The following is a 114917-nucleotide window of genomic DNA, read 5'->3' on the forward strand; positions in this document are numbered from 1 at the left end:
GCTATTGGCGCGATGGCTCCACTCCGACTCCATCCCGAACTCGGTTGTGAAACGTTGCTGCGGCGAAGATACTTTGGGGGTTGCCCCACGGGAAAATAGCTCGGTGCCAGGTCAATTTTCATAGTAGAGCGCCCACTTTAGCAAAGCTGGGCGCTTTGCTATTTTCTGCCTATTCTCGATATCCTAAGAGTATTTAGCCTAGAGAATTTGCTGTGGATGCAATATTAGAGCGATCGCGCGAACTCAAGCAAGCCTTAATAGAATTTGTTCTTGATGCCGGGGGAGAACTAGCAGAATCTTTAGAGTCCTATGTTGCTTCCAAATCGCGTTCCCAAGGCAACCGTTATGATGCAACTTATGAACAGAATCTGCTAATTGATTCTTTTATGACAGAGGGGAAAGTTGGAGAAAAAACTCCTCTAGATTTATTTATTGATAGCACTCCAGAATTGTCAGAAGCTGACCGAGCCTTAGTTAGGAGTTGGCGGCGCAGCTTCATTGGTTTATTTGCCGTCAGCCAACTTCTCCCAGATGGCTTTGAGCTGATGAACTGGTTAACAACCAAGCAATACATTGTCAAGCCGAATGATGCCGTTACTCTGGAAGAAATGGCGCGGTTTAAAGAAGGGGAAATTTTGCTAACCCGTATTGCTCCTGTAAGTGACGATGATTGGATGTTTTCTGGTCCTTGTCGGTCAATGGGTTCTTTGGGTAAACCGAAACTGGCGGTAGCAATTGGTAGCTTTAAAGACAATCATAAAGATGCTCTTTACAGGGATGCCCCAGATTTACTGGAAGAAGCATGGAACTCAGTTGCAGAGTATCATCAAGAATTTCTTGACTTTTTTGGGAGTGATGAAGTAACTCTACCTGGTTATCAGCTCAATAAGAAAATTAACGAACTGCAAGAGCTAATGACTAAGCGTCGTCTATTAGAGGCAGGCATTGATGAATCAAAATCCTTGTCAGAGATAGCAGAAGAAGCTGGAGTTACCGAAGAAGAGATGAAAGCGGCGGCTGAAGAAGCAGGGGCTGAGTCTGAGGCAGTTTCTCAGCTATTTGACAGCAGCAAAGGCTTGACGAAAATGGTAATGCCTAAGGTTGACTTACCTGCTGAACTTAAGAAGGCAGAACAAGTAACCGTTTTCACACATCCTCGCTGGGGTCAAATATTTTTGCCGACCTACACTCAGTTCAAGACAATCCTAGAATCAGAAGACTGGCAGAGCAATCCAGCTACTAATAAGCTGGTTCGCAAATACCTGGAAGACCCAACGATTAACGTATTCATTTGGCACAAATTAGCTCAACTATATCCAACTCAGCTAGAAAAGATCTTACAATCCTTCTTGGAGCGTCCAGACTTTAAGATTGAGCGTGATTTAGAGGCTTTGCTGCAAGAACACAATAAACCTCTAGAGCCAGAACTCCCAGAAATAGCAAGTGTGCCTATTCATTTACACGAACTCTTTCAAGAAGCCATGGCAGAGGTCAACAAATCAAAGTCCAAAGGTAAGGGTAAAACAAAAGAGAAGACTGCACGAGGCTTTAAATAAATTTGACAGAAGCCTGGTAGGATTCTATGAGCCAGTTTCATCCCAGCTTATCCAAATGTCTGCTGCCGTTGTCACGCTGAATATTACTGAACATCAGCAAAATTTGATGATTCAAAGCCCTGTATCAGGTCTATCTCTACAGGGATGCCTCACGGTGCCAGGGGACAAGTCTATCTCTCACCGTGCCTTAATGTTGGGGGCGATCGCACAAGGAGAAACCCTAATTCAAGGACTACTCTTAGGCGAAGACCCCCGTAGCACCGCTAGCTGTTTCCGGGCAATGGGTGCAGAGATTTCCGAGCTAAATACAGAACAGGTCATTGTAAAGGGCATAGGATTAGGTCAGTTACAGGAACCTGAAGATGTTTTGAATGCTGGAAACTCTGGGACAACGCTCCGGCTAATGCTGGGAATCCTCGCTTCTCAACCAGGACGATTTTTCACGGTAACAGGAGATAGTTCACTGCGATCGCGTCCTATGTCCCGCGTTATCAAACCCTTGCAACAAATGGGGGCGCAAATTTGGGCACGTAAGGGTGCAACACTTGCGCCTTTAGCCATTCAAGGACAACAGCTTAAACCCATTCACTACCACTCTCCGATTGCCTCAGCCCAAGTTAAGTCCTGTATTCTCCTGGCTGGTCTGATGGTGGAAGGACAAACCACGGTTACTGAACCAGCCCTCTCCCGCGACCATAGCGAACGGATGCTGCAAGCGTTTGGGGCCCAACTCAGCGTTGACCCAGAAAGCAAGAGCGTTACTATAACAGGACTAGCCCAGTTGCAAGGGCAAACGGTGATTGTTCCCGGTGATATTAGCTCAGCTGCTTTTTGGTTGGTCGCTGGGGCAATTGTGCCCGGTTCAGAATTGTTGATTGAAAATGTTGGTGTTAATCCCACCCGCACTGGCGTTTTAGAAGCGCTGTCAATGATGGGGGCTGACATTAACCTAGAAAATCAGCGTGTGGTTGCTGGGGAACCAGTAGCAGACTTACGGGTGCGCTATGGACAGCTTAAAGGCTGCGAAATTGCTGGTGATGTAATTCCCCGATTGATTGATGAGATTCCAATTCTTGCCGTAGCCGCTGTTTTTGCGGAAGGGACGACAGTAATTCGGGATGCAGCGGAACTGCGAGTTAAGGAAAGCGATCGCATTGCTGTGATGGCATCTCAGTTGAACCAGATGGGGGCACGGGTTACAGAATTACCGGATGGTCTGGAGATTACTGGTGGCACCCCTTTAGTCGGTACTGATGTTGATAGTCATACCGACCACCGCATTGCCATGAGTCTTGCCGTTGCCGCACTCAATGCTACTGGCACGACTACGATCCACGGTGCTGAAGCTGCTGCTATCTCTTACCCTGACTTCACTACCACCTTGCAACGACTCTGCAACCAGAGATAAATCTCACAAGTGTAATCGCAGCCAACAGATTTACTCCCCATGAACTCGTTTGCTTGCTTAAGCTTGAACTATATCCTCATTAGTTATTTGGCTGCCTGTAGCTTGCCGCTACTAGCCACAAAAAGACCTGCTGCCAAAAATGCGGCTGCTCCGATGAGCACACCAACAATCGGGGATAGAGTCTCTGGCTGACCAAATAAAGCGCCAAAGACACTAGACGCAACGGCTCCACCACTAAAATAAATACCAGTTCCTAAACCTGCTTTATCTGGCGGCACCATTGATAGAGCAAACGGAATCGTCCCATTAGAAACGAGGCTGAAGGTTGCACCTAAAGCGATCGCAATTCCAGACGCGATCGCGCCATTGCGAGTAAACACCATCAGTCCCATAAATCCAGCCATAGCCACTAAACCATAAGCCATTGCCTGACGATTCCCTAAACGTGAGGCAAGCTTTCCGGCAGGAATTGCCGTCACTGCCAGAGCAATAAATATTCCCCCTATAATCAAACCTTTGTTCGCACCTGGAACTTGACTATCCAGAATTTGGGGAAACGTTTGCATCATCAAGCGAAATCCCAAAGCAACTCCCACCCCCGCACCAAACACCAACGCCAAACGGGGAATGGAAATCTGCCGCCAACTACTAGATGATTGGGGACTTAGAGAAGACTCCGACGTTTCCTGCTGTACACTACTGTTCGGGTTTACCGACCTTAACGCAACGGCAGCAACCAGCAATGTGAATGAGCCAATCGAAAACGTGACAATTGGACCTAAGCTAAGAATAAATTGATTGGCGAGTGGACCCATCGCCCCAGTTAAGCCCCCTACTAAGGTAAGGATACTAGCGGCTTGGGGGAGATTTGTGCCAAAGGCATAACGCCCCAATAATGATAGGGCTGGACTACGAAACACAGTCATTGCCAAAGCCCAAGCTACCATTAGCACTGGCAATACCCAGCGAATAGTGGCTGTCGGAGAGCCGAAGACCAAAAAGGCTGGGATGGAAATGAATAAGGCTGATGCCAAGACAACTCCCACAGAGATAAAGGGGAAACGAGTACCAACCCAACGCTGTGCTTGGTCGGAAAGTGCCCCCATTAATGGCTCCATTACAGCAGCCAAGATATTTTCTACAATTAGCAGTCCCGTAGCTATTGTTTTGGGAAAGCCAAAATCGGTCAGTAGTTTCAGCAGGTAAAGGTTGTAAATCACCCAAGTTAAAGCGATCGCTCCCTGGACAGCGGCTAGTCCCCAGACTTGCAGCCATAGGACTCTGGGTGAGGCGTTGGAGATACTCATTGCTGATGCCAGAAGTTTTGCGTGAGCCAGAATCTTAGCAAAAAAGCTGACAATGTGTTATGGCTTTAGCGACTACCTGGCTTGATTAATGCCGATTGTGCGGCGAATCAAAATCAAGAATTGGTCCCTTGGGAACGATGCCATGAGGGTTCACGTTGGGATGACTCTTATAGTAATGCAACTTGATGTGTTCAAGATTGCAAGTTTCCTTCACCCCTGGCTGTTGGTACAAGTCTTTGAGATAGTTCCAGAGATTTGGATACTCATAAATGTGGCGCAGGTTGCACTTGAAGTGGACGTAATAAACTGCATCGAAGCGGAACAATGTCGTGAATATACACCAGTCAGCTTCAGTAATGGCATCACCACAAAGATAGCGCTGCTTTTCCAGAACCCCTTCCCAGTGATCCAAGGCATCGAATAGTTCTGTCACGGCTTCCTCGTATGCCTCTTGTTGCGTCGCAAATCCCGCTCGATAGACACCATTGTTGATGGGTTGGTAGATAGCGTCAATCGTCTTATCTATATTTTCCCGCAACTCCTCCGGGTAGAAGTTCCTATCGGATTTGATAACAGCATCAAACTGTGTATCAAGCATCTGGATAATCTCGCGGGATTCATTGTTGACGATTTTGTTCGTTTCTTTATCCCAGAGAATCGGAACTGTCACTCGTCCTGTGTAGTTAGGCTCAGCTTTCAGGTAAACATCTCGAAGGTATTGGGTACCATTCACCGTATCAGGAATCGAGCCTGGGAAATCCGAGAATACCCAGCCCTCTTCACCCATCACTGGATCGACAACGGAAAGCGTGATTACATCCTCTAACCCCTTCAACTTCCACATAATCGCGGTGCGCTGCGCCCAAGGACAAGCCCAGGAGACATAGAGATGATAGCGTCCTGACTCTGCCTTAAAACCACTCGAACCATCGGCAGTAATGCGATCACGAAATGTCGTTGATGGGCGCAGGAACCGTCCTTTCGTGTCTTCCTGCTCACGTTTGGATACCCACTTTCCCTCAACTAACTGCCCTAATGCCATGATGACTCCCTCTAAATGCTTGTATTAACGAAGACTTAAATCGTCCTTCTGTGGAGACTATCTGTCATCATCAACTCTTAAATCTCACATACCTGTTACTCTTCAGCCTGAAGAATTTTTGGCACCTTGAAGAAATCACCATCCTGATCAGGTGCTCCCTTCAAGATTGCTTCCCGATCCGCATAAGGTTGTAAATTATCAGGTCTAGTCACGTTGCTAATGTCAATCGCTCGTGTAGTTGGCGGGACATCGGCAGTGTCCAGTTCACTCAGTTGTTCAAAATACTCTAAGATACTGTTCATCTGAGCCGCAATCTGCTCTTCTTCCTCGTTCGTCATTTCCAAACGGGCGAGATTTGCAACTTTGTGAACTTGCTCACGGTCAATCATGGTTGTTGGTTGTTGGTTATTGGTTGTTGGTTGTCAGTAGCTAATGAGTCACTAACTACTGACAACTTGCAAATCATTAGAAGTAGATATCCATTGCTGAGCGACCTGTCGTTTTTAGCCAGTTTTGCGCCTCAATGTAGTTATTGGGGGCAAGGCGAATCGCTCGTTTCCAATATTCGGCAGCTTCCTGATACATAGCTTCAGCCGCTTCGCTGTTTCCAACTTCGTCCGCCCTATCCCCCTTGAAGTGATAAATCACAGCAATATTATTGAGTGCCTGTGGTAGACGCGGATTGAGATCAATTGCCTGATGATAGAGATCCAAAGCCGTGTCATGATCACCGTTACTCGCGTGAATCAACCCCATATTGTAAAGAATATAGCTGCGATCATAGGCATCTTCTTCCAGAGTAAGCGCTTCCTTGTAGTTATCCAAAGCTTCGGCGTATTCACCATCAGCCTGAGCTGACATACCATCCCGGTAATAGGCAAAGGCTTCTTTGGCTTTCTTGTTAGCAGGCATAACCTTGAGGATCATATCTGCCATTACCGTGAAGCTTTTGTCGATGAAGTTATCGTTACGTTGATTTCTTGGCATGGATGCGTCTATGTGATTGCGAACAGTTGATTAGACTAGCTTGTCTGCTGAGTGGTATTCAATACTTACTTGTTAATTTAACGTTGATTAGCCGATGAATGAGGCTTCTATCCTAGGGGAATGTGTACTCATGCAAATCAGTACACAAAGTTATGTAACAAAGCGCTCGTGTAAACACGCTCTAGTTACTGTGCTTTATCAGCTTCGACAAGATGGCAGTGGAACAAATATGCCTCTATTTAGAGTCAATTCCTTAATTAATATACAGAAACATAAATGAAGCTTACTCAGATTTTTTCTTTACTATCAGTAGCCTTTCTCCTGAGTACAATGGCTGCCTGTGTGTCTGCCTCAGAAAAGGCAGTGACTAAAGGTACAAGCTCAACCACACAAACCACGGCAACAGAGACAAGCCAATCCACTCAAGTTGCTCAAACACCGCCGAACACACAACAATCACGAACAAAAACCGATGTCATCAGTGTGGAAGGGGAAGAAACTGAGATTTCCCTAAAGCTTTACGACGCAGCTAGTGAGGTTTTTACCACTTATTTTCCAGAAAATGACTTTGTTGCTGAATCGGGTGGTTCTGGGGAAGGAACAGGCGCTCGGTTTTATTTCAGTGCGGGTGGGGCAAAAAATGAAGCAGTTTATGTTCATATGTTCTTCCCTGCCCAAGCGACAAGTCTAGAGCAAATTAAAAATTTGGTGACGCAACAAGGCGGATTGCTTCAAGGTAATCAGTGGCAAGTCGTGAATCAGACGGAAGAGGTTCCTTATTCCTGGGCAAAGGAAAAGATTACCTTCTACGAGCAACGTACCGCTTCTGAACCAATAGGCGGTGAGGTGTACATTGGTGAATCTGACGGCAAAGCCTTTTATGTCATTACCCATTATCCTGCGGAATATGCAGAGGGTTTTAGTCCGAGGGCTGACCTCATTTTGAAGAATTTGCAAGTAAGCCCCTAGACAATTCCACAATCATAGAAAAGCGATCGCGTGTATTATCTGTGTTTAAAGCCTGTTGCTGTACAGTTCAACAAGATGAATTCTGCCCAGTAGCTAGTCAAAACACTTAAACGACAGATTACGAGAGTATTCTTAGAAACAATCTAAACCATAGGTGATACACCAATAAACCGATAAAATTAACCCTGTGCTATCTGTGCAAGGGTTCTATGTCTACAACCTCCTCTGCTCCTTTTTCTCCGGAAGAAATTGCTGCTCAAGGCTTGAAGCCTGAAGAATATGAAGATATTGTTCAACGCTTAGGGCGTCATCCCAATAAGGCGGAGTTGGGAATGTTTGGCGTAATGTGGTCAGAGCATTGCTGCTACAAGAACTCGCGCCCACTACTGAAACAGTTTCCTACAGAAGGCGATCGCATTCTTGTTGGTCCCGGAGAAAATGCCGGAGTTGTAGATTTGGGAGATGGATTACAACTAGCGTTTAAGATCGAATCTCACAACCACCCCTCAGCCGTCGAACCGTTCCAAGGTGCTGCGACAGGTGTAGGAGGCATCCTGCGGGATATCTTTACCATGGGGGCGCGTCCAATTGCCCTACTCAACTCTTTACGCTTCGGTTCCCTGGAAGATGCACGGACGCGAAGGCTTTTTAACGGCGTAGTAGAAGGAATTTCTCATTATGGAAATTGCGTAGGAGTACCGACAGTTGGAGGTGAAGTTTACTTTGACTCGGCATACAGTGGTAATCCCTTAGTCAATGTCATGGCACTAGGCTTGATGGAGACATCAGAAATCGTTAAGTCGGGTGCAGCAGGCATTGGCAATCCAGTACTTTATGTTGGTTCCACCACAGGTAGGGATGGGATGGGCGGCGCAAGTTTTGCTAGTGCCGAACTTAGTGATAAATCAGTGGATGACCGTCCTGCGGTGCAAGTCGGCGACCCTTTCTTGGAAAAATCTTTAATTGAAGCTTGCCTAGAGGCATTTAAGACAGGTGCTGTCGTTGCGGCACAGGATATGGGGGCAGCAGGGATTACCTGTTCTACATCAGAGATGGCAGCCAAAGGTGGGGTAGGGATTGAGTTGGATTTAGACCTCATCCCAGTTCGAGAATCCGGCATGGTGCCTTATGAATACCTACTGTCAGAATCCCAAGAACGGATGCTATTTGTTGCCCACAAAGGTCGGGAACAAGAGTTAATTGATATTTTCCACCGTTGGGAACTTCAGGCAGTGGTAGCAGGCAAAGTCATTGAAGAACCAATTGTGCGAATTCTGTTTGAGGGTAAGGTTGCTGCTGAAATTCCCGCAACAGCCTTGGCAGATAACACGCCTATTTATCATCGAGAAATCTTAGCAGAACCACCAGAGTATGCTCGTCAAGCCTGGGCGTGGACAGCAGCATCCTTACCTGACTGCACTGTCAAGGGAATTGAAATCTCAGGTAACCACAAAAGCTGGAATGATATCCTCCTCCAGCTATTAGATACCCCTACCATTGCTTCTAAACGTTGGGTTTATCGCCAATATGACCATCAAGTACAAAACAATACGGTGATTCTACCTGGTGGGGCTGATGCCGCTGTCGTGCGAGTCCGTTCTGTACCCTCCCTTGCTAAGGGGGAGCAAAGAGATGTTTCTCAACGTGGTGTTGCAGCAACAGTAGATTGCAATTCCCGCTATGTCTATCTTGACCCCTACGAAGGAGCCAAGGCAGTCGTCGCAGAAGCAGCCCGTAATCTTAGCTGTGTCGGTGCAGAACCTTTGGCAGTTACTGATAATCTCAATTTCGGCAGTCCAGAAAAGCCAGTTGGCTATTGGCAGTTGGCATCCGCTTGTCAGGGCATTGCAGAGGCTTGTCGGGAGATGGGAACACCTGTAACTGGGGGCAATGTTTCTCTCTATAACGAAACCCTGGATGCTATTGGTCAACCCCAACCTATCTACCCAACGCCAGTGATTGGCATGGTGGGATTAATTTCTGATCTTAGCCAAGTCTGTGGTCAAGGCTGGCAAGCAGAAGGAGACTTGATTTATCTGTTGGGACTGCCTCTGGCTGACTCCACGCCTCACCTCTCATTGGGTGGTTCTGAATACCTGGCAACAATTCATGGTTTAGTGGCTGGTAAACCGCCAGTAGTGGATTTTGATTTAGAGCGTCGTGTCCAAGCTGTGACACGAGAGGGGATTCGTCAAGGTTGGATTCGTTGCGCTCATGACTGTGCTGAGGGAGGAGTGGCTGTTGCCCTTGCTGAATCTTGTATTGCAGGTCAACTGGGTGCCGAAATCAACTTGGGGCTGACAGAAGAGTCTTTCTTAAGCCGTTGGGATGAAGTTCTCTTTGGTGAGTGTGCCAGTCGCATTTTAGTAGCTGTGAGTTCCGAGCAACAGGCTCATTGGGAATCCTATCTAAAGGAGCAACTAGGGGAACAACTCCAATACTGGCAAGCAGTTGGCATTGTCAAGAGTAAAGATGCTGGTTTACACCTTTTGATTGCTGACAACCTAGCTCTAATCGACGTTAATATCACAGATATAAGCGATCGCTTTTCAAACGCCATCGAACGGCGTTTGGAAGTTTAGCTATAACACTGAGTAATGACAAACCAGATTATCCAACAGTGCCATCAGGGAGCATCATTCCGGTACTGTCATTGGTGGTCTTGTTAAGAAAATGTTAAGCTTGGTTAACCTTCCAGTGCCTATCAGCTTTGATACAAGTCTCACTACCATCAAATCCGCTTGATTAATTCATTTTATGGATCTACTTTTTCTGTCTGCTTTGCTTTCAGCAACTGAACTAGTGAACAAACAGCAAAGGCTCATAACCTTAGGGATAGGGAGGCGAGCCTAGCTAGAGTTGCTCTCGTTTTTCAAAGCGATGGGCAGTTTCCCCAATACGGAAGCAATGAACAAGCGGATTTGATATGACTTACCACCATTATCAGGAGCAATCTTTACTATGATCCCCCACCAATCCCTCTCTGAGAACAACCCTGCTCAATCCCCTGAGGAGCCTATACAGCGACCCGACAAACAAGAGGAAGCCTGCGGAGTCTTCGGTGTTTATGCACCAGGAGAAGATGTCGCCAAGCTAACTTACTTTGGTCTTTATGCCCTTCAACACCGAGGTCAGGAATCAGCAGGAATTGCTACCTTCGACGGAGAACAGGTGCATTTACACAAAGATATGGGATTGGTGTCCCAAGTGTTTAATGAGGCAATCTTGAGCGAGCTACCAGGAGACATGGCAGTTGGTCATACTCGTTACTCTACCACTGGTTCTAGCCGTATTGCCAATGCCCAGCCTGCTGTTGTTAAGACTCGCTTGGGAACGTTAGCTTTAGCGCACAATGGTAACTTGGTAAATACAAAAGATCTGCGGGAGCATTTGCTTCAGCGTAATTGTAACTTTGTTACAACTACCGATTCAGAGATGATTGCGATCGCGATCGGGTCAGAAGTGGATAGTGGCAAAGACTGGTTGGAAGCCGCTATCAGTGCTTTTGAGCATTGTACAGGAGCTTATAGTTTAGCGATCGGCACTCCTGCTGGCTTAATGGGTGTCCGTGACCCGAATGGTGTTCGTCCTCTGGTTATCGGGACCCTTCCCAGAAGTGACTCCACAAATCGCCCTTACTACGTTCTAGCCTCTGAAACCTGTGGCTTAGACATCATTGGTGCTGAGTACCTGCGTGATGTTGAACCGGGAGAATTGGTTTGGATTACCGAAGAAGGCATGGCATCTTTCCACTGGAGCAAAAAGCCAGAGCGAAAGATGTGCATTTTTGAAATGATTTACTTCGCAAGACCTGATAGCGTCATGCATGATGAAAGCTTGTACAGCTATCGCTTACGACTAGGGCGTCAATTGGCACGAGAATCACTAGTGGATGCCGACATTGTGATTGGTGTACCGGACTCTGGTATTCCTGCTGCTATTGGCTTTTCCCAGGAATCCGGTATTTCCTACGCTGAAGGGCTAATTAAAAATCGCTATGTGGGTCGTACCTTTATCCAACCCACCCAAACGATGCGAGAATCTGGTATCCGCATGAAGCTCAATCCCCTGAAAGATGTCTTATCAGGAAAACGAGTTTTGATTGTTGATGACTCGATTGTCCGGGGTACTACAAGCCGCAAAATTGTTAAAGCACTGCGTGACGCTGGTGCAACTGAGGTGCATATGCGAGTTTCCTCGCCACCAGTAACTCACCCTTGCTTCTATGGCATCGATACAGATAGCCAAGATCAGTTGATTGGCGCAAGAATGTCAGTGGAAGAAATTGGTGTGCAGATTGGCGTAGATAGCCTTGCTTACCTTAGCTGGAAGGGAATGCTTGAAGCGACTGGTGAAGACCCCAACAGCTTCTGTTCTGCCTGCTTCACTGGTGATTATCCGGTTCCAGTGCCAGAACTAGTCAAGCGTTCCAAACTTATGCTGGAAAAAGTAGCCAGAGTCTAACCATCTCTGCTGAATAGTCGCTATAGGGGCGCAAAATCTTGCGCTCCTACAGAAGGCTTATCGATAGTTTTTTTTGTGGAAGTTCCTTTGCTGAATTAGCGATCGCCTTGGCGACTCTTGACTCTAGTCAAATACTGAAACCAAGACCTATCAATATCCATCCCTTCGGCCTTCTGCCTTCTGCCCTCTGCCTTTTGCAGCGATCGCCTCATACCTTGATCTGCGTTTCTCCGAGATATTTTTTCAGATAAGGTGAAAAAACCTCATAAATTAGCGTTAGAGGTTGCCCATGGTGCCAGAACAGGTAGTGGCGACCCCAAAAGGGTCCTTTCTCACCAAAAGCCGACTCCAATGCCTCTGAGTGACCGTAATAAATTCCTTGAACATCTCGATACAACTCACTCCGGAGACGAGCAAGACTTGCCCAAATCGGTATAGTTCGATTCTGTAAATACTCATCAACATGGTTAGCATCCCACCAAGACGCCGCATAAGCCAGTCGCTGACCAGACGCAGTGCGAAGCCACACCTGTCGTCGTAGCCTTGGTCCCGGTACGGCTTGGATATGCTTGGGTGCCCCATCATCACTCATTCCAATTATCGACATATCGATGACATCGACCTCAGTCGGCTCACTTGTAAGAAGTTGTAAGTGACGAGTCGGAGAGCCATCTCCCAACAGCAAGATCTGCCAAGTTGGGGCTAGCTGGCTATGGGGTAATCCTTGCTGTACATTTGCTTCCCCACCCTCCCAGATGGGGGTGAGGGCATGCCAGGTTGTTTGCAGAGTAAAGCTGTTTATTTGTTTCAAAGTTAGAGTTCTTTACATAACTTAACCTTATTCCATAATAGCGCCCCTAACCTCTTGCTTTAGCTCATTTAACCAAGTTACGAAATCCGCAACTGTAGAGAAATCCAACAGCACCTCTCCTAATCCCTCCAATTGAGCGATCGCACCCGTTCTTCCAGTTTAGAGTCACTACTTTTGAAGCATAAGATGAACGTTTGTCCAACTTATGGTTAAAGTCGTACCTATTCATCAGCCAGCATTACTTAGTAATGCGGATGGCGAGACTCGAACTCGCAAGGCTTACGCCACACGCCCCTCAAGCGTGCGTGTCTACCAATTCCACCACATCCGCGCAGTTATCTAATATAGCAAAAAGTAGGCAGATCGTAACTTTTTATTTTTATCGCCGCCGAATCTACTTTGCAATAGTTAAGTCTACCCTCTGCCCTCTGCCTTTGGGTATAATTACTGACCTTTCAGCCTATCCCTATGAGTTAACCTGGAACAATTTCCCAGAAAAAGTAACAAATAGTGTACGCGATCGCCTTTATCCTATCTGATACGGATGTAGCAGCGCTGTTCTATGCACTTTTCAAAAATCTTGATTGCCAATCGTGGGGAAATTGCCCTACGGATTCTCCGAACTTGCGAAGAAATGGGAATTGCCACTGTTGCCGTTCACTCCACAATTGATCGGCACGCCCTTCATGTCCAACTAGCAGACGAAGCTGTGTGCATTGGTGAACCACCCAGTAGCAAAAGTTACTTGAATATTCCCAACATCATTGCCGCTGCGCTAACTCGCAACGCCACTGCTCTTCATCCCGGCTATGGTTTTTTGGCAGAAAATGCCCGTTTTGCGGAAATCTGTGCTGATCATCAAATTTCCTTCATTGGTCCTACTCCAGAAGCGATTCGGGCGATGGGTGATAAATCCACCGCCAAAGAAACGATGCAACGATCTGGTGTGCCAACAGTACCAGGAAGCGATGGGCTGCTGACGAGTGAGCAACAAGCCCAAGCGATCGCCCGCAAAATCGGTTACCCTGTGATGATCAAAGCCACTGCCGGGGGTGGTGGACGTGGGATGCGCCTTGTCCACGAAGAGAGTGAACTCGCCAGACTTTTTCAAGCCGCTCAAGGAGAAGCCGAAGCTGCCTTCGGTAATTCAGGAGTCTACCTAGAAAAATTTGTCGTGCGTCCTCGCCATATCGAGTTTCAAATCCTCGCCGACAGCTACGGTAACGTTATCCATCTCGGTGAGCGAGACTGCTCGATTCAGCGGCGTCATCAGAAACTACTAGAAGAAGCCCCTAGTCCCGCTCTGACGCCAGAACTACGTGAAAAAATGGGAACGGCAGCAGTCATGGCGGCAAAATCCATTAACTACGTAGGTGCGGGTACCGTCGAGTTTCTCCTCGATGCCTCCGGTGCCTTCTACTTTATGGAAATGAATACTCGCATTCAAGTTGAGCATCCTGTCACTGAAATGATTACAGGATTAGACTTAATTGCCGAACAAATTCGCGTCGCTCAAGGGGAGAAACTACAACTCACCCAAGACCAGGTTACTCTCAAAGGTCATGCGATCGAATGTCGGATTAATGCCGAAGACCCTGAACATAACTTCCGCCCCCAGCCTGGACGAATTAGCGGTTACTTACCACCCGGTGGCCCAGGTGTCCGGATGGATTCCCATGTCTACACGGATTACGAAATTCCACCCTACTACGACTCCTTGATTGGCAAATTAATCGTCTGGGGACCCAACCGCGACGCAGCCATTAAACGAATGAAGCGAGCCTTGCGGGAGTGTGCAATTACTGGTGTCCCAACCACAATCGGCTTCCACCAAAAAATCTTGGAAACCCCAGCATTTCTTGAGGGTGAAGTTTATACCAATTTTGTGGAACAGATGATGCTCTCTGCTAAGGGCTAAAGCATCGGGAAATGGTGAGTACTAAGTTATGACTCCCACTCCCGAAGCCTGTTGCCCTAGTGCATCATTGTCAGCAGTCCTTGCTGACCGAGAAGAATTTCCCGAAGCAAGCTAAAAATCCCTACCCAAATAATTGGGGTGATATCAACGCCCCCAATTGGTGGGACAAGCTTGCGGAGCAGCACCAAGAAAGGTTCTGTCGGCAAAGCCACTAAGTTTAACGGGAAACGATTCAGGTTTACCTGAGGATACCAGGTGAGAACAATCCGAAAGATAAACAAAAGCGTCATCAGTCCTAGCACAGAACCGACAGTCCAGTTAATCAAGCTATCAGCAGTCATGGGTTGTTGAGTGATGAAAGTCATGCCCCAGCCTCAGAAAGACTGACATGACCCTAGTTATGTTAATTTTACGCTTTATGACTAAATGTTAACGAGGTTTCTCAGCTAAGTCATTGAGTTTGTCATCAGGGTTGTTCTACTACTACGGCTAAGCCTTCCTAGAATCGAACAGCCTTAAAACAGCTAGACACGCTTCTAGCTCTAGGATTTTTGTGCTATCCAGACTCACTAGATCGAAGCTTGGTCAGGGTTGATCGAAAACTCAAACCTGAATTAGCTTCTCAAGGGGGAAACACACTATTAGAATTAGTATGAAGAATATCAAACAAGGGTTGAAGTTCTATGACACCTTCATTAGCAAACTTTTTGTGGAGTCTCTTTTGGGGTGCGGCGATTGTTGTTATCCCCGCAACCGTTGCACTAATCTTTATTAGCCAGAAGGATAAAATCCAACGTTTCTAAACGTAGCGAGTTGTCAAAACCTCAACTCAAAAACAGGGCAGCAGGCACTCGGCTGCCCTGTTTTACGTTATCTAGAGGCAGGTTGTTGACTCATTGTTCGGCATAAAGCAAAGGCAAGTTAGCTTAAGCTGATATGAGTAGAGTTTGCGACTCAGCAAGCTTTACCAAAAACGTCTAGTTAAAGTAGAGATTTGCTATGATAACTCGCTACCATAGGACTGACTTAGGAGAGCAGCAATGGTAAATTTTGGGCTGAACTCAGCTAGTATTTTAGGCATTTTTCTGGCGGTTGCAGGAGCAGCGTTGTATTTCTTGCGCTCGATACGCCCAGAACTGTCACGAGACCAGGATATCTTTTTTGCGGCAGTGGGACTCTTGTGCGGCTTCATCCTTTTATTCCAAGGATGGCGACTTGATCCAATTCTGCAATTCGGTCAGTTTCTTCTGACTGGTACGACAATCTTTTTCGCCTATGAAGCCATTCGTCTACGGGGTGTTGCGACGGAACAGGCAAAGCGGAATACGCCGATTGTGGACGATGAGCGACCTGTTAGCAGGACGTATGCGTATCAACAAGAAGCAGAATTGTACGACCAACTAGAGCCGGAAGAGGAAAGATATACAAGCCGACGGCTTCGGGGAACGGAAGATGCCCGTAGTAGTACTAGAGAGCGCTATGAAGGAGAATCTCGTCGTCCCCGGAGTCGGGGGAGTTCAGAACGATTGGGGTCAGGAGAGCGACCTTCAAAACGTCGTCCTCGTTCCACCAGCCGCCCTCCAGAACGCTCCGTGGATACGTGGGAAGCAAACTTAGATACTGGCTGGGAGGAAAAACCGTCTCGTAGTAGCCGTCCTCGTCCTAGCAATCGCCCGGAAAGCAGCGACTCAGAGATACCAACGAAGCCAAGAAAGCGTCGTCCACCACAAGACAGGCAAGCCTCTGTACCTACTAGAGAGGTGGAAACGACATCAGCCGATTATGTTGATTACCAACCCATAGATTCTCAAGAGGACGATAGAGACAGCGATAATTCATCTGGGCGTTTTGACTACTAAAAGATTGCCTAATACACTACAGGGGCTTTTACTGAAAAAGTATCCAGTATTGAACAAGGCAAAGCATTTGAGTACAGCTAAATCTGTACAGCCCAAGGTGAGAAGATTGACTGTCGTCCGGAAAATCTACCGATCGCGTCGCTGGCGTATGGGGTTCCTGATGGGCTTTGTCGTCGCCTGTACTCCAGTTAACTCGATTCAAGAGCAAACTACTCTCAATAGCCGCTACACAGATGAGCAACCGGCATTAAGCGGCAATGGTCGGTATGTTGCCTTTGTTTCTAACCGGGATGGCGATCGCAAAATTGTGATGTATGACTTGGAACGACAAGTATTTGTTGATTTGCCACGCTTGAATCAACAACAAGCGATCGCCGAAAGTCCCAGCCTCAGTCGTAATGGTCGCTACATGGCATACATTTCCAGCAACCAAGGACGCTCAGAAGTAGCCATTTATGACCGGGCAACTAGACGCTCCGAAATTCTCACTCGCAACTATCTTAGCTGGGTGCGTAATCCAACCCTGAGTCCCGATGGTCGCTACGTTGCCTTTGAAACCAGTCGTCGCGGTCAATGGGACATTGAAGTGCTAGACCGGGGACCTAATATTGAATTAGATATTCCGGATGGAAGCACATCGTCTCGACAATAAAGGGGGTATAGCAGTGAAACGCCCCCTCTTTTTATCAGCAGCTATTACCCTCACCAGTTTGTTAACTAGCTGCACAGGTTCTGTGCAGTTACTCGATTTTCCCTTTGACCCAGCAGGGCGCAGTTTGAATAGTCTCCAGTCAGAATTGTCTCCCCATCTGGCAGGGCAGTACATTGTGTTTATTTCTGACCGACGTGGTAGCCAAGATGTTTATTTATATGACGCGGTTGCCCGCAATCTGATCGATTTACCGGGACTCAATGCGTTAGATGCGATCGCTTCTCACCCCGCTGTCTCCGAAGATGGTCGAACCATTGTCTTTGCTGCTACACGCCAAGGGCGTACAGGAATCTACCTCTACAACCGGGAAACGCGCCAGTTACGGAACCTTACAGAAAAACTCCAAGCCGAAGTGCGTAACCCAACGATTAGTGCCGACGGTAGTAGGATCAGCTTTGAAACTAGTGAGAACGGTCAATGGGATATTGCCATTTATGACCGTTCAGGAAAACCACTCAATTTGTCTATACCGATTCGATGAAGTTGTTGATGAAAGGAAATAAAGATTGGGGGCTGGGGATTGAGAAGATGCCGAAATGTAAGGAGATTCTGTAGAGATGTTCTCCGGAGTAGAGTGTCTTCCTGTCGGGGTATCCTCTTCCCGATTCCCAATTCCCAATTCCCCAATCCTTAATCCCCAATCCCCAATCCCCAAGTTTTGCTGGTTTCTCATTTTGGTGGGATTCCTCACCAGTGGTTGCGGAACTCAGTTCAACTCCCCCCCGCAAATCCTCTCCGGTGGACTCAACAGCCAACGAGCGGATGAGTCTCCCGCCTATAGTAGCGATGGTCGTTACCTAGCCTTTGCTTCTGATCGCGATCGCTCTCGTGATATCTTCCTCTACGACTTACAGCAACGGCGTCTGGTTGATTTACCCAACCTTAATCGCCCGAACTCTAGTCAAGACCAACCAGCGCTGAGTGCTGATGGTCGCTATATTGCCTATGTCTCCAGTGAAAGAGGGAAAACAGATATCTTGGTCTACGACCGACAAACCCAACAGTCACGGCTCTTAACTGGTGGTGTTAAAGGCTCAGTCAGGCGTCCAACAATTACTGGCGATGGGCAGTATGTCGCCTATGAAACAAGTCAACTCGGTCAGTGGAACATTGCAGTTGTCAAATTAGACACTAAATAAAGCTTTGAGTTGTTAGCGTTGAAGAAACTAGCTTTGGGTTGGTAGAGTCTTGTTCTCATAAGCAGATTGGAGGAATCTGATTAGCCCTGTTTGCCTAACCCTTGTTCCGAACCGATGGAAGATAGGGAAATATGGATTAAATAGAATTTGATTTCAAACCATCCATCGCTGCCATGCTCAATATGCTAAAACAGTTCCACCAGATTCATGCACACTAACCCATGAGTACCAGACGTCTGCGTATCGCTACATCGGGAATGATTGCTGTAGCTGCTATCGGTGCCACGACCATTGACGCAATCGCTCCGATACAGTTACTGAATTTATCCCTCCAGCCGAATAGCGCTTTTGCCCAAGACATTGATGAACAAACCAACATCCGAGTCTATCAACGGGCAAGTCAAGCGGTCGTCTCCATCAATGCAGGTGATGGAACGGGTAGCGGCAGTATCATCAGCTCAGATGGTTTGGTCTTGACCAATGCACACGTTGTACAAGGCTCTCAGACTGTCGAGGTAGTTCTGGCAGACGGTCGGAAGTTTCAAGCCGATGTTGTTGGTTTTGGTGAGAATGGTCTTGACTTGGCGGTTGTGAAAATTCAAGGGCAGACTAATCTTCCAGCAATTTCCTTTGCCCAGAGTCCCGTGCAAGTCGGTCAACGAGCGTTTGCCATTGGTAATCCCTTCGGTCAATTTCAGGGAACCTTTACGACAGGGATTGTCAGCCGTATTGACAATGAGCGCGGCTTGATTCAAACCGATGCTGCGATCAATCCGGGTAATTCTGGAGGACCACTCCTAAACAGGCAAGGCGAATTGATTGGGGTGAATACGGCAATATTTAGTGGCCCTAGAGGTGGCAATATAGGGATTGGTTTTGCGATCGCAATTGACAAAGTACAGCCTTTCCTGACCGCAGTACGAGAAGGACGCGCTTCCCGCACCGCTCAGCGGTTAGGACCCGTTCCAGGTGATACTCCGCCTAAACCACTAGTTCTAAATGGTTCTGCTGTCACAGGCAGACTGGGGCGGGGTAGCAGTGTTTTGCCAGTAGATAACAGCTTCTTTGACCTTTATGCTTTTGAAGGTAAAGCAGGTCAGCGAGTCCAAATTGATATGACAAGTCGGGAAATTGACTCCTACTTGATTCTGCTTGACCCAAATGGTGACGAAGTTACTCAAGATGATGACGGCGGCGGTGGTCCAAACTCCAGAATTATTGCTACACTGCCAGCCGATGGCACCTACTTGTTGATGGCAAATTCCTATGAAGCAGGACAAGCGGGTGCTTATAGCTTAAAAGCCGAGGCAACTAGTGCCAGGGCTGGGAATGTCGTAAACCAGGGAGGCTTTATCTTAAGGCAAGAGGGTATCCTTGGTTCTGATGCTGCTGTACTGCCTTCTGATGGGAGTCTGTATCAGGAATATGATTTTCAAGGTCGCGCCGGACAGGCAGTGACAATTGAGCTAGCAAGCCCTGATTTTGACACTTACATCGCACTGCTCGACGCCAACGGTCAGCTAATTGGCGAAAATGATGACGCAAGTGAGAACGATCCCAATTCTACTCTTACCGTTACCTTGCCCCGTAATGGTGTCTACCGAGTGATTGTCAATGCTTACGACAAGAGAGGTCGCGGTCGCTATCTTTTAACTATTAGAGAGTAAGTAGTCGATCATGAACGGCGTACTCCACAGCACCTAAAAATCTATCTTCAATTAAGGTGGACAGTACACAAACTGAAAGAAAATCTATCTTCCTCTCCTTGGTCGGAATGGGGAGATAGATTTTCATCCTTATGTCAGTAAATGCCGTTCATATTAATGAGAGATTAATTTGATATCACCTCTGTCTACCGAGAGGTTTAATCAGCCTAACTTCTCAGGAAAGCTTCTATCTTTCTATAGGAGTGATTTTTTTTTAAGTTTAGCCTTGTATGAGGGCTAACTCAAACCACTTAGACTAGCCAAGAAGTATTTGGTTGGAGTCATCTTAAGAAATCTTGCACAAACTCCAGGATTCTGTAAAGTAACAACAGCTATAGGATAGAGGTTGTTAAATAACGAAGTCGTTAACTAATCCTGTTATCGAATAGTCTTCTTCTGGGGTTGACTAGAGTAGACCTAACCACGTTAATAGACCCTGACCCGTGAGTAATTCCAGCAATAATAGACCGACAAATCCAATCATGGCAAACCGTCCATTGATTTGCTCGGCATAGGATGTCCAGCCAAAAGCAGGTTCAGGTTGGTTATAAGAGCCTTGAGGGGGCTGGCTAGAAGTAGCAGTAGGGGTTTCAGAACTCATGGCTTTGGCTTAACTTCCTTCTCAACTGTCTAAAGACTCTAAGTTTTGTACTGATTCAATCAGCGATCGCACTTGGGATACGCCTGTTGACGGCTCGAATCCTAAGGGAAATTTACCTCGTACTAACATTCTTAAACCCAGTGGACCAAGACTAATTAAGCCTTGAATATCTCGGAAAGAATTACCCACCACTTGTAAGCCAAACTTACGCTCATCAATCCAACCGCCATCTTTGACTAAGTCAATCAGCACTTTGCGATGACGAATTTGGCGACTAGCTTGGTTATCCTTTCGATCAAGAATTTCCTGTTTAATTTTACTGATTTGCTCCATTGGGGCAACATCCATCGGACAAACCGCGTTGCACATATAACAGCGAGTGCAACCCCAAACCCCTTGGGTACCTTTGTTGTATTCTTCAAGACGGCTTTCTGTTTTGGCATCACGGGAATCTGCTACCATCCGCTGCGCCTTAGCTAGGGCGTGAGGACCAACAAAATCCGAATTCACCTCACGGGCATTGCATTCAGAATAGCAGGCACCACAGAGGATACAGTTACCGTTTTGATTCAAACGCGATCGCTCTTCCGGACTCTGCAAAAACTCGCGTTCGGGAACAACTCTTGCCCCTGTGCTGACATAGGGATCGACCGCTTCTAAGTTATCCCAGAAGCTATGCATATCTACCACCAAATCCTTAATCACTGGCATATTACCCATCGGTGCGACAGTAATTTCAGGAATCCCAGATTCATTGTGCGTCGGCAGCTTCGCCAATTCACTGCCCACATTTTCTTTACAAGCCAAAGCTGAGCGACCATTGATTCGCATTCCACAACTGCCGCAAATTGTATTCCGACAATTCTTACGAAAAGCAAGAGTCCCATCTTGCTCCCACTTAATCCGATTCAGACAATCGAGAATCGTGTTTCCTTCCTCCACATCCAGCGTATAAGTCTGGATCATCGGGGAGGTATTTTGAGTCTGGCGAATAATTTTAAAACAAACTTGCATGACTTACTGACAAGCTCTTGATTATCTATACATTTCTATGAAAAACTAGCAATCCGCGAGGCATGACAAACATGACTCCTTCTCAGCTAATCTATCTTTCCTTATAATAAACGCTCCGGATTTATGATCACTGCTTATAGTCTAGGACATCAGTGCTGTCTTCATGTACTAAAACCCATCTCTAATTTGATCATTCGACCCAGCTAATTGCCATAGATAGAATTTTACATATAGAAGCCTTATTGAGTGATGTTAATCTACCTTTGCTCCAAATGCGTAAAGATTCTAAGAATGATCAAAAAATACTTGTCAATGTCGAGAGATTTAACGATATATTTTTTATAGAGCTTTCATAGCTTTGTAAAAAATGACCAATACCATCCTGAAATTTGAAGGATATCTTACGAGATTATGATAGAGACCGCCACTGCTCCACTAACGGGCAAAGCATTGCTTCAAAAAGTAAAAGAGCTATCACACTTGCCTCGGCGAGAAACAGCAAAACGCTGCGGCTATTACACCGTAACTAAAAACGACCAAACTCGCGTCAATTTAACAGATTTTTATGACGCAGTGCTGGCAGCGAAGGGTGTTCCCCTTGATCCAGAGGGAACAAAAGATGGTCGTGGTCGCGAACCGACCTATCGAGTAAGTGTCCATAAAAATGGGCAAATTGTTATTGGTGCAACCTATACTCAGGCAATGGGATTAAAATCAGGTGACGAGTTTGAAATTAAACTGGGTTACAAGCATATTCACTTAAAACAGGTGGATAGTGATACAGCCAAGAACCCAGAAGATGACGACTTGGAAATCGAAGAGGACTAATAGAACTAAACAGTTCTGCTCAAGGATAGATCTTAGTTTTATCTATCCTTTGTACAGAATCATGATCTTATAGATCCTCACAATTTGCCGCAAAAAGCCAATGGCTATCTTTGATCAGGCAGTAAGTCAGGGGTTGATGTCACTGAGGACATCAACGGCTCTTTTGAAAGTAGCGGCTTTTTTCCTCGCTTGGGCTGCTTTATGGCTGCCTCTGGCAATTCCGATCGCTACAGCGCTGAAATGGCATCCTCCTATGCCTTTGGCAGTAAAGCAAAAGTTACCATTAATAGCCGCACTTTACCTCATTGCCCCTCTCATTTTATGGGGGGCTTCTTGGGTAAATCAGGAGTCTTTTTCGGATTACGGCTTGAACTGGCAATTACCTGTTTTGGTGTCATTAGGGCTGGGTTTAGGCTTAGCGGTTCTCAGCTTAGTAATTGTTTTTACTGGGCAATGGACCCTCGGCTGGATTGAGTGGCGTTCTGAACATTCCCCACGCTTAGGGCAGGTATTATTGCCAGTATTTTTGTTGGGGTTATCGATTAGTGTCACTGAGGAGTTGGTCTTTCGTGGGTTCTTACTGAATACGCTTCAACAAGATTATTCAGTCTGGGTAGCAGCAGCAGTTTCGAGTGTAATTTTCGCCTTATTGCACCTAATTTGGGAGCAGAAAAATACCCTACCTCAATTACCAGGACTCTGGCTGATGGGGATGGTATTAGTGCTTGCTCGATGGTTAGATAATGGTAGCCTGGGCTTGGCGACGGGACTCCACACGGGTTGGATTTGGGGCTTAACTTGTCTGGACTCTACTGAACTAATTTCTTATACAGGTAAAGGTCCAACCTGGATAACTGGCTTAGGTGCCAATCCCTTAGCTGGTGTCGCTGGAATTGTTTGTTTACTAACAACAGGTATCCTGCTCCAGTGGCTTTTTGCTTAAAATGAACGAGAAACAAAGTCTCCCTGAGTGTTGTCAGCACTTAGGGAGACTCGTTTATTGAACTTCAAATTTAGCTATTCTTGCTGGAATTATTTCTGAATAACAGCAGAATTGCTCCAACTAATAGCATTCCCCCAAGCAACCCGAAGAAACCGAGTTGCTCTTTGAAGAATAACCAGGCGAGTAATGTTGAAGTTAATGGTTCCAGCAAGGTTGTGATGCTAGCGAGTGTCGCTGTCGTATGGCGCATTCCCGATAGGAACAGGACATAAGCGAGGACAGTAGGAACGAGTCCCAAGTACAGTAATATTGACCAACCAATTGCTGGATAGCTAACGACTAACCCACTGAACAGGGCAAAGGGTAGCAGTATAACCGCACCTGTACCAAACCCAATCGTGAGCGACTGGAGTGGGTGATACCGTCCAGCTAAGGCACGGCTACATAGAGCAATTACGGCGTAACCAAACGCTGAACCCAAAGCTAACAGAACCCCCAGCGCTGCATTACCCTGTTCTCCTACCGTATTGGGTTGGACATCCACACACAAGGCTGTACCCACAAGCGCAAAACTAAGAGCGACGATTAGCCTTGGGGTGAACTTTTCTCGAAATAGCCAAAGGGAGAGAAGCGCAACGATTACAGGTGCAATGCACAGCGTCACCAGAACTGCGATCGCAACTCCAACTTGCGCGATCGCACCAAAGTAGCAGACTTGGTAAAGCGCCATCATTGCGCCAAGCAACAGCATTAACACTAAGTCACGCCGTCGAACTCGGAACATTCGGATTCCCAAGGTATACCAGCAAGCCGAAAATAGAGCGGGTAGTGCGATCGCTAATCGAAAAAACCCGATAGAAAGCGGATTGGTATCCACCAAGCCATAAAGCGCTTTGATTGCCACACCTACTGTGCCCCACAGGACGGCTGAAAGCACAATCAACAACAGCCCACGGGTAGAGCTAGAGCTACCCTGAGCTACAGCTTGAATTTTCATGAAAAAACTATCCTTGCCTCACAAGATAAACAACGACCGAGCCGTGAGGGCAGGATAGGTATAGTGTTATTTTGGCTTCGCCTAAGGCAAAGCCACTAGATAAAAAACTGAACCCCCTGCCCTAGTCGGTGCAGGTAGGTGGAGGAGTGCTTTTGTAGCGCGTTCTTAGCACAGTTATGTGTCCTTGATTCGTTATCGCTTAGAACCTGTTGAGGACAATATCATACAAATACACTTATTGTGAAGAGTATTTAGCTTATTAGCAAAAATTAAGTGCTGTTATCAAATATCAATTAGTATCAACGAGTTTTCCGCAAGCTGAGTTCAATATCTTTGAGTAATTTTCATATCAAACATAGAAGAAGAGGTTGTTCGCATTATGTGGTGACACAAGTCGGCAGACCTCGTTCCCCAGAATTGGGGGATAAGGTGAGCAAGTGCGTAACCCCTGCAACTATAAAAAGGCGTGAGGGAAAGCCTTGCCCCCACGCCGACACAATTCATGTGCGATTTCCTAGCCGCTAATTAGAAACTTCCGCCAATTCAATCACCCGACCATCCATATCCTTCACCAAAAAATTTAGAGGCTTCTCGCTGCGAACTTTGTACTTGAGTCGTCGCATTTGTACGCGCATCAACACTTGTTCTAGGCAATCATGGTCGAAACATACGTGGCGTTGTTGGTTTTTATTGCCGATGCTTGCCCCAGAGATGACATGGAGCTGAGTATTCTTTTTGAGCTGATACCATAAACCATCAGTACCATTCATCCTTGTCGCACTGGTGGTTCCCAGGCTAGTTGACATATAAAGTGGGTCAAGACCTGTGGCTCCTAATGTTTGCTCGTAGTTGTAGTAGTAGTGTAGAGGGACTTCTGCTGCTGCTAAATTGAGCAAACCCTCATAAAACTGTCGTGCCACTTCCATATCGGACACCATTACAGTATGGACTTTTGGGGCACTGGTGAGAAACATCCACATCGCAACCGCGTAGGCTGCCAAAAGCATCACCATGATGCCCTGTGTAGAAAACAGGCTATCTAAAGGTAGACCAGGTAAGAAAGCGCCAAGTGGCAGAGGCTGAACTAGGAAGGAAATAATATCAACTGATAGAATCATGAACTGACAAAGCGTAATGAATCAAGTTTAACTTTGATGAATCTGTTGTCCTGTTACGGGTAAGATTATTACCACCAGACCTGTCCATAGATGTTACTAATTTTAGCTAAGTTATATCATCACTCTCAAAGGCTTCAACATGAAGCAGTCGGTTATCATTTCTCCATAGTCTGGAAACAGGATGGTGGAAAAGTAGCTAGCTGCCTTATTCTGAGGGCAAAGGAGCGATAGATATAGTGGGAAGCATCTGCTTTGATTTTGCTGATTCTATGGGAATTTAAAGATTGTGCAAATTCCGCATTTTTCTGAATCCAATCATCCGATTGTCAAGTCACTGTTTCATCACAGCGATCAGGAGTTGCTGACTCTGTTTCAGCGTCACCCGGAGCATGGAAAGTACTTCACGGCAATATTCTGTCGTTATAGTCCCATTGTCTTTACGTTAATTCGGCATTCAGCGCGATCGCCTGTGCAGGCAGATTATCTATTTGCCCTCACCTGGCGTCATATTTTCTACGAACTGGGTGGACTGGATTTACGTGACGACAATACACCTGGGTCGAATTCTTTCCAAAACTGGCTCATCAATATGACGGCTGTGTGTATCAACCAAGCCGATTTGCCGCCAGTGGAGTCGATTCACTACAACCTCCAAGCTGCACCACCACCATTTTGGTGTTACCTCGAACAGGCGATGGAAAAGCTGCCAGCCGTAATTCGGTTAATGGTAGTGATGGCGCAGACGTTCCACTGGAGCGAAACGCGGATTGCGGCGTATCTGCAAGCGGAGGGAGAAGTCATTTCACCAGCACAAGTGAGAACTCAGCTAAACCAAGGGTATCAACTTTTGGAAGAAGCTCTCCCTGATGATATTCGTGAGGTTTATTTGGGTGAGGAAGCCGCTCATCCAGAGCGCAAGTCGGCAGTCAGTACACTCTAGCCATGCTAGGGTTTGGCAAACACTCCCAAATCGGCGGGTTAGATAGGGTAGCTAGCACAAAGAGCAGCAATGAAGAGAGGGTATCTGTTGGTAAAGGCGATCGCTAGTTCTTCGGGAGTGGGGTTACTAACGCTTCTATCATCTGTGCTAGTCACCAGTACGGGTGCATTTGGGCAAAGTTTACCCAGTAGTTTCCCGATGATTGACCTCGACGAGCAACTGAATATCCAGTTAAACAACAGTATTCAGAGAGAATCGAGAGATCAAGCCGACTCACTCGTGCGGCAGGGAGTACAAGCGCAACGCAGTGGAGATTTGGAAAGTGCGATCGCCACCTGGTTGCAAGCGCTTGACCTTTATCAACAAGCGGGTGACTTACAGGGATTAGGTCAAACTTACAATTACTTGGGTATAGCCTATGTCAATCTAGGACGCTACCGACAGGCAGAAGATGCCTTCCGCCGACGCTTGGGAATTGCTCGTACCCTAAACGATTTTCAAGCACAGGTTTATGCCTTAAATAATGTGGGTACAGTCCTACTAAAAGATAGGAACCTGGAAGCCGCACAAAATACTTTTTTACAAGCCCTGACGGTTGCCCGTAGTATTAAAAATCGAGAGGGTGAAGGATTAAGTCTGAGTAATCTTGGTTTAGTAGCGGCTGAAGCAGGAAACTATACGGAAGCAATCAATCGCTACGAAGCGGCATTGGATTTTCGGAGTGCCGCGACAGACCGACTAGGGCAAGCAAATACGCGCAATAATTTGGGAGATGCCTATCGTGCTGCTAAACGTCAGCCAGAGGCTCAAATTTCTTACCGACTAGCACGGATACTCGCTGAAGATAGTCGTGATCTCACCAACCAATTTCGGGCATTGAGGGGCTTGGTACTGTCTCACAGTGCAGCTAGAGAGTATCAATTGGCATTTAGATCGCTTAACCAATATATCGCTCTGGCGCAAAAAGAAGCCAACCGCTCTGAAGAACTGATCGCACTACGGCTATTTGCTGAGCTTTCTCAAGTCACGGGCAGTTTGTCCAATGCCCGGACTTATTACATACAAGCGATCGCTGTGGCAAATGCGATCGGAGATACCCAGGAAGAAACCCTTTTACGCAACGATCTCGCTCAAATCCTGTATGAGCGAAGGTGACATCTCCAGACGCTGACTCTACGAGTACAGCGCTGGGTTCCAACCTCACGATTGGGTTTTCCTGGTTTTTCCCTTACGGGATTTCGACACTTGCCTAGACTGAGTTACCTCAGGCTTCGGTAGATCGTCTGCACAGGCAGTTTCCATTCCGCTGTGTCCCAGCGTACTAATGATAGGCGAAGCCGGACGCAGCGAAGCGAGTAGGGCTATTCCTCGATTTCTAATGACCTGACCGCTAGCAACATCTCTGTCCGTTTTGTATCCACAATGAGGACAGTCATGAACTCTAACGCTCAGGTCTTTTTTGACTTCACCATTACACTCAGGGCACTCTTGAGAAGTCCCCCTAGCATCAACTTCAGCAAAGAACTTCCCACGCTTCCAACACACATACTTGACGATAGTTCTAAACTGACCGAATGCCGCATCAAGCATGTGTTTCCCAAACATTCCCTTGGCGCTAGTCCGGTAATCCAAGTCCTCCATGAAGACCATGGCACCAGCATCACAAAGGGCATGGGCTTGTTTGTAGTGAAAGTCCTTCCTCATGTTGTCGATTTGGTGGTGAAGTCTGGCAACTTTAATCCGCTGCTTCTCATAGTTCTTTGACCTCTTCTTTTTCCTAGACAATCTGCGTTGCAGCAATTTCAACTGGCGATGCCGTTGCTTAAAAAACTTAGGAGGTTTTACGAGAACACCGTCACTGGTTGCCAAAAACTTGGACAGCCCGATATCCACTCCGATGGGATGACCATGTGGAGCTGGGTCGGGAACCCTAACATTGCATTGCAGCGAGATAGAGGCGTACCATCGATCAGCTTTCCTCAAGATTCGCACCTGTTTGACCACAAATCCAGAAGGCATGGGTCGGTGCAGGTTAATGGGAATTGCCCCAATCTTGGGTAGTTTAACGTGCAAGTTCGTCACTGGATTCTCTTTGAATTGAGGAAAAAGTAACGATTTGAACTGCCCGTACTTCTTGAACCTAGGAAAGCCAAAACCTCTCTCCTGAAAGTATTTCCAGCCAACGTGCAGTTGCTTAATAGCCTGTTGGAGAACCTGAGAAGGGACTCCTTGGAGCCGAGGAAATTCCTTTTTGGCTTTGGGCAAATTATTAAGCTGTTGAATTTCACCTGGAAACTTCAGATCAGGAGAGAGGATGTATTCTTTTTCAATGGAGCATCTATCGATCAAACACTTACGACTATCGCACCAATCCTTTATCTCCCGTAGCGCATAGTTGTAGGCACTGCGACAGCTATCCATCCACTCAATAAGTTGTTGCTCTTGAGAGGAGTTTGGATAGATTCGGTAGCGATGAGTAAGTGTCAGCATTCCAGTATAATACTGAGTTTACTAGCTACCAAGCAGCCTTTAATTGTTAATTTAAGGGGGTCGCTGCCCCTTAAATTAACTTGGGGGAGTCCATGTATCCTGACGCTGAAGAGAACGGGTACACCGCAGGTCTTATAGCTCCCCAAAACCCCCACAAGATGATAAAACTACTTATTTGATACAAGGGGAAAGCTAATGCTCTTTTTCCTTTCCCCTTTTCCCAAGATTGAATAGGCAATCCCTAGAACCGCTTATTTAGTCATTGGTGCGATCTCACTAACCTTGACTTGTTTAGGAATCACTTTCAGGTCATAGAACATATCAGCCAGTCTGAACCTGTTAAATGCGATCGCCTTTCAAACAATGTCTCTCAGAAGCTAACTCTAACCATGAAAAGCTTTAGATTTTAGATTTAGGCAGTGAGGATTTGTAATTCTAAATCTAAAATCACAGTAGGATGTTTCCAACTGATTAGCGATGCTTTCTACTGATTTTCTCAATCCTTGGCTTGTTGCTGTTGGATTGAATACGGCTTTACTCGCGATCGCTTTTATTGCTCCCAAGAAGTTACTGACACCCGCAGGACTATTCCACGGTTGGCTACTTGGTGTCTTGATCTGGGGGACGCTTGGCTGGCAAGGCTACTTGGTCGTGCTGTTTTACTTTCTAGTAGGTTCAGGCGTTACTCGCGTCGGTATGGTGCAGAAAGAAGCCGAGGGAATTGCGGAGAAGCGATCGGGGGCAAGAGGCCCAGAAAATGTCTGGGGTTCAGCCCTTGCCGGAGCCTTGTGTGCCTTGGGAGTGCTGGTGGTTCCGTATTTTAATCAAGACGTAGGAGCGCAACGTCTTATATCCCTACTGTTACTGGGATATGTGGCAAGTTTCTCTACAAAACTTTCTGACACCACTGCTAGTGAGGTTGGAAAAGCTTATGGAAAGCGGACGTTTCTCATCACTACCCTACAGCCTGTGGCACGGGGAACTGAAGGAGCGGTTAGTTTAGAGGGAACCCTGGCAGGGATCGTTGCTTCAGCCGCGATCGCGTTTGTTGGTTGGGGGGTTCATCTCATTGATTTGAGAGGTGTAGCGATTTGTATAATCGCCGCCTTCATTGCCACTAACCTGGAAAGTGTGATTGGGGCAACGCTGCAATCAAAATTTGATTGGATGACGAATGAACTTGTGAACGTTTTTAATACACTGATTGGTGCGATCGCCGCAGTACTATTGGCTTTAGCATGGCAAGGGTTAAGCTTGGGTACAACGGGAATTGCTTAAATTAAGCGATTCCCCTCGTCCCTCAGTTGTTTATTCCACTTGTGGGCCAAAAACCATTTGTAGAATCACTGGCTCACCATCCGCACGATGATATTTATCCGCCCAAGCGCGGATAACTTCATCCAGTTCTTCCATTGCCTGATCGATATTCTCTGGCGGGATATCCAATTCCTCCAGTAACCGCATCACCTTTGGCTCTCGATCTGCCCAATCCCTCATCAACCGGAAGTACCGCGCCGTATCCTCCACTACGGTATAGGTACGTTCTTTTCCATCTACTGGTGAATAGGAGGCACGGGTGAGCGCGTAGTATGGCAACCCCCAAGGGCAATCAACTCGTGTTACTGTCCCTGAGTAGATTAGGCGACGCTTGATGTGTTCAGCCATCGCTTCACTCAACGGTAGGCGTTGCTCTTTGGGCAAATCTTCCTGAGAACGAGTGTGCAGAAATTCAATCAGCTCCAAAAACTGAAGCGAATTGACCACCTGAGCATCTGGCAAGTTATCTGGCAGCTTTTCCTGGATGTATCGTTTTTCTTCGGAGTTAAGGCTTGTTCCAGAAATACGCGATCGCCCTGGTTGCCAAGGGTACTGAGCCATCCAAACATAGGGAAATTGAATCAGATAGCGCGGTTCCTGAGAACCTAGCATCTTTAGCAGCTTCCCTTCCGTTAGAGCTTGTCTGACCTCCTCAACAATTACTTTGACCCGCTTTGGCTCAATATGGTGCAAATGCCCAGTCATCCGGGTATTCTCACCTTGCTCCAAGTAGGTCATGTATATCGCACATTTAGCAGCCGTTGCTGCTGCATCCAAGAAAGCCCCGTGTCGGTGGCCGCTGGTTCTCATCGCGCTGAAAGCCAGGTACAGCATAATCTGATCCATTGCGCTGGGGCTGAGGCTTTTGATCAGATCGAGGTGGTTAATCATCTTAGGGGCGGTTATGTCGCATAGGTACAGAAGTTTTGTTCTTTAAGTGATTTGCCTCACCGTTGCACCAAATCAGTGAGTTCACCTCACGCCGCAGAACATGCGCTTACGTTAAGCACCCTAATATTTAAAACTGAATATTCTATTATAGGAAACAAATTAATAAACGTAAAAACTGAAAAACTCCGCTACCACGAAGGGAAGCGAGATAGATGAAGGTCTTCCAGTAACAATCATAGCTGGGTAAATGGATTTTCTTGTAATTGAAACAAAGGTTTGCGTCCACTTCCGGGATGTGGTGCTGGATTTCCTCTTATTGTAGTTTTTGCCGCTAGCAATTGGGTAGCAGAAGCATCCTGTAATTGTGCTATTCTCCAGTCGGTGATGACCTGAGAACCAACAGAAAGTGGAATTGCTAGTAGAGTAAACACAATACTAGAGATAAAAGTACGCATAACAAAAATTTGTGTCAGGGTTTCTAGTCCCTGATACGAGATTTCTGCTATGGGATCAGGACAAACTCTCGTCAAAGCTTACTTGAAGAGCGGCAAAACTCTGGTAATTTTTGAGTAGCGCGATCGCTTCTTACCATAGTCTTGCCGCTCACAGTCGCGGGTGTGCTGAAGGACTCTACATTCACTGTTGCCCCACGGAAATTCTACCCAAAGAGCAAAGCTTAGCTTACTATCTCCTCCTACACCTTCCCAAAAATTCATTGGTGCATGTATAATTGGGGATTCAGCGTCCGCTACCACGATGAGGAGCCTTGTTGTCTTCTTGCTGAGTTTTAGCCGAGAGCGATTGACCAAAGAAAGTAGTGTAAATGCTCATAGCAGATGTCCGTATCAGAGTTTCTAGTACCTGATACGGAGTTCCTGAAGGCACATCAGGAATAACTTCCTTGGAAGTTTATTTTCTTGCGCGAAAATTGGTGTTAAAATTACAAGTTTTACGAGCGTATTACGGTAAGTCAATCTTTTCGACTACTAACCAGCAACCTGAGTGGTTAAGATGACCCCAGACCGTGAGCTGTTCTTGGTCGATGCAACTTTGTAGTTGCTCATCCACGCTGGAGAGTAGAGTAATTAACGTCCAGGTTTGACCCTCATGAGCTTCTGGAGTAGTTAGGGTAATACGGTAATCCTGGTGATTGCAGCGCTGAAAAACGCCTGTGAATGGTGTTGAGTGGTAGGAATTAGGGATTAGTGGTTGGGAAGATTCTGCTGTGACGTTAGTTTCAGGCTTGAAAGTCCCCAGTCCTTTCGTATTACCTGTCGCTGGATAGTTCTCTGGATTATCCAGGTAGTAGCGTTGCCAGGATAGCCAGTCAGGATGGTGCGAAGGCAGATTAAATAAAGGAATAATCGCCGCAGGAGCAACTGGGTCTTGCAATAGGGCTTCTTGAATAGATCTAACTTGCAAATCCCTAGGTTGACAATTCAAGCTTACGGATAATGCGGCTGCCATTCCTGCCGCTTGCCCAATGTTCATAACTACGGGTTGCAACCGCGTTGCACCATTAGCAATGTGAGACACAGAAATATTTTTCTCACAGACCAAAAGACCATCAGTTGAACGCGGTACCAAGCAGCCATAGGGAATCGTAAACGGTGTTCCTGTCCAGCGCCCTCCCCAGCGAACGGATTTCGATTTTAAAGGAAAGTTGATACCGGGATAGTGGTGGTCATTAGCATAGTTACCCACAGCAATGGAGGCGATCGCATTTCCTCCATTAATATCGATAGGCAACGCTGCTACTCGTCCGTCAGCAACTGGCAATAAATCTTGCTCCCGCACCGTAACGAGTCCTTGAAGACGACGGCTTTCGCGGTAGTAAGGATGTAGCGCATAAGCCCCTCCACCAAATAGGGAATCGGGAAAGATGTTATCAGCTAAACCATAGCGATGCCCTAGCTGAGACTGAATAAAGTGAGCAAAACCTTGAGTGTGCCAACGGGCTTCCTGAAGAAACTGTTGCTGCTTGTCTGTAGATTCAACTAAGCGCCCAACGCCTTCACCATAATCATTGCCACACAGAGGCCAGTTAATCATAAACAGTCCTCCTGGTAGGCGTCCATAATTCAGAAATTGCTCTGCCCCATAATTGTCCCAAGCACCCGCAAATTGATTTGGGGAATAATCAGGGGGGAGAGGAATCTCTGGGGCATCTTCTGTCTCCCCAAAATCTTTGAGGACGACTACCCAGGTTGGTGATTGTACTGGATATTGCTGCGTCAAGTCATTAACTGAGACTGGGGCACTGGGTTCCTCAAACTCAGATTGCAGTTCCCATCCCCAACGGTATGGCACGTCGGCTAAAGCCAACACATCTCCTAGTTCCGTAGCATCTAGCGTGACTTTGGCTTTAACGGTGAAATTTTCAAATCGAACACCCGTAATGCAGTTGCCCTGCTGCAAAATCTCTAAGGGAGTTTGCCCAGCAATCCACTTCAGGTTAGGTAGCTGCTGCACCCAATCAGCAAGTAGCTTCGCACCTGTGCGAGGGTCGAAACTGAACATACTCACCCAACTGTTGTCTAATCCACCTATCTGCCGTTGCCGCAGTTCCCGCAAAAATGCCCCCCATAAACCCGTCTGAAAGGCGACAAGTTCATTCCCATCAGGCGCTGAGACACCCGCAGAAGTCAGCATTCCCCCCAACCAAGGAAATTCACTCACTAGAATGGTCTGAACACCTTGACGTGCAGATTGAATAGCCGCCGCTGTGCCACCTGTACCACCCCCAACCACTAAAACATCAGTCGTTAATTCATTCATTAGCCATTACCCGGATTAGGAATTAAAAAATTCTCTCAGTCCGTCACTTAAAAAGCGATGAGGAGATGGGGTGATGGGGATTTTTTTGTCAGTTATTTCTGCCAGCCTGGTCTAGCGAGTGGTAAAGTCTAAAATCGCGGGGGTTACAAGGTAGCAGGATGAAAGCACAGGTATTCCGAGGGGTCAATCAACTGAATTACGAAGAGGTGCCAGTACCCGAACTCCAAAGTGATGAGGTGTTGGTACAGGTGCGAGTCGTAGGGCTTTGCCAGTCGGATATTAAAAAGATTTGCTATCCTCTCTACGAACCACCCCGCATCTATGGGCATGAAACCGCTGGGGTAATTGCAGGGGTGGGAGAGGATGTTAAGGGTTGGCAGGTTGGGCAACGGGTAGTTGTGATGCACCACATTCCCTGTATGCGCTGTGGCTACTGTCTGAATGACAACTTCTCAATGTGTGAGGTTTATAAAAACATCACGACAACGGCTGGGTTTACGCCTAGTGGCGGCGGCTTTGCCGAGTATGTCAAGGTGCCAGGGCATATTGTTCGGAGTGGGGGGTTAATTCCCATCCCCGATCGCGTTAGTTTTGAACAAGCGAGTTTTGTAGAACCCACTAGCTGTTGCCTTAAGGCGGTCAAAAAAGCGCAAGTTAGCCCCGGACAAACAGTTTTGGTAACGGGTGCGGGTCCAATTGGGCTAATGTTCATTATGTTGGTGAAGTATTTTGGTGCAAGAGCGATCGCAACTGACCTCATCCCTAGCCGGATTGAGAAAGCGCTAGCTGTCGGTGCTGAAGCGGCTTTTGATGCCCGTGATGCTGATTTACAACAGAAAGTCTTCTCTCTTACTGAGGGGATGGGTGTTGATACAACTCTCTTAGCCGTTCCTAGTGACAAAGCCTTTTTCCAAGCCCTTCACTGTACACGCAAGGGTGGAAAAATCCTATTTTTTGCCGAGTTCCCGGATGAGGTGGAAATTCCCATTAATCCTAATATCCTGTACCGCCGAGAAATCGACTTGATGGGAAGCTACAGTTCCTCCTATCGCCTTCAGTCTCTTGCTGCTGACATTGTGTTTAACCAGCGCATTGATGTGGATGCGTTAATTAGCGATCGCTATCCTCTCCAAAAATTAGCAAAGGCTGTTGAACAAGCGATTAAACCAACCCCCGATACTTACAAAATCTTGATCTACCCTCAAGCTACTGTTGGATAGGTTGCCAAAAGTAATCAGCGATCGCGTTTTCTCCTTCCGCTTGAGCATCTTGAGGACTATCAAACAAGACTGAACGCTGTACTAACTGATTATTAAGGCGTCGCGCAACACGACTCGGTATCCCATGACCGTAGACGATATGAGTTTGCCCTGCTAAGACCACAACTTGATAGTCTGGATTAGCTCTAATAAATTGGGCAATTTTCTCTGCCATTGTTTCATCCCACAACACCAGCGCTGTGAAAAACCGCTCAAAGCTGTTGCTGTTGCCCTGTCCTGCTTGATGATGCAATTGGTAGCTTCCCTCTGCCATTTTTCGATATTCAGCGTTATCTGTCCGAATTTCTGAAAAGGGTGGGATATGCCGACGTTCAGCAATTGTTAGGCTTTCTAACCCACTACGAGCAACTTTTCGTGTCACCTCTGTCGGTGTATTCAAGGCTAAGACAGGCAGTTGATGAGTTTTAGCGAAGCGAAGTATGGGTGCATAGTACTCCCAAGGGAAACCCCAACGATCATCATACTCACTTTGCTCAACTAACTGAGCTTCTGTAATTTTCCCTGCTAAGTATTGGTCAAGAATGTCCTGGTAGGGACGCTGAAACATCTCCATTGCAACGGCGATTTTTTGATTCTGCTGGTGGAGTGCCTGCAGGATTTCTAGTTGCGCTTGATGGTCTTCGGCGCGATTATGTGTTTCTCCCAGGTAAACAACATCAGCTTGCCCAAGTTCCTGCAATATCTGTTGTTGAGTAAGTTGTTGCTGTTCTTGCAGGGGAGATGTTGGTATTTGGGCATAAGTTGGAGTGGTGCAGAGAAAGAAAATTCCTAACGACCATGCGTAAAGTTTAGTAATTTGGCGTTTTTTCATAACATTTGCACAGCGTTGGCACAGTTCACTTTAGGCATTAGTTTACAGAAGTACTTACTGAGGTAAATCGCGTTTGCAACTAACTTAGATAGGACTTACGCACAAGCCCCATATCTGGTAAGGGCACACAACTGTGCGCCCCTGCAAATGGTGTTTCAAGGATGGATTTGCGTAAGTCCTGTTGGAGATGATACGGTCTTATCATCAGCCACGAAAACTGGCTCCGAGAGTGCAGCCGCAACAGCTTTGAGACATCGTTCATCGGTTAGCATCCAAGCATGGAGGCGAGCAGGCACTATCACTTCTTTACCCACTGGCATCTGAGAACTCTTCGCTGGGACAATGATCAAATCATAAGGTGTCCACATCACAGTGAAGTTCAGCCGTTCCAGCATTGAGGCATCCCGATTTAAATCCCGTAGAAACTCACTATCTGGACGCATCTGAATGCAGCCAGGACGCCAAGACAGGTGAGCGGCTAAGGTGCCATGATTGGGCGCAGAGATGCTGATGTAGCGCTGTACTCGGTCGATACCGCCCAACCGTTGAATGTAGTAGCGTGAGACAATGCCGCCCATACTGAAGCCAATGACATCTATCGGTTGCTTGGGGTCAAAGGTCTTAGCTACATAATCAGCCACTTGCGCCGCTAACTGGTCAAGACTAAGGTCACCGTTGTTCGGTATCAAATTGAAGCTATGTACCGACCACCCTTGGGCGCTCAGGTAGGTAGCCATACCCTGAAAAACGGCGATTGTGTCGGTAATGCCGTGAATCAACAATATAGGATTGCGATCGCGAAGTTTGGGCGTAGCGTAATCACTTGCAATTTTCATAGTCAATCGAATAACTTACCTAACCTCAGCTTAGTCAGCCCTATACCCTAAGCGATCGCTACTGTGGTACACCCAGTGAGAGTGTCCCAATCTGTACAGGAAACATGAGATGATTGTAAATATAGATAAATTCCCTTGTGACCTTGACTAAGCAGAAGTTGAGCATTTATACCGTTTAGAGACAGACTGTAAAGTTTTGTGGAGAAGCTAAGGTGAATCTTGCACTGGGTCGCCGTAAAAATTCATAATTCAATCTGGCAGGAACTTTCGGGCAAACTTCATCTAAAAAGTCGTCACTTGAGCCAAGCCGCGCTAATAACCTTTTGTATCAAAGTTGGAATAGTCGGCTCTCATCTTTGGCAACACCATTAAATTCATCTAAAGCCAGGAGTATTGGTAAATGTTCGGTTTTATCAAAAAGTTGTTCAGTGGAATTGCCGCCTTCTTCGGTGGGCTTATCGGTGGCAAAAAATCTCAAGATAATACGTCAACTGCTCCCAAGCCTAAAAAATCAAAAGGATTTTACCTAGAGCTAGACGAAATTGACAATGCTAAGGCAGTAGTCCAAGAGAAGATAGCAGAACCGCTGAAAGCCGCAGCGGGGACTGTAGCCGAAAAGCTAGAATCTGCAAAGGAAACCGTAGGTGTAGCCGTGGCAGATCGGCCCAAAACCGAACCATCGCCAGAAGCCAAGAAGCCAGAAGCTAAGAAGCCAGAAGCAAAAGCCCAAAAGCCAGATCCCGGCAAGATTGCCGTCCCATCCAAGAACGAGACAGTACAAGTTGAAGCCCAGCAAAACCCACCAGCCCCATCCACAAATGGCAAAGTTGAACAAACCTTTGCTCCAAACTACTTAATGCCGACAGCTAGTCAGAGTCGCCGTCGTCCTGGACCAAGCCTTGATATGTTCCGTGATATGGCGCGTCAGGTGAAAACGCCTGGTTAAGCGCTTTTATTGCCCAGAGGCATTTTTGAGGAAAACTAGTCCGCTATACAACTGAAATGCTGGGTCCCAAGGGGTTTCTTCACGTCGAAACAGGTCGATGTGAGAGGTCAAGTGTCCCAGCATTTCTTTATAATCGATGGCTGTTTCGGCAAAGGTTGTGAAATCTGACCAGACTGGTACCTGAGGCAGTGATTGGTTGAGGAAAGCTAGCAAGTTGTTCCAGCTTCTTCTAGTCGTTGTTTGGTGCAAAGAAGATACGTCTGGTTTAGGATGCTGAATATTTGGCTGAATTTGGGAAAGAGGAATTCCCTGCTGAAATTGATAATTGCGATCGCCTAATCGCAAAATAGTACGCCGCTCCGGTAAATGCAGGTCACAAAACTGCACATAATCGAGAGTTTGAGTTTTGCGTTGTAGATTGCGGCGTGCGTCTAAGTCTACAACTTCGTCAAACAGAGGCAAAAGCCCTTCTACTCTTTGGGTCACTTCTGACCACTTGAAGGCAAGCGTTCCCAACTGTCCGTCTGCATTTTTGCAAACAACTGTAGCTTGAGATGAACGGTTGTTTGACGTTCCTAACGTTGTCCCCGCTTCACTACTAGAAAAATAATTGACGTTAAAGACGTTAAGTTCTTGGATACCACGTAGAGTTCCCGAAAAGCAGGGAATCTCCGCTTGTCGCAGCGATAAAACATAGAATTGCAGTTCTCCTACAGGACCAACGCGATACAGACGCCAGCCTCGTGTTGGAAGTTGTAGCCTTGCGGTGTAAGCATCTATCTGCATAATTCGAGCAAGCTTCTGGGCAGCTACGTGTTTTATTTCAGCAGGAATAGGTTCTAGGATTAAAAGCCCTAATTCTGTACTGTTGGGGTTAGCCGTCGCCTGAGCAAGTGCTTGCTGTCGTTGCTCTTTTTCCCTTCTTTCTATGCGCCCTAGTCCCTGACGCGCTTGAGCCATAATCTTAGGGTTAGTTGTACCTTGGAGTAACTGACGGTAGACGGTTTCAGCCGATTCCGGCTTACCTGTCTCTTCATGCAGTCGTCCAACATAGAGCCGTACCCAAGGGTTTTTCGGTTCCTGCTTTACTAGCTGTTTGAGTAATCGGGTAGCTGTTCGATAATCTTTTCGCTCAAAAGCATCAGCAACTTGGTCAATCATGATGGCAGGGAATTGGGAATTGGGAATTGGGGATTGGAAGTGGCGAAAATCAAATTAAGGGTGCTTAGCTGAGGAATCTTCCTAAATACTTTTACTCCAAAACTGAAGCGACAAGAGATAGAGCAACGATTGGAGCTGTCACGGCTCTTAGGATGCGGCATCCTAAGGAAACAGGTTGAAATCCTGCAGCAGTGGCTTTCTCTACCTCGGCAGTTGTCCAGCCACCTTCTGGTCCAGTCGCAATGACAACTGAGGGGAGTTGCGGAGTAGAAGCCTGAGCGGTTTTAAGTTGTATTTTTATATCTTGTAAGCAACTGAGGAGATGGGGAGGATTGCCACGAGCGACACAAATATAACGGTAGGTGTGTGGGGTGTCAGCTAGCTGAAGGCTAGTAGCAAAGTCAACAGGGTCGAGAATTGTTGGTACAACTTGACGCTCAGATTGCTCGGCGGCTTCTTGGGTCAGGCGTCGCCATCGTTCAACTTTTTGGGGGCTGGGATTAAGCAGTGTGCGATCGCTTTTCAACGGGATGATCGCTGTAACTCCCAACTCGGTTGCCTGATACACCACCTCGTCAAATCCGCTACTTTTGGGCATTGCTGCCATTAACGTCACCGCAAAAGGCAGCTCAGTTTGAACAGATAGAGATTCAATAATTCTAGCTTGCGTGAGGTTGGCTTCTAACTCGCTTAACAACCAACTGCCTTGTCCATCCATTGCAATAAAGCGATCGCCATTACCTAGCCGTAGTACTCGACCCAGATAATGCTGTTGCGCGTCAGTTAAAAGAATCTGCTGGTTTATTCGTTGTTCTAGTGCAATAACCAACCGTTGTAACTGAGCCAATTAATATCTCCTGTTATCTAAACGTTCTCCTCAGAAACAGCAATGTTTCTTTTCACTCAATACTTAATTTTGCTCATAACAGTTTCCTGGAGAGATGAGGTACATCTCAGGTGTGTGAAATCTAGATAGAGCAAGGAAAACAAAAAAGCTGATAGCTGATAGCTGATAGCTGACCGCTTTCTGCTATAGCTACTTACTTAAAATGCTTTTGTTCCGCCCGATAACGCATGGTTTCTGCAATGAAGGCAACTACCCCAGACCCTAGCATTAGCAGAACACTTAGGGCATTAATATCTGGTTTAACTCCTGTGCGGATACGGCTAAAGATTTCCATTGGGAGAGTTGTTGAACCCGTACCTGCTGTGAAGCTAGCAATGAGAAAGTCATCCATACTGAGAACGAAGGATAAAAGACAACCCGCAATAATCGCTGGCATCAATTCTGGCAACAGAACTTTGATAAAGGCTTGTAGCGGAGTTGCGCCTAAATCAAGCGCTGCTTCTTCCAGGTGAGGGTCAAGACCAGAAATTCTTGAGGAGACGACAATTGCAATATAAGCTAGACAAAAAACTACATGGGCAGCGACAATCGTCCACAAACTCAGGGGTGTACTAATGACAGCGAGGAAGACGAGGGTAGCAACCGCGATCGCAATATCAGGGATAATCAGCGGCAGGTAGGAGACACCTCGATACAAGCTTTTTCCGGGAAATTGGTAACGTGCTAAACCTACTGCCATCAAAGTTCCAATCACAGCCGAAATCCCAACAGCGGCGAGAGCGACTATCAAACTATTTTGCAGTGATGTAAGAATCCGGGAGTCTGCAAGTAACTTCGTGTACCACTTGAGAGTAAATCCCTTCCAACCCGCGCTGTATGCCGAATTATTAAAGCTATAAAACGTCAGCACAAAGATGGGTAAATACATATAGAAGAACATCAGTACAGAAAAAATCCCTTGCCAGGAGAAGCTGGATTTGGATTTAGACTGCAAAATATCCACGGGAATCTCCTCTTCCTGCTGATGCGATGTATCTTTCATTGAGTCATACATATTGCCTTTAGGCATCGCGTCCCTTACTTGCTCAGTAGCTCTCAATTTACCGAATAAATGCTCATCGCTATAATTTTTTCATTAGTTTTGGGACTGTCATGTTAGAGTACAACCCCCAGAGATACTTTCCTTCTTCCGAAGAGCTACCTGACTCTGATGATACGCCTGCGGATAATGAACTACAAGAATTGATTCCTGGCCTGTTGAAGGCAATACTGTTGATGCTGTGGGCAGAGCGCATGGATTGGTTCTTCGGCATAGATATGGGGATTTACCACGACCCCGACAAACCAGCAATTGTACCCGATGGATTTTTGAGCCTGGGAGTAGAGCGGTTTTTTGATGTTAGCGAAGCGTCTCCGAAGGAGATAGAACTGCGTTTAAGTTATCCACTTTGGGAAGAGAATGTTGTCCCAATCCTGGTGCTAGAAGTAGTTTCCCAGAATTATCGGGGGGAATACAGCACCAAAAAGGAAGTGTATGCTTCTATGGGCGTGTTGTACTACGTGATTTATTCTTCCCGTCGTCGGAGAAAGCCCCGGTTGGAAGTACATCGATTGGTTGATGGTGCTTATGTGTTGCAACCAGAAAATCCAGTTTGGTTACCGGAAATTGGCTTAGGAATTGGGGCAGAACGAGGAACTTATGGAGGTGTGACGCGAGAGTGGCTTTATTGGTATGACGAACTATCTACACGGTTGCCGACACCGGAAGAACGTACTAAGCAAGCCGAGCAACGCGCCCAACAAGCTGAACAACTCGCCCGAAGGCTTGCAGAGCAATTGCGATCGCTTGGAGTCGATCCCGATTCTCTGACTTGAAAATTCTTCTCCTCATTTAGAACAGGACGATGACACAAGCTAACCCATTGCACGGCATTCCAGTCAATATCCCAGCAACACTAACACTCACCGTTACCCATGAGCAGTTAGTTGAGCTAGCGATCGCTAACCGTGACTTACAACTGGAACGAACGACCACAGGAGAGTTAATCGTCATGCCACCAACTGGAAGCGAAACAGGAAACAGAAATCTGGATATAGAAGGGCAGCTTTGGTTGTGGAACCGTCAGACTAAACTAGGTAAGGCGTTTAACTCTTCTACTGGCTTTCACCTTCCTAATGGAGCTGATCGTTCTCCTGATGCTGCTTGGGTACGTCAAGAACGATGGGATGCACTTACCCTAGAACAGCGCAAGGGCTTTGCTCCCCTCTGTCCTGACTTCGTTCTAGAACTACGTTCTGAAAGTGACAATATGGAGCCACTGCGAGCCAAGATGAGGGAATACATGGAAAACAAGGCTCGTTTAGGTTGGTTGATTGACCGGAAAAATAAAAAGGTCGAGATATACAGGCAATCTCAGGAGGTGGCAGTGCTAGATAACCCCACTACCTTGTCAGGCGAAGATGTCTTACCTGGATTTGTCTTAGATTTAAAAGAGGTGTGGAGTTGAAAGATCTGGTGTCAGTAGCGACGTAAACTTGTGGAATTGGTAGAAGTAGATTCCGAGTCTCTTTGGATTATTGGCTTACATATTTCACAAATCCTAAGCCTGTATAGCGGACTCTCAGCCTCTTGAGGACTTGAAAAAAAAATAATTGCATCCCTATCCTCTTGTTTTTCTATTCTTGGATACCTCTTACATCCTCTTGGGTCATGGTAAACCTGACTGTTTTTCCAAGCTCTTATAGGGTATTTCTGGGAATTTGAGTCTTCTAAGATATGGGTAGAAACTGAAACTTGATTTTCCGTTGATGAAACCCAATTCAATAAACGCCAAATCTTGTAAATAGCCTTTATTTTTGATTGCTCTAACAATCCCTTGTCTACAGCTTCTAGTAACTCCTGTCGAATTTGTATAAATCTAGTATTCACAAGGGTTTCAGGCGTTTTTAGGGACTAGAAAATGTCTAAGTCCCATTAGCTGTTTGAAAGTTCTTCACTCACAGAGATTTTTGTACAAATCTTGACGATTGCTTCGTTCGGTAACGTCTCTAAGCAACAGAAAACAAGAGCTTTAACGCTGTGCTGCTTCCCGATCGCCATATTTAAGCAAAAGTGCGATCGCAACACTCACAGCAAAAATTAACACCATACTCAAAGCTGAACCAAACCCCCAGTTTTGAGTTGCTCCCAAAAACTGGTTATAAATCAAACGTGCGCCTGTCATGCTGGACGCACCACCCAGCAACTCTGGATCGACGAAATCTCCCAAACCACTAATAAACACCAACAATGAACCGGCTGCAATTCCTGGTAACGTTTGCGGAACTGTCACCTTCCAGAACGTCTGAACAGCATTCGCCCCTAAATCAGCAGAAGCTTCCAGCAGGCGCTTATCTAACTTTTCTAAAGAAGCGTAGAGAATCAAAACCATGTATGGCAGGTAACTGTAAGCCATACCAATCAACACCGCAGGGCTACGATTTAATAACTCTAAAGCGGGTAACCCGATACTGGTTAGCACAGTGTTGAGTACCCCAGTCGGTCGCAGAATCGTAATCCAAGCATACGATCGCAAAAGTGAGGAAGTCCACAAGGGTAAGATAAACCCCAACAGCAGCAAATTTTGCCAGCGCTTCGGTGCCATCTGTGCTATCCAGTAGGCGACAGGAAACCCCAGAAGCAGGCAAATTACCGTTGTGCCAATCGCAAACAAAAGCGATCGCCACATCACTTGTAGATTAATCGGCTCAAATACCCGCAGATAGTTACCAATCCCAGACGGATTAACCACCATTCCTGGTCGGATATTGGGAACCAAACTCAGCTCAAAAATCACCAGCGTTGGCAGCACCAGCAACAACATTAACCAAAGACCCGCAGGTGAGAGCAAGATCAAGGGTTCCAACCACTGCCACCGAGGGCGTTTCGTCTCGTTCAGAACTGGCAGTTCAGCGACACCATCCGTTGTACTGGGATTCGGTAGAGAAGGAGGGGTGATGTTAGTAGACACAGGTAGTTTCTATGAACTGGGGAATAAGGTTGCGCTGGTTCTAGAACACTAGAACAAAAGCGCACATCAAACAAAGGCAATTAGGCACTGGTTAGTCTCGTCCAATAGTTGTCATACACTTCAGTAATCTTTTCCTGAACAGGTGCAACACCTTCACAACGCTCTAATGCTGATTCTGATGGAAATAAGCTTTGATTTTCCTGGATTTCTGAAGGTAACAGCTCAAATGCTTCTTTGTTCGGTGTCGCGAAGCTTAATCGTTCACAAATTTGAGCCGCAACATCGGGCTGTAACATAAAGTTAATCCAAGCATAGGCTCCCTCAACATTTGGAGCTGTTTTTGGAATTACTAGCGTATCCATCCATACGGAAGAACCACTCTTAGGAAGTACATACCGCAAGTCTTCGTTTTCTTCCATGATTTCATTGGCATCAGAGGAGTAGCACATCGCTACGAGTAAATCTCCGCTTAAAACTTGAGGTCGCCAAGCATCAGAAGTAAATGAGGCTAGATAGGGCTTCAACTCTACCAATTTTGTGTAAGCCTGTTGAATCTCCTGAGGATTAGTTGAGTTATACGAATACCCCAACAATTTCAACACCGCACCCATGACTTCTCGGACATCATTCAGCAACGACATTCGTTTGGATAATTGCTCCCGGTATTGCCATAGGTAGCTCCAATCAACAGGTTCCGGTTTTAATTTTTGAGCATTATAAACTAAACCTGTAGTTCCCCAACTTACGGGTACGCTGTGCCGATTTCCTGGGTCATATTTAGGATTAAGAAACTTGGGAAATAGCTGGTCTAAGCCAAGAATGCGCGATGAATCAAGTTCAGCTAATAGCCCTTTATTCACCATCTCCCGCACCATATAGTCAGACGGGTAGATAATGCTATAAGAACCACCACCTCCTGCTTGAAGTCGAGCAACCATTGACTCGTTGGAGTCAAAAACATCAGCTACAGCCTTGATTCCTGTCTCCTTCTCAAAGCGGTTGAGCAAATCCTGATCGGTGTAGCCAGACCAAGTGTAGATGTACAACTCTGTGGAAGAACTGGAACGGCTAGCTGGTGGTCGTACATTAGCAAGCGTCCAGCCACATCCAGACAACGCCATACTACTTAGAGTTGCCGAGGCAGCTACCTGTAAGAACTGACGCCGTGTGGAACGTCTTAGGAATGTCCGTCGATCTGTGGGAGGCACAATTGTCTAGTGATTAGGGTTTAAGAAGGTCTAAGTGTTAGAAAGCTTCAAAAAATAAATTATCTGATATGGCGGTTTCCTGGAGAGATGAGATACAGCCGGAGGTGTTTGAAACCTAGGAATGTAAGGAAAACAAAAAAGCTGATAGCTGATAACTGACAGCTTTCTGCTATATGATTACTCCTCCAAAGCCAGACAATCCGTGGCGGCCCAACGGGCATAAACAGCAGTATTGGCATCTGGTAACTTGTTGGTAACATTGGGTAGCCTGACCGTCAGGAGGTCGCCACTGTTTAACTCAACAACATAGTGAACATGGGTTCCTAAGTACATGACGTGCTTAAGATGACCTTCAAAGCAATTAATTCTTGAGTCTGGAGGAGAAAGGCTCAGGCGAATTTTTTCTGGGCGTACACTCACCACAATATCTTTAGTATTGCTCGCTGTATCCCTAGGTGACTTCGGCTGCACCACAATCTTCAAGCCTGTTGACGTTGTAATTTTGAGGGTTGAGGCATCAGCGGCTTCTAGATGTCCTCTAAATAAGTTTGTATCACCAATAAAATCAGCGACAAATGGTGTTCGGGGACGTTCGTAGATTTCTGTAGGGGTACCAATTTGCTCAATTTTCCCCGATCGCATGACCGCAATCCGGTCAGATAGACTCAAGGCTTCTTCTTGGTCGTGGGTCACCATAATGAAGGTTAAACCCAGGTCTTGATGCAGGTTCGAGAGTTCTACCTGCATTTCTTTGCGTAGTTTGAAATCCAATGCCCCTAACGGTTCATCTAATAACAATACGGCTGGGCGATTGACTAGCGCCCGTGCTAATGCCACCCGTTGCTGTTGTCCCCCAGACAGTTGAGCAGGGAACCGATTGGCATAAGCCTCCATCTTTACTTGCTTGAGGGCTTGTTTCACCCGCTCATCAACTTCCGCTGCTTTGAGCTTTTTGAGCCGTAGACCAAAGGCAATATTCTCCACTACGCTTAAGTGATTAAATAGTGCGTAGCTTTGAAATACGGTATTTACAGGTCGGCGGTGGGGGGGAACCTGATTCATTGATTGCCCTTGAATCAGCACCTCTCCGGCTGAGGGCAGGTCAAACCCAGCAACTAAGCGTAGGGTGGTTGTTTTCCCACATCCAGAGGGACCGAGAATACTGAAAAATTCACCCCGACGAACACTCAGGTCAATCCCTCGGACAGCTGTCTCGCCATTGAAAACCTTGAAAACTTTGCGAAGTTCAACATCAAGCTCAGCAGCAGTATCCGGAGAGCGTTGTTTTTTAACGGAAGTTTGAGACATATTGGTTATTCAATTACAGTGGCGATCGCCTAATCTGGAATGTAATTCTGTCTGAATTGTCAAGCTGTGTTTCTGTACATTGGTTTATTTTATCTGTCTAGTCCTTAATCTTGATGAGTAATCACTTCACCTCGCACTACCCAAAAGTGTGTCGTCCTATACAGGATTAAACATTGGCGATATCCATCATGCCAAATTGTCATAATCAGCAATAAACTGGGTAGAAATTTCTTTTAAACTCAACCACTGAAACTTTCTAATATAACCGTGATGCAGATTTCTCCAGTAGGGCGTCAAATTACGCCCCGTACCGTCGGACGCAATTATCAATCCCTGTTTGTCATGCTGCTAGTCAGCATCTTCCTGCTGGGAGGTATGGGTTCTCGCCTCGCCTATTTGCAGTTGGTTCAGGGAGAACGTAATCGGCAACTTGCAGAAAACAACCGCATTCGTCTGGTTCCGAAACAACCTGTGCGGGGCAATATTTTTGACCGCAAGGGGAAAGTGTTGGCGAGTAGTCGGTTGTCTCACGCTGTGTTTCTCTGGCCGATTGCCATCAAAGAGGCAGAGTGGCCAAAAACCCGTCAACTCCTCTCCAAATTATTGGATCTCCCTCAAGACGAGATCCAAAAGCGTGTTGAAAAAGCAGGATCTAACTCACTTTCGCTCATCCGGATTGAGCGGGGCATCAGTCCTGCCCAAATTACGGCGTTGGCAGAGTATAGCAGCCAGCTTAAAGGCGTAGAAGTTGATATTGAAGCCGTGCGGGACTACCCCAACGGTGATTTGGCGGCTCATATCTTAGGCTACACCGGAGAGATGAACGATCAAGAGCTAGAAAAGCGTAAAGCCGAAGGCTACCGCCTCGGTGACATTGTTGGACAAATGGGTATTGAGGAGTCCTATGAACAACTGCTACGAGGAGAATGGGGGGGGCAGCAGGTTGAGGTTGATGGTGCAGGTCAGGTACTGCGGATTCTCGGTGAGAAAGACGCAAAATCGGGTAAGGATGTCCAAACTACATTAGATCTGACGACCCAGAAAGCAGCAGAGGCGGCATTAGGCAATCAAAAAGGTGCGATTGTTGCCATTAATCCCAACACGGGTGCGGTTTTGGCAATGGTCAGCCGCCCAACCTTTGACCCCAACATCTTCTCTACCCGTGTTACAGCAGATACTTGGAAACAACTGCAAGCTAAAGGCACTCCTTTTGTCAATCGTGCCTTGCGAGGCTTTCCACCAGCCAGTACATTCAAGGTTGTCACCCAAACCGCTGGCATGGAATCTGGTAAATATTCACCTAGTACTGTGTTGCAGACGTTTGCTGCTTTGAACGTTGGTGGAACTTCCTTTGGCGAGTGGAACCATGCTGGTTTTGGTGCTATAGGATATGTTCGCGCTATGGCGATGAGCAGCAATACATTTCACGGTCAAATCGGCAGAGGTGTTGGCGGACCAACGCTGATTAAATGGTCGCGTAACTATGGCTTTGGTCAAAAAACAGGGATTGAGTTGGAAGACGAAGCCACTGGATTAGTGGCGGATGACGCTTGGAAGCGAAAGCAATTCGACTGGGAGTGGACGGTTGGCGATACGGTCAATATGTCTATCGGTCAGGGATTTACCCAAGCCACACCGCTACAAGTCGCTGTGATGTTTGCTGCTCCTGCGAATGGCGGCTATCGAGTCAAACCTCACTTCTTAAAGAACAATGAGCAGGCGAAAAATTCGCGAGTGTCGCTGAATCTGAAGCCAACTACCTTAGAAATGCTGCGAAAGGGTTTGCGCTCAGTTGTTGCTGATGGGACTGGGGCAGCCTTGAAAGTGCCACATCTCCCACCTGTTGCGGGGAAGAGTGGGACAGCAGAGGCTCCTCCTGGCAAGCCTCATGCTTGGTTTGGAGCCTATGCACCATTTGATAAACCAGAAATCGTTGTTGTGGCGTTTGCAGAACATTCTGGCGGTGGTGGTGGTAAGGTGGCAGCACCGATGGTGCGTCAAGTGATGGAAGCTTACTTTAACAAAAAGCCTCCTGAAGCTCCTAAAGATAAAGCAGCCGCTCAGAACTAGGAACAGTTGATTCAGTTAGCTCTTCTGATATAACGGGTAGCCCAGACTGCCATTGACCCAGAGGCACTACAAGTGCTGCCTTGATATTATAGTAAAGACGCTGGATGACAGTGCTGGTAATCGATCGCTACCTAGAAGATGCTCCTCAGTTGTTACAAGTGAGGAGCATAGCTGCTAACAAGGGCAATGTCATGGTGTTACTTGATAGGACTTACACTTTTCAGTCAAGTAGTGCCAAACTGGGTGCATTAAGGCTATACAAGTTGTCTCAGGCTCCCAAAGACATGAGCAAGCATGGCACGATAAATGCGGCACTGAAGCTGGTGTCCCAGATAAAGGTTGACGATAAGCGGGTCGAGGTAACGTTAAATACCCAACGGCAGCCATATCAGCGATATCAAGGATGAACGTAGTCTCTCTCCCCGAAGACCCACCAGTGATTCTGGTGGTGGACGACGACCCGTCTATGCGTGCAGTAATACGCAGATTTATGGAAAAAGACGGGTATCGAGTCGTGGAAGCCGTTAATGGTGAACAGGGCTTAGAAGTCTACAAACGCCTTCAGCCGCATCTTGTCCTGTTAGATGCGCTAATGCCCGTGATGGATGGCTTTGCTTGCTGCACTCAACTGCAATTAATCGCTAGTGAGAGTATACGGGATGCTGAGGTTTTTACCCACATCAAGAGCTTACAAGATGCTTCACGCACACCTGTACTGATGATTACAGGTCTTGATGACCAAGAGTCGGTAGATAGAGCGTTTGCTGTTGGAGCAACTGATTACCTGACTAAACCGATTCATTGGGCAGTGCTGCGTCAACGAGTGCGGCGTCTCCTACAACAGTCTCAGCTTTATCAACAACTAGAGCTAGCGACTAGGGAGTTGCAGCGTCTGGCTAATCTGGATGGACTCACAGGTGTCGCCAACCGACGCCGATTTGATGAATACCTTGATGCGGAGTGGCAACGCTTGGCACGGGAGAATTTGCCGTTATCTCTCATTCTCTGTGACATTGACTTTTTTAAGAAATACAACGACACGTATGGTCATCAAGCGGGTGATGCCTGTCTACGTCGAGTTGCTGATGCTCTAAGCTTTTGTGCAAGACGTTCAGTAGATTTGGTAGCACGGTACGGTGGAGAGGAGTTTGCGGTGATTTTGCCGGATACTACCGTTGCTGGTGCGTCTCAAGTTGCCGAGGAAATTCGGGCAGTTGTTAATACTTTAGAGATTGCTCATGCTCAGTCTGCTGTGAGCCATCACGTTACGCTTAGTTTGGGTATCGCTTGCACGCAACCCAACCTTAACCTCGATCCAACAATGCTGATTGCCTCTGCTGACGCGGCGTTGTATCAGGCAAAAGCCGCAGGACGCAATACCTACTTTCCCCAAACTTGCGCTCCGTAGTTCGGTAATTCTAGTTCACCAGTGGATGTATCTTTACCCTAAATAGCATCTCACCGTTTTATTCAATCACTGAAGTAACGACGGAAGCGGGGGTCAAGGTGGTGTTTTTTCTGCTGGTTACAGGAAATGCAGAGGGTTTGTAGGTTACTGATGTCATTTTGACCACCACGAGCAAGAGGGATAATGTGGTCAATACTTAGTTGAGTTTCTAGCTTAGTTTTACTGCAACTTTGGCACTGATAGCGATCGCGTTCAAATACATATTTCCTCACTTCTGGAGGAATGGGAATTCTGGGTGTTTTTGCCATAACTATGACTGCTGATTTTCTTGGTTCATCATCTGGCGAATATCGTCTAGTGGTGATTCGGGTTGAGGAATTTCATTGCTTGGTGCTGTTTCTTCAACTTCAGGCTCATCAGGGCAAAACTCTAGGCTAACCCTAAGTCTAACTTTTCCTTTTTGCCATCCCATTGAACCTATCTTTAGGACTTCACAATTTACGCCCTCACGGAACCAGTATTGTTCAGTAGTGTGCCTCATATTCATATTGAAAAAACAACTCTTTGTGTTAATCTCTAATCCTTGGGATTTCAATGTTTCATTGAGCGTTGTTTGTAATGAACCTGTTAATGCTGTTTCAATTGCTTGTCTAAATTTACCCACTTTGAACATGGCAGAGCCGAATTCTAAAACATCATCACCAGCGTAGTTTTGCAGAGAGTAGTTATCTTCCATCTCAATTTCTACTTTTTGTAATTGCCCTAATGATTATAATGGGCTAATATTTCTGTTTTGCCAACAACCTTAGTTATAGTAATTCTAAATTTTGGCTACGCTGTCAACCCACCAGGGAAATTGATTCCCTGGCGGTTGAGGCATCTTACCCAAACTCAGCTTCTATCACGTCTGCTACATCACCTGAATCTAAGCGATTAGCAAAATTTGAACTTACATCAAAACCTTCTGATTCAACCGAAACAGGAATTTCTATTAAATCAGATTCTACAATTACAGGTAACTGATGCCTGTTTAACAGCATCCCTTGGAGACAGCTATTAATCCCAGCTATGGCTTGGCTATAAACCTCAATCTTTTGCTCAACCTCATCTTGTCAACGACGATTAGATTTAATCTTTTCCGCTGCTTCTTTCTCCAAAGTTTGCTCTAAAAAAGTACGTGCCTGATTGTATTGCTGTAAAATTGCATCCGCCTGCTCATCTGCCATTGGTAATAGCTGCGTTTTGATAGTTTGGTTGATAGTTTGACGGAAACTGCGCTTGATTGTTTGAGAAACTTTTGGCTCAAAGTCTAACTTCAACAATTGCCGAATTGCTGGTTCAGCTTCAATCATGCTTTCAGCGTCATAACCTTGAGATGTTTGCTGCAAGGTTTGCCGGAATTGATAAATTGAAAACGTGCCTTCATCGTAAAAACGAGGGCTTTCTCGCACAAAGCGATCGCATTCTGTCCTAGCTGCACTCATCAAAGCGCGAGATACCTGCTTCTCCAGCACCTTTAGCTGTTGCTCAATTCCCCCATCATTCCCTAGCAACCGATAGAGGTGACTATAGTAATCGGAACGACGCACTCGCTCGATCAACCGTTGAAAAAAGCAAGAAGCCACCTCAAGTGACACCTCTACCAAAACATCCTCTAGCTCATTAGCCAGGTAATAAAGTGCTTCCACTAAAACTGCAAGTAGTGGTGCTGTAGCATTACGAGGATGGTTGCGAGTGGCACGGCTGTAAGCTTCTGCAACCGAGAAGGTATTCAGCAACTCATCGAGGCGTTGGATCATTCGGCTTTGGAGTTGGCGAAAATCTGCCTCAAAATTTGGGCAAGCGTTATTCACAACTTGATTCACTTCTTCAGCAATGTGGCTACAAAACTCTTTTCCGACTTGCTGTAGTTCCTGATTGAGACGTTCCAACTCCCGCGCTTTCATCGCCTCAATCTCTTGGGGTTGGCTATCTAAGTCTCGATGAACGCTCAGTAACTGTTTCTTTAAGCTAATGCACAACGGTTGTAAGTCATCAGCGAGATTCGCAAAGAGTTGAGGGCGCTTTTCTTCGGTAAGGTAGCGCGTAATCGCCGCACGAAACTCTTCAATGCCACTATCCTCAATTAGCTGATCGATCAGTGGCGTTCCTTGTTCTGCGAGAATCCGTGCGTAGTTTTCATTTGGTGTTTCATAGCTATTAACGGAAATGCGGAAGCGAGACAGTTTGCCGGAGTTGGCACAGTAGCGAAGGAATTCATTCACAAATTGCGGGGTGTCCTCCCCGCCAGCCATGCCTTTGACACTAGCGGCAAAGAGAGAGTCTAAACCAAAGCGATCGCGTCCAGTCGTACTTTTAATCTGACTGCCATAAAATCCGAGCAATCCACTGGTTTTATGAACCTTCGGCGTATCCCGAAATTGGGAACTAATTAAATCATCCAATCGTTGCCGCAGTTGGGTGTTGTACCAAGTTTCATCAATACGGTTGAAGATATAGAAAACGCGATCGCGAATCCCTGGATTACTCCGCATCTTCTCCAGCAGTTCCGTCTCTTCCGTTGTCATATCGCCAGCAGAAGCAGGTTTTAGGACGCACACCACGGCTGATGTTTCCTCATCTTCAATCTTGCGATACGTCAGTTCGGCATCCCTCTTGACTGGCGCATCAATCCCCGGCATATCAATCAGTACATTGCCATCTTGTAAGAGGGGATGATTACAGTAATATTCAATTCGCTTGAGAACGGCGCTATTGCTCCCACGACGCGCATAACTAGCCGCTTCCTTAAGATTGGAGAAGTCAAATTGCTCCATTGAGTAGGTAGCATTCGTGACGGTGTGGATGCGATCGCGATTGCTCACAAACCCTTCGAGCAACAAATCCAGCGCTTTCGCTTGCTTTGCTCTTTCTGACTTACTCTCCCCACCTTCCTGCTGGAGAATTGCCATACATCCTCGGCGTAGCATATCAATCACTTCCGGTTGATTAACATTAGCCGTCGTCACTAATCCCAATCGCTGACACAACGCTCCTGCCTGTTCCCGAATCTCCCCCTCACTCAGAAATGTCAGTACTACCCGTTCTTGACTAGGTTCTGCATGAGCGATGTAACATTCCGTACCCGTCGCGTGTCCTTCTGCACTGTAGAGGAGTTCTCGCTCTAACAGTGCATTAATCAGCATCGACTTTCCCGCACTAAAGGCACCCGCAAAGACAATCTCAAATGTAGGAGCGATCGCTTTTCGGAGAGATGCCTGAACCACTGTTACATCCTGCGATGTCCGCAATGATGGCTCTTGATGCAACAGATGTAACAGACTCTCTACCTGTTCTTGCAGATTCTGGCACTGAGATAGCATTGGCGTCATGGTAGTGGATAGCTCCATCCAAAGAGGTGTTTAGGCAGATCTTAGTTCTGCCCTTCTGGAAAAAACACCGTAAAATCAACTACAGTTTGTTGCCTCAGCTCAGGAATTCCGCAAAATCATTCATCAAACTCTATATGTCGTAGGGTGCGTCACGACGCACCCGAAAGAGTGAAGCTACTGCGTAAGTCCTATGGCTTACTGCTTATACCAGGCTTGTCGCCATTGCTTCATTTGGTCAATTTCTTTCTGTTGTGAAGCGACAATATCTTGAGCGAGTTGTTTGATTTCAGGACGCTTAGACTTACTCAAGGCATCTTCAGCCATCACTAGCGCTCCCTCATGGTGAGGAATCATCGCGTTGATGAAGCGCATGTCAAACTCAGCATCGGCTGCGCCTAAATCTCCTTTCATCATCATGCTCTGCATCTGCTCAGGCGACATAGGCATCATGTGTCCCATCTGAGCGTGATATGCCATTGGGGTATCGCTAGCTTTTGGATACCAGGCTTGTCGCCACTGCTTCAACTGGTTGATTTCACGTTCCTGAGCGGCAATGATATCTTCGGCAAGTTTTTTGATTTCAGGACGTTGAGATTTCTCTAATGCTTCTTTTGCCATTTCCACTGCACCTTGATGGTGTGGTGTCATCGCATCAACGAATCGTAAATCGTAGTCAGCATCAGCAGGGCCTAAATCCATAGACATGCTGTGATTCATCCCACTGTCACCACTGCCATGATTCATGCCAGGCATTCCACCCGCATCGCTTGCAGGAGGATTTTGAGCTTGGTTTGAGGGGGTAGAACAGGCTGAGAGAACTCCACCTGTGACAGATGCGATCGCAACAAGGCTAAATGCTAAAAATCCACTTTTCAAGGAGATTGGTTGCATAGGTTTCATCTTCAGATTCATCTAAGACTCAATAAGGCGTTTCCTTCCCTCATTCTGAACCCTCCAGTACACTGGAGTGTCAACCTTCAAGTGCTGTTCTCACGGCTAGGCAATCAGGAAATCAGAGTTATTCCCCCCGTCAGAGGCACTTAAAGGCGATCGCACCGTCAATTTGTTGCAGGTGAGACACAAGGAAAATAGTCTCTGAGGACTACGGCGTAAGAATAGGGAGGAACAATTGTCCTTTTCCTTACCTAATTAAACCCTACTCAATCAGTACCTCAAACAGATCGATCTCAGTTAGATTAGCTTCTCAAACTGATTTGAATGTGCCAATTAAAAAATAGTCCACTAACTCGATTAACTAATTCATTTTAGTGATAGTTCGCTTACTCATTGTCTACCTATATATACGAAGGAAGAACTTCTTCTATCTTTAGAGGACACACAATTCAGAAATTAGTACATAGTCTATAATATAACGCTCCTCTTGACTTTCAAAGAAAGAACCTTATTACAAAACAAGCTGTAATTTCTTGGAACCTTTTGTTTCTTTCCAACGACCTTAGTAGTAACAACGCAAAAATACACTCTACCTGTTGATGAAAGGAACTATGAAACGCACACTTAAGTCTGTTCTAACTCTCTCGGCATTAGCCACTGTTGTAATCGCTCCTGTTTTGCTATCTGCTGGTAGTGCTTCTGCTAAGCCTGCTGGAACAGATGCAAACTACATCGGCGCTGGGGTTGCAGCCGGTGTTACTAACGGTGGACAAGATGGTGATGCGGCAACTTTTGGTGGCAACATTCAAGGTCGTATCACAACTGATAAAGCTCCTGTTTCTGTACGTGGTTCTGTACTATTTAGTGATGAAACCAGTGCAATTATCCCCATGGTTTCCTACGATGTTCCTGTCACTAATAATGCAAACCTTTACGTCGGCGCTGGCTATTCCTTTGTAGAAGAGAATGGAAAACCAACACCTTTAGGTAACCAAGATGCTCCTGTAGTTTCAGTAGGCGCTGAAGCACAAATTGGTCAAAACATTGTTGTTTATGGTGATACCAAAGTAGGCATTGATGCTTATCAAAACAGCCCTAATACTGCTGTGAGTGTTCAAGCTGGTGCTGGTTTCCGCTTCTAAATTCACTAGCGATTTTTTGGAATAAGATTTCAACTAAAGGCGCTCTAGCGAATTTGGAAATAATTGAGGACAGGTTTTTATAAAACCTGTCCTTTTCGCTCTATTTAATGTTAAAAAAAATTATATTAAGCAACCGCTGAAAATACTCTCTTTAGAGAAAAGGCATTTAGTTCTCTATGTGAGAGCTAAGTTGTTAACTACCCTTCATTAAAAATTGCTAAGATGCGCCCTGTCTGTAATAATTATTGAAGAAAACTGTCGTTACAGTTAAAGCTAGTCTCTATTACAAGGCTACGCTTAATCAGTAATGCTAAGCCAGCCTCTTCGGCAAGCGTGAAGCAATCGCTTAATGAGGCGGTTCTGTTGTGGGTTTATTTTAGAGTCTCGGCTGATGGATTGAAGCTGATGGAGATGGAATCGAGAGATTTGACGAGAACACAGAGACTGGCTGTATATTTGCTCAATGCCTGGAGAAGAATCCATTAAAGAGTGCATGATTAAACTCAGAAAACTATTTTTTTTAAATGGGAGCAATTTATAGTTTTTTGCTCATGACTATAGTTTGTTATTTTATTCAACACGGATCTTCTGTCGTCAGAGAGATTTAGAAAATAATTCGGACAATAAAAAACTTGGTTTGCTGAGCATTCTGTCTAGATGATTAAGATGTTAATGCTGACCATCAAAAAGGTAGAGATAAAACTCTACAAAGCCGTATATAAATGTAACTAAATGTTGAGGTAAGAGGAATCTTATAGGATTGGCAACAGCCTAGCGCCTATAACCTATCTTGAAAGTTGGAATGGGGAATATAACGTTTGATTTCCGCAGCACTTCTAAAGTGGCTCGTAGGGCTGACGAACCAGGATGACTCGCTAGTAATGTTTTGCTGAAGTCGGTAAACTATCAAAAACCCTAGCTGTAGGGTTTTTGGGTTAGGCGGCTAGCGGCTATAGTACAGATTTTAGGATTTCTTTCATCCTTTCCCTTCATTAGGAAAGCTAACATAGCTAAGATTAAGATCTATAGTAATCACCAAAATTCCGCTCGGTTTACCGGGAATAACGTACACTTGTTCAGACTTGTAGCTCCAATGGTTAACTCTCAGATTTCCTCAGGCCGCAAACTATCTAAAGTAGAAGGACTTAAAGAACGCAGCAACTTCTTGCGTGAACCGGTGGCGACTGAGCTGCTGCAAGACACGACTCACTTTAGTGAAGATGCTATTCAAATTCTTAAATATCATGGCTCTTACCAGCAAGACAACCGGGATAATCGAGTTAAGGGTCAGGAAAAAGACTATCAGTTCATGCTACGCACCCGCAGTCCGGGTGGATTTATGCCGCCTGAACTGTATTTGACCCTCGACAAGTTATCAGAAGAGTATGGTAATCATACACTACGGGTTACAACTCGCCAAGGCTTTCAGATTCACGGCATTCTGAAGAAAAACCTGAAAACGGCGATCGCATCCATTATCCGCAACATGGGTTCAACGTTAGGCGCTTGCGGTGACTTGAACCGCAACGTCATGGCTCCCCCAGCCCCTTACAAAAATCGGCCAGAATATTTATATGCCTGGGAGTATGCCGATAAAATTGCCGACCTCTTGACTCCTCAAACAGGTGCTTATTATGAGATTTGGCTCGATGGTGAAAAGGCAATTAGCGCCCAAGAAGACCCAGAAGTAAAGGCTGCGCGTCAGCGTAATGGCAACGGCACCATCTTTCACGATAAAGAAGAGCCACTCTACGGGGAACACTATATGCCCCGGAAGTTTAAGTGCGCGGTAACGGTACCGGGGGATAACTCGATTGACCTCTACACGCAAGATGTCAGCCTGGTTGTGATTACGAATGACCAAGGGGAACTGGAAGGATTTAATGTTCTTGCAGGTGGTGGTTTAGGGCGTACTCACAATAAAGAAGATACGTTTGCCCGGATGGCGGACGCAATCGGCTATGTGTCGAAGGATGAAGTCTACGACTTGATGAAAGCGATTGTGGCGACGCAGCGTGACTATGGCGATCGTGTTAATCGTCGTCATGCCAGGATGAAATACCTGCTTAATGATTGGGGTGTGGATAAGTTCCGGGAAACGGTTGAGGGTTACTTTGGTAAAAAGATTGCTCCCTACAAGCCGTTACCAGCATTCAAGTATCAGGACTACCTGGGGTGGAATGAACAGGGAGACGGCAAACTGTTTCTAGGGATTTCGATTGAGAATGGTCGGGTGAAGGATGAAGGGAACTTCCGACTCAAGACGGCTTTGCGAGAAATCGTTCAGCAATTTGCCCTACCGATGCGGCTTACAGCAAACCACAATATCATCATCTATGATATTGAACCGGAACAGCAGTCAACGCTTGAGCAACTTCTTGACCAGCACGGTGTCTCGATTACTCCAGAAACAATTAACCCCTTGGCGCGCTACTCGATGGCATGTCCAGCGCTACCCACTTGCGGTTTAGCGATCGCAGAATCAGAACGGGTGCTTCCTGGGATGATTGACCGAATTCAGGCACTATTGGACAAGCTTGGTTTAGAAAAAGAGCAATTTGTCGTGCGGATGACGGGTTGCCCGAATGGTTGTGCAAGACCTTACATGGCTGAGTTAGGATTTGTTGGCAGTGCGCCCGATACTTATCAAATTTGGTTAGGGGGTTCAGCCGATCAGACACGGTTAGCAGAACCTTATACCGATCGCGTATCATCTCATGAGCTGGAATCCTTTCTGGAACCAATTTTTGCTTACTTCAAGCAAGACCGCAAGCCCGAAGAATCATTTGGAGATTTTTGCGATCGCGTTGGTTTCGAGGCAATCCGCGAGTTTACTGTTGCTTATGAGTCTCCAAAACTGAACTTGCAGTCTGATACTGGCTTGGTGAATGAAGTCGTCCTGCCAGAACCATCAATGACAAAAGTTAACGGTAAAATTCGTTATCGAATTGGCGTTCGGGATGAACTTTATGAGCGTGTAAAGGCAGCCGCCGCACAGGAAGGTAAGTCTATGACTCAGTTAACAACGGAAGCTTTGGAAGCTTACTTAAAGAAAAAGTAAAACGCTTAGAGACTTCCTGAACAAATTTAATTTCTGCACCGTTGAAGGGGAACAGTAACTTTGTTCCCCTTTAATCATTAGTCATCAGATTAAGGGCACTTCCCTATCCTCAAGAGATTATCGTGTATTGAAGTAAGTTGCCGTAATCCTGCGAAGATTCTTTATGGAAGAATTATTAGAACTCAAAGACTTGTTGCTAAAAGGTGACATCTCAGGTGCGATCGCGATTGTTGAAGAACTCGAAGAGATGAGCAAAAATGACATCATTGATCGAATTCGCAGTTATGCTGTAATTCTGTTGCTGCATCTAATTAAACAGCAAGCAGAGAATCGCACAACTCGCTCTTGGGAAGTTTCTATCCGCAATTCTGTTCGAGAAATTCAGAGAAAAAACAAGCGCCGTAAAGCTGGGGGTTATTATTTATCTACTGAAGAGTTAATTGAAACCCTAGAAGAAGCGTATCTAAATGCCATTGATGAAGCTTCTTTAGAAGTAGAAGAAGGACGTTATTTACCAGATGAATTAGAGCAACTGGTTAATAAAGAGGAAATTCTGAATCGCGCTTTGGCTTTAGTTTTACCAGCAGAGTGAAAGAGCGATCGCACGACATTATTTACCACATTCAAAAACATGATCGCTCTTTACTGCAAGATATAAAACTAACTCAATCCCCAAAAACAACGGAGTGCCAAGCCTTACGCTGGTCGCCTGTATTATCAAACATCACATGCTTAACAATGGTGTACTCTTCTAGCGCATACTGAGACATATCCTTACCAAAGCCACTTTGCTTGAAGCCACCATGGGGCATTTCACTCGCAATTGGAAGATGGTCATTCACCCAAACCGTACCCGCTTCAATAGCCGCTGTTACTCGCATTGCCCGTTGCACGTTGGTTGTCCAAACACTCGCGGCTAAGCCATAAGGGATATCATTGGCTAGTGCGATCGCATTTTCCTCATCTGTAAATCGATTCACCACAACAACGGGACCAAAAATTTCCTCTTGGACACAGTTCGCATCTTGAGGGGTTTCCACCAAAATCGTTGGCGGATAGAAAAAGCCATCGCCATCAGGTAACTCACCACCCGTGGCAATCTTAATCCCCTGTTGCCGCGCTTCCTCAACCAAACCATGCACCTTGTTCCGCTGCACCGCACTCACCAGAGGACCAATATCCGTATCCGCATCAAACGGTTTGCCCATCCCTATTTGCTTCGTTAACTCCGTAAAGCGTTCTAGGAATTGGTCAAACACTTCATTCTGGACATAAAAACGAGTCGCTGCCGTGCAATCTTGCCCAGTGTTCATATACGCTGCCGCAACTGCACCTTGGGCACAAGCCTCAATATCTGCATCAGCAAACACGACAAACGGTGCTTTGCCTCCCAATTCCAGTGTTACCCGCTTCGCCCGTTGACTGGCTAACTCCATCACACGCTTACCAGTACGGGTGCTACCTGTGAAGGTAATCATCCGGGTATCTGGATGATTACAGATTGCCTCTCCCACCGCAGCTTCTCCAGTAACAACATTGATGAGTCCGGCTGGAAGCCCTGATTCTAGAGCAATTTTGGCAAGTTCAATTGTAGTAGTAGGGGTATTCGGTGCGGGTTTAATCACGATGGCATTCCCCGCCGCCAAAGCAGGACCAATTTTCCAAGCTGCCATCATAAACGGGTAGTTCCAAGGCGTAATCGCACCAACGACTCCTATCGGTTCCCGGCGAATCATACTGGTGTAACCACCAACATAACTTCCTGCTGCCGCCCCTTCTTGATGACGCACAACAGAAGCAAAGTAGCGAATATTGTCAATGGAAAAGGGAATATCTCCACCTTGACTTAATTTCAGGGGCTTCCCAGTATTTACGCTTTCTAGTTTGGCTAAATCTTCGGCTTTTTGTTCCAGTGCGTCAGCAAATTTAAGCATTGCTAGACTACGTTCACCGAAAGATACCTGCGCCCATTCCTTTTGCGCCTGTTTCGCCACAGTAACGGCTTTATCAACATCTTCAGGCGTTCCCATTGCCACTGTTGCAAAAACTTGACCTGTAGCAGGGTCAATTAAATCTTGACTACCACTGGTAACCTCTTGGTCACCAATAATCATTGGATAGTGAGTTTGTTTTTCCATTTTTACTGTTTGATTTGAATTAATTTCTAAGTAAGTCGGCATTAATATTTGTCGTTGAGGCAAGGCAGAAGGCAGAAGGCAGAAGGCAGAAGGGAAAGTATTTTAGTCTCTTAACATTTGTTGAAATACCTTCGTTTGTTTGTGCTTACCTACTTACTGCCTTACTTATTACTATTGTTATTGTTTAGAACATCTGAACAATAAAGTTTTGTAAGGTTGGATTCCAGTAAATTGAAACTCAAAGATAACGTTCCGGCATCGGCTGTTCGTCAACTTTATAAACGCTAAAACCACGCTTGATATAGTTATCCAATGCGTAAGGACTATCTAAGTTACAGGTGTGAACCCAAAGGCGTTTAGCACCATTATTCCAGGCTTGGGTGATGCCGTAACTGAGTAAGTGCTTGCCTAACCCTTTGCCCATGTAGTCAGGGCACAAGCCAAAATAAGCAATCTCGGTTGAGTCGTCCGATTGTGCTAATTCAACGTAACCTGCTGGAACATCTCCCACATACAAGACATGAACACTGATGTCGGGGGCAGCTAAAAGTGCTTCAAGTTCAGGTTCAGCGAGTAAAAGGCGATCACGCCACTTCCACTGTTCCCCTACTGAACTATACAAGAAGCGGTAAAACGCGACATCTGGTTCCTCCATTGTCTCCACACTCAATCCGCTACAGCCCTCTAAGAAGGCTGGACGAAATTGGTTTTCATCTGTCATCTGAAGATAAGTTGTTACCAAAACATCAGGGATAGTGCTTGTTGTGGCAGACATCTTAAGGTTTCGCCTCCGGTGGAATCACAACACAGTCGTTGATACTCCAGTACAGGGAGAGAGAAGAATCTTTCGTATAACTTTCCCTTCCTCCCAACTGAGTAACGGTAAGAGTACCGATACCCGTAGTTACCCGATACTCAACCAGTTGACCAATGTAGGTGATGCTGTCAACTTTGCCTGTAGCCTGATTGACAGCTTCTGGATGAGAGCCAATGTAAAATTGTTCTGGTCGAATCATCAACGTCACAGTTTCACCTGTTGTTGGCTGGGAGTTGTGAGAAATCGCCCGAAGTTTCACGCCGTTGACATCAACGACAATCGCCTCATTGCCAGTTTCTAAAACTGTTCCAACTAGAAAATTTGCCTTGCCAATAAACTGGGCAACAAAGCGAGTTTTAGGACGGGAGTAAATTTCCTCAGGTGTGCCAATTTGCTCAACTTTGCCATCATGCATGACAGCAATGGGATCGCTTAATGCCAGTGCTTCCTCTTGGTCATGCGTCACGTAAATAAAGGTGATATTAGTCTTACGCTGCAATTCGCGTAACTCTTCCCTGACTCCCTCCCGAATCTTGGCATCCAATGCTGAAAGGGGTTCATCCAATAGCAGTACTTTAGGACGATTAATCAAGGCGCGTGCTAAGGCTACCCGTTGCTGCTGTCCACCGGAAAGTTGAGAGGGAATGCGATCGCTTAATTCCTCAATCTGAAACATCCTCAACAACTCTCCCACCCGACGCTTTATTTCGTCTTTCGCTACACCCTGCACGGATAGCGGATAGGCAATATTCTGCACCACATTCATCTGGGGAAACAGGGCGTATTTTTGAAAAACTGTATGGACATCTCGCCGATAAGGTGGCTTCAGCGTCACATCTTCCCCACTTAGGAAAACCTGCCCATATTCAGGGATTTCAAAGCCACCAATCAAGCGTAACGTTGTTGTCTTTCCGGAACCACTCGAACCCAATATCGAGAAAAATTCACCCGCTTGCACATCCAATGTTACATCCCGGACGGCGTAGACATCTCCTTTAGAAGACGGATAAATCTTACTAACACCTTCAAGAGAAACAAGCTTTTGCAGATGAAATTTTGCTTCTTGATGAGGCATAGAGTTTTGTTTTAAAAATGAATCCATATTGGCTGCCTTAATCTAGAATTGAAGACTAAAGAATTTAGGAAGTAACATGGGTATCTACCAAAAATTAGCAACTGCTACTACTGGCATAGCCCTAAGCTTAATTGCTATTGAATCAAATTCTGCAAAAGCGGCGACAATTACCTATGACTTTACAGTAGACATAGTTGAAAGCGAACTGCTCAATAATAATTTACTTATATCAGGTTTTTTCAGCTACGATGACTCAACGATACAAGGAACTGGAAGCGAAACAATTCCCGTAATTTTAGCGACGCATATCACCCGATCTAAAAACTTTCCCGACTCTCCTGGATTTATTATTACGTCAGATGATTTGTATGGAGGAGGTGCTCCTGTCTTCCGCAACCAAGCCAATGTTTTATTAGAAAATAGAATGTTTAACGGTTTCCAATGGGATTTAGGAATTAGAAGATTTGAATTCAACATTAATAATGAAGAGTACAATAATCTTTATTTTGCAAGTAGACCGTGTATAGATCCAATTGAGCTATTTTGCAGATCTACAGGAATTGTATCTTACACATTACGTGAAGAACCTGCCGCCTCTGTTCCAGAATCTAGAGGGATAACTGGTATTTTGTTGCTAGGTTTAGGTTTAATTTTGAAGAAAAATAGACATTTCTGCAAAGCAAGTTAACGTCCAAATTAAGCTTGTAAATCCTAAGTATTTTCACGACTTGTAACGGCTTGGTTGAGTAAAACTAAAGCCATACTAGCCAGCAAAACTAATGTTGCTGCCGCCGCAATCTCCGGTGTGATATCTGTTCGCAACCTTGCCCAAATTTCCATTGGCAGGGTATTTTCGCGTCCTGTCAGGAAGATAGTAACAATAACCTCATCAAACGAAAGCGTAAATGCTAACAAAGCTCCAGATATCACGGCACTACGAATATAAGGGAAGATAATATCCAAAAATACTTGCTTGGGTTTTGCCCCTAAATCATAAGCCGCTTCTTCCAGCATTCGCGGAAACTGAGTTAAACGGGCAAGAATTGGTCCCATCGCCACGGGCAAACCAAAAACTAGATGTCCGAGAATCACAGTTATCAAAGACAGTTCTAGCCCAAGATTAGAAAAGTAGGCAAGCATTGCGACTCCCGTCACTACCCCTGGCAATAAAATGGGTAAAGTGATAGCAATCCGAAAAGCACTTTTTCCAAAAAATTGATAGCGATAGATGGCAAAAGCGGCTAGTAATCCCATCAGCGTTGCCAAAACTGTTGCTACTGCTGCAACTTGTAGAGAATTAATTAATGCTTCCCTAAGTGAGGCATCACCAAAAGCAGTACTGTACCAGTTGAATGTCAAACCTTTGATAGGCAAAGACAAGATTTTTGAGTTGTTGAAACTTAGCAAAATAAGGACAACAATGGGCAAGTAGAGAAAAATATAAACTCCGATTGTCCAAGAAGCTAGTAATAATGGCTTTCGTGTAGTTTGTCTCTGCTGTAAGGGTTCAGCAAGTGTTGTCTCGACTTGACTATTCAATTCACTTGTCATTTGAGAAGGTTTTAATATACATATAATCCAAAACCCTAAAAGTTGTCCAAAGCACCCCGCCTCAAAACTAATGCTAGTGCTGAGAAAACCATGATGATTACAAACAATGTAAAGGCAGCACCCAGTGGCCAATTATAAGCAACACCAAACTGAGAAGAAATCACGTTACCCAACATCAAACCACTAGTACCACCAACTAAGCTAGGGGTAATAAAATCTCCCATGGTGAGGGAAAATACACTAATAGCACCTGCCCAGATTCCCGGCATCACCAACGGTAAGACGACTCGTCTAAAAGTGGTAAAAGGTCGAGCATTTAAGTCAGCAGATGCTTCTAATAAGTCCCTCGGCAAACGCTCAAAGGCTGTAATAATTGGCAAAATCATAAATGGTAGCCAAACATGAGCAAATGTTAGGATTGTGGAAAATTGATTGTAGAGAAAAATCTGGCTTGGTTCTTTCAGAATTCCTAAAGATAGTAAAGCACTATTTAAAACACCGTTGTAGCCTAAGATAACTTTCCAGGCGAACACCCTTACTAGATAACTCGACCACAGAGGTAAAATAACTAGCGTTGTCAAGACTGAACGATAACGTCCTCCGTATTGCCCAATGAAGAAAGCAATGGGTAAAGCAATGACAGCATCGATAAGAGTAACACTTAGGGCAGTTGTGATCGTTCTTAAAATTACGGTGCGATAGGCAGAACTCCCTAAAATTGTTTGGAAGTTTTTTAAGCTAAATTTATACAGGATATCAAAGTCTTCTAACCGCCAAAAGCTGTAAGAAATTAAAATCAAAATTGGGATGAAATAGAGCAGTGCTATCCCAATCAATGGTGGCAGCAATGTAGCATAAAGCCCAGCTTTTCTAAGCTTTTTACGTGGTCTTTGAGACAATGAACTATTAGAAACTGCCAAGATAACCTTCCTGATGCTGATAGCTGACGGCTTCCTACTATAACTATCTATCAAGTACGGATTTCATTCCAGAGTTGTACCCACTTCTCGTAATTTTTGACACTCTGCCACATTGCAATTTCTTCATGCAGGGAGAGGTCATCCATGTACAATTCCTTAGCCCGTTCTGAACCAACAGCCTTAACTCCCAATTCTGTTGCTCCTGAATATCCTGTCACATCCATGACACCTTTTTGACCTTCCCCACTCAGAATAAAATCAATCCATTGGTATGCCGCATCCGCATTACGAGAGTTCTTGGAAATCATCCAGGAATCTGTCCAACCCGTTAGTTGACCTTTAGGGCTAACGGAACCGATGGGAAAGTTGGCTTCTTTTAGCTGAGTGTAGGTAAGAGGCCACGCATGGGCAATTTCGACTTCACCGGATTGGAATAAATTCGCTAATTCTCCTGCTGTTGTCCAGAATTTGCGAATGCTGGGGCGTAGTTGCAAAAGCTTTGCTTTCACTTTAGCTAAATCATCATCACTTAGATTGTAAGGGTCTTCCATACCCAGCCAAAGCGCTACATCAGCGATTGTCATGGGGTTATCTGGAATTGTTACCTTCCCTGCATATTTTGGATCAAATAGGATATCCCAGGAAGTCGGTGCAGGGACAACATCCTTGGTGTTATAAACTAGGACGTTTGGACCCCAGGCAAAGCTAACACCATAAGGCTTACTATCAAACGTGTTCCAGGCGGCTTTTTGGAAGGGCGAGAACACAGCCTCATAATTTTTGAGCTTGCTGGTATCTATGGGTTGAACTAAGCCAGCTTTGTAAAGGCGTTCTGTAATATCACCTGAGGCGGAAACAAGATCGTAATTTCGTCCACCGCTTGCTCGAAACTTGGTGAACATTTCATCGCTAGAACCAGCGTAGGTTGCTTTGACGCTGCAATCTGTTGCTTCCTCGAACCTCTGAGCAAAAGACGAATCTGTATATCCTTCCCAAACAATCGCACTTAGTGTGCAAGGCTTAGCTTGTGCTGTAGGAACTCCTAATAGGAAAGTCCCCATTAAACTGACTAGAGCAACAACAAGAGCATTGATTAAACGATGCTTCATTGCTTTTTTATCCTCCTTATTGATGCCACTCCCTCTAAGCGTTTCATCACGATGAAACTTGACTGCTAAAACAGGAGTTCGTTGTGCTATTTATGCGGCTTAGCTTTGGGGCTTTCCTCAGTAGTAAACCCAGACACATAGAATACGCCGAGAAGGTATTCTTACTTCAGTATCAGGGTTAACTGTATTAATACCAAAACTCAGTTATTTGGGTTAGATGAGTCAGCCTGCGGTGATTTCAGTACCGTGGGAATCTTGGCAATAATCGCACCTGCAATCTGTTCTGGTGTCTCAGTAGCGCTTACTGGGATGTGGAGGTCGGCTTCAGCATAGAGGAGATTCCGCTGGTTAAGAAGCGTTTGTAGGGCTTGTGCCGGATTCGCATCTTGCAGAAGAGGGCGACTTGTATCGTTTTGGAGACGCTCAACCAATACTTCTACGGGTGCATCCAGCCAGACAATCAAGCCGTGATGTAAATAACTCCAGTTCAGGTGTCGCAGTACGATGCCACCACCTGTAGCAATTGCCAACTTAGTATAAGCCGATAATTCCGATAGTACTTGAGATTCCAACTGCCGAAAGGCATCTTCACCATCATCAGCAAAAATCTCATTAATCGTTTTACGGGCAACTTTCTCAATCAAGACATCTGTATCAAAAAATTGGTAGCCTAGCTTATTGGCTAGTAGCTGTCCTACCGTTGTTTTTCCAGCACCCATCATGCCAATGAGAAAAACGTTGAGTCCTTGTAATAAGTTGTTCACAATCAAGAGGTTATTAGTTTTTAGTTGTTAGCTAAACCTGGCTATCTATGAATTAATCAGCTTTTTGGTACTACATCCTCATTCGTTGCGGCTAAGCTTGTTAAGGTTCCATTTTGATTTGTTGCCGCTGGTTTACTCTGGTTGTCGTTGAATAGCAAGCTTGTGAGAGTACGCCCAACGAGCAAGGCAACGTCCTTTGCACTCATCTCTTGTACCATTTGGTCAGTTAATTTTTGAATGACATAGACTTTAAGGAGAGGGGATTGTGTAAAGCTAGTGGACTTTCTTTCAATAAGCGATCGCCTTTGCAAGGACTCCAACGCTTCTAACCTCTGCCACTTTGACATACCTGATACAAGCGCCTCTGACCCTACAGGTAACATCTCCAAGCGTGGCTCTATCGCCAATCCATACATCAGTTGCTTTTCTATAGGCGAAAGGCGATTGAATTGCTGGTCTAATAGTTCGCGGATATCACCAAAAACAATCGTACCTTCTGTCAAAAATTCTGTAACATCCCCATCAAAGATATCTTGAATCGTTGTTGCAGCAATTTTGATGAGTAATGGATTATTGGCGTAAAGCCTAACGATTGACTCCTGTTCAGGCTCTAAACCAGATTGACATTTGATTTGAAAAAGCTTGATACATTCTTCCGTATTTAAGCCATCTAATTGGAATGTGCGAATAGGTAGTTTTGTTCCTGCAAGAATTGCAATGTCTTTTGGTTTTTCTCGACTTGTGACTAAACAACAGCTTTTGTGGCATTCTTCTCCCAGACGTGTAAAGAGATGCCCATAGGCTTCATAGCCTTCACGATACCCTCCAGCGAGTTCATGAGGGCGCAAAATTGCTTCCACCTGATCTAAAACAAGTAAACACCGATGCGATCGCAAATACGCCATCAACCAGGAAATTTTCCCTCCCACTGTGATGGGTAGACTGATAGGCTGTTGTTCACCCAGTGATTGAACAAGGTCTTCCAAGAAGTCTTCTAGTCGTGGAGATGACCGAAGGCTGCGCCAAATAAGAGACTCAAACTGCGGGGCTGCTTGTTCGGCTAACTTGGTAGCCAGAGCAGTTTTTCCAATCCCTCCCATCCCCAAAATCGCAATTAAGCGACAGCCCTCTTCAACAATCCACTCATTTAGCTGAGTCAGTTCCTTCTGGCGTCCATAGAAGACTTCAACCGCAATCCCTCCCTGCCACTCCTGATACTTATCAATCGCCTGCCTAACGTCAGTTGAGGGTTGAGAAGATTCAGGTTGGTAATCAGCTACACCTTGTTGACCATAGGGTAGCTTATAACCAGCTTTCTCCAGCAGATTCGTGATGCGGCTCCAGTTCTTAATCGCCATCCCCGACCCGCCCTGTTGAAGCAGCAAGTCCTGAATGTATTTGTACAGCCCATTAGATAAATAGACCCTTACCGCGCTGCTACTACCACTTTTGTATACTTGAGCGGCAATCTCCGCAGGGCTGTAGCCACAAAGCAATCCTCTCAAAAATTTCTTCTCAACTGGTGTTAGACCCCTACCCTTAGCAACGGCAAGGTCTACATAGAGCTTTTCCAGATTCCAGTTGTTTGCCGCTTCTGTAAAGTTCGCTTCAAGCTGCTCATCAGTAGATGCCATTGGCTTGCCAGGTTGTCAAATACCAGATTGTTAACGATTCACTCTAACAAAGTAACAGGGACATCATAACGAATTTGCTAACGTTGGTTAGCTGCTAGAGAGTGCCTACTTTGGTTATGCTAAGCTTCAGCAATACTTCATCTATACTTGATATGAGCTTTGCATAAAATTCATCATAGCTTGCGACAAGTACTAGAGATGAAGTTATTGAGCGTCTATTGTCTTGAGGCTTCTGCCAATGAGGGGGCTACTCTTCTAGAGGACGGTCGATATTTACCGTCAAGCTCCTTAACAACTTCTAAGACTTAACGTTTCAAACTGTTGTCAATATAGGGTGACAAAGCATATGCTCATGATTCGTAACGTTGTCCAACAGGCAATTGCTACCGGGTATTTGACGATAGAGGCAGAGGAGCAATTGCGACAAATGCTGGCTAAAAAGTATGATCGGGAAGATTTAAGGGCTTTTATGAGCTTACAGCAAGCAGCTATGGCAGGCTTGGTAAAGCAACAGTCTCGTGAACTCCTGCACTCATAGATTTTGTAATCACAATCAGGAGCCAGATCAATTCCGTTTGAATACTGCTCCTATTGGAAGCTGCCACTTGATTTAGGGAAGTTAGCGATTTTTGCTAATGGTTTCAGTCGCAACAACTATAGGCGAAGGATGAAAAATAGAATGGAATCATTAGAGCTTCGCTAGCGCCGTCTCGTGTCTCGATCATCATCATCAAACTCTTCATCATCTTCAAAACCCCAATCCTCTTCATCGTCCTCCGGTTCAACGGGTTTTTGAAAGGGTGGCGTAATCACCCGATAGTTGGCATCATAAACCGCATCAGCTCTGCCAACACCTGACTCGTTTTCATCCCGGTAGCTGTATGAGTAGACAGAACCTGTTTGGGAAGTAGATTTTGGCTCTTGCTTCACTTCATAATTTGTGCGATCGCCTTGTGGGGTACTTCTGGAGTAATTACGATTCGCCTCTTGGTTTACTGAAGTTGATGCGGCTGGCTCTTCATCAAAATCCCAGTCCTCATCAATACCCTCTTCCCAATCCGATGCCTCGCTTCTACTAGTTGGTGTTTCAGGAGGGGGAGGGGGTGGGCTGTAGCGAGTTTGAGTCTCCGGTTCTGGTTCTGGAGTTTCCCGCGAAAAAGAACGGCTTCGAGGCGGTACCTCAGTGCGTTCTGCCACACGCCGAGATGAAGAACCTTCGACAAGAGAGTTCAACAGTTGCAGGAAAAAACTAGTTGCTACTCCAGCCGCAAATGCTCCTCCAATCCATGTGGCTAATGGCTGGGCAGGCGTTGTCACCCCCAAAAACACAAGCGGCAGTACTGGCGACAAATTGGAAAAGGCAAACAAGGTCACTCCGCCCACCAGTGACAACAGCAGTACAATCCGAATTACAGGCATTTTAAGAGTTATGAGCTTTGAGTTGAGTTAGGAAGGGGTCAGCAATTACTATCTTGAGAAAATACTAGAAGTTGGATTCTAACTCTAGGGTACTGCTTTAATCCCCACTCATCACCCACAACTCCTCAATGCCCCTGCCAACGATTAATTGGAATACAGTCAATATCCAACTGATCTAAAGTCCGCGCCACAACAAAATCCACTAAATCTTCAATTGTTTGAGGATGGTGATACCAAGCGGGGATAGCAGGAACAATTCTTACCCCTGCTTCTGCCAGCGTGGTGAGGTTGCGGAGGTGAATCACGCTCAAGGGTGTCTCACGAGGGACAAGAACCAGATTTCGCCCTTCTTTGAGTTGAACATCGGCTGCGCGTTCTAGCAGGTCAGAACTTAAACCAGTGGCAATTTTTGCTACGGTACTCATACTACACGGGATAATCACCATCCCTAACGTCCGGAAAGAGCCGCTAGCGATCGCCGCTCCGACATCCCCCCAGCGATGACAACTTAGTTTGCCGCCTGTAGGCACTCCAGCTTGTTGACGCCAAAATTGTTCCTGTTGGTCAGGTTCTGGCGGCATCCGAATGTTATCCTCGGCTTGCCACACCATGTAGGCTGATTTCGAGGCTACAAGGTCAATGGTATAGTCAGCCTCTAAGAGAAACTTTAAGGTTCTCACCGCATAAATTAAGCCAGAAGCACCCGTAACACCAAGAATTAGGGGTTTAGTCTGTTGTCCGTTGTCTGTTGTCATTTATCGTTAGTTGTTGCTTGTTATAGCAGTAGCCACTTAGGTTAGGACATCGATAGGAGGCTATGAGCCAGCCGTAGCCGGAGCCTCCAAGAGCTGAAAGCTGACTGCTGAAGAGCTATAGTTGTTAGTTGTTAGAGGGGTAGCTGTTTAACAACTAACAACTGGCGTTTGAGGACTGGCCAATGTGACAAATGACTTACTCCTCTAAATCTTCCTTGCGGGCAATGCTACCGCCACCAACGGTTACGAGGTCGATTTGCTGGCGATAGTAATCAACGCTCTTCACTTGGACTTCAACGCGATCGCCTAGTCGGTAAGCGGTGCGGTTTTTCCGACCTACCAAACAGGCGTGGCGAGAGCGATACTCATACCAGTCATCTTTAAGAGAGCTGACGTGAACGAGTCCTTCAACGAGCAAGTCTTCAATTTCAACAAAGAAGCCGTAGGACTGCACCCCAGTAATCAATCCACTGAAGACATCCCCTGTACGCTCTTTCATCTGCTCAGCTTTCTTTAAGCCCTGCAAATCAATCTCCGCATCAGCCGTAAGCTTCTCACGGTCATTGAGATGGGGAACCAGGGTTGTCGCTTGAGTTTCCAACTCTTGCTGCGTCTCTGGTGGTAAAACATTCCAGTTGACGTTACCGTGGCTGCTGCTATGGGTGAGTGTAACGCGATCTTTGGAACGGGTAGAACGGCGATCGCGTCCTTGGTCAAACATTTCCAGTAGCACCCGTTGCACAAACAAATCGGCATAGCGCCTTAAGGGTGAACAAGCGTGGGTATAGCCACTATCTAATGCTAGACCAAAGTGAAATCCCGGTTTAGAGCTGTAGCCCACTGGCTTTAGAGTTGACTGCAATAAGTAAGTCAACACTTTTGGCGCGGTTGATTTGGCAAACAGTTGGGTAAAGCGTTGGTAGTCCTGAGGCGTAACCTCTTCCTCCTGCTCTAGCTGCATATCTAGCTGAAGATTGTTGCCCAGCTTGATCAAGTCCTGAAGCTCATCGGCATCGGGTGGAGATTGTACGCAGTAAATCCCTGGCAAAGCTAATGCCTGCAAATGAGAGGCGACAGTTTGATTCGCTAATACGGCTAATTCAGCTAAAAGCGATCGCACTGGCAGTGAGGAGGAAGCCACTAACGCTCCCAGTCTTCCTTCATCTTTATAAGGGTAGGGGTACTGATTGTCAGTGATACTGAATTCAAATGCCCCCCGTTGCTGTCGCTGGGCTTTTAGAGCAGGACTGATCGTAAAAAATAGCTGGTTGAGCATCTCAGCAGCATCGCTTACCTCTGAGTTTGCCTCCTGATGCTGTACCAAAATTAACTGGGCTTGCTCGTAAGTTAGCTGATGGTTGACCTGAATGACTGAAGGTCGAATTTCAAACTCTACGAGTTGACCTGTCTCATCAAGGGTCAGGAGTACAGAAATCGCTAAGCGGTCTTCACCGGGAACCAAAGAACAAAGACGCTCAACCGCTTCAGGCAGCAACGGTAGCAACGTATCTCCTAGATAAACAGCAGTGCCGCGTTTTCTCGCTTCTTTGTCCAACGGCGAGTCAGGCTTAACAAAGCTAGCGACATCAGCGATGTGGACACCTAGCTGCCATCCCGTTTCCGTTTCTTCCAAAGTAAAGGCGTTTTCAACAAGCCCAGCATTACCTGTTTCTGAATTATCCTCAATCGTAATTGTGAGCAGCGATCGCAAATCGAGACGTTTCTTTAAATCCGCCTTGCGTAGCTGTTTGGGAAGTGAGTCAGCGGCTTTGAGGATGTCTTCCGGGAAGTTGCGGCGTAAATCATGCTTACAGCAAACGATATCGGTATCAGCCGCGTCTTCAGCGTCAGTGCCTAGGATGCGGGCAACCCGACCCAGCGGAGGGTAGTGTCCTAAGGGGTAGCGTAATACTTCAACATGAACCAGATTCTCAACCGCCTGCGCTAAGGTTTCGTCATTCGGTTGGAGGTCAAGTTCAAAGAGCAGTCGGTCATCTAAGGGGACGGCTCGATAACCGTTGTCAGTCTGTTTGACTCGCGCCAAGACAGAAGGGTTGACCCGCTCTAAAATTAAGCGCACCTGCCCTTCAGGACTCCGGCGTCGGCTGCCTTCTTTCGTAATCTTTACCAAAACGCGATCGCCATTCCAAGCCGTACTCAGATGGCTCTTCTGAATGTAAATATCATCAGCTCCCTCAACATCTTGAATCGCAAAGCAAAATCCCTTGCTCGAACAGCGCAGCTTGGCTTCAACAATGTCTTCTTCCTGAACCCGTCGGTACCTGCCACGGTCTTTAATTAAGATGCCGACTTTTTCCAGTGCATCTAGGGCAATGTGGAGTTTTTGGAGACAGTCCTCATCCTGACAACCGAGTTTCTTCTCCAAAACCTTAGGAGCGACTAATTTTTCATCTGAGAAATTTGAAAGCAATGTAGCGATTGAAAATTCCATCAACAATCCTTCTTATCTGATTCGTGGTTTTGCTGCTCTTGCCCTGTTGGCAATGCGCTCACACACTGTGACGGTACCTAGGAGAGCACGTAACCAAAGGACTCCACCAGTTGCGATTGGGAACAACAATCCTCGTGGGTGTGGGGAAAGTTGCCTCATCGCTCTCAATTCAAAGTTCAAAATCCAAATACTTTGAACTTTGAATTTTGAGATTAAAACCCCATCCAGGCGGGTAGGGCACTTCACCGGGTTAGGCAAGTAAAGATTCGCCTAAATCGGTTTGCTGACTGTATCTGTTGTCTTCCGAAGTGAGACTGGGAGCCTCAATCCATTACAAGAGAGATGGATTAACTTACTCTTGAAATTGCCCTAACCTTAAGAAAGTGCCGATTTTTACTTGTGTTTCAACGGCAAGGGTCTATTCCTACTTTTCACCACTCTTATCCTGTATGATTACTTCCCACCCCAGCTAACTGCCACAAAACAGGGAACTCAGGATACAGTTATCGGGAAGAAGTCACCAATACTGGGTTAAGAGTGCTTAAACTACCCAGTTTCTAACTAACGGACACATAGTTTGACACACCGCCTTTCAGGGATTGTTACCGCTCTTCGTTCTGGCTCTTCCAATTTTAGATTTTGGATGATTAGACGGCTGGCTTCGTTTCAAGCTCCTGGATTAATCCATGGAAACCTAATCTAAAGTCTTAATCCCGAATCACTCTTCGCGTAGCAGGTGCGGAGCGCGTAGACCTCCGAGAAAGTCCATAGGGTTTAATCCAAACGATTGGGGCTATTTAAGATTGGAGTAGACCGATGGTCTTTTAGCCATCGCGAAGACTTCCAACCCTCACGCCCCAACAATCGTCCATTCAAAATCGGATGAGTCGCTTTGCGGCAAGGGCAATGGGTTACAGTGACAATAGACAGTCTTTATTTATTCTAGGTTCTAGGCGTCCGTTCACAAAATCTGTTCTTGAAAAGAGTGTATGTAGTTTATAGCCATGTGCGCTTTTCTCTTGGCAGTGGTGTAGAAACAGCGCCACGTTTGAAACACGGTGAAACGTTTATGTTTACTCACTTTAGAGTTCGTTATCCTAACGGCAGCCTAGTCACTGAGCTATCAGCAATTGATCATGGTAAGTACATCGTGCGTTGTTTAGTTCAAGATGGGGGAACCACCTTAGTGACAGGTCTTGCTGCTGCCCAAACAGTTGAATTGGCAGAAGATCAGGCAAGAAGCCGCGCTTTAGCGATTTTAGGTATTGACACAACAGCTACTGAGGAAAAGGAAACTCATCTCGCGACTGGTGAGGTGACGGTTCCACTCAACCCAACACTCCATACTTCTCCCACAGTCTCAGACGCTACCGCAGCGCTATCAGAAAGCCTCAAAACAACTCAACCGACTCAACTTCCAGACGCTCCGGTAGACAACAATGCTAATCATATGTCTCCGCTTGAGCCAGCAGAAGTGACCATTCCTCCTGTTGTGGAAGTTTCCACCAAAACCCAGCGTCGGTCAAAGCGCGAGAAAGTGGCTGACGTTACGCCAACAACGCCACTCGTTGATGAAATTCCGTTTGCCGATGAAATTCCCTCAGTTGAGGTTGAACCCTTTGAAGAGGCTGAACCTTCTTTGGTAACAGCAGAGATGTCCCCAACATCGCTAAATGACACTTCAGCCGAGTCTTACTTGCCCAGCGAACCTGAGATAGCGACTAGTGAACCACCCATCCCTAGTACTCCTATTGATTTTTCTGACATCATTGCCAGAACAAATGTGGAACTCAAGCGTTTAGGCTGGACTAATCAGCAGGGGCGCGATTATCTGGTACAAACTTACGGTAAGCGATCGCGTCAGCTCCTAACTGATGCTGAATTACTTGACTTCCTACATCATCTGGAATCTGAGCCGACACCGGAAGATTAAGTATGAAGTGTTGTTTGTTGTTGGTTACTTGTTTTTTGTATTCTTTAACAAACAACAAATAACCAACAACCAAGCAGACAATTCACACCCTTAGTGTTATCTATCCAACCGCAACCGCTGTACGTGTTGCCGAGGGACGACGTTCAATCACTTGGTCAATTAAGCCGTAATCCTTCGCTTCCCCAGGCGACATGAAAAAGTCACGCTCTGTGTCTTCCTCAATCCGCTCCATTGGCTGACCTGTGTGTTGTGCCAAGAACTCGTTAAGCCGCTGCTTGTGGTAGAGAATTTCTCTGGCTTGAATTTCAATATCCGTCGCTTGTCCTTGGGCACCGCCTAGGGGCTGGTGAATCATGATTCGGGAATGTGGTAAGCTCATCCGCTTACCCTTTGCTCCAGCACTGAGGAGGAAAGCACCCATACTAGCGGCTAAGCCCAGACAGATGGTACAGACATCTGGACGGACTTGATTCATCGTATCGAAAATGCCCATACCCGCTGTCACAGAACCGCCGGGAGAGTTGATGTAGAGGTAAATGTCTTTTTCCGGGTCTTCAGCTTCTAAAAATAGCAGCTGAGCAACAATTAAGTTTGCCAAGTCAGAATCAACCTGTTGCCCTAAAAAGACAATTCGCTCCCGTAGAAGACGAGAGTAGATGTCAAAGGCGCGTTCACCACGCCCGGATTGTTCAATAACTGTGGGAATCATGCAGTACAGCCGTTTGTATCTATTTAGTTAGATTGTAGCGATTGCCACGATAGGCTGTTGTTCGTGAAGAAGGGGAGTAGGGTACGCCATAACGTACCTTACAGGTAGAGGTTCTGCGTAAGTCCTGAACTTAGTATCTACGGCACCTCTGACAAAACCTTGGGTGTAATAGGTTTAACCGTTGTCCACGGGAACGATTTGTACTTCCAGTAGAAACCACCTAATACCAACAACACAATCACGAGTGTACCTGTCCCAAGTGGGCTAGGAAGCCAAAACACGGCTTCAATATGGTTCAACTGACCAGGCTTAAGCGTCCACAATAGCTGATGCCCGTTATCGTAGGCTTCTGGGCTAATTGCATTGTCCGCGTTCTGGATACTACGTGCGCCCCAAGGTGTTTCTAAACTAAACTGCAAATTTAACAGTGAGTCGGGGCTAATAATGACGTTGCCATTGCTTGAGAGGACACCTAGCGATCGCAAATCTACGTCATAAGTAAAATGATTGCGATGCCAGAAGAAGAAGTTACCTTGATCAAGGTGGAACTTAGACTCAAAATTGGGTAAATCTACCGCCTCAACTGGCTTAGATTTAGCATCTTTCTTCACAACCGGATTGAAAAACTGGTTAAACTTTGACTCCAGTTCCGCACCGCTACTAAACGGAATGGTGACAATAATCTCCTGATTGGAAAGACGCTTCGTTCTACCCTGAAGCTGCTTCGCCCGCTGCTCAACACTTTTGAGCCATTCCTGTACCTGAGAATTGCTGAAGTTCGTCAGGCGTTCTTCCAGCTTGATATGCTGAACAATCGCGCCGTGATGCTGACCTTCAAAATTTACCCCGACATCGTACCTAACACAACCAGAAAGCAACACCGATGCCAGTAAAATTACCCAAAGCACACGCAAGCGCCCCAGAGTTTGACGGATAAACAACAATACATCAAAAGTCACTCGTTTCACTCTCCTCCCCTCCTTATCGTTCTCGTCTTCGCCGCGCTTGGTTAATGCCTCTTCACACTTCACTCAAAAAACTACTCACGAGCAGCAACGCCTAACTGCCCAAACAAGAGACAGGGTAGATAAGCACCACCACCAACCCATTCCGGCTTATCGCCCAAATCTACCAGATTTTTGAACGCCTCAAAAATACTTCCGGCGACCATCGTATTCTTAACGCGACCAACAATCTCCCCTTTTTCAACCTTATAGCCCAAATCCAGGTTTACCGAAAACTCCCCGGCTAGTTGATTCGATTGACCCGCACCCAGCACTTGATCGACAATTACTCCTTCTTCCATACCTGCTATCAAATCAGCCGTGGAAGTCTTACCCGGCGACATACAGCCATTAACCAACTCGGCTCCTGGACGAGATAATCCACCTCGGAAACCATTCCCCGTCGGGGCACAACCCGCGCGTGCTGCCCAACGACGATCCCAGTAAAACTCTTTTACAACGCCTTGCTCAATCAGCACCTTGCGTGTCGTCGGTGTCCCCTCATCATCAAACGTGCAAGCAGAAGAACCAATACTAGGGTCTTCAAAAACTGTTAAACGCTGATCAAATAGCTGTTCGCCAACTTTACCAGCAAGAGGAGATGCCTTTTGGAAAACCGCTTGACCGGAAAGAATGGTCTTAAACAACCGTCCAATCGTACTCGCCGCTGCTGTGGGGGTAAAGAGTACCGGGAACACGCCACTCTTGATTGTTGCTTGCTGCTCTGATTGCTGATACTTTTGCAAAAGTTTTTGGAGGAGGTGTTCATAGTCAGGGATACCATCGCGCACCACGTCGTAGGTGTAAGCCTGGAGAAAATCTTCCCCTTTAACCAAGTTTCCTGACAGCGATGCACTAACAACCTGACTAAAGCGTGAACCATAAGCGTTGCCCGTCGTCGCAATCTTGACAGCGCCAGAGCGGACATGAAACCCGACATCTACAAAAATATCAGGGTTGTAGGAATGAATCTGCTCAATCAGACGCTCTCCCACCTCTACAAATTCTATAGTTTCCGGTGGTGTGTAATCTGTTTCAGGGGCACTCAGTTGGACATTACTCGCAAACTCAAACTCAGCCGAGTCACCAATTTCTGAAGTTTGCACAGCAGCAGCAACTAAGTCATCTAGTCGGGTTAAATCTGTGGAACTTGCAAATCCGATCCGACCATTACAAATGACACGCAGCGCCACACCCTGAAGGGCTTTTGTGGAGAGTGACTTTAAGCGATTATTTTCAAACTGAATCGGCGTGTCTTGGCTTGAAAGGTAGTAGACTTCAGCCGCATCGACGTGCTGAGTCGCCAGTGTCAAAATCTTCTCTAGCGTTGCATCGCTCACAATCCAGACTCCCGCTTTATCCCTACAGATTTTAACCTGACTTCAATGCCAACAAACTTAATCTCCTCTGCTCCTCCTGCTCCCCTTACTCTCTCTCTCGTCCCTTTCTCTTGTTCCCTCTGCCTTGATTAATCTGCCACAACACTATTCCGCTAATTCCTCCTAGCACTGTAGCCACAGGAATAACTAGGGATAGCTTTGGGTCTATCATCGCTCTTTCTATCGAAACCTGCTGGATAATCATCACAATCAGTCTCACAATTGCGCCAACCCCTACCCCAATCCAGGCTCCAGTTAAGCAAAGGTTAATCAATAAAGATGATTCCAAGGCTCTAGACGTGAGCATTCCTATAACAGCAGCAATAATGAAGCCAAATAAGGCTTCTGTGAACATCACAAAAATTAGCCCAATGATTAAGTCTGCCATGGCAAATCCCTTAAGTTAACCTACCGCCATACCCAACGACTGGGTGTAAGGGCATTCTTCCGGTTCAAAAACTAAACCAAATCAGTCCTGCTACTGTTAGAGTAAGCGCAAGCAGTGCTACCCAGATAAATTGATTATCTTTGGTATTTACCTGAGTGAGATCGACGGGTTTTGGTTCAGGTTGTTCTCGTGGTTTGCGGGTAGCTACAGTGTTAACACTACCCCGACGTTCTTTAGGGTCACTTTCAGCGATCGCACCTAGGTCGGGAATTTTTGTCATCCATTCCGAAGGTCTGGCTAGCTGGGGGGCTTGCAGAATATAAAGTAAGCGTTTGCCTTCTTTACTCGTTTCCGGATCAGGATGACGACTAAGTTGCTGACAAAGAGCGATCGCTTCTGTTTTTTGCCCAGCCGCCTCATACGCTGTCACTAACCACATTTGTGCCTCTCCTCCCAAGCGAGAGGTTCGCCCCATCAAAGCACTTGCTGCCTCCAATCGCTGTACAGCGATGCGATAGTCACCGCGTTCAAATGCCGCTTTCCCTGCCTGGTACTCAATGAGGAATTTTTCCTTGTTTTCTGAACTCACGTTTCGACTTTGCTAATCTACTTTACTTAAAGCTAACGAAGTAGGCGTGCAAAATAAACAAGACCCGGAATACAAGGTAATCAGTTCTTCTGTGCCTAGCTGAAAAACTCTGAGGCAACAATCATTGAGCCAATCCCTTCATCGGTAAAGATTTCCAGGAGTAGTGCATGGGGAATGCGACCATCAATAATGTGAGCCGCCCGAACGCCTTGGGCAAGCGATCGCACACAACAGCTAACCTTTGGAATCATCCCACCGCCAACAATACCAGCACTAATTAAATCTCGTGCTTCTTGAATGCTTACCTTGGGAATCAGAGTCGAGGGGTCTTTATAATCCTTCAATATCCCCGATGTATCGGTAAGCAAAATCAACTTCTCTGCCCCTAGAGCAGCAGCAATTTCACCAGCAACAGTATCCGCATTGATATTGTAGGCTTGCCCCGTTTCATCGGCGGCAACACTCGACACTACTGGAATGTAGCCACTGTTGCCCAGAGATTCTAGGAGATTAACATCCACACTGCTCACTTCCCCAACAAAGCCAATTCCCTCTCGACCTTCTGGACGGGCTGTGATGAGATTCCCATCCTTGCCACATAGTCCTACGGCTTTACCACCAGCACGGCTAATCAGAGAAACTAATTCTTTATTGACCCGACCGACTAACACCATCTCCACAACATCCATTGTGGGGGCATCAGTTACCCGTAAACCATTTTTAAATTGTGGCTCAATACCCAGCTTCCCTAGCCAGCTATTAATTTCTGGGCCACCACCATGGACAACCACAGGTCGCAAACCCACACAGGCTAAAAAGACAATATCGCGAATAACTTTATCCTTCAGGGTGCTGTCTTTCATTGCAGCACCACCGTACTTAACAACTACCGTCCGACCAGTAAATTGCTGGATGTAGGGTAAGGCTTCACTCAGCACCCGCACACGGGTTGCTTCAGCTTGCCTAATATAATCGCTATCGTGAAGCATGGGCAGCGAACCTAGAACAAAAAACACCTCCAAAAAAGTTTAATTCATTTTGCACAGTGCTGATGAAGTAAAGGTGGCGGTAAAAAATCCGACTTTTAAAATTTTCTTTTTTAGTGAATGTCACTGACTTTGACTGTTCACAGTTAACAGTTAGACTAATTTTTTCAAGAAATCTCTTATGTCTACCTGTATGCACAGACATAAGCTCCTTGTTTTTCTAGAGGTTCTTTAGCCCTGTGCAAGCTCGTTTCCTCTAGGCTATCCTGGCTCTAAGCCAACGCTCTGGGAAGGCATGAGTTGTCAGTGATGCCATTGAAGCAAGAGAAACAGTTCCGGAACTAACAACGGCGAAGTGGTAAACCTGCAATAGACCTCTAGAGGGAAGCTAGATTTTTATAAAATGTTTGAAACGATCACAAAGCAACTAAAAATAGACCAATTCGTTCTTTGGTTCAACAGCTTAACCATACTACTGTTTTCCGTCCTTTCTATCTATGTCAAGCTTTTCGATAAAGGGGGGCAACTTGTACTACTTTTTGAAGACCCTTTTTCAGCGAATCGCCCCTACATTGGAACCTTCTCCGCCGTATCTGATTTACTGTGGTGTGTAGCTGTAACAATCTGTCTATGTAGCTTTGGATTACTACAAGCAATTCGACCTGGGCAAAAAGTAAATCTCTTTATTTTGTGTTCTGCGATCGCAACTGGAGTCTTGCTGATAGATGATGCCTTCCGAATCCATCTCATCGTCGGAAAGATCGGTATTTCCAAAACAATAGTGTATTTATTCTATGGCACTGCAGCACTGGTCTATGGATTCACTTTTTGGCGCATCATTCGAGTAACACCGTATATTTTACTAATTCTCGCCGTGCTTTTATTTATCTTCTCTGCAATGGTTGACACAACACCTCTGCCAGGAGAAGGAAGTGTTGCAATGCTAGAGGATGGCACAAAGTTATTAGGGATTATTAACATCACCCTTTACCTTAGAAATGTTTGCTGGCAAGCTGTGTTAGAAACTCTCACTGTATGGAAACGTTGAACAGTTAGCTTCTAAGACCTAGGAGTGCTATGAAGCCAAACATCATAATCATGATGCCAGAAATTCGATTAATCCACTGTAGCCGCTGAGGAGTGAGCTTTGCGCGAAAGAGGGAAATCCCACCACTGAGCATCAGCCACCAAAGCGCCGAACCAATGAAAACACCCAAAACGAGAATCATTGCTGAGGCATAATTACCAGCCGTGTTTGCTAGCCCTAACCCGGCAAAAACAGCGACAAAAGAAAGTACTGTCATTGGGTTAGTTAGTGTTAAGAAACAGGTTGAAGCGTAGGAACTAATCAGACTACTGCCTTTAGCTTTGGCAGCGTGTTCTGCGGGTAGAGTTATAAATGTTTTAACTCCCAAGTAGCACAAAAAAATACCACCAATTAGTCGTAACCATAGCTGCTGGCTAATTAAGAGGCTCGAAATAAACGTTAGTCCTAATCCAGCAATACAGCCATAAATCGCATCAGCCGTTGCTGCTCCTAAACCCGAAATAATACCTGATGCACGTCCTTGAGCTAATGTACGACGGATGCACAATACTCCAATTGGGCCGACGGGTGCGGCAATAGAGAAGCCAATCACCAGCCCTTTAAGGAAAAAACTGCTATTCATGTTTCGTTTTTGATTGTGGGTAATTCCTGATAAATCACTGTTGTTCTCTTGCAGTAATCTACTAAAGAGCAACAGCTATCTATAACTGACAAGGTGGAGAATCTCTTAAATCGCGATCGCATCTTGTCGCTTGTTATTACGATAGAGAAAGTTTTTCTGGAAATGAATAGCGAAATAAAAGTATTTAGCTGTAAATTGCTATCATTCAAAACTAAAAATCAGCAATGACTTTCGATTCTGAAAAGCTGTTAGATGATACAGGCTGGCAGTTGCTACAGGCGCTTCAGGATGATGCACGGCTATCGTTTGCTGAATTGGGGCGCAGGGTTGGACTCTCGCCACCAGCGGTAGCCGAACGAGTGCGACGAATGGAAGAAGCTGGAATTATTACGGGCTACTCTGCCCAAGTGAATGCTGAAAAAATTGGCTTACCGCTAACGGCTTTGATTGGACTGACGACAACGCCGCAGCAGTATCCACAAATCATTGCTTTGCTCAATGACTTACCTGAGGTGCTGGAGTGTCATCATGTCACTGGAGGTTGCTCGTTTTCAATTAAAGCGATCGCATCTTCTATGTCTCACTTAGAAGCGCTGATTGAAAAGCTCAGTCGCTTTGGTTCAACAGCTACCTCAATTGTGTTGTCCTCGCCTGTGAAGCTACGAGGGATTAGCCACAGCGCTTGTGATTAGAAATTTAGGCTGATTGCTGGTTCCAAAGGGTATTCCAGCGTTTTGTCCAGATTTGGGACAAAAATGAATAATGCTCGTCGTACTGGGTTTTGTGAAGTTTGAAATCATCTTCGATGGCAAGCCATAGCGATCGCAGTTGTTGCCAAGTTGAGCAGTTTTGAATTTGACAGGCGACAGCATTTTGCCACTGTTGCAGTTTTCGATAGCTGAGGAATTGTCCGCCTTTATCTTGGCGATGGATAAAGAGAACGTATGCCCAACATTCGACTCGCACAATTAGGTGTTGAGGAATTTTGAGGAGTTGTGCGATCGCGCTTTTGGTAATTCGGAATTTCTGGGCAGGTTGGAGGCGGCGAAATAATTTGGTCATGATGGTTTCACTCCTGGGTTGACCTCTCCCCCAACCCCTCTCCTGCAAGGAGAGGGGAGTTAGATTCATGCTCCCCCTTCCCTTGCAGGGAAGGGGGCTGGGGGGTTAGGTCTTCCTCTTCTGGCGTAACATCAAACATGATTTCAAAAGGAACATTTGGAATCAGTTGTTTCAAGATTCTTAGATGTCTCTCAGCGTCAACTCGACGGCGAAAGCGTCCAACGATTCGCATCTGGACATTGGAGACGGGACGGATGATGCACCACGGATTCAGCTTGTCTTTGTAGCTCATGAGGATTCTGTGCGATCACATTTTCGCGATCGCTATGCTTGGTTTTTGCAGATATGACACCCGACCAGAACAGGCGCTTACCGTTCAAAGTCGAACGGAATTTACCAGACACCTGCTGGTTGGTGGTAAGCGTGACAATTTATGTAAGAAACTGAGTAAGGCAGGCAACTGAAAAGCTCTGAAGGTAACTAAGCCAGACAGGAGCTGTCTAGGTCACCTACCTATTTGTCCTATCTATATTATCCAAGCACGCTTGGAATTTATTTGTCAAGTCTGCTTGGATAACTACGCTTGTAAAAAATGGCAGAAGAACGAGAGTCGGCTCTGAGAAAGCGCAGAGAGGAATTAGGCTTAACTCAAAGAGACATTGCATTAGCTCTAGGTAAGACCGATCAAACCATCAGCAATTGGGAGACAGGTATATACGAGCCAAAGATGACGCCTCGCGAAATAAAAGCTCTTTGTCGGCTACTGAAATGGACTTTAGAAGAAATGCCTGATGAGTTTGGAGTGCCGCGATCACAATCTGAGAGTGATTAGGTAAGTAATGAGCGATTCTGTTAATTATTCGACTTACATCCAATGTGCTGGTCTTTCGACATCATCTGGCAAGACAGTGTCGCTATCTCCGTAAGCAAATTGAATCTGCTGTAGCTTGAGGTTTGTCAGTCGATTTGAACCCGCGTCGCTCTCTACTAATTCTTGATACGGCTTGGCGACTTCCTCATCTGGCTCTACATCTACGTCTATATAGGTGATGGCTTGCCAATCTAGCCCCAACCTCTCGCAGATTTCTCGAAAATTTTTATAATCAACAGGTTTACCCTTGAGAAAGTTCTTAACCGTAGATAGAGATGGAACTATATCTTCTGCAAACTTTCGCTGGCTTGGATAACCATTACGCTTGAGGGCTAAATTAACTTAATGACGGTTAGTATTGAGCAAAGCTAGCAAGATAAGCGATCGCATCTCAACCAACCACTCGTTAAAAATAGACCGTAGGGGCGCAAGGCTTTGCGCCCTTACACACCTCGGCAACAGACCCGTTCCCTGACTTCACTACCTTCTCAATGAACTTCAACCCCCAAAAGCATCACCGCCGTTCCATTCGCCTGAAAGGATACGACTATGCTCAACAAGGGGCGTATTTTGTCACCATCTGTACCTATCAACGGCAATGTTGGTTTGGAGAAATTCTTGATGGGCGAATGTATTTGAATCAAATTGGTAACGTTGTTACTCAGGAATGGGTACGTTCGTCCCAAATACGGCAAGAAATTGAATTAGATACATGGGTCATTATGCCGAATCATATTCATGGCATTGTCCTGATCACGGAGATAAACAACTTAGGGGCGCAAAGCCTTACGCCCCTACACACACCGACATTAAGCCCTGAACCCTTGCATCGTCAATCGCATTCATTGTCAACCTTTATTGCTGGATTTAAAGCCTCCGTCACTAAGCAAATTAATATCATCCGCCAAGCACCAGGCATTCCGATGTGGCAACGCAATTACCACGAACGTATTATCCGAGACGAAGAATCCTTGCACACCATCCGACAATACATCATCAACAATCCACAAAGCTGGACTGATGATTCAGAAAATCCTCAACATTACCCTGAAAATCAGCAATTACTGATAGATTTGCCTTTCTGAATGGTCAGGTGAGGAAGAAAAGAGCGTGGGAATAAGTGCGATCGCCTTTGTGGAATAAGACACCGTTTACCTTACCGCTCAAGGCTAGCTAGCGACCACAATCTCATCAACCATCAACTCTAACTCTATAGGTCGAAGAGACTTCCTACAGTGGAGTGCTAATCTGCTGGGGTTAACAGGGCTATCGCTGGCGAGTTCTAAGCCTACCAGCAACCGCTCAACCTCAACGCAGTTGCAAACACAATCTGTCAATAAGACGATGAAGATTGAGAGTACAGCTTTTATAGACAACGGGATGATTCCGTTTCTATACACTTGTGATGGTCAAGATATCTCCCCAGAACTCAGTTGGGATGCCCTACCAGCAGGAACCCAGAGCCTCGCTTTGATTGTTGATGACCCCGATGCTCCAGATCAAACCTTTGTCCACTGGGTTCTCTACGATTTGCCCCCTGAAATCAACCAGTTACCTCAAGCTGTTGGCACTGAACCGACGCTATCGGGTGGCGGTATCCAAGGAAAAAATGATTTTGGCAACTTCGGTTATGGGGGCCCTTGTCCACCGACAGGCATCCATCGCTACTTTTTTAAACTCTATGCCCTTGACCGGGAGCTAGGACTGGAGGCTGGTGCGACCAAAGCCAAGGTAGAGGCAGCAATGAATGGTCATATTCTTGCTGCTGCCGAACTCATTGGACGCTATGCACGTTCTTAAATTAAGCAGGCTTTAAGTAGTTGAACAATTAGATTAGAAATTTAAAAGACCTAACTGCTAAAAATTAAAGCCTACGCCCCAACTTCACCGCTGTCCCAGTAGCTGTGATGAGTAACAGTGCGCCTTTTTGGTCAATATTTATCGTACCTGTGTCGATTTCAACGCCAATGACAGCATCAGCACCTAAGCGTTGGGCACGTTGTTGTAATTCAGCGATCGCATCCTGCTGACCTTTCTCAAAAACCCGCTCATAACTGTTGGTACGCCCACCAATTACATCACGAATTCCCGCAAAAAAATCTCGTAGGGCATTAGTACCATAAACGACTTCCGCCGTAACAATCCCCAAATATGTTTCAATAACTACACCTTGAATGACATCCGTTGTTGTTACAATCATCAACTGTCTATCTTAAAATCGTCTTCGGGAATTTCGAGCCAGTTTTCTGGCAACGATCGAAGCCCTTTGCCAGGACGATTAGTTCCTGATCAAAGGCTTCCGTAATCGTAACACTGAGAAATTGCACCGAATACATACGAGAAAATTAACTGTGCAAAAACAGATTCCGTTTCTAGTAAGTAGCCTGTTGTTAACTGGGTTATTTAACACACAGCTACCAGCCGTCCAAGCAAGTCAACCTCCGCTACTGAGTCAACGACAAACCAACGAACAGCTCAATCAACTCCTTCGTAGAGGGCGAGAGTTGGTAGAGGCAGGGAATTATGACCAAGCGATCGCAACTTATCAACAAGCTGCCTCCCTAGATCGGCAAAATCCTAGGATTTTTTCGGGTATTGGCTACTTACAAGCGCGTCAGGGTAACTTTCGAGAAGCGGCAAAAGCTTATCAACAAGCGATCGCACTTGACCCCAATAATGCTGAATTTCAGTACGCACTAGGTTACAGCCTTGCCAATACTGGGGATAATGCTGGTGCAGCTACTGCCTATCGCCGTGCCATTGGACTCAACAGTAATAACGTCAACAGTTATTTAGGTTTGGGTTTTGTGCTGCTGCGACAGAAAGACTATGACGGCGCTGTCGATGCTTATCAACGAGTGGTTGAATTTGAGCCAGGAAATGCCCAAGCTTATGAACTGATGGGTTCAGCACTGTTACAGGATGGGCGCACCCAGGAAGCGATTAAAGCACTTCAACAGGCAGCAACACTCGCTCCCCGTCAGGGCAGTGTACAGCTAAGTTTGGGAAACGCTTTTTTGAGTGAGGGTAATGTGACGGCTGGACTAGGCGCTTTTGAACAGGCAGCCCGCCTAGCCCCACGCAATGCTCAAGTTCACCTCCAAATCGGCAAAATTCTGCAATCACGAGAGGATTTCACTGGAGCCTTGCAAGCCTTTCAACGAGCGGCTTCTGCGGAACCGAATGCAGTGGAAGCCCATGCCGCCATTGGCGAACTCATGCTGGAGCAAAAGAACTATTTAGAAGCGATTGTTGCCTATCGACGCCTGACTGAACTCGCTCCCCAAAACCCACAAGCGTTCTACAACTTAGCGGTAGCTTTAAAAGAACGCGATCGCACTAGAGAAGCGATATCGGCTGTAGAAAAAGCCCGTGACCTTTACCAAAGTCAGGGCAACAAAGATGGTGTTAAACAAGCTGAATCCCTCTTAAATGAACTGAAATCCAGATAATCGGCTACTGCGATTAGGGAGTGCCCTACCGCAAACCTATTAGTATTTTTTTCGGGACTTCTAGCGCCGGAGAAACGGCTGAGGGCTGAGTCGTGGTGGGATTCATATGTGCTATGAGGTTAAGCACAAATGTAATCGTAGCGGCTTGGAGAAGTCTTTTGAACATCGTAGGCACTCCTCTATCTCGATTTTCATTGATTAGATTACGTCGGGTGATAATAACCGTACTTCATCTGACTGATTCACCCAACCGGATGTTTCTTGGTAATGCTACCTAATGAGAAATTTCGTGCCAAAGGTCTACGTTCCGCCTTTTCAACTGGCACACAATCAAAGATTGGGAATTAGGGATTTTGCGTTACAACAATCCCTCTAGCTCCAACGACTCCACCATTTGAAGCCCACGAGGGTCACCTACTCTCAAAAGTGCAGCCTTGGCATCTTCCTGAACTCCCATATCTTCATCTTCGGCAAAGGCTTCAATTAAGGCATCAATTGCACCCGCATAGACAGCATTAGACGGAAGTTGCCGACACAATTGTCCTAATGACCAGGCACAATTACTTCGCACAGCAGCTACAGGGTCTTGTCTGAGGGCAGTAATCAGTGGCGGAATTGAGGCAACAATATCTTCATATGCCAACTCAGCCATCTGCGCTAGAGAACTAGCTGCCCACAAACGCACGGCTGAAATATCCGTTTTTAGCGCGTCAGTGAGAGAGGGTAAGCTACGGCGATCGCGACAATTACCTAATGCCCAAACAACGCCTTTACGGACATAACCATTCCAATCGCAATTAAGCTGATTAATCAACGGCTCTACAGCACTTGGACTCGGATTACGTCCAAGCGCATAGGCAGCACTCACCCGCACTAAGGGACAAACATCAGTCAACAGTCCAATCAGATGAGGAATCGCCCGCTCATCCTGAAGTTCACAAAAGGCTCTCGCCGCCAGCATCCGTTGCGGCGTTTCTGGTGCCGTTAAAAGGGCAAGCATCGCTTCTGGATTGGGCTTATGAGCTTCTGACTCGGCATCAACTGGCTCTAAGTTATCCAGAGGGCTTTCTTCTAGCTCATCCGCCGTATCAAGTAGGCTTAGATCGTCATCATCATACATACCTGATAAAGTATCGTATCCAATCCGATTAGACCACCCTCTTCTTGTGTCATTTAACCGAAAAAATGCAAAACGTTAAGAAAACTAACGTTCGAGCGCTATTTTCTCAGTTTCAAAACCTGAATTTGGTATTGGTATAGTAGACGACACCAAGAATTTAGGTGATAGACGAGTTTGCTGATGTGCTTAAACAAAGGGGGGTAATGTGACCGACCACCTAGAGCCATATCGACGGATGGTTCGTTCGATGCGATTTTCTCCCCCGCTTTCCTTAACCCAGTTGTCTCAAAAGTCAGCGGCTCATCTGGTGACAACAGAGCCAGTTGATTCATGGTCTAAGACAACTCTCCCTGACACTCATGTGCAGTCCGTTTCGGAATCACCAATTGACCTTTCCGAACATACGGCGGCGTTAATTCATAAAGCAGTTCGGAAACCAACAGTGCTTCCTACTACTTATGTGATTCTGGAGAATATAGGCGATCGCATCAGTCGATTGACTACCCCGAAGCCTGTCACTCCCGTTACCATCCCCTTCAAGATTCCTCAAGCTGATGCCAACACAACGGCTATCCAGACGAGTAAACCTGAGCCTGTTCAAGCTGACAGCAGCGAGTCAATAGACGATACACCAGTTGTAGCTGTTGCTCAACCTGTTGAAGTTGAAGACACGCCTAGTCCTAAGGCTGACGAGACAGCATCTACGGTTATCACTGAACCTGTGGAAGCGGAAGAAACATCTGACGAAAACACAGTTGCGGTTGTCGCTCAACCTGTTGAAGTTGAAGACACATCGGCAAACGAGGCAGCCGTTGTCACTGAACCTGTTGCAGAGGAAGAAATACTCGACAACAATCCAGTTGTTACTAAATCTGTTGAAGTTGAAGAGACACCCAGCGATGCCTCAGACAACAGTCTTTCAGATGTTATCGACGAATCCAGTGTCCTAACAGAAACAGCATCCGAAGTTGAAACCCCAGCCGTTGAAACAGAAGACACTCAACAACCAACATTCCTTGATAGAGTTTCCTCTGTGGTTGAGGCAGTTTCAAATGCTTTCAAGAAGCCGGATACTGAGCAGAATGATTCAGATGCAGTTGGAGAGCTTGCACCGACAGACTCAGTAACAAGTGAGACTGATACCACTGAAGCCTTGACAACTGCTGTACCAGCACCAGCAGATGAAGCCGAAGAAACTTCAGCACCGACGCTTGTAGAGAGAGTCTCTTCTGCCGTTGAAGCCGTTGTAACCACTCTCAAAGACATAGGTGTCGATCACAAGAACTCTGAGACAGGGATTGAACCCACACTAGCTAAGGATGACAACACCTTAGACAGCCAGATTAGTGAGATTACTTGTCCTAAATGTCAGTCTACCGATATTCGGAAGAACGGGCGTCGTCAGGATAAACAACGCTACTTCTGTAAAGACTGTGGAAGACAATTTGTAATCTCTAGTCTGGCAAAAGAAGAGGATAATCCAGAGCTTGATAAAAGCGCCTCTGTTGAGACTTCAAACCTTGAAGGCTCCCAGGCGAATAAAGGAGTTACTAATAGCCACTCGAAATCATCCAAGCCCAGCAGCAAGAAAAAAGCGAAAGCTAAAGGATTTGGTAATTCTAAAGCTAAGTAGACGGATGATATCTTCGCATATCTTAATATAAACTCTCCATATTCCTGACATTTACATTTTGCGTCTTTGAGTATCTGCTCGAAGACGTTCTTTTTCTTGGGCTGACGGCTCATCTCCTTGCAGTTGGTTACAGATACAGATAGCCCAGTTTCTGAGCTAATATTCTCTGTAGTTAGCAATACAAAATTCAAGAAATTGACAAAAACCAAAGAACAAAAAAGCAAATTGTTTTAAACTATACTGAAAATTTTGCGTCTGCCTCAAAAGGAAAATATTTGGGCTAATCTTATAAAAATCTGATAGGTTCTTAAGACAGTACTTATTGGAAAAACTGGGTAGCCCATAGAAGCGAATCCAGCGAGGGGTATCCTCTGTTTTTTGTCAGGGTGCGTAATGTTCTGGCAAGAGTAGATTAACTTAGTCAGTGGGGAAAAACATGGAGGCATTAAAAGGACGAGATTTTTTGGGTCTAGCAGACATTACTCCTGATGAAATTCAGGAATTGTTGAAACTAGCCGCTCAATTGAAAGGTAATCAAGTGAGTCTACGGTGCAACAAGGTATTGGGTTTGCTGTTCTATAAAGCTTCCACCCGCACGAGGGTCAGTTTTTCTGTAGCAATGTATCAACTCGGTGGTCAAGTGATGGACTTGAATCCCAACGTTACGCAGGTTGGACGGGGGGAACCAGTCATCGATACAGCAAGAGTTTTGGATCGGTATCTCGATATTTTGGCAATTCGCACGTTTGAGCAGAAGGAGTTAGAAACGTTTGCTGAATATTCTCAGATTCCGATTATTAATGCCCTAACTGATTTGGAGCATCCTTGTCAGGTTTTAGCAGATTTGTTAACGATTCAGGAGCGCTTTGGAGAACTATCGGGTGCGACATTGACTTATCTGGGCGATGGCAATAATGTTGCTCATTCACTCATGTTGGGGTGTGCCCTTGTGGGAATGAATGTTAGAGTTGCTACACCACCAGCCTATCAACCGGAGCAGGGTATTGTAGAACGGGCGAAGCAGATTGCTAATGGCAGGACACAAGTGATGCTTACCGATGACCCTGTTGCAGCAGCTAAGGGTGCCCATGTTCTTTATACTGACGTTTGGGCGAGTATGGGTCAGGAAGCCTCAGCGGATGAGCGAATTCCTGTTTTTCAGCCCTATCAGGTGAATGAACAACTGTTGGCTTGCGCTGACTCGGAAGCGATTGTGCTGCATTGTTTACCCGCTCACCGGGGAGAAGAAATTACGGATGAGGTTATGGAAGGAACGCGATCGCGTATTTGGGATCAAGCCGAAAACCGAATGCACGCACAAAAAGCTCTACTCGCATCGCTTTTGGGAGCCGATTAATATGAAAAATGGCAAATATAAAACCTAACTACTGGACAGATGAGGGGGTTTGGTAGTACGACTGTTCTATAGGTAGTAAAAACCAACACATGACTAGTTGATGAGTAATGAATAATTTTAATTCAAAACTCAAAACTACTAAATACATTTTTTCCACCCCTGTAACGTTATGGAATCCCTTACTGAAGCCCAGCAACAACTTTATGAATGGCTGGTGGACTATATTCGCACCTCCCAACATGCGCCTTCAATCCGGCAGATGATGCGAGCGATGAATTTACGCTCACCAGCACCCGTCCAAAGTCGCTTGGAACATTTACGAAACAAAGGATATATTGACTGGACAGAAGGAAAAGCCCGTACAATTCGGATTCTTGGTGGTACATCTGTAGGTGTGCCAGTACTCGGCGCGATCGCAGCAGGTGGTCTTGTAGAACCCTTTACGGATGCCGTTGAGCAACTGGATGTGTCTTCCTTTTTCCGTCACCCAGGTAACTTTGCGCTGCGGGTAATTGGCGACAGCATGATCGAAGACCTGATTGCTGAAGGGGATGTCGTGATTATGCGGCCTGTCCCTGACCCAGAACACCTTAAGAATGGTCTAATCGTCGCGGCACGAGTGGAAGGACAAGGCACGACCTTGAAACGCTTCTACCGTAAAGGTGAGCGGGTGACCCTTAAACCTGCTAACTCCAAGTACCATCCCATAGAGGTAGCCGCTGCAAGTGTCCAGGTACAAGGAGTTCTGGTCGGTGTCTGGCGTGGTTACGAAGTCGCAGACCAACCAGTCGCCACAAATCAGCCACGGCGATAAGACTAGCTCGAAAGGGAACCTTCCTATGGGATGATGACTCCAATCAATAGTTATCATCCCAATTACCTGTGAAAGCAACCCAATCTCTTTTACAAGTTTTCCAAAGCCGCAAGATGGTGGCGCTTCTATTTCTAGGTTTCGCATCAGGCTTACCCTTGTTTTTGACAAGCCAGACATTGCAAGCCTGGATGAGTATAGAAGGTGTCGATCTGGGTGCAATTGGGCTGTTTAGCTTAGTAGGCTTGCCCTACTCGCTGAAATTTATCTGGTCACCCTTGCTTGACCGATTTGTGCCGCCTTTTTTGGGACGGCGGCGAGGTTGGCTTGTGCTTACGCAAGCGGCGTTAATTTTTGCGATCGCAGCAATGGCGTTGCAACGTCCCAGTCAAGCCCTACAGTTCCTCGCTATCAATGCCTTAGTAATCGCTTTTTTCAGTGCCTCGCAGGACATTGCCTTTGATGCCTACCGTACAGATGTTCTAGAACCCTTAGAGATGGGGGCTGGGGCAGCGGTTGCGGTTTTAGGTTATCGCATCGCCCTGCTTGTTACTGGTTCTTTGGCGCTGATTCTTGCCGACCAAATTCCCTGGCCGACAGTTTATCTCTTGATGTCGGCTTTGATGGCGATCGGGTTACTGACATCTTTTTGGGCACCGGAACCCAGAAACCCCCGAACACCACCCGCTTCCTTAGCCGATGCTGTCAGCTTGCCGTTCATTGAATTTTTTCAACGTTCCGGTTTAGTCCGAGGCATTTTAATTTTATTGTTCATCGTCCTCTATAAATTAGGTGACGCTCTAGTCAACAATATGTCCAAGCCCTTTTTATTACCAAATACGGGCTTGGGCTTCAGCCAAACAGAGATTGGAGCAATTCAAGGCGGCATGGGGCTACTGGCAACGATTGTTGGTACCCTAGCGGGTGGAGTAATTCTTAGTAAAATTGGCATCAATCGCTCACTTTGGGTTTTTGGCATCTTACAAGCGGTGAGCAACTTTACTTATTTTCTCCTGGCACAAGTGGGGAAAAACTATTCCTTCCTAGTCCTCACGATCAACATTGAAAATTTTTGTGCAGGATTGGGGACAGCCGCGTTTGTTGCTTTTTTGATGAGCCTTTGTAACCAGCGCTTCTCAGCCACACAGTATGCTTTACTATCAAGTTTGATGGCAGTCAGTCGCGATATCCTAGTCGCTCCGGCTGGGACTTTAGCAAAAGCGACAGGTTGGCCTTCATTTTTCCTGATTAGTATTGTCGCTGCCTTACCCGGATTACTACTGCTACCCGTATTTGCCCCTTGGAATCCTCGAAATGCCCCCGTACCTGTATCGGGACTGGATGAAAAGGAGGAAACTGATGAGGTCTAATCTTGCAATTTTTATAGGAACGCTTCTGCTCTTCATTGCGATCGTTGCTGCGGCGATCTGGGGTTACATTCTCTCTCTTTTGTTCAGAGGATTCCTGACGATTAATCCTCAAACTGTTCTAGGAACGCTCATCCTCTTCATCACCGTTGTTTTACTGATTTGCGTTTTGTACTTCCTAATCAAGAGACAGCGAACATTAGCCTTGCGGCGAGTGACACCACTCCAGCCACCACCAACTACACTACAGCCGTTGTTGCTGCCACGAGACACCGCATCTCAGTCAAGTCTGAGTTCACCGAGTCCTGAACTCCAAAACCAACTCTACAGTATGTTGGGTGGCGATCGCGAACGGGCAGAACGCTTAGTTAATCAAGCCAAGAACAAACATCCTGGGATGTCGGAAGATTGGTATTGGGAAAAAGCGATCGCAGATTTAGGACGCGATCGGCGATAACGTTTTTTATAAATCGCCTAAAAATCGCTAGACTAAACAGCAAGGGCTTAACAAATCTTCAGCTAAGCTCTCACAAATATTCCGCTTTTACAGCTATCAATATGGCTATTTTTCGTCAATATGTTGCTCCATTTCTTGTATTGCTGGTGTTTTTGGTAGCGTTGTTGGCAGTAAGCGCTCGGATTTTCTTACCTTCAGATATGGCAGCCCCTGCACCGATTGAAGACGTTGAGTCTGCCAGCATACAATCACCAAAAAATGATCTAGCGCCGGGGTTGCCGACGGTGGATGTGCCAACGTTACCGACTTCCGCTGGTTCTGTTGAAATTAAATAGGTGTTCACGGGTGAGTTATAGCAGCAAGCCGTCAGCTATCAGTTATCAGCTTTTTGTTTTCTTGCTCTCTCTTTTTTCATTGACCTGAGCTGTACCTCATCCAACTCAAAACCGCTATCCACTCAGCTATTGAACATTTAACCCTTTCCCTAAAAGCAGCTAGCTAAGTATGCAATTTAATGCATAACAGTTTATTACCAGGCTACCGACTTCGTATTGGTTCAGGGCGGGAACGTCCAGCCTTAATGAAGTTCCTAGAACTCAGTTACCAAGAGCTTTTCCCAGAGCAGGACGATTTTTCCCATCTGACGGAAACGGTGGAACGGTACTTCTCTAGGGAAACGCCCCTTTTGTGGGTTGATTTAGATAATCCAGAAGCCTCACCGACTGTTGTACACTTACCACAGAGTCATCCTGTCGCTTGTCTTTGGCTAGGAAATGCGGTTGATCAGGTACAAGGCGATCGCCATGCTCATGTTTTTTTACTTTATGTGATACCAGAACATCGTCGTCGAGGAATTGCCAAAGCGCTGATGCGTCATGCTGAAGACTGGGCAAGGGCAAGAGGCGATTTTCAGATTGGGCTTCAAGTCTTTCAAAGTAACCAATCAGCTCTGGGTCTTTACCATCAACTAGGCTATCAAACTCAATCACTTTGGATGGTTAAGCCCCTTCATCACTCCTAATACTGTTTCGCGTTTAATCGATTACATAAGCTGATGGGGGATGGGGCGACAAAGAAATAAAGCATAATTTTAAAGATTTGGGGAACCAGGCTGAGAAGTTGTTAATTGTTGGTTGTTGGTAATGTGAGGGGCGACCGGCAGGATGAACAGTAACTTCGGAATACTTCAGCGTGATTTTAAACTAAAAACTCCTGACCGGAAAAAGGGAAGCCATCCAAAAGTGGATTTTAGTCGGAGGAAGCTACCTATAGGGTTAGGATTTGCGCTTGTGAATCTGGGGTTGTTGATTTCCCCATCCATCATTTCTAATCCTGTTCAGGCGGCAGAACAGATTTATGTCTCCTTTGGTCCAATAGAAGTATCTCTACCGATCGCGGCTTTAGAAGTGTATGCCAAAGAAGGAAGAATTGAGCCAGCATTAGCGGCTTATACTGGCTATCTCACTCCGGAACAACTCGAACAACTTAAGCAAGTTTTAGTGGCTCGTGTCGATATCACACCTGTTGCGATCGCACAATTTCTCTATTCTCCTCCAGGAGAAATCATCCTGCGACGAGTGGGTCAAATCATTGAAACCAAAGCTCGTCAACCTGGATTCTATGCGATTCGCGCAGCACTGATTAAAGCAGCCGCTGACCCAGAAGGCTTAACACTGTTAAATGTGTTGCGGGAGTTTCCTACCTACGGCATTCGGATTAACTCGTCTCGCGGTTTTGAGGTTATTGACGAACTCTCGAACCTAATTCAGCAAACAGGAGGTGCGATCGCAACCGTTGAACAACAAGCGATCACTGAAGCCTCCGCCCAACCTCCGACCAATTTCTCACAGTTACTAGACTTACGGCAATCTGGCTCCGTCAGCTACTCCAAGGAATCGTTTACCCTCAACGACCTTCGTCGTAATCGAACCTTCCCGGTTGACCTTTACCTGCCAAATTTGCAGCCGGGGGAGTTAGCACCCGTGATCGTTATTTCTCACGGACTCGGTTCTGATCGCCAGACGTTTGGCTATTTAGCGAATCACTTAGCCTCCTACGGATTTGCTGTGGCGGTACCAGAGCATCCAGGAAGTAATGCTGAGCAAGTGCAAGCGTTAATTGATGGTTTTGTCAGTGAAGTGGCTTCCCCACAGGAATTAATTGACCGACCATTGGATATCAAGTTTTTGCTCGATGAACTAAAGCGCTCCTATGGAGGGCGACTGAATCTGCAACGAGTTGGCGTTTTAGGTCAGTCGTTTGGTGGCTATACAGCTTTAGCTCTTTCTGGTGCAGAGATTAATTTTGAGCAATTGCAACAAGATTGCGGACCCGAAAACAATTCTTTGAATTTATCCCTACTCCTCCAATGTCGTGCTGAGGAATTGCTACCCGCTCGATATGACTTGCAAGATGAACGAGTCACTGCTGCGATCGCAATTAACCCAGTTGGCAGCACAACCTTTGGAGAATTACAATTCAGCCAAATCAACATCCCACTGATGTTGGTGGCTGGTAGCAACGATACTGTTGCACCCGCATTACCCGAACAAATTCAACCCTTCACCTGGCTAACTACTCCGAACAAATATCTGGTTTTACTCGAAGATGCAACCCACTTTTCCGCCTTAGCAGCATCAACTGGTTCGGTACCCGTGCCGCCACAAGTGATTGGTCCTGCCCCAGAAGTTGCACAAGAATATATGAAAGCCCTAAGTGTTGCCTTCTTTCAAACGTATATTGCAGGTAAATCAGACTTTCAAGTTTACCTTAGCGCTTCCTATGCCCAATACATTAGTCAAAGTATCATCCCCTTGAACCTAATACAGACTTTGACCCCAAACCAATTAACAGGAGTCACGGCGGCTGAAGCCAGTCAACAACCATCTTCGTTGCGACCCTAAAAGAAATTAAATGACAGAATCTGATTTGAAATTAGAACAACTCAAACAGAAATTAAGTAACCTTAGACGCTCAGCTTGGAAACCCATAGTTCGGGAAGGGGATGGCGCTTTAACTTCGAATTTTCTATTTGAAAACAACATAACAGTTACAGGAGATAAGTTAGGTGGTTGGCCGGAGTGGGTACAATATCCTGAATATCCAGATTGTCCAACTTGTCATCAACCAATGAAGCCATTTGTTTTTCAGATTGATTCAGAAGATAATCTCCCTTATATGTGGGGGGATGTTGGGGTAGGATATCTTATCCAATGCTCAAATCACAAAGAACAGCTAGCTTTCTTGTGGCAGTGTGGCTAACCAAAATTTATAGAATCGTGTTGTGCAAGGATTTTTAAACTTAAACAAACCAGCAGGGTTAACGTCCCATGACTGTGTTGCCAGAGTACGGCGGTTGGTTCGCCTGAAGCGAGTAGGACATGGAGGAACGTTAGATCCAGCAGCTACGGGTGTCCTACCGATCGCATTGGGTAAGGCAACACGATTGTTGCAATTTTTGCAATCTGATAAAGCCTACCAAGCAACCATCCGATTGGGAGTGAGGACAACAACCGACGACTTGGAAGGGGAAGTTATCGCCACAAAATCAGCAACTACGTTGACGCTGGAGAGCGTCTTACCCTTACTCCAGCAATTCAAAGGAAAGATTCAGCAAGTCCCACCAATTTATAGCGCGATTCAGGTAAAAGGGAAACGGTTGTACGAACTAGCGAGAGCGGGTGAAACGGTTGAGGTTCCAGTACGAACAGTAGAAATTTACCACATTGAAGTTTTAGATTGGCGTTCGGGGGAATTTCCAGAGATTGATGTAGCGATCGCGTGTGGTACTGGAACCTACATTCGTGCGATCGCGCGTGACTTAGGAGAGTCCCTGAATACTGGCGGAGTCCTAGCCTCCCTCATCCGTACCCAAAGCAGCGGCTTCAACCTAGCCGATAGCCTAACCTTAGATGAATTAGAAACCCAACTCCAAGAAGGAACCTTTCAACCCATTCCACCTGTAGCCGCTTTAGAACATTTAGCCGCCGTTACATTACTCGCGGAAGCCGCCTATCGCTGGTGTCTAGGACAGCGTATTCCTTGGCATGGTACCTTACCTGACACCTCAACAAAAGCAATACGAGTTCACGACGAAGATGGTACATTTCTGGGCATCGGTCAGGTAATTCCCTCAGAAATAGGACAACTACTAATTCCCCAGATGGTTTTTGAACAAACTGGAGTTCCACAAAAAGGCAATTAACTGAAAAGTCAAACATTACGTCAACGTGATCGCAAACCTCAGCCTCCGATACTAAAAGTACAAACTTCTAGCTTAGGCAAGTGCAGACGATGAAATTGACGGCTTTAATCAGCGTAATCCTCATCACAAGTATTGGTTTCGCATCAGAGCTTCCAGGTTTGTCAAAAACCAGTTCTAATTCTCAACTCAAGCAAGCTTTTGGCGCACAAAAATGGGGACGAACTATCAAAGCTGTTAATCAGATGAAAAAAGGTACTGACCCTAAGTACAACTCCAATCTCACGCTCTATCAAGCGGTACGCCTGCCTAAACAGCACTAGCTAATGCCGCTCCCTTAGCACTCAGGTATTCAAGGCGTTATCCCAAATCAATTCTATAGCCCTTCTTGGGTTCTAGTCGTAGAGACGTTCCGCCGGAACGTCTCTACAAAGTTTTATGGGTTGCTCTCCATCTGTCGCAAACATTTTTAAATTTGGTATGGGTGTTTACTCATTCTGTAAGCTGGCAGGTTATTTCTTCCACGCTGCACTGATTGATCTTCTCCGTAAGTATTGTTGCTCTAGATAATTACCGGGTTGAACCACAACCCAAACAGCGCATACAAATAGAGAAAATGGGGATAATGATAGACACCTCAACCAGTGTTTGAAATGCCTGAGGGGTTAGGGCAAATCCCCAAACCAGAAAAATTGACCCAGCTACTAGAGCTGCAATGCGATTAACCTCGTCTTTCGTCCTCAGAGCGATTAGGGAAGCCCCGAAACCAACTGTTAGGAATACCAAGCTAGTCATCTGCCTATCTATACACTTAGCGAGTAGGTGTAAATATAGCCAAGTGATTACCAGGAGCTTACATAGAAAGCCAAATATTTACAATTATTACTTTGGTGGCAGACCTGCGAGTTTAAGTTTTCCCAGAGAATGAGGGCTTTTATCTATCAGTTCATTCAGCCTACGACAGCGCAGAAATCTCGCTAACTACCTTCATTCGTCCCCGGTAGCAAGCATGTAGCATCCTATCAACAGATGCTCTCTCGTCTTCAGTCAGCCTCTCTTCTAATATTGCCGCCATAAGACCATAGCGGTCAGCCAGAGTAATTTGACCAGAACTGCTAACATCGGCAAATAAATCTGCGATCGCACCAGGCAGGAGGAGAACTTGAGTTGACATCTTCTGACCAGAGAAAAATCACTGTTCTTACTATCCTTTGTTTTCCCGGTTTGGGGGGTATGGGTTAGACCCCTTATCCTGAACGAAGCCGATTCATGACTTAGCCCTGTTTAAGTAATCCAGACTAAATAGACTAAGTGTATCCATCCTTTCAAAGACAACAGCAGTGGTAAGGTCATAAAGCAGACTTAAAGCAAAATACTTATAACGAAGATGACCGGAGAACTCCAAACTCAATCACCGCTCAGAATTTTACTAATCATCTCAATTGCCTTAGTGTTAGTTGCTGCAACTTTGATTGGTGCCAAGCTAATCTCCTCAGGAGGGATGAGGTTCGCCGGAGAAAAACCCACGAACATTGGTATTCAATCAGGACAGCTAGCACCTTGCCCTAACACACCTAACTGTGTCAACAGCCAAAGTCAAGATGCTCAGCACCGTATTGAGCCATTAACTTACAACTCAACACCAACAGAAGCGATCGCAAACCTCAAAAAAGTAATCGAGAGCCAAGAGCGAACAAAAATCATCACCGAAACCGGAAATTACCTCTACGCTGAATTTACGAGTAAGTTGATGGGGTTTGTCGATGATGTGGAATTTTTAGTCGATGACAGTGCTAAGGTGATTCACGTCCGCTCTGCCTCACGTCTCGGAAAGTCAGATTTGGGCGTGAACCGTACACGCATTGAAACAATTCGAGCGAAACTTAACGAACTCAAAAGCCAGGTGTAGACTCTAAAGTTAAAAGTAATTTACTCTGTCCAGGGTGCCACTAACATTCATTCGCCTTTAGGCATGGGATAAAAGAGGAATACGCATGACTGAGCCGCAAATTGCACCTTATGGTTCCTGGAAATCGCCCATCACGGCTGACCTGATTGTCGCTGGCACAATTGGGCTAGGTCAGATTGCCCTTGATGGGGAAGATGTCTACTGGATTGAGGGACGACCTGCCGAAGCGGGGCGAAGTGTAATTGTACGACGGACACCCGATGGCGAGATAACTGATGTTACCCCGTTCCCATTCAACGTCCGTACTCGCGTTCACGAGTATGGTGGCGGTGCTTTTACAGTCAAAGACGGCACAATTTACTTTTCCAACTTCACTGACCAACGCCTCTATCAGCAAACTCCTGACTCTGAGCCGCAGCCTTTAACCCCACAAGCAGAGCGACGTTATGCGGATGCTGTTATTGACTCAAAACGAAGACGGATTATCTGTGTGCAAGAAGACCACACCGATAGTGAGCAGGAGCCTGTCAATACGTTGGTCAGCATTAGCTTAGTCAATGGTGAAGATGTCCAAGTATTAGCTTCTGGTAGCGACTTCTACTCGTCTCCACGGCTTAGCCCAGACAACTCTCAGTTAGCGTGGCTGAGCTGGAACCACCCGAATATGCCTTGGGACAGGACTCAACTCTGGGTAGCTCAGATAAAGAACGATGGTTCTATGGGAGAAGCGGGATGTATTGCAGGTGGGGCGGAGGAGTCGATTTTTCAACCAGAGTGGTCTCCGGATGGTGTACTCTACTTTGTCTCTGATCGCAGTGGTTGGTGGAATCTCTATCGCTGGCTACCTCCCCTAGCGGCACAAGGACAAGGACGACCTCCCCTGAGTAAAGAAGGGTTAGGGGGTGCTGAGGGAGTTGAGCTACTGTGTGAAATGACAGCAGAGTTTGGGCTTCCCCAGTGGGTTTTTGGGATGTCTACTTATGCGTTTGAGTCAGCCAATCGCATTATCTGTACCTATACCCAAGAAGGGAGTTGGCAACTGGCAAGTCTCGACCTTCAAACGAGACAGCTAGAGGTCATTGAAACCCCTTACACAGATATCTCATCGCCAAAAGCAACAAGTGGTCGAGTAGTATTTGGTGCAGGTTCAGCAACAGAACCGACGGCAATTGTCCAGATAGATTTGGCAACAGGTGAAAATTCAGTGCTACGTCGGTCGAGCGAGTTAGAAATTAATACGGGATATCTATCGATACCACAAGCGATCGCTTTTCCTACAGATAATGAACTGACTGCCTACGCCTTCTTCTACCCCCCACAAAATCAAGACTACACGGCACCTGCTGGAGAGAAGCCACCACTAATTGTTAAAAGCCACGGTGGGCCCACTGCCTCTGCCTCTAGTACGTTTAACTTAAAAGTTCAATACTGGACAAGTCGGGGATTTGCGGTTCTCGATGTCAACTATGGTGGTAGCACTGGCTATGGACGGGAGTATTGTCAACGATTGAAAGACCAGTGGGGCATTGTTGATGTTGACGACTGCGCTAATGGTGCAAAGTATTTGGCTGAGCAAGGATTAGTGGATAGTGAGCGATTAGCGATCGCAGGGGGTAGTGCTGGGGGCTATACAACCCTTTGCGCTCTCACGTTCCGAGATGTCTTTAAAGCAGGCGCAAGCTACTACGGCGTTAGTGATTTGGAAGCGTTGGCAACCGACACCCACAAATTTGAATCGCGCTACCTGGATGGGTTGATTGGGCCTTATCCAGAGCGAAAGGATTTATATGAAGCGCGATCGCCAATTCACTTTACCCATCAACTCTCCTGCCCTGTAATTTTCTTCCAAGGGCTAGAAGACAAGATTGTACCGCCAAACCAGGCAGAGATAATGGTCGAATCCCTGAAGGCGAAGGGTTTACCCGTAGCGTATGTTGCCTATGAGGGAGAACAGCATGGGTTCCGTCGTGCGGAGAACATCAAACGTACCTTAGATGGCGAATTCTACTTCTACTCCCGTATCTTCGGCTTTGAACCAGGGGACGCTGTGGAACCCGTGCTGATCAATAATCTCTGAAATTGTTAGTCTGGAAGCATACAAATTTGCGTCACCCCAGAGATACAACAATGAGCAGGCAAGATACAAAAGCGCTCGCCCATCAGGAAACAAAAGCGCTCGCCCGTGAATTGAAAACCCAAGGGACAATCTTAGGTGGATTCGTTGCCACTATCTGGGTTTTAGAGTTTGTGGATGTTTTTCTTGGAGGGGCACTGAACAGGTACGGTATCCTCCCGCGTAACCTAATCGGGCTTCGTGGTATCTTGTTCGCCCCGTTTCTCCATGGTAATTTCGCACATCTAATTGCCAACACTATACCCTTCCTAACTCTTGGCTGGTTTGTAATGTTACGAGAAACCAGTGACTTTTTTGTAGTGACTGGGATAACAATGCTAGTCAGTGGGTTGGGTGTCTGGCTGATTGGCTCATCAGGGCTTCACATTGGTGCAAGTGGTGTTGTTTTCGGCTACCTAGGTTTCCTGCTGGCGCGTGGCTACTTTGAACGAAATATTCCCTCAATTCTGCTCTCAGTGATTGTCGGTTTCCTCTACGGTGGCGCAATTTGGGGAGTCTTACCGACACAGCCAGGAGTCTCTTGGGAAGGGCATTTGTTTGGGTTTATTGGTGGAGTAATCGCCGCACGCTTCCTATCACAGCGCAAGCAGGTTTCATAAGTTCGCTCAAGACAAGAAATGCAGAGAAAGCAAAAATTTCCTTACCTGGTTGGTTCCAAATGGACAGCCCAACAGAAAACTTGGGGTTGGCGACATTTCCAAGTCGTCAACCGCAAAAACCAGGGAAAGTGGGTTTTTGCAGAAATGGTTGCTTCGTGTGACCCAAATGTCCGTTTTTGGCTCAACGCTCAACAACTTAAAGACCGTTCCTTGTGGCAAGCGGGCTGGCAGTCTCTAGGAGAGATGGAACAAAGTCAGTAGCTGCAAAACAACTGGCTTGGTTAGAGTAACGCAGGAAGTCAAAACTCTTCAGACCAGAGAGAATCAGCTATCGAAAAAGCCTTTTACCTGCTTCTAGAGCAAATTCATCGGTTGCAGGGATGGGAACGGGTATAAGTTGATTTTTCTGAGGTTCAGGATGTGCGATCGCATTCTGAATCACACTTCTTTTAAACACTCCGTTCCTATAGAGTACTTACTTGTTTGAGTTTACGAAACTGATAAATTAACTACAAGTACTGGGTAGAACTTGACTCCTAACAAATGCTTTAATAGATGCCATCGAATATCTCAACTCGGTGGAACAAAGCCGCCGCAATGGGAGCAACAGTCATTAGATATTTCTGATTCTTATGAAAATCTCAAAGCCGATTCAGTATGTGATTGCTGTTGGAGGTCTATTAATTCTTGGTTTACTTGGATGGAATGCTTACAGTGCCTATCAGGAAAGTAACGCTGTAACTAGTGAACCGGCTCCAATAGCACCAAAACCAAAAGCGAAAGCTTCACCCACTCCAGTCGCCCAGAAAGCCTCCGCTCCAGCCGCCAAAGCTTCACCCACTCCAGTTGCTCAAAAAGCCTCCGCTCCAGCCGCGCAAGCCTCATCCCCAGCTACCGCCTTCTACAATGCCGTTAATAAAGCAACAAGTGCAGCAGAATTAACTCAAACTGCCAAGACGAAAACCCAATGGAGTACCGTCGCGACCAATTGGCAACAAGCGATCGCCTTGATGAAGGCTGTACCGAAAGCTAACCCAAATCATCAAGTCGCCCAACAAAAAGTTGTAGAGTATCAAAAAAACCTGAACTACGCCCAACAGGCATCAGCTAATGCCAGGTAAAAACTAGAGTTTATAACAGCTAAATACCTCACGGCGAACGTTCTGACTCGTTAATTAAACGAGTTTATTCGCTTGCCCAAAAAGTCACTACATAAGCCAGGTAAGCTACTGAGCCTTTAAATAGCACGGCAAAATTCACTTTAGGTTATAAAGACGAAGGGAGAAGCTTAGGGGAAGTCTTCCTTTCACTCTTACCTCTTTCCCTTTAACCCAGTCCCTACAAGCTACTTTTCTCATTCCAACGTATACATTTGGGACGTATACGCAAACAGGACGTTCCGCAATCGTGATTGTATACCTCGGCTCTCAATACTTAAAGAAGAAACAAGTTTGAAGCCCAGGAGCAAAAGACAATGACGACTTACCAAGGAACCGCCGCCAACGACCAATACACTTGCACCAGCCTTGAAAGCGCTTCACTACTTGGGAATGGCGGTAACGATGAGTTGTGGGGAAATACTAACAACGATTATCTTAATGGCGGAGAGGGCAACGACTGCTTGTATGGACAGGGTGGTGATGACTATGTGTGTGGTGGTTGGGGTGATGACCACATGTCTGGAGAAACAGGCAACGACTCCTACCTGGTTGACAGCATTAATGACTTGGTAGTCGAGAACCTGAATGAAGGCAATGACACTGTCATCTCTTATGTCAGCTACACACTTGGAAACAACCTAGAGAACCTGAGGTTGTTGGACGGCACCGCAACTGAAGGTAACGGCAACAGCCTCAACAACACCCTTGAAGGGAATAACATTGGCAACATTCTGTCGGCTGGTAACGGAAACGACTTGGTTTACGGCAACGCGGGTAATGACACACTCAACGGTGGTAATGGCAACGATGAACTCGATGGTGGCGATGGCAATGACTCTCTATACGGGGAAAATGGCAGTGACACGCTGATAGGTGGTTTTGGCAACGACAGCTTGGTTGGTGGCAAGGGCAATGATGTTCTGTTAGGTGGCTCTCACAACGACACTTTATCGGGGGGTCAGGGTAATGACCGCCTGAATGGTTATGCCACGACTGGCTTAGGGACTACAGAGTTTGACACACTTACAGGCGGAAGAGGGTCTGATACATTTATCCTCGGAGGCTCGTGGGGCGTTTCTTACCTGGGAGATGGCTATGCCACAATTACAAATTGGCAAGCGTCATCTGATCGTATTGAAGTTTCTGGTGATTTAGATCAGTATTCCTTCCAATCGGCAGACTTGAGTGGCACGTCAGCACTGGATATGGGCATTTACTACAACAACGACTTAGTTGGTATTGTGCAAGATTCAACTAACGTAACCATTGAGCAGCATTTTATTTCCTTAGCTTAATTCATTGTTCAGCAGCAAATTGTAATCTTATCCCGACTTGACTCATCAACCTAAATCTGACCCAACGCGATCGCTTATAGAAAACGAACACGAAGCAACGGATACTGTAGACTAGTGCAGCACCTCTTCACAAAAGCTCACTAGAACAAGCACAGACGCGATCGCATTAACAGGTTTTTGTTTCCGCTTTTTTTGTATGAACCTAGATAGCTCAAAGACGCTAAGATACACATTTCCTGCCCACCTTAGCGCCTCTATCACAATAATTAGAATTGCCTCACGGTGCCTGAATTAGCACTAAAGAATTCTCTGGTACATAACTGCGGAAAATTCCGTTATCCGCTAAAGCTAGAACGAGTCGCAGTGGAGAATCTGGTCCAATTTGTAAGTCTGCCCATGGGACAGCAACCTCTAAACATTGCTTGAGTGCGACTTTGGCACGACTGGAACGAGGATGCCATTGATAATGTTCCCCAGCCTCCTGGAACCAAAATGATTGGGTTAGAAGATTAATCCCTAGTTGGTGGTGGAACAGATAGTCCATCGGTGCTTCATCCGGTAGTTCTGCCAAGGGTGCAGGGCTATTGTGCATTATCCGCTCAGGGTAGAACCAGAGCAGGTGCAGTTCACCTGGAATATCTTTACCCAGTTGGATGCCTGCCTTGAAGTCCAGTCTCAAATAAAAGTTAAGGTGGTCAACACCATACCAGAGGCGTTGGATATCGCTGCTGCGGTGCATTGTGCCGCGTGCGCCTCCGATTTCAATTCGACCCGCATTATCCCAGTCCTGCTCATCTCCCATTCCGTCGATGACGGGATGGATAAAGCTTTCTGGTGTATGGCTTCCTCGGACATCGTGAATTTCAACAGGTTGCTTGAGGCTGGGAGGAATTGGCTCATTTAATGCCTGATAAATCGCACAGACATGTTCCCGGAACAGTTGGTCAAACATCGCATCCTGATTTGAGGTATGACCTTCACCAAACCACCAGAACCAGTCAGAACCTTCAGCAGCATACAGCGCTTCCCAAACTTCTGGGTTATTTTCTTCTGTGGCTTCTGGGTGGTTGGCCAAGACTTGCCGCGCTTCAGTTAGCAAATCCCAAGCACGATTTTTTGCTGGGTCACCAATCCAGGTTGTGAAGCTGCCATCGACCCAGGAACCAGTATGCAGTTGACCTTCTGGCAGAATTTCGGTAGGTGGAAACTGTTCAACAAATTCACTCACAGTTACCAGTTTGATTTCTGGATGTTGCGAGAATCTTTCATAGAGTGATTCTAGGAAGGGGATACCGTCTCTTTCGTAATGCTCCCAGCAATTTTCTCCATCCAAAGCAATATTGACTAACCAAGGCTGTTCTAACGATGTTCCACCACCTGGTTGTCTAGCTTTTAGGGAACGTGCGATCGCTTCTAAGTGTCCCACTAGATCAGCCGCAGCCTGTTTTGGCTCCATGGCTCCATAAGTAAAGCCAATTAAATCCGATAATCGATGGTCTCGAAATACAATTGATAGCGGACCATGAGGGGTTTCCAAACGATAAGGACGATAAAGCAACTCTGGTTCTGAAACATTCCCCGCTTCATCTCGGTGGAAAAAGTGCTTTAGTGTACAACCCAAGACAGCCTCATCGGAGCAAATCCATTCAAACCCTGTTTGGGCAATATAAGGTAAAATCTCTGGGCTAACAGACTGCTCTGAAGGCCATAAGCCACGCGGAGCGCGACCGAAGCGGTCTTTGTACATTTCCCAAGCTTTGTTAAGATGCCGAGGAATGTCCTCTTCCCACTGGAAGCGAGACTGCGGTAGGGTCATGTTTGGCACAGCCCGTTGCCCAACGTTTGTATCTGCCAGTAGAGGTAATATTGGGTGAGTGTAAGGCGTTGTCGTCACTTCCAGTTGCCCCGCATCTTGCATTTTCCGGTGCTGAGGAATAATCCGACTGAGGATTTCTCTTTGTTTTGAGAAAATCCGTTGGCGATCGCCTAAAGTAAAATTGCGCTCCTGCTTTAACCATCCCTCAATCTCTGGATCATCCCAAAATAGCGGGTCAATCCAGCTCAAGTTGTGCCATGCTAGCAGGTCACTATAGTCTTGCTCTGTCCAATTGTCTAAACACCACGCCCTTCCCTTATCCTGCCGCGTCCAGTACAACTCAGCATAGCGAGGGTGGGGGTCAATCAGCGTGTGGTGATTGCCATCAAAGAAATGCTCAATAATGAATTGCCGTTGTCCAGTATTTAGCTGTTCTGTGGGCGTTAGCGCTACTGCCAGATAAGGGTCGAAGGCAGTACCCGCGATGTAATCTTCGAGCTGCAAAATCAGCGACGGAACTAAGTTCACTGTTTGATGCAACTTTGGATAGCGCTCCAGCAGTAGCACTAAATCCAAGTAATCTTTCGTACCATGTAATCGCACCCAAGGTAGACGGTATTGCCCTGGAGCAACCGAGGCGCTATCACGGCATTTATACAGTGGCTGGTGCTGGTGCCAGATAAAGGCGACGTATAACGGATGAGCCATAGTTGAGAGTTAAAAGTTTAGTGTTAGGAGTTGAGCTGATTGATGGTAGCTCTCTAACTCTATAACTCTTAACCCTTAACTCAAAATTAAGCTGTTGTACATTTAACTGACTTACTGGGGAATGCTTTTGAAAAGCAAGAGGTGAGAGATTAGGGTCTTGCCTTACCTCTTACCTCTCACCTCTTACCAAACGATTGATGTTAAGTTATGCCCTTTAAAGGCACAGGCGCTTGTTAAAAGACTTGTTCAACTTCAGCAATTTCAGGGATAAATTCGCGCAAACGGCGCTCAATCCCCATTCTCAAAGTCATTGCTGAACTGGGGCAAGAGCCACAAGCTCCTTGAAGCCGGAGTTTAACAATGGGTCCATCCAACTCAACGAGTTCAACATTGCCGCCATCAGCCATTAGGTAAGGACGCATTTCATCCAAAACCGTTTCGACGTTTTCAGAAGTTAGTGCCAATGTTTCGGACATAATTCACCTTTAATGTTGTTGATAGTGGGTACGCACAAACCAGACGGGACGAGTCACGTCCCTTGCCACTACATTCATCCTAGCTCTGTTCAAAGTGAGCCAAGTAAGCTTTGAGCTTACCACTAAGAGCCTGTGTCAACTCAACACTTAGCACTTAGGATTTTGCTCAGACGGCTACAGGTTGCAACAGCTTCACATTTGAGAAGGAATACTCAGTAGTGATTGGCTTGCCGTCTTGCTCTGATTGGATCATGCGACGGGTCATGATGTAGTAATCGCCAACCTTCTCATAACTATCTTCAGATTGGCTACCTCCCTTAAGTTCACCCGTTTTAACATCGTGATACACGGAATCATAACGGCTAGCCAGATAGCCTTCACCCGTATCGAGACTGCTAAAGGTGTTGATGGTGACGACAATACCGTGGATGTGACGGTGGACGAGGCTCACTTCGTTATTACGGATTTTATAGCGATCGCCCATCGCCTTACCACTCACCAGGATTTCCACCGCTCCGGTTTCATCCGTTTCACCAAAGTCGAAGGTATTTTTACCGTGGGATTCTTCAAAAGTACGGCGAACGCGATGAATAGTAATTTCGCGTAACTGATTTACAATGTCCTCTTTTGCTTTCTCGTCGTCTACTCCAGTGACTTCTACAGCTAGTTTAGGACTAATGTGAACGGTACCTGTATAGACTTCATCACCCTGCTGCAACTGGACATCAGCCGTGTAGCCAGGGAAGTTTTTGTCCCAAGTGTAGCGGTTTTCGTAGGCAGATTGAAACAACTCACGAGCGCTTTTTTGCTCTGTCATAAGATCTTTATGCAATCAACCTCTCTAGTTTAAAAATCTTTGCAGAGGCTTGGAGCGTCTGCAAGAAAATTCAACCGTTTTGACACCAAAGACTAAGCGTTAAATAATTCAATCTGTTTTATCAGTCTGGTTGGCTAGAAATCATCACAGGCTCCTGATATAACGGCACCGTGAACGTTACCGTCGAACCTAGTCCTTCGCCCATGCTGTAAAAATTGACGACCCCACCCATCGTTTCTACCAGTTTTTGGGAGATGGTCAACCCTAAACCAGTACCACCATATTGCCGAGTGCGCTCACCATCCACCTGACTGAAGGATTGAAACAGTTTGTCTTGCTTATCGAGCGAAACTCCAATCCCGGTATCTGCCACCCGAACTTTTACCAATCCAGGAAGTTCCTGATCTTTGAAGGTTACCTTTTTCTTGAGAACCTCCGCACTCACGGTTACGCCGCCTTCGTGGGTAAATTTAATCGCGTTGCCAATCAAATTCAGCAGCACCTGCAACAGCCGTTGATAGTTGCCGTACAGAATCACATCATCATGGGTGGAAGGTAATTCAATATTCAGGCTGAGGTTCTTTTGTTGTGCTTGATTTTGAGTAAAGTTTCTGACATCATTCATCAGTTCACGAAGCTTGACTTGACTAAGTTCAAGCTCCATTTTGCCAGCTTCGATTTTGGCAATATCCAGGATGTCGTTGATAATATCCAGTAGATGCAGGGCTGAACGATGAGCATCATCAATGAATTCACTCTGTTCCTCTGATGTATCAACCATTCCGTCGATAATCAGCTTGAGGCTACAGATAATGCCATTGAGGGGAGTCCGCAGTTCGTGAGTTGTGTTGGCGAGGAACTGACTCTTAAGGCGAGACACCGCTTCGGCTTGCTCACGCGCTTCTTCTAACTGCTTGTACAACGTAGCATGAGCGATCGCAGTTCCAACTTGTTCTGCGAGTTCGCGCACCAACTCAATTTCTGCCTCACTCCATTGACGATGGCGATCGCATTGTTGCAATCGAATTAAACCATTGGGTTCGTCTTTGTCGGAAGTAGAAACAACCAGCACCGACTGCGCCGGAGTATTAGCTTTTGCGGCTATCTCTACTACGACTGGCTCCCGACTCATGAGGGCTTGCTTTAGGTCAGGTTCAGCACTCAGTTTCAGGGATTTGCCTACCGTTGACGCTGATGAGTCTTGAGAATACTCTGCCTTTACCTTGACTTCTAGAGCATTGGGTCTGTACGAGCAGATGGTACAGCGAGTTACCTGTAGCGCTTTCCCCAAGCTCTTCACCGTCTCCTGCCAAATCGTATCTAGGTCGAGTGTCCGACGAATCTTACGGGCAATCTGGGTTAGGAGTTTTTGATTGGGGTCTAAACTTAAGGGCATCAGAGAGTCGATCACCGTCTGAACCGATGCTTCAGGCAACAGGTGACCCATCACCAGAACTCTCGTGGTGCCATCAGCTTGCAAAATTGGGCTGATGACCAACTCAAACGGGAAAAATTGATCTTGGTAACAAAACGAATGGATGCAACGCTCAGGAGTCCGTTGTTCCAAAATTCGTTGAATTTGCTCCCGATACGCTTCTAAGGCGATCGGGCGAAACGTATCAATTAGGGGAAGTCCTAGCACTTGCTCGTTCGCCAGACCATAGCGCTCAGCCGCTTGCCAATAAAACGAGTGGTACTGACCAGATGCATCCTGAGTAAACACAAGCTCGGACCCCAACCCCTGCAAAAAGCCTTGCTTGCCTACTGCAGTAGCCGATTCCATATTGCTATACCCAGATCGAGGACATTGTAGATTAGCAGGAGCAGTCATTCAGAAGACACCTGGAAACTGCAAACGTTAAAGGATTAGCTGAAGCTATCGGGCGTAAATGCAACCAAAACAGCCGGGAGCCTCAGGCACAATTTCACGCGCATGAGTCCTTTACCTGTTTTATCTCAATCGTTCCATTCACCTCGTGGTGGTACGGGCGGATTTCGATCTAATGTACGGGTCAGTTCATCATCTCGTTCCCGTTCACCTCGAAGCCACTGACGAATTGCTGTCTCAATGACCTTACTTGGATCGTTAGTCAAGTGCTTGATTTGTTCTAACAGGTCTGAGTCCAGATGGATGGAAATTTCCTCCTTATCCGCTGAACGCTCTCGATGTACGGCATGATTGTTCATGTTAGGTATGTTCAGTTCCTCTTATTCATCTTACGTTAACTAGCCCTTGACACGCCAAGGGTCTGGGCTTGCTGAAATTTATGCAGTTTTATTAACCTTTTCCAATCATGCCATCTCCAGTATGTCTCCCGCTTTAGTGTGCGGAAACATTAAAATACATTAAGTGCTACTGAACTCTGTGCCAGTTCTTTAAGAGTCACCACCACAGCTATGACTGACGTTCCTGTCTCTCGCATTCGTAACTTTTCAATCATTGCCCACATTGACCACGGAAAATCCACTCTAGCCGATCGCTTGCTGCAAACTACTGGTACTGTAAAAGACCGGGAGATGAAGGAACAGTTCCTGGACAACATGGATCTGGAACGGGAGCGGGGCATTACGATTAAGCTACAAGCCGCGCGAATGAACTACACCGCCAGTGATGGTGAGGAGTACGTTCTGAACTTAATTGACACTCCGGGTCATGTCGATTTTTCCTACGAGGTATCGCGATCGCTTGTTGCCTGTGAAGGCGCACTGCTAGTGGTAGATGCTTCTCAGGGCGTTGAGGCACAAACACTCGCGAATGTTTATTTAGCACTTGAGCATAATCTCGAAATTATTCCCGTTCTCAATAAAATCGACTTACCCGGAGCTGAACCAGAGCGGGTAAGCAGCGAAATTGAAGAAATCATCGGACTCGATTGTAGCGGAGCAATTAAGGCATCGGCAAAAGAAGGGATTGGGATTAATGAAATTCTAGAGTCGATTGTGCATCTGGTGCCTCCCCCGAAGGACACGGTAAACCAGCCGTTGCGGGCGTTGATTTTTGATAGCTACTATGACCCCTATCGGGGCGTGATCGTGTATTTCCGGGTGATGGATGGAACCGTTAAAAAAGGCGATCGTGTCCGTTTGATGGCATCCGGTAAAGAGTACGAATTGGATGAACTTGGTATTCTTTCTCCTACTCAAGTTCAGGTTAATGAACTACACGCCGGAGAAGTAGGCTATCTGGCAGCCGCTATTAAAGCTGTAGAAGATGCCCGTGTCGGTGACACTATTACCTTAGCCGCCGCACCAGCCGCTGAGCCTCTACCTGGCTACACGAAAGCTAAGCCTATGGTGTTTTGTGGCTTGTTCCCAATTGATGCTGATCAATACGAAGACTTACGGGATGCCTTAGAGAAGCTGAAGCTTAATGACGCTGCCCTCAACTATGAGCCAGAAACCTCCAGTGCGATGGGATTTGGCTTCCGCTGTGGCTTTTTGGGCTTACTGCACATGGAAATTGTTCAGGAGCGACTGGAGCGAGAATACAATCTGGATTTAATCACCACAGCGCCTTCTGTAGTTTATAAAGTGACCACCCTTAGCGGTGAAGCCTTTGAGATTGACAATCCCAGCACTCTCCCACCGCCCCAAGAACGAGAAAAAATTGAAGAACCCTATGTCCAGGTAGAGATGATTACGCCAGAAACCTACGTTGGCACCTTAATGGAACTCTGCCAAAATCGGCGGGGTGTGTTTAAGGACATGAAGTATCTCACCCAAGGACGAACCACGTTAATTTATGAGTTGCCCTTGGCAGAAGTCGTAACAGACTTTTTTGACCAGTTGAAATCGCGATCGCGTGGCTATGCCAGCATGGAGTATCACCTCATCGGCTACCGAGAGAACCCTCTGGTCAAATTGGATATTTTAATTAATGCTGATGCCGTTGACTCTTTGGCGATGATTGTCCACCGAGACAAAGCCTACAATGTTGGTCGTGGAATGGTTGAAAAGCTTAAGGAACTAATTCCCCGTCACCAATTCAAAATTCCGATCCAAGCTTCTATTGGAAGCCGAGTAATCGCCAGTGAACACATCCCCGCTTTACGCAAAGATGTTCTTGCGAAGTGCTATGGCGGCGACATCAGCCGCAAGAAAAAACTGCTTCAAAAGCAAGCCAAAGGTAAAAAGCGGATGAAATCTGTTGGCACTGTTGATGTTCCGCAGGAAGCATTTATGGCTGTATTGCGCCTCGATCCACAGTAAAATTCCGAATATTTGTAAAGACTCTAGGTCGGCTCAAGGTTAAGGCTAAAGCTTGACAGAAAAATCTAAAGTTGAAAGCCAAACTTCTGTATCGCAGCATACATATTTGAAATAAACTAAGAGAGATTGCTCAAACAAGCTCTCAGGAGGCTCTGTTGTCGAAAACTGTAAAACAACAGAGCTTTCTTTTAGAACAAGAGTCTATTCATACAGAGAAAATCCTAGGCGTTGAGCTAGTGTACATTTATCCAGCAGATTGACACGCCGGAGTCCATGAACTTCGATGCACAACAAAACCCTGAAAGTCTCTTTCTCCGAATGCCTAATCACAACGGTCAAGCCGATTTCTCGAAACGAAGCAATTAAGAAAAAATGAATCAAACTTCTACTGGACTTATCTTCCAAGCTTTTTCTGAGTCACCAACTTCTAATTCCTAAAATTAGGCACTCAGAGGAAAATATAGAGGCAGAGTAGGAACCGTTGTCAGTATCTTCACACAGTCTTTAAATTTAGCTTGGTTTCACTTATCAAAATTGTGGCATCTTCAACATAAAGCGATTAGCATAGTCTTGCTAAAGTGATCCCCCTGTACTTGAAATTATGAGAATCCTGGTTACTGGTGGTGCTGGTTTTATCGGTTCCCATCTTATAGATCGATTGATGGAAGACGGGCATGAAGTAATTTGTATAGATAACTTCTACACCGGTCACAAGCGCAACATCCTTAAATGGCTAGATCACCCCTACTTTGAACTGATCCGCCACGATATCACCGAACCAATTCGATTAGAAGCTGACCAAATTTACCACCTGGCTTGTCCAGCTTCGCCAGTTCATTACCAGTACAATCCGGTTAAGACGATTAAAACGAACGTCCTAGGCACTCTGAACATGCTGGGTTTAGCGAAGCGAGTGAAGGCAAGATTTTTACTGGCTTCTACCTCTGAGATTTATGGAGACCCTGAGGTTCATCCTCAATCAGAAGATTACAGAGGAAATGTTAATCCCATTGGTCCTCGTAGCTGTTACGACGAAGGAAAGCGAGTTGCAGAGACTCTTGCTTTTGACTACCATCGGCAAAATGATGTAGAAATTCGCGTTGCTCGAATTTTTAACACCTATGGCAGTCGAATGTTTGAACAGGATGGTCGAGTTGTCAGTAATTTTGTTGTGCAAACCCTCCAGGGTAAGCCTTTGACGGTGTATGGGGATGGTTCACAAACCCGAAGCTTCTGCTATGTATCCGACTTGGTAGAAGGACTAATGCGGTTAATGAATGGTGAACATACGGGTCCCATCAATTTAGGCAATCCAGATGAATACACAATTTTAGAACTGGCTCAAGCTGTTCAGAAGATGGTGAATCCCGACGCTGAGATTATCTTTAAGCCTCTCCCTCAAGATGACCCAAAACGTCGCCGACCCGATATTACAAAAGCAAAGTCTTTGCTGGGATGGCAACCTACCGTACCCTTACAAGAAGGGTTAAAAATGACAGTGGAAGATTTTCGTGCTCGCGTAGCATCTCCTCAAGGGCAGCATCTAGCTTCAGTTTCAGAGTAGTCATCTTGTCAGGGTAAAAATCGGTAGACCAAGTGATTGAGAAGCTTGCACATCATTTGTTTGGGCTACCGATTCTGGAGAGCTAAAAAAATTCGGGTGCAGAGGAGATAGATGCAACAGCAAAAATTCCCTGACCCATCACTTGTATCAGTAAGGAGCTAATTTATGCGCGTTTGTGTCATTGGTACTGGATATGTTGGTTTAGTAACTGGTGTTTGCCTTGCTCATATTGGGCATCACGTCATTTGCATAGACAATAACGAAGAGAAAGTCAAGCTGATGAAATCAGGGCAGTCACCTATTTATGAGCCGGGACTTTCGGAAATTATGCATGAGGCAAGTCAGGCTGGAAATCTAGAATTTACTTCAGATTTAGCAGCAGGTGTGGCTCATGGTGAGGTTTTATTTATTGCTGTAGGAACACCTGCTTTACCAAACGGTGAAAGTGATACTCGTTAT

At 46.1% G+C, this 114917-nt stretch carries 116 protein-coding genes, 1 tRNA gene and 1 rRNA gene (1 of these 118 running past the window's edge); 57 read left to right on the forward strand and 61 right to left on the reverse strand.

The genetic code is table 11. The features are described from left to right. The 3 genes from rrf to aroA all read left to right on the forward strand — a co-directional run. Positions 1–112: ribosomal RNA gene (gene rrf / locus H6F98_RS28155) — 5S ribosomal RNA — on the forward strand; the annotation flags it as partial. Positions 113–212: 100 nt separating this feature from the next. Next, positions 213–1556: a hypothetical protein gene (locus tag H6F98_RS28160; RefSeq protein ID WP_192222049.1), complete on the forward strand. Its 1344-nt coding sequence runs from the start codon at positions 213–215 to the stop codon at positions 1554–1556. Between the two features lie 55 nt (positions 1557–1611). Continuing rightward, entirely contained in the window at positions 1612–2964 is a 1353-nt protein-coding gene (gene aroA / locus H6F98_RS28165) for a 3-phosphoshikimate 1-carboxyvinyltransferase (RefSeq protein ID WP_192222050.1), read from the forward strand. An 83-nt stretch (positions 2965–3047) separates the two neighbouring features. Here aroA and H6F98_RS28170 read toward each other — a convergent pair whose 3' ends face one another. The 4 genes from H6F98_RS28170 to H6F98_RS28185 form a co-directional block, all read right to left on the reverse strand. Then, positions 3048–4271, reverse strand: a complete 1224-nt coding sequence (locus tag H6F98_RS28170; protein WP_192222051.1) for an MFS transporter — start codon at positions 4269–4271, stop codon at positions 3048–3050. A gap of 85 nt (positions 4272–4356) precedes the next feature. Beyond that, entirely contained in the window at positions 4357–5313 is a 957-nt protein-coding gene (locus H6F98_RS28175; protein WP_192222052.1) for a glutathione S-transferase family protein, read from the reverse strand. A gap of 95 nt (positions 5314–5408) precedes the next feature. Beyond that, positions 5409–5702 carry an Asp-tRNA(Asn)/Glu-tRNA(Gln) amidotransferase subunit GatC gene (gene gatC / locus H6F98_RS28180; RefSeq protein ID WP_192222053.1) on the reverse strand — a complete coding sequence of 98 codons (294 nt, stop codon included), beginning with the start codon at positions 5700–5702 and terminating at the stop codon, positions 5409–5411. A gap of 76 nt (positions 5703–5778) precedes the next feature. Further along, positions 5779–6300 (reverse strand): photosystem I assembly protein Ycf3, encoded by a 522-nt coding sequence (locus H6F98_RS28185; protein WP_192222054.1) that lies wholly within the window; start codon positions 6298–6300, stop codon positions 5779–5781. Between the two features lie 276 nt (positions 6301–6576). On the opposite strand from H6F98_RS28185, the gene H6F98_RS28190 reads away from it, so the two are divergent. From H6F98_RS28190 to purF, 3 genes are all read left to right on the forward strand, one after another. After that, positions 6577–7269 carry a hypothetical protein gene (locus H6F98_RS28190; protein WP_192222055.1) on the forward strand — a complete coding sequence of 231 codons (693 nt, stop codon included), beginning with the start codon at positions 6577–6579 and terminating at the stop codon, positions 7267–7269. Between the two features lie 209 nt (positions 7270–7478). Continuing rightward, positions 7479–9851, forward strand: a complete 2373-nt coding sequence (gene purL, locus H6F98_RS28195; protein ID WP_192222056.1) for a phosphoribosylformylglycinamidine synthase subunit PurL — start codon at positions 7479–7481, stop codon at positions 9849–9851. A gap of 379 nt (positions 9852–10230) precedes the next feature. After that, on the forward strand, positions 10231–11733 hold the full coding sequence (purF, locus tag H6F98_RS28200; RefSeq protein ID WP_192222057.1) for an amidophosphoribosyltransferase: 1503 nt from the start codon (positions 10231–10233) through the stop codon (positions 11731–11733). A 208-nt stretch (positions 11734–11941) separates the two neighbouring features. On the opposite strand, the gene H6F98_RS28205 is transcribed toward purF, so the two are convergent. From H6F98_RS28205 to H6F98_RS28215, 3 genes are all read right to left on the reverse strand, one after another. Further along, a complete protein-coding gene (locus H6F98_RS28205) occupies positions 11942–12520 on the reverse strand; it encodes a chorismate lyase (protein WP_396813880.1) in 579 nt (192 codons plus the stop codon). Positions 12521–12571: 51 nt separating this feature from the next. Further along, positions 12572–12676 (reverse strand): DUF4351 domain-containing protein, encoded by a 105-nt coding sequence (locus tag H6F98_RS34690; protein WP_199349033.1) that lies wholly within the window; start codon positions 12674–12676, stop codon positions 12572–12574. Between the two features lie 117 nt (positions 12677–12793). Beyond that, positions 12794–12875: transfer RNA gene (locus tag H6F98_RS28215), tRNA-Leu, on the reverse strand. A 231-nt stretch (positions 12876–13106) separates the two neighbouring features. On the opposite strand from H6F98_RS28215, the gene accC reads away from it, so the two are divergent. Next, positions 13107–14462 (forward strand): acetyl-CoA carboxylase biotin carboxylase subunit, encoded by a 1356-nt coding sequence (gene accC / locus H6F98_RS28220; protein ID WP_192222059.1) that lies wholly within the window; start codon positions 13107–13109, stop codon positions 14460–14462. Between the two features lie 56 nt (positions 14463–14518). On the opposite strand, the gene H6F98_RS28225 is transcribed toward accC, so the two are convergent. Continuing rightward, complete coding sequence (locus H6F98_RS28225; RefSeq protein WP_192222230.1) at positions 14519–14803, reverse strand: YggT family protein; 285 nt, start codon at positions 14801–14803, stop codon at positions 14519–14521. Between the two features lie 342 nt (positions 14804–15145). On the opposite strand from H6F98_RS28225, the gene psbX reads away from it, so the two are divergent. The 6 genes from psbX to H6F98_RS28255 all read left to right on the forward strand — a co-directional run bounded on the left by psbX (position 15146) and on the right by H6F98_RS28255 (position 19839). Further along, positions 15146–15265, forward strand: a complete 120-nt coding sequence (gene psbX / locus H6F98_RS28230) for a photosystem II reaction center X protein (RefSeq protein WP_192222060.1) — start codon at positions 15146–15148, stop codon at positions 15263–15265. Between the two features lie 237 nt (positions 15266–15502). Further along, positions 15503–16321 (forward strand): Ycf66 family protein, encoded by an 819-nt coding sequence (locus H6F98_RS28235; RefSeq protein WP_192222061.1) that lies wholly within the window; start codon positions 15503–15505, stop codon positions 16319–16321. Between the two features lie 67 nt (positions 16322–16388). Next, positions 16389–16973 carry a biopolymer transporter Tol gene (locus H6F98_RS28240; protein WP_313929959.1) on the forward strand — a complete coding sequence of 195 codons (585 nt, stop codon included), beginning with the start codon at positions 16389–16391 and terminating at the stop codon, positions 16971–16973. Between the two features lie 13 nt (positions 16974–16986). Continuing rightward, a complete protein-coding gene (locus H6F98_RS28245) occupies positions 16987–17514 on the forward strand; it encodes a Tol biopolymer transporter periplasmic protein (RefSeq protein WP_313929960.1) in 528 nt (175 codons plus the stop codon). Between the two features lie 76 nt (positions 17515–17590). Then, positions 17591–18172: a PD40 domain-containing protein gene (locus H6F98_RS28250; RefSeq protein ID WP_192222063.1), complete on the forward strand. Its 582-nt coding sequence runs from the start codon at positions 17591–17593 to the stop codon at positions 18170–18172. A 221-nt stretch (positions 18173–18393) separates the two neighbouring features. Beyond that, a complete protein-coding gene (locus H6F98_RS28255) occupies positions 18394–19839 on the forward strand; it encodes a trypsin-like peptidase domain-containing protein (RefSeq protein ID WP_192222064.1) in 1446 nt (481 codons plus the stop codon). A 445-nt stretch (positions 19840–20284) separates the two neighbouring features. Here the strand turns inward: H6F98_RS28255 and H6F98_RS28260 are convergent, their stop codons facing one another. Continuing rightward, positions 20285–20479, reverse strand: a complete 195-nt coding sequence (locus tag H6F98_RS28260) for a chlorophyll a/b-binding protein (RefSeq protein WP_192222065.1) — start codon at positions 20477–20479, stop codon at positions 20285–20287. 21 nt (positions 20480–20500) lie between these two features. After that, the gene (locus tag H6F98_RS28265; RefSeq protein ID WP_192222066.1) at positions 20501–21493 is read right to left on the reverse strand and encodes a succinate dehydrogenase/fumarate reductase iron-sulfur subunit; all 993 of its coding nucleotides are present in this window, start codon (positions 21491–21493) and stop codon (positions 20501–20503) included. Between the two features lie 411 nt (positions 21494–21904). On the opposite strand from H6F98_RS28265, the gene H6F98_RS28270 reads away from it, so the two are divergent. Together H6F98_RS28270 and H6F98_RS28275 are read left to right on the forward strand one after the other, a co-directional pair. Further along, the gene (locus H6F98_RS28270) at positions 21905–22321 is read left to right on the forward strand and encodes an AbrB family transcriptional regulator (protein ID WP_192222067.1); all 417 of its coding nucleotides are present in this window, start codon (positions 21905–21907) and stop codon (positions 22319–22321) included. Between the two features lie 100 nt (positions 22322–22421). Beyond that, positions 22422–23264, forward strand: a complete 843-nt coding sequence (locus tag H6F98_RS28275; RefSeq protein ID WP_192222068.1) for a CPBP family intramembrane glutamic endopeptidase — start codon at positions 22422–22424, stop codon at positions 23262–23264. Positions 23265–23334: 70 nt separating this feature from the next. Here the strand turns inward: H6F98_RS28275 and H6F98_RS28280 are convergent, their stop codons facing one another. Next, positions 23335–24261, reverse strand: a complete 927-nt coding sequence (locus H6F98_RS28280) for a DMT family transporter (protein WP_192222069.1) — start codon at positions 24259–24261, stop codon at positions 23335–23337. 521 nt (positions 24262–24782) lie between these two features. Beyond that, positions 24783–25379: a glyoxalase-like domain protein gene (locus H6F98_RS28285; protein WP_192222070.1), complete on the reverse strand. Its 597-nt coding sequence runs from the start codon at positions 25377–25379 to the stop codon at positions 24783–24785. Positions 25380–25665: 286 nt separating this feature from the next. Between H6F98_RS28285 and H6F98_RS28290 the strand changes: the two genes are divergently transcribed. Together H6F98_RS28290 and H6F98_RS28295 are read left to right on the forward strand one after the other, a co-directional pair. Beyond that, positions 25666–26319 (forward strand): RNA polymerase sigma factor, encoded by a 654-nt coding sequence (locus H6F98_RS28290; RefSeq protein ID WP_192222071.1) that lies wholly within the window; start codon positions 25666–25668, stop codon positions 26317–26319. 69 nt (positions 26320–26388) lie between these two features. After that, entirely contained in the window at positions 26389–27474 is a 1086-nt protein-coding gene (locus tag H6F98_RS28295; protein ID WP_192222072.1) for a tetratricopeptide repeat protein, read from the forward strand. Between the two features lie 45 nt (positions 27475–27519). On the opposite strand, the gene H6F98_RS28300 is transcribed toward H6F98_RS28295, so the two are convergent. Beyond that, positions 27520–28809: an RNA-guided endonuclease TnpB family protein gene (locus H6F98_RS28300; protein ID WP_192222073.1), complete on the reverse strand. Its 1290-nt coding sequence runs from the start codon at positions 28807–28809 to the stop codon at positions 27520–27522. Positions 28810–29286: 477 nt separating this feature from the next. Between H6F98_RS28300 and H6F98_RS28305 the strand changes: the two genes are divergently transcribed. Then, entirely contained in the window at positions 29287–30087 is an 801-nt protein-coding gene (locus H6F98_RS28305) for a TIGR00297 family protein (protein ID WP_192222074.1), read from the forward strand. A gap of 30 nt (positions 30088–30117) precedes the next feature. On the opposite strand, the gene hetR is transcribed toward H6F98_RS28305, so the two are convergent. The 4 genes from hetR to H6F98_RS28325 all read right to left on the reverse strand — a co-directional run bounded on the left by hetR (position 30118) and on the right by H6F98_RS28325 (position 33795). Next, complete coding sequence (gene hetR, locus H6F98_RS28310) at positions 30118–31017, reverse strand: heterocyst differentiation master regulator HetR (protein ID WP_192222075.1); 900 nt, start codon at positions 31015–31017, stop codon at positions 30118–30120. A gap of 233 nt (positions 31018–31250) precedes the next feature. After that, positions 31251–31472: a hypothetical protein gene (locus H6F98_RS28315; protein ID WP_192222076.1), complete on the reverse strand. Its 222-nt coding sequence runs from the start codon at positions 31470–31472 to the stop codon at positions 31251–31253. A 78-nt stretch (positions 31473–31550) separates the two neighbouring features. Continuing rightward, positions 31551–31733 (reverse strand): hypothetical protein, encoded by a 183-nt coding sequence (locus H6F98_RS28320; RefSeq protein WP_192222077.1) that lies wholly within the window; start codon positions 31731–31733, stop codon positions 31551–31553. A 244-nt stretch (positions 31734–31977) separates the two neighbouring features. Continuing rightward, a complete protein-coding gene (locus H6F98_RS28325) occupies positions 31978–33795 on the reverse strand; it encodes an FAD-dependent oxidoreductase (protein ID WP_192222078.1) in 1818 nt (605 codons plus the stop codon). A 158-nt stretch (positions 33796–33953) separates the two neighbouring features. On the opposite strand from H6F98_RS28325, the gene H6F98_RS28330 reads away from it, so the two are divergent. After that, positions 33954–35015 (forward strand): zinc-dependent dehydrogenase, encoded by a 1062-nt coding sequence (locus tag H6F98_RS28330; protein WP_192222079.1) that lies wholly within the window; start codon positions 33954–33956, stop codon positions 35013–35015. Here the strand turns inward: H6F98_RS28330 and H6F98_RS28335 are convergent. Further along, positions 35002–35886, reverse strand: a complete 885-nt coding sequence (locus H6F98_RS28335) for a ChaN family lipoprotein (protein WP_192222080.1) — start codon at positions 35884–35886, stop codon at positions 35002–35004. The genes H6F98_RS28330 and H6F98_RS28335 overlap by 14 nt on opposite strands. A gap of 155 nt (positions 35887–36041) precedes the next feature. Then, positions 36042–36722, reverse strand: a complete 681-nt coding sequence (locus H6F98_RS28340) for a triacylglycerol lipase (protein ID WP_192222081.1) — start codon at positions 36720–36722, stop codon at positions 36042–36044. 400 nt (positions 36723–37122) lie between these two features. Between H6F98_RS28340 and H6F98_RS28345 the strand changes: the two genes are divergently transcribed. Beyond that, positions 37123–37668, forward strand: a complete 546-nt coding sequence (locus H6F98_RS28345; protein WP_192222082.1) for a hypothetical protein — start codon at positions 37123–37125, stop codon at positions 37666–37668. A 6-nt stretch (positions 37669–37674) separates the two neighbouring features. Here H6F98_RS28345 and H6F98_RS28350 read toward each other — a convergent pair whose 3' ends face one another. The 3 genes from H6F98_RS28350 to H6F98_RS28360 form a co-directional block, all read right to left on the reverse strand. Further along, entirely contained in the window at positions 37675–38829 is a 1155-nt protein-coding gene (locus H6F98_RS28350) for a lipopolysaccharide assembly protein LapB (RefSeq protein WP_192222083.1), read from the reverse strand. 91 nt (positions 38830–38920) lie between these two features. Beyond that, the gene (locus H6F98_RS28355; RefSeq protein WP_192222084.1) at positions 38921–39676 is read right to left on the reverse strand and encodes a 16S rRNA (uracil(1498)-N(3))-methyltransferase; all 756 of its coding nucleotides are present in this window, start codon (positions 39674–39676) and stop codon (positions 38921–38923) included. A 193-nt stretch (positions 39677–39869) separates the two neighbouring features. Continuing rightward, positions 39870–40718, reverse strand: coding sequence for an ABC transporter permease (locus H6F98_RS28360; protein ID WP_192222232.1), 849 nt, complete (start codon positions 40716–40718; stop codon positions 39870–39872). Positions 40719–40828: 110 nt separating this feature from the next. Between H6F98_RS28360 and H6F98_RS28365 the strand changes: the two genes are divergently transcribed. Then, positions 40829–41551, forward strand: a complete 723-nt coding sequence (locus H6F98_RS28365) for a Uma2 family endonuclease (RefSeq protein WP_192222085.1) — start codon at positions 40829–40831, stop codon at positions 41549–41551. Positions 41552–41580: 29 nt separating this feature from the next. Further along, on the forward strand, positions 41581–42183 hold the full coding sequence (locus tag H6F98_RS28370; protein WP_192222086.1) for a Uma2 family endonuclease: 603 nt from the start codon (positions 41581–41583) through the stop codon (positions 42181–42183). 564 nt (positions 42184–42747) lie between these two features. On the opposite strand, the gene H6F98_RS28375 is transcribed toward H6F98_RS28370, so the two are convergent. From H6F98_RS28375 to H6F98_RS28385, 3 genes are all read right to left on the reverse strand, one after another. Continuing rightward, positions 42748–43686, reverse strand: a complete 939-nt coding sequence (locus H6F98_RS28375; protein WP_192222087.1) for an ABC transporter permease subunit — start codon at positions 43684–43686, stop codon at positions 42748–42750. Positions 43687–43766: 80 nt separating this feature from the next. Beyond that, complete coding sequence (locus H6F98_RS28380) at positions 43767–44894, reverse strand: spermidine/putrescine ABC transporter substrate-binding protein (protein ID WP_396813775.1); 1128 nt, start codon at positions 44892–44894, stop codon at positions 43767–43769. A 177-nt stretch (positions 44895–45071) separates the two neighbouring features. Continuing rightward, positions 45072–46202 carry an ABC transporter ATP-binding protein gene (locus H6F98_RS28385; RefSeq protein ID WP_192222088.1) on the reverse strand — a complete coding sequence of 377 codons (1131 nt, stop codon included), beginning with the start codon at positions 46200–46202 and terminating at the stop codon, positions 45072–45074. 270 nt (positions 46203–46472) lie between these two features. Here H6F98_RS28385 and mrdA point away from each other — a divergent pair, with 270 nt between their 5' ends. The 3 genes from mrdA (at position 46473) to H6F98_RS28400 (ending at position 49680) form a co-directional block, all read left to right on the forward strand. Next, positions 46473–48272 (forward strand): penicillin-binding protein 2, encoded by a 1800-nt coding sequence (mrdA, locus tag H6F98_RS28390; RefSeq protein WP_192222089.1) that lies wholly within the window; start codon positions 46473–46475, stop codon positions 48270–48272. Between the two features lie 104 nt (positions 48273–48376). Next, positions 48377–48679, forward strand: a complete 303-nt coding sequence (locus H6F98_RS28395; RefSeq protein WP_192222090.1) for a hypothetical protein — start codon at positions 48377–48379, stop codon at positions 48677–48679. Next, on the forward strand, positions 48676–49680 hold the full coding sequence (locus tag H6F98_RS28400; protein WP_192222091.1) for a PleD family two-component system response regulator: 1005 nt from the start codon (positions 48676–48678) through the stop codon (positions 49678–49680). The genes H6F98_RS28395 and H6F98_RS28400 overlap by 4 nt, the downstream gene beginning before the upstream one ends. Before the next feature lie 62 nt (positions 49681–49742). Here H6F98_RS28400 and H6F98_RS28405 read toward each other — a convergent pair whose 3' ends face one another. From H6F98_RS28405 to H6F98_RS28420, 4 genes are all read right to left on the reverse strand, one after another. Next, entirely contained in the window at positions 49743–49988 is a 246-nt protein-coding gene (locus H6F98_RS28405; RefSeq protein ID WP_192222092.1) for an HNH endonuclease, read from the reverse strand. Between the two features lie 2 nt (positions 49989–49990). Next, positions 49991–50416 (reverse strand): KGK domain-containing protein, encoded by a 426-nt coding sequence (locus H6F98_RS28410; protein WP_192222093.1) that lies wholly within the window; start codon positions 50414–50416, stop codon positions 49991–49993. A gap of 376 nt (positions 50417–50792) precedes the next feature. Continuing rightward, positions 50793–53051 (reverse strand): dynamin family protein, encoded by a 2259-nt coding sequence (locus tag H6F98_RS28415; protein WP_396813781.1) that lies wholly within the window; start codon positions 53049–53051, stop codon positions 50793–50795. 195 nt (positions 53052–53246) lie between these two features. Further along, the gene (locus tag H6F98_RS28420; protein WP_192222094.1) at positions 53247–53942 is read right to left on the reverse strand and encodes a DUF305 domain-containing protein; all 696 of its coding nucleotides are present in this window, start codon (positions 53940–53942) and stop codon (positions 53247–53249) included. Positions 53943–54556: 614 nt separating this feature from the next. Here H6F98_RS28420 and H6F98_RS28425 point away from each other — a divergent pair. The 3 genes from H6F98_RS28425 to H6F98_RS28435 all read left to right on the forward strand — a co-directional run bounded on the left by H6F98_RS28425 (position 54557) and on the right by H6F98_RS28435 (position 58740). Continuing rightward, a complete protein-coding gene (locus H6F98_RS28425; protein ID WP_192222095.1) occupies positions 54557–55087 on the forward strand; it encodes an outer membrane beta-barrel protein in 531 nt (176 codons plus the stop codon). A gap of 1093 nt (positions 55088–56180) precedes the next feature. Then, positions 56181–58148 carry a sulfite reductase, ferredoxin dependent gene (gene sir, locus H6F98_RS28430; protein ID WP_192222096.1) on the forward strand — a complete coding sequence of 656 codons (1968 nt, stop codon included), beginning with the start codon at positions 56181–56183 and terminating at the stop codon, positions 58146–58148. Between the two features lie 163 nt (positions 58149–58311). Then, a complete protein-coding gene (locus tag H6F98_RS28435) occupies positions 58312–58740 on the forward strand; it encodes a DUF29 family protein (protein WP_192222097.1) in 429 nt (142 codons plus the stop codon). 73 nt (positions 58741–58813) lie between these two features. Here the strand turns inward: H6F98_RS28435 and H6F98_RS28440 are convergent, their stop codons facing one another. The 3 genes from H6F98_RS28440 to H6F98_RS28450 all read right to left on the reverse strand — a co-directional run bounded on the left by H6F98_RS28440 (position 58814) and on the right by H6F98_RS28450 (position 62178). Continuing rightward, entirely contained in the window at positions 58814–60286 is a 1473-nt protein-coding gene (locus tag H6F98_RS28440; protein ID WP_192222098.1) for an aminobutyraldehyde dehydrogenase, read from the reverse strand. Positions 60287–60524: 238 nt separating this feature from the next. Next, complete coding sequence (locus H6F98_RS28445; protein ID WP_192222099.1) at positions 60525–61061, reverse strand: GNAT family N-acetyltransferase; 537 nt, start codon at positions 61059–61061, stop codon at positions 60525–60527. Between the two features lies 1 nt (position 61062). After that, positions 61063–62178: an ABC transporter ATP-binding protein gene (locus H6F98_RS28450; protein ID WP_199349036.1), complete on the reverse strand. Its 1116-nt coding sequence runs from the start codon at positions 62176–62178 to the stop codon at positions 61063–61065. Positions 62179–62254: 76 nt separating this feature from the next. Between H6F98_RS28450 and H6F98_RS28455 the strand changes: the two genes are divergently transcribed. Beyond that, positions 62255–62866 (forward strand): hypothetical protein, encoded by a 612-nt coding sequence (locus H6F98_RS28455; RefSeq protein ID WP_192222100.1) that lies wholly within the window; start codon positions 62255–62257, stop codon positions 62864–62866. A gap of 23 nt (positions 62867–62889) precedes the next feature. Here H6F98_RS28455 and H6F98_RS28460 read toward each other — a convergent pair whose 3' ends face one another. The 5 genes from H6F98_RS28460 to H6F98_RS28480 all read right to left on the reverse strand — a co-directional run bounded on the left by H6F98_RS28460 (position 62890) and on the right by H6F98_RS28480 (position 68156). Continuing rightward, complete coding sequence (locus H6F98_RS28460; protein ID WP_192222101.1) at positions 62890–63729, reverse strand: ABC transporter permease; 840 nt, start codon at positions 63727–63729, stop codon at positions 62890–62892. Between the two features lie 35 nt (positions 63730–63764). Then, complete coding sequence (locus tag H6F98_RS28465; RefSeq protein WP_206759686.1) at positions 63765–64628, reverse strand: ABC transporter permease; 864 nt, start codon at positions 64626–64628, stop codon at positions 63765–63767. A 71-nt stretch (positions 64629–64699) separates the two neighbouring features. Continuing rightward, positions 64700–65758, reverse strand: a complete 1059-nt coding sequence (locus H6F98_RS28470; RefSeq protein ID WP_192222103.1) for an ABC transporter substrate-binding protein — start codon at positions 65756–65758, stop codon at positions 64700–64702. A 200-nt stretch (positions 65759–65958) separates the two neighbouring features. After that, positions 65959–66522 (reverse strand): shikimate kinase, encoded by a 564-nt coding sequence (locus tag H6F98_RS28475; RefSeq protein WP_192222104.1) that lies wholly within the window; start codon positions 66520–66522, stop codon positions 65959–65961. A 56-nt stretch (positions 66523–66578) separates the two neighbouring features. Further along, on the reverse strand, positions 66579–68156 hold the full coding sequence (locus tag H6F98_RS28480) for an NB-ARC domain-containing protein (RefSeq protein WP_192222105.1): 1578 nt from the start codon (positions 68154–68156) through the stop codon (positions 66579–66581). Positions 68157–68502: 346 nt separating this feature from the next. Between H6F98_RS28480 and H6F98_RS28485 the strand changes: the two genes are divergently transcribed. Next, a complete protein-coding gene (locus H6F98_RS28485; RefSeq protein ID WP_192222106.1) occupies positions 68503–68694 on the forward strand; it encodes a hypothetical protein in 192 nt (63 codons plus the stop codon). 161 nt (positions 68695–68855) lie between these two features. Here H6F98_RS28485 and H6F98_RS28490 read toward each other — a convergent pair whose 3' ends face one another. From H6F98_RS28490 to H6F98_RS28500, 3 genes are all read right to left on the reverse strand, one after another. Beyond that, complete coding sequence (locus H6F98_RS28490) at positions 68856–69575, reverse strand: LapA family protein (protein ID WP_192222107.1); 720 nt, start codon at positions 69573–69575, stop codon at positions 68856–68858. 125 nt (positions 69576–69700) lie between these two features. Continuing rightward, positions 69701–70330, reverse strand: a complete 630-nt coding sequence (locus tag H6F98_RS28495) for a flavin prenyltransferase UbiX (protein WP_192222108.1) — start codon at positions 70328–70330, stop codon at positions 69701–69703. A 196-nt stretch (positions 70331–70526) separates the two neighbouring features. Continuing rightward, positions 70527–72782: a ribonuclease R family protein gene (locus H6F98_RS28500; protein ID WP_192222109.1), complete on the reverse strand. Its 2256-nt coding sequence runs from the start codon at positions 72780–72782 to the stop codon at positions 70527–70529. 1069 nt (positions 72783–73851) lie between these two features. On the opposite strand from H6F98_RS28500, the gene H6F98_RS28505 reads away from it, so the two are divergent. Continuing rightward, positions 73852–74715: a hypothetical protein gene (locus H6F98_RS28505; protein ID WP_192222110.1), complete on the forward strand. Its 864-nt coding sequence runs from the start codon at positions 73852–73854 to the stop codon at positions 74713–74715. 100 nt (positions 74716–74815) lie between these two features. On the opposite strand, the gene clpP is transcribed toward H6F98_RS28505, so the two are convergent. From clpP to argB, 6 genes are all read right to left on the reverse strand, one after another. Next, the gene (clpP, locus tag H6F98_RS28510) at positions 74816–75424 is read right to left on the reverse strand and encodes an ATP-dependent Clp endopeptidase proteolytic subunit ClpP (RefSeq protein WP_192222111.1); all 609 of its coding nucleotides are present in this window, start codon (positions 75422–75424) and stop codon (positions 74816–74818) included. Positions 75425–75561: 137 nt separating this feature from the next. Then, a complete protein-coding gene (locus H6F98_RS28515; RefSeq protein WP_313929961.1) occupies positions 75562–76383 on the reverse strand; it encodes a DUF3153 domain-containing protein in 822 nt (273 codons plus the stop codon). Between the two features lie 80 nt (positions 76384–76463). Further along, a complete protein-coding gene (locus H6F98_RS28520; protein WP_192222113.1) occupies positions 76464–77768 on the reverse strand; it encodes a TldD/PmbA family protein in 1305 nt (434 codons plus the stop codon). Between the two features lie 85 nt (positions 77769–77853). Further along, entirely contained in the window at positions 77854–78195 is a 342-nt protein-coding gene (locus H6F98_RS28525) for a hypothetical protein (RefSeq protein WP_192222114.1), read from the reverse strand. Positions 78196–78259: 64 nt separating this feature from the next. Next, positions 78260–78784, reverse strand: coding sequence for a tetratricopeptide repeat protein (locus H6F98_RS28530; protein WP_192222115.1), 525 nt, complete (start codon positions 78782–78784; stop codon positions 78260–78262). 95 nt (positions 78785–78879) lie between these two features. Continuing rightward, entirely contained in the window at positions 78880–79773 is an 894-nt protein-coding gene (gene argB / locus H6F98_RS28535) for an acetylglutamate kinase (RefSeq protein ID WP_192222116.1), read from the reverse strand. 400 nt (positions 79774–80173) lie between these two features. Between argB and H6F98_RS28540 the strand changes: the two genes are divergently transcribed. Beyond that, entirely contained in the window at positions 80174–80818 is a 645-nt protein-coding gene (locus H6F98_RS28540; RefSeq protein WP_192222117.1) for a hypothetical protein, read from the forward strand. A gap of 4 nt (positions 80819–80822) precedes the next feature. Here the strand turns inward: H6F98_RS28540 and H6F98_RS28545 are convergent, their stop codons facing one another. Beyond that, complete coding sequence (locus tag H6F98_RS28545) at positions 80823–81440, reverse strand: LysE family translocator (RefSeq protein WP_192222118.1); 618 nt, start codon at positions 81438–81440, stop codon at positions 80823–80825. A gap of 224 nt (positions 81441–81664) precedes the next feature. Here H6F98_RS28545 and H6F98_RS28550 point away from each other — a divergent pair, with 224 nt between their 5' ends. Beyond that, entirely contained in the window at positions 81665–82132 is a 468-nt protein-coding gene (locus tag H6F98_RS28550) for an Lrp/AsnC family transcriptional regulator (RefSeq protein ID WP_192222119.1), read from the forward strand. Between the two features lie 4 nt (positions 82133–82136). Here H6F98_RS28550 and H6F98_RS28555 read toward each other — a convergent pair whose 3' ends face one another. Together H6F98_RS28555 and H6F98_RS32960 are read right to left on the reverse strand one after the other, a co-directional pair. Continuing rightward, complete coding sequence (locus H6F98_RS28555; protein ID WP_192222120.1) at positions 82137–82502, reverse strand: hypothetical protein; 366 nt, start codon at positions 82500–82502, stop codon at positions 82137–82139. 7 nt (positions 82503–82509) lie between these two features. Next, positions 82510–82794: a hypothetical protein gene (locus H6F98_RS32960; protein WP_199349083.1), complete on the reverse strand. Its 285-nt coding sequence runs from the start codon at positions 82792–82794 to the stop codon at positions 82510–82512. Between the two features lie 300 nt (positions 82795–83094). On the opposite strand from H6F98_RS32960, the gene H6F98_RS28565 reads away from it, so the two are divergent. Then, entirely contained in the window at positions 83095–83334 is a 240-nt protein-coding gene (locus tag H6F98_RS28565; RefSeq protein WP_192222121.1) for a helix-turn-helix transcriptional regulator, read from the forward strand. A 33-nt stretch (positions 83335–83367) separates the two neighbouring features. On the opposite strand, the gene H6F98_RS28570 is transcribed toward H6F98_RS28565, so the two are convergent. Next, positions 83368–83574, reverse strand: coding sequence for a hypothetical protein (locus tag H6F98_RS28570; RefSeq protein WP_192222122.1), 207 nt, complete (start codon positions 83572–83574; stop codon positions 83368–83370). Between the two features lie 290 nt (positions 83575–83864). Here H6F98_RS28570 and H6F98_RS28580 point away from each other — a divergent pair, with 290 nt between their 5' ends. Both H6F98_RS28580 and H6F98_RS28585 read left to right on the forward strand, forming a co-directional pair. Beyond that, positions 83865–84458 carry a transposase gene (locus tag H6F98_RS28580; RefSeq protein ID WP_192222123.1) on the forward strand — a complete coding sequence of 198 codons (594 nt, stop codon included), beginning with the start codon at positions 83865–83867 and terminating at the stop codon, positions 84456–84458. Positions 84459–84717: 259 nt separating this feature from the next. Next, positions 84718–85173 (forward strand): YbhB/YbcL family Raf kinase inhibitor-like protein, encoded by a 456-nt coding sequence (locus tag H6F98_RS28585; protein WP_192222124.1) that lies wholly within the window; start codon positions 84718–84720, stop codon positions 85171–85173. A 64-nt stretch (positions 85174–85237) separates the two neighbouring features. Here H6F98_RS28585 and H6F98_RS28590 read toward each other — a convergent pair whose 3' ends face one another. Beyond that, positions 85238–85573 (reverse strand): YbjQ family protein, encoded by a 336-nt coding sequence (locus H6F98_RS28590; RefSeq protein WP_192222125.1) that lies wholly within the window; start codon positions 85571–85573, stop codon positions 85238–85240. 151 nt (positions 85574–85724) lie between these two features. Here H6F98_RS28590 and H6F98_RS28595 point away from each other — a divergent pair, with 151 nt between their 5' ends. After that, positions 85725–86825 carry a tetratricopeptide repeat protein gene (locus H6F98_RS28595; protein WP_192222126.1) on the forward strand — a complete coding sequence of 367 codons (1101 nt, stop codon included), beginning with the start codon at positions 85725–85727 and terminating at the stop codon, positions 86823–86825. A 25-nt stretch (positions 86826–86850) separates the two neighbouring features. Here H6F98_RS28595 and H6F98_RS28600 read toward each other — a convergent pair whose 3' ends face one another. Continuing rightward, a complete protein-coding gene (locus H6F98_RS28600; protein WP_192222127.1) occupies positions 86851–86991 on the reverse strand; it encodes a hypothetical protein in 141 nt (46 codons plus the stop codon). Between the two features lie 192 nt (positions 86992–87183). Further along, complete coding sequence (locus H6F98_RS28605) at positions 87184–87945, reverse strand: HEAT repeat domain-containing protein (RefSeq protein WP_192222128.1); 762 nt, start codon at positions 87943–87945, stop codon at positions 87184–87186. A gap of 205 nt (positions 87946–88150) precedes the next feature. Between H6F98_RS28605 and H6F98_RS34695 the strand changes: the two genes are divergently transcribed. The 11 genes from H6F98_RS34695 (at position 88151) to H6F98_RS28660 (ending at position 98094) form a co-directional block, all read left to right on the forward strand. After that, positions 88151–89578, forward strand: coding sequence for a hypothetical protein (locus tag H6F98_RS34695; protein WP_192222129.1), 1428 nt, complete (start codon positions 88151–88153; stop codon positions 89576–89578). Between the two features lie 436 nt (positions 89579–90014). Beyond that, positions 90015–90935 carry an ornithine carbamoyltransferase gene (gene argF / locus H6F98_RS28615; protein WP_192222130.1) on the forward strand — a complete coding sequence of 307 codons (921 nt, stop codon included), beginning with the start codon at positions 90015–90017 and terminating at the stop codon, positions 90933–90935. Between the two features lie 169 nt (positions 90936–91104). Continuing rightward, entirely contained in the window at positions 91105–91749 is a 645-nt protein-coding gene (gene lexA, locus H6F98_RS28620) for a transcriptional repressor LexA (protein WP_192222131.1), read from the forward strand. Between the two features lie 68 nt (positions 91750–91817). Next, a complete protein-coding gene (locus H6F98_RS28625; RefSeq protein ID WP_192222132.1) occupies positions 91818–93116 on the forward strand; it encodes an AmpG family muropeptide MFS transporter in 1299 nt (432 codons plus the stop codon). Beyond that, entirely contained in the window at positions 93106–93570 is a 465-nt protein-coding gene (locus H6F98_RS28630) for an ABC transporter permease (protein WP_192222133.1), read from the forward strand. The genes H6F98_RS28625 and H6F98_RS28630 overlap by 11 nt, the downstream gene beginning before the upstream one ends. A 101-nt stretch (positions 93571–93671) precedes the next feature. Then, the gene (locus tag H6F98_RS28635; RefSeq protein WP_192222134.1) at positions 93672–93905 is read left to right on the forward strand and encodes a hypothetical protein; all 234 of its coding nucleotides are present in this window, start codon (positions 93672–93674) and stop codon (positions 93903–93905) included. Between the two features lie 179 nt (positions 93906–94084). Continuing rightward, complete coding sequence (locus H6F98_RS28640; RefSeq protein ID WP_192222135.1) at positions 94085–94591, forward strand: N-acetyltransferase; 507 nt, start codon at positions 94085–94087, stop codon at positions 94589–94591. Between the two features lie 142 nt (positions 94592–94733). After that, on the forward strand, positions 94734–96473 hold the full coding sequence (locus tag H6F98_RS28645) for an alpha/beta hydrolase (protein WP_192222136.1): 1740 nt from the start codon (positions 94734–94736) through the stop codon (positions 96471–96473). A 10-nt stretch (positions 96474–96483) separates the two neighbouring features. Then, positions 96484–96831 (forward strand): DUF1963 domain-containing protein, encoded by a 348-nt coding sequence (locus H6F98_RS28650; RefSeq protein ID WP_192222137.1) that lies wholly within the window; start codon positions 96484–96486, stop codon positions 96829–96831. Positions 96832–96853: 22 nt separating this feature from the next. Continuing rightward, positions 96854–97774 carry a tRNA pseudouridine(55) synthase TruB gene (truB, locus tag H6F98_RS28655; RefSeq protein WP_192222138.1) on the forward strand — a complete coding sequence of 307 codons (921 nt, stop codon included), beginning with the start codon at positions 96854–96856 and terminating at the stop codon, positions 97772–97774. An 80-nt stretch (positions 97775–97854) separates the two neighbouring features. Further along, positions 97855–98094, forward strand: coding sequence for a hypothetical protein (locus H6F98_RS28660; protein ID WP_206759687.1), 240 nt, complete (start codon positions 97855–97857; stop codon positions 98092–98094). Positions 98095–98341: 247 nt separating this feature from the next. Here H6F98_RS28660 and H6F98_RS28665 read toward each other — a convergent pair whose 3' ends face one another. Together H6F98_RS28665 and H6F98_RS28670 are read right to left on the reverse strand one after the other, a co-directional pair. After that, positions 98342–98566 carry a hypothetical protein gene (locus H6F98_RS28665; protein WP_192222140.1) on the reverse strand — a complete coding sequence of 75 codons (225 nt, stop codon included), beginning with the start codon at positions 98564–98566 and terminating at the stop codon, positions 98342–98344. A 160-nt stretch (positions 98567–98726) separates the two neighbouring features. Continuing rightward, entirely contained in the window at positions 98727–98945 is a 219-nt protein-coding gene (locus H6F98_RS28670) for a hypothetical protein (RefSeq protein WP_192222141.1), read from the reverse strand. Between the two features lie 213 nt (positions 98946–99158). Here H6F98_RS28670 and H6F98_RS28675 point away from each other — a divergent pair, with 213 nt between their 5' ends. The 4 genes from H6F98_RS28675 to H6F98_RS28690 all read left to right on the forward strand — a co-directional run bounded on the left by H6F98_RS28675 (position 99159) and on the right by H6F98_RS28690 (position 102674). Further along, positions 99159–99680 carry a DUF1499 domain-containing protein gene (locus H6F98_RS28675; protein WP_192222142.1) on the forward strand — a complete coding sequence of 174 codons (522 nt, stop codon included), beginning with the start codon at positions 99159–99161 and terminating at the stop codon, positions 99678–99680. A gap of 85 nt (positions 99681–99765) precedes the next feature. Continuing rightward, positions 99766–101757: a S9 family peptidase gene (locus H6F98_RS28680; protein WP_192222143.1), complete on the forward strand. Its 1992-nt coding sequence runs from the start codon at positions 99766–99768 to the stop codon at positions 101755–101757. Positions 101758–101807: 50 nt separating this feature from the next. Continuing rightward, a complete protein-coding gene (locus tag H6F98_RS28685) occupies positions 101808–102413 on the forward strand; it encodes a rhomboid family intramembrane serine protease (RefSeq protein ID WP_192222144.1) in 606 nt (201 codons plus the stop codon). A gap of 18 nt (positions 102414–102431) precedes the next feature. After that, positions 102432–102674 carry a TIGR02450 family Trp-rich protein gene (locus tag H6F98_RS28690; protein WP_192222145.1) on the forward strand — a complete coding sequence of 81 codons (243 nt, stop codon included), beginning with the start codon at positions 102432–102434 and terminating at the stop codon, positions 102672–102674. Between the two features lie 67 nt (positions 102675–102741). Here H6F98_RS28690 and H6F98_RS34255 read toward each other — a convergent pair whose 3' ends face one another. Then, positions 102742–102870, reverse strand: a complete 129-nt coding sequence (locus H6F98_RS34255; protein WP_277927622.1) for a hypothetical protein — start codon at positions 102868–102870, stop codon at positions 102742–102744. 175 nt (positions 102871–103045) lie between these two features. Between H6F98_RS34255 and H6F98_RS28695 the strand changes: the two genes are divergently transcribed. Both H6F98_RS28695 and H6F98_RS28700 read left to right on the forward strand, forming a co-directional pair. Continuing rightward, positions 103046–103534, forward strand: a complete 489-nt coding sequence (locus H6F98_RS28695) for a hypothetical protein (RefSeq protein ID WP_192222146.1) — start codon at positions 103046–103048, stop codon at positions 103532–103534. A gap of 353 nt (positions 103535–103887) precedes the next feature. After that, on the forward strand, positions 103888–104868 hold the full coding sequence (locus tag H6F98_RS28700; protein ID WP_192222147.1) for a calcium-binding protein: 981 nt from the start codon (positions 103888–103890) through the stop codon (positions 104866–104868). Positions 104869–105145: 277 nt separating this feature from the next. Here the strand turns inward: H6F98_RS28700 and H6F98_RS28705 are convergent, their stop codons facing one another. The 5 genes from H6F98_RS28705 to H6F98_RS28725 form a co-directional block, all read right to left on the reverse strand. After that, a complete protein-coding gene (locus H6F98_RS28705) occupies positions 105146–107392 on the reverse strand; it encodes a glycoside hydrolase (RefSeq protein WP_192222148.1) in 2247 nt (748 codons plus the stop codon). A 233-nt stretch (positions 107393–107625) separates the two neighbouring features. Further along, a complete protein-coding gene (locus H6F98_RS28710) occupies positions 107626–107868 on the reverse strand; it encodes a NifU family protein (RefSeq protein ID WP_192222149.1) in 243 nt (80 codons plus the stop codon). Positions 107869–108034: 166 nt separating this feature from the next. Beyond that, entirely contained in the window at positions 108035–108685 is a 651-nt protein-coding gene (locus H6F98_RS28715; RefSeq protein ID WP_192222150.1) for a DUF3386 domain-containing protein, read from the reverse strand. A 121-nt stretch (positions 108686–108806) separates the two neighbouring features. Next, positions 108807–110468, reverse strand: a complete 1662-nt coding sequence (locus tag H6F98_RS28720) for an ATP-binding protein (RefSeq protein ID WP_242058738.1) — start codon at positions 110466–110468, stop codon at positions 108807–108809. 173 nt (positions 110469–110641) lie between these two features. Next, positions 110642–110872, reverse strand: a complete 231-nt coding sequence (locus H6F98_RS28725; RefSeq protein ID WP_192222152.1) for a type II toxin-antitoxin system CcdA family antitoxin — start codon at positions 110870–110872, stop codon at positions 110642–110644. Between the two features lie 210 nt (positions 110873–111082). Here H6F98_RS28725 and lepA point away from each other — a divergent pair, with 210 nt between their 5' ends. From lepA to H6F98_RS28740, 3 genes are all read left to right on the forward strand, one after another. Continuing rightward, positions 111083–112894, forward strand: coding sequence for a translation elongation factor 4 (gene lepA, locus H6F98_RS28730; RefSeq protein WP_192222153.1), 1812 nt, complete (start codon positions 111083–111085; stop codon positions 112892–112894). A gap of 601 nt (positions 112895–113495) precedes the next feature. Beyond that, a complete protein-coding gene (locus H6F98_RS28735) occupies positions 113496–114458 on the forward strand; it encodes a UDP-glucuronic acid decarboxylase family protein (protein ID WP_192222154.1) in 963 nt (320 codons plus the stop codon). Positions 114459–114623: 165 nt separating this feature from the next. After that, positions 114624–114917, forward strand: partial view of a UDP-glucose/GDP-mannose dehydrogenase family protein gene (locus tag H6F98_RS28740; RefSeq protein ID WP_192222155.1) — the 5' end (the start) only. 1095 nt of this gene lie beyond the right edge of the window; 294 of the gene's 1389 nt are visible here — the first part of the coding sequence; its start codon is at positions 114624–114626; its stop codon lies beyond the right edge, outside the window.

The organism is Microcoleus sp. FACHB-SPT15 (assembly GCF_014849525.1).
GTDB lineage: Bacteria > Cyanobacteriota > Cyanobacteriia > Cyanobacteriales > Coleofasciculaceae > Symplocastrum > Symplocastrum torsivum.

What these genes read in the sequence shown, in the direction of transcription:
- H6F98_RS28700 (WP_192222147.1), top strand. Translation starts at nt 103,888, where the DNA reads ATGACGACTTACCAAGGAACCGCCGCCAACGACCAATACACTTGCACC.
- lepA (WP_192222153.1), top strand. Translation starts at nt 111,083, where the DNA reads ATGACTGACGTTCCTGTCTCTCGCATTCGTAACTTTTCAATCATTGCC.
- H6F98_RS28295 (WP_192222072.1), top strand. Translation starts at nt 26,389, where the DNA reads ATGAAGAGAGGGTATCTGTTGGTAAAGGCGATCGCTAGTTCTTCGGGA.
- H6F98_RS28605 (WP_192222128.1), bottom strand. Translation starts at nt 87,945, where the DNA reads ATGTATGATGATGACGATCTAAGCCTACTTGATACGGCGGATGAGCTA.
- H6F98_RS28170 (WP_192222051.1), bottom strand. Translation starts at nt 4,271, where the DNA reads ATGAGTATCTCCAACGCCTCACCCAGAGTCCTATGGCTGCAAGTCTGG.
- H6F98_RS28550 (WP_192222119.1), top strand. Translation starts at nt 81,665, where the DNA reads ATGACTTTCGATTCTGAAAAGCTGTTAGATGATACAGGCTGGCAGTTG.
- H6F98_RS28640 (WP_192222135.1), top strand. Translation starts at nt 94,085, where the DNA reads ATGCATAACAGTTTATTACCAGGCTACCGACTTCGTATTGGTTCAGGG.
- H6F98_RS28300 (WP_192222073.1), bottom strand. Translation starts at nt 28,809, where the DNA reads ATGCTGACACTTACTCATCGCTACCGAATCTATCCAAACTCCTCTCAA.
- H6F98_RS28270 (WP_192222067.1), top strand. Translation starts at nt 21,905, where the DNA reads ATGATAGAGACCGCCACTGCTCCACTAACGGGCAAAGCATTGCTTCAA.
- H6F98_RS28280 (WP_192222069.1), bottom strand. Translation starts at nt 24,261, where the DNA reads ATGAAAATTCAAGCTGTAGCTCAGGGTAGCTCTAGCTCTACCCGTGGG.
- H6F98_RS28420 (WP_192222094.1), bottom strand. Translation starts at nt 53,942, where the DNA reads ATGCAACCAATCTCCTTGAAAAGTGGATTTTTAGCATTTAGCCTTGTT.
- H6F98_RS28360 (WP_192222232.1), bottom strand. Translation starts at nt 40,718, where the DNA reads ATGAAAGATACATCGCATCAGCAGGAAGAGGAGATTCCCGTGGATATT.
- H6F98_RS28405 (WP_192222092.1), bottom strand. Translation starts at nt 49,988, where the DNA reads ATGGCAAAAACACCCAGAATTCCCATTCCTCCAGAAGTGAGGAAATAT.
- H6F98_RS28345 (WP_192222082.1), top strand. Translation starts at nt 37,123, where the DNA reads ATGTTCGGTTTTATCAAAAAGTTGTTCAGTGGAATTGCCGCCTTCTTC.
- purL (WP_192222056.1), top strand. Translation starts at nt 7,479, where the DNA reads ATGTCTACAACCTCCTCTGCTCCTTTTTCTCCGGAAGAAATTGCTGCT.
- H6F98_RS28490 (WP_192222107.1), bottom strand. Translation starts at nt 69,575, where the DNA reads ATGCCTGTAATTCGGATTGTACTGCTGTTGTCACTGGTGGGCGGAGTG.
- H6F98_RS28455 (WP_192222100.1), top strand. Translation starts at nt 62,255, where the DNA reads ATGGGTATCTACCAAAAATTAGCAACTGCTACTACTGGCATAGCCCTA.
- H6F98_RS28415 (WP_396813781.1), bottom strand. Translation starts at nt 53,051, where the DNA reads ATGACGCCAATGCTATCTCAGTGCCAGAATCTGCAAGAACAGGTAGAG.
- H6F98_RS28685 (WP_192222144.1), top strand. Translation starts at nt 101,808, where the DNA reads ATGAGCAGGCAAGATACAAAAGCGCTCGCCCATCAGGAAACAAAAGCG.
- H6F98_RS28565 (WP_192222121.1), top strand. Translation starts at nt 83,095, where the DNA reads ATGGCAGAAGAACGAGAGTCGGCTCTGAGAAAGCGCAGAGAGGAATTA.
- mrdA (WP_192222089.1), top strand. Translation starts at nt 46,473, where the DNA reads ATGCAGATTTCTCCAGTAGGGCGTCAAATTACGCCCCGTACCGTCGGA.
- H6F98_RS28255 (WP_192222064.1), top strand. Translation starts at nt 18,394, where the DNA reads ATGAGTACCAGACGTCTGCGTATCGCTACATCGGGAATGATTGCTGTA.
- H6F98_RS28585 (WP_192222124.1), top strand. Translation starts at nt 84,718, where the DNA reads ATGAAGATTGAGAGTACAGCTTTTATAGACAACGGGATGATTCCGTTT.
- hetR (WP_192222075.1), bottom strand. Translation starts at nt 31,017, where the DNA reads ATGATTAACCACCTCGATCTGATCAAAAGCCTCAGCCCCAGCGCAATG.
- H6F98_RS32960 (WP_199349083.1), bottom strand. Translation starts at nt 82,794, where the DNA reads ATGAGCTACAAAGACAAGCTGAATCCGTGGTGCATCATCCGTCCCGTC.
- H6F98_RS28335 (WP_192222080.1), bottom strand. Translation starts at nt 35,886, where the DNA reads ATGAAAAAACGCCAAATTACTAAACTTTACGCATGGTCGTTAGGAATT.
- H6F98_RS28385 (WP_192222088.1), bottom strand. Translation starts at nt 46,202, where the DNA reads ATGTCTCAAACTTCCGTTAAAAAACAACGCTCTCCGGATACTGCTGCT.
- H6F98_RS28330 (WP_192222079.1), top strand. Translation starts at nt 33,954, where the DNA reads ATGAAAGCACAGGTATTCCGAGGGGTCAATCAACTGAATTACGAAGAG.
- H6F98_RS28460 (WP_192222101.1), bottom strand. Translation starts at nt 63,729, where the DNA reads ATGACAAGTGAATTGAATAGTCAAGTCGAGACAACACTTGCTGAACCC.
- H6F98_RS28555 (WP_192222120.1), bottom strand. Translation starts at nt 82,502, where the DNA reads ATGACCAAATTATTTCGCCGCCTCCAACCTGCCCAGAAATTCCGAATT.
- H6F98_RS28495 (WP_192222108.1), bottom strand. Translation starts at nt 70,330, where the DNA reads ATGACAACAGACAACGGACAACAGACTAAACCCCTAATTCTTGGTGTT.
- H6F98_RS28325 (WP_192222078.1), bottom strand. Translation starts at nt 33,795, where the DNA reads ATGAATGAATTAACGACTGATGTTTTAGTGGTTGGGGGTGGTACAGGT.
- H6F98_RS28725 (WP_192222152.1), bottom strand. Translation starts at nt 110,872, where the DNA reads ATGAACAATCATGCCGTACATCGAGAGCGTTCAGCGGATAAGGAGGAA.
- H6F98_RS28690 (WP_192222145.1), top strand. Translation starts at nt 102,432, where the DNA reads ATGCAGAGAAAGCAAAAATTTCCTTACCTGGTTGGTTCCAAATGGACA.
- H6F98_RS28285 (WP_192222070.1), bottom strand. Translation starts at nt 25,379, where the DNA reads ATGATTCTATCAGTTGATATTATTTCCTTCCTAGTTCAGCCTCTGCCA.
- H6F98_RS28485 (WP_192222106.1), top strand. Translation starts at nt 68,503, where the DNA reads ATGCTCATGATTCGTAACGTTGTCCAACAGGCAATTGCTACCGGGTAT.
- H6F98_RS28580 (WP_192222123.1), top strand. Translation starts at nt 83,865, where the DNA reads ATGAACTTCAACCCCCAAAAGCATCACCGCCGTTCCATTCGCCTGAAA.
- argF (WP_192222130.1), top strand. Translation starts at nt 90,015, where the DNA reads ATGGAGGCATTAAAAGGACGAGATTTTTTGGGTCTAGCAGACATTACT.
- H6F98_RS28630 (WP_192222133.1), top strand. Translation starts at nt 93,106, where the DNA reads ATGAGGTCTAATCTTGCAATTTTTATAGGAACGCTTCTGCTCTTCATT.
- H6F98_RS28305 (WP_192222074.1), top strand. Translation starts at nt 29,287, where the DNA reads ATGCTTTCTACTGATTTTCTCAATCCTTGGCTTGTTGCTGTTGGATTG.
- psbX (WP_192222060.1), top strand. Translation starts at nt 15,146, where the DNA reads ATGACACCTTCATTAGCAAACTTTTTGTGGAGTCTCTTTTGGGGTGCG.
- H6F98_RS28650 (WP_192222137.1), top strand. Translation starts at nt 96,484, where the DNA reads ATGACAGAATCTGATTTGAAATTAGAACAACTCAAACAGAAATTAAGT.
- H6F98_RS28525 (WP_192222114.1), bottom strand. Translation starts at nt 78,195, where the DNA reads ATGGCAGACTTAATCATTGGGCTAATTTTTGTGATGTTCACAGAAGCC.
- H6F98_RS28315 (WP_192222076.1), bottom strand. Translation starts at nt 31,472, where the DNA reads ATGCGTACTTTTATCTCTAGTATTGTGTTTACTCTACTAGCAATTCCA.
- H6F98_RS28445 (WP_192222099.1), bottom strand. Translation starts at nt 61,061, where the DNA reads ATGTCTGCCACAACAAGCACTATCCCTGATGTTTTGGTAACAACTTAT.
- H6F98_RS28710 (WP_192222149.1), bottom strand. Translation starts at nt 107,868, where the DNA reads ATGTCCGAAACATTGGCACTAACTTCTGAAAACGTCGAAACGGTTTTG.
- H6F98_RS28250 (WP_192222063.1), top strand. Translation starts at nt 17,591, where the DNA reads ATGTTCTCCGGAGTAGAGTGTCTTCCTGTCGGGGTATCCTCTTCCCGA.
- H6F98_RS28645 (WP_192222136.1), top strand. Translation starts at nt 94,734, where the DNA reads ATGAACAGTAACTTCGGAATACTTCAGCGTGATTTTAAACTAAAAACT.
- H6F98_RS28400 (WP_192222091.1), top strand. Translation starts at nt 48,676, where the DNA reads ATGAACGTAGTCTCTCTCCCCGAAGACCCACCAGTGATTCTGGTGGTG.
- H6F98_RS28695 (WP_192222146.1), top strand. Translation starts at nt 103,046, where the DNA reads ATGAAAATCTCAAAGCCGATTCAGTATGTGATTGCTGTTGGAGGTCTA.
- H6F98_RS28540 (WP_192222117.1), top strand. Translation starts at nt 80,174, where the DNA reads ATGTTTGAAACGATCACAAAGCAACTAAAAATAGACCAATTCGTTCTT.
- H6F98_RS28735 (WP_192222154.1), top strand. Translation starts at nt 113,496, where the DNA reads ATGAGAATCCTGGTTACTGGTGGTGCTGGTTTTATCGGTTCCCATCTT.
- H6F98_RS28185 (WP_192222054.1), bottom strand. Translation starts at nt 6,300, where the DNA reads ATGCCAAGAAATCAACGTAACGATAACTTCATCGACAAAAGCTTCACG.
- H6F98_RS28505 (WP_192222110.1), top strand. Translation starts at nt 73,852, where the DNA reads ATGTTTACTCACTTTAGAGTTCGTTATCCTAACGGCAGCCTAGTCACT.
- H6F98_RS28175 (WP_192222052.1), bottom strand. Translation starts at nt 5,313, where the DNA reads ATGGCATTAGGGCAGTTAGTTGAGGGAAAGTGGGTATCCAAACGTGAG.
- H6F98_RS28410 (WP_192222093.1), bottom strand. Translation starts at nt 50,416, where the DNA reads ATGGAAGATAACTACTCTCTGCAAAACTACGCTGGTGATGATGTTTTA.
- argB (WP_192222116.1), bottom strand. Translation starts at nt 79,773, where the DNA reads ATGCTTCACGATAGCGATTATATTAGGCAAGCTGAAGCAACCCGTGTG.
- H6F98_RS28675 (WP_192222142.1), top strand. Translation starts at nt 99,159, where the DNA reads ATGACCGGAGAACTCCAAACTCAATCACCGCTCAGAATTTTACTAATC.
- H6F98_RS28190 (WP_192222055.1), top strand. Translation starts at nt 6,577, where the DNA reads ATGAAGCTTACTCAGATTTTTTCTTTACTATCAGTAGCCTTTCTCCTG.
- H6F98_RS28480 (WP_192222105.1), bottom strand. Translation starts at nt 68,156, where the DNA reads ATGGCATCTACTGATGAGCAGCTTGAAGCGAACTTTACAGAAGCGGCA.
- H6F98_RS28320 (WP_192222077.1), bottom strand. Translation starts at nt 31,733, where the DNA reads ATGAATTTTTGGGAAGGTGTAGGAGGAGATAGTAAGCTAAGCTTTGCT.
- H6F98_RS28350 (WP_192222083.1), bottom strand. Translation starts at nt 38,829, where the DNA reads ATGATTGACCAAGTTGCTGATGCTTTTGAGCGAAAAGATTATCGAACA.
- lexA (WP_192222131.1), top strand. Translation starts at nt 91,105, where the DNA reads ATGGAATCCCTTACTGAAGCCCAGCAACAACTTTATGAATGGCTGGTG.
- H6F98_RS28500 (WP_192222109.1), bottom strand. Translation starts at nt 72,782, where the DNA reads ATGGAATTTTCAATCGCTACATTGCTTTCAAATTTCTCAGATGAAAAA.
- H6F98_RS28260 (WP_192222065.1), bottom strand. Translation starts at nt 20,479, where the DNA reads ATGAGTTCTGAAACCCCTACTGCTACTTCTAGCCAGCCCCCTCAAGGC.
- gatC (WP_192222053.1), bottom strand. Translation starts at nt 5,702, where the DNA reads ATGATTGACCGTGAGCAAGTTCACAAAGTTGCAAATCTCGCCCGTTTG.
- H6F98_RS28365 (WP_192222085.1), top strand. Translation starts at nt 40,829, where the DNA reads ATGTTAGAGTACAACCCCCAGAGATACTTTCCTTCTTCCGAAGAGCTA.
- H6F98_RS28715 (WP_192222150.1), bottom strand. Translation starts at nt 108,685, where the DNA reads ATGACAGAGCAAAAAAGCGCTCGTGAGTTGTTTCAATCTGCCTACGAA.
- H6F98_RS28590 (WP_192222125.1), bottom strand. Translation starts at nt 85,573, where the DNA reads ATGATTGTAACAACAACGGATGTCATTCAAGGTGTAGTTATTGAAACA.
- purF (WP_192222057.1), top strand. Translation starts at nt 10,231, where the DNA reads ATGATCCCCCACCAATCCCTCTCTGAGAACAACCCTGCTCAATCCCCT.
- sir (WP_192222096.1), top strand. Translation starts at nt 56,181, where the DNA reads ATGGTTAACTCTCAGATTTCCTCAGGCCGCAAACTATCTAAAGTAGAA.
- H6F98_RS28635 (WP_192222134.1), top strand. Translation starts at nt 93,672, where the DNA reads ATGGCTATTTTTCGTCAATATGTTGCTCCATTTCTTGTATTGCTGGTG.
- H6F98_RS28235 (WP_192222061.1), top strand. Translation starts at nt 15,503, where the DNA reads ATGGTAAATTTTGGGCTGAACTCAGCTAGTATTTTAGGCATTTTTCTG.
- H6F98_RS28435 (WP_192222097.1), top strand. Translation starts at nt 58,312, where the DNA reads ATGGAAGAATTATTAGAACTCAAAGACTTGTTGCTAAAAGGTGACATC.
- H6F98_RS28370 (WP_192222086.1), top strand. Translation starts at nt 41,581, where the DNA reads ATGACACAAGCTAACCCATTGCACGGCATTCCAGTCAATATCCCAGCA.
- H6F98_RS28670 (WP_192222141.1), bottom strand. Translation starts at nt 98,945, where the DNA reads ATGTCAACTCAAGTTCTCCTCCTGCCTGGTGCGATCGCAGATTTATTT.
- H6F98_RS28720 (WP_242058738.1), bottom strand. Translation starts at nt 110,468, where the DNA reads ATGGAATCGGCTACTGCAGTAGGCAAGCAAGGCTTTTTGCAGGGGTTG.
- H6F98_RS28425 (WP_192222095.1), top strand. Translation starts at nt 54,557, where the DNA reads ATGAAACGCACACTTAAGTCTGTTCTAACTCTCTCGGCATTAGCCACT.
- H6F98_RS28340 (WP_192222081.1), bottom strand. Translation starts at nt 36,722, where the DNA reads ATGAAAATTGCAAGTGATTACGCTACGCCCAAACTTCGCGATCGCAAT.
- H6F98_RS28680 (WP_192222143.1), top strand. Translation starts at nt 99,766, where the DNA reads ATGACTGAGCCGCAAATTGCACCTTATGGTTCCTGGAAATCGCCCATC.
- aroA (WP_192222050.1), top strand. Translation starts at nt 1,612, where the DNA reads ATGTCTGCTGCCGTTGTCACGCTGAATATTACTGAACATCAGCAAAAT.
- H6F98_RS28225 (WP_192222230.1), bottom strand. Translation starts at nt 14,803, where the DNA reads ATGACTGCTGATAGCTTGATTAACTGGACTGTCGGTTCTGTGCTAGGA.
- H6F98_RS28705 (WP_192222148.1), bottom strand. Translation starts at nt 107,392, where the DNA reads ATGGCTCATCCGTTATACGTCGCCTTTATCTGGCACCAGCACCAGCCA.
- H6F98_RS28450 (WP_199349036.1), bottom strand. Translation starts at nt 62,178, where the DNA reads ATGCCTCATCAAGAAGCAAAATTTCATCTGCAAAAGCTTGTTTCTCTT.
- H6F98_RS28440 (WP_192222098.1), bottom strand. Translation starts at nt 60,286, where the DNA reads ATGGAAAAACAAACTCACTATCCAATGATTATTGGTGACCAAGAGGTT.
- H6F98_RS28395 (WP_192222090.1), top strand. Translation starts at nt 48,377, where the DNA reads ATGACAGTGCTGGTAATCGATCGCTACCTAGAAGATGCTCCTCAGTTG.
- H6F98_RS28470 (WP_192222103.1), bottom strand. Translation starts at nt 65,758, where the DNA reads ATGAAGCATCGTTTAATCAATGCTCTTGTTGTTGCTCTAGTCAGTTTA.
- H6F98_RS28665 (WP_192222140.1), bottom strand. Translation starts at nt 98,566, where the DNA reads ATGACTAGCTTGGTATTCCTAACAGTTGGTTTCGGGGCTTCCCTAATC.
- clpP (WP_192222111.1), bottom strand. Translation starts at nt 75,424, where the DNA reads ATGATTCCCACAGTTATTGAACAATCCGGGCGTGGTGAACGCGCCTTT.
- H6F98_RS28265 (WP_192222066.1), bottom strand. Translation starts at nt 21,493, where the DNA reads ATGCAAGTTTGTTTTAAAATTATTCGCCAGACTCAAAATACCTCCCCG.
- H6F98_RS28275 (WP_192222068.1), top strand. Translation starts at nt 22,422, where the DNA reads ATGGCTATCTTTGATCAGGCAGTAAGTCAGGGGTTGATGTCACTGAGG.
- H6F98_RS28545 (WP_192222118.1), bottom strand. Translation starts at nt 81,440, where the DNA reads ATGAATAGCAGTTTTTTCCTTAAAGGGCTGGTGATTGGCTTCTCTATT.
- H6F98_RS28600 (WP_192222127.1), bottom strand. Translation starts at nt 86,991, where the DNA reads ATGTTCAAAAGACTTCTCCAAGCCGCTACGATTACATTTGTGCTTAAC.
- accC (WP_192222059.1), top strand. Translation starts at nt 13,107, where the DNA reads ATGCACTTTTCAAAAATCTTGATTGCCAATCGTGGGGAAATTGCCCTA.